This window comes from Peribacillus sp. NPDC096448 (assembly GCF_044762675.1).
GTDB classification, from domain to species: Bacteria; Bacillota; Bacilli; order Bacillales; family DSM-1321; genus Peribacillus; species Peribacillus frigoritolerans_B.
In genome coordinates this window covers 1-115,343 of sequence record NZ_JBIWEU010000003.1, presented here as the reverse complement: position 1 = coordinate 115,343, position 115,343 = coordinate 1, and the positions used below count along the sequence as shown (strand labels likewise).

At 41.7% G+C, this 115,343-nt stretch carries 119 protein-coding genes, 4 pseudogenes and 4 riboswitches; of the genes and pseudogenes, 82 read left to right on the top strand and 41 right to left on the bottom strand.

Translation table 11 applies throughout. The features are described 5' to 3' along the window. Positions 1-39 precede the first annotated feature (39 nt). Positions 40-900, top strand: coding sequence for a pentapeptide repeat-containing protein (locus ACIQ0C_RS06725; protein WP_403058372.1), 861 nt, complete (start codon positions 40-42; stop codon positions 898-900). Positions 901-1,263: 363 nt separating this feature from the next. Beyond that, a complete protein-coding gene (locus ACIQ0C_RS06720) occupies positions 1,264-2,001 on the top strand; it encodes a MerR family transcriptional regulator (RefSeq protein ID WP_403058369.1) in 738 nt (245 codons plus the stop codon). A gap of 49 nt (positions 2,002-2,050) precedes the next feature. Here ACIQ0C_RS06720 and ACIQ0C_RS06715 read toward each other — a convergent pair whose 3' ends face one another. Beyond that, positions 2,051-2,485, bottom strand: a complete 435-nt coding sequence (locus ACIQ0C_RS06715) for a hypothetical protein (protein ID WP_403058366.1) — start codon at positions 2,483-2,485, stop codon at positions 2,051-2,053. 85 nt (positions 2,486-2,570) lie between these two features. On the opposite strand from ACIQ0C_RS06715, the gene ACIQ0C_RS06710 reads away from it, so the two are divergent. Beyond that, complete coding sequence (locus ACIQ0C_RS06710) at positions 2,571-2,993, top strand: UPF0715 family protein (RefSeq protein ID WP_403058363.1); 423 nt, start codon at positions 2,571-2,573, stop codon at positions 2,991-2,993. Between the two features lie 218 nt (positions 2,994-3,211). On the opposite strand, the gene ACIQ0C_RS06705 is transcribed toward ACIQ0C_RS06710, so the two are convergent. Beyond that, positions 3,212-3,892 (bottom strand): copper homeostasis protein CutC, encoded by a 681-nt coding sequence (locus ACIQ0C_RS06705; RefSeq protein WP_402837964.1) that lies wholly within the window; start codon positions 3,890-3,892, stop codon positions 3,212-3,214. Positions 3,893-4,121: 229 nt separating this feature from the next. On the opposite strand from ACIQ0C_RS06705, the gene ACIQ0C_RS06700 reads away from it, so the two are divergent. From ACIQ0C_RS06700 to ACIQ0C_RS06690, 3 genes are all read left to right on the top strand, one after another. Beyond that, complete coding sequence (locus tag ACIQ0C_RS06700; protein WP_230176643.1) at positions 4,122-4,388, top strand: transporter suffix domain-containing protein; 267 nt, start codon at positions 4,122-4,124, stop codon at positions 4,386-4,388. Between the two features lie 538 nt (positions 4,389-4,926). Then, positions 4,927-5,388 carry a DUF2690 domain-containing protein gene (locus ACIQ0C_RS06695; protein ID WP_403058360.1) on the top strand — a complete coding sequence of 154 codons (462 nt, stop codon included), beginning with the start codon at positions 4,927-4,929 and terminating at the stop codon, positions 5,386-5,388. 82 nt (positions 5,389-5,470) lie between these two features. Beyond that, complete coding sequence (locus tag ACIQ0C_RS06690) at positions 5,471-5,914, top strand: DUF2690 domain-containing protein (RefSeq protein ID WP_403058997.1); 444 nt, start codon at positions 5,471-5,473, stop codon at positions 5,912-5,914. Positions 5,915-5,977: 63 nt separating this feature from the next. Here ACIQ0C_RS06690 and ACIQ0C_RS06685 read toward each other — a convergent pair whose 3' ends face one another. Both ACIQ0C_RS06685 and ACIQ0C_RS06680 read right to left on the bottom strand, forming a co-directional pair. Then, positions 5,978-6,502, bottom strand: a complete 525-nt coding sequence (locus ACIQ0C_RS06685; protein ID WP_403058357.1) for a methylated-DNA--[protein]-cysteine S-methyltransferase — start codon at positions 6,500-6,502, stop codon at positions 5,978-5,980. Then, entirely contained in the window at positions 6,492-7,088 is a 597-nt protein-coding gene (locus ACIQ0C_RS06680) for a bifunctional transcriptional activator/DNA repair enzyme AdaA (RefSeq protein WP_403058354.1), read from the bottom strand. The genes ACIQ0C_RS06685 and ACIQ0C_RS06680 overlap by 11 nt, the downstream gene beginning before the upstream one ends. A 190-nt stretch (positions 7,089-7,278) precedes the next feature. On the opposite strand from ACIQ0C_RS06680, the gene ACIQ0C_RS06675 reads away from it, so the two are divergent. Then, positions 7,279-8,205, top strand: coding sequence for a DNA-3-methyladenine glycosylase family protein (locus ACIQ0C_RS06675; RefSeq protein ID WP_403058351.1), 927 nt, complete (start codon positions 7,279-7,281; stop codon positions 8,203-8,205). Between the two features lie 157 nt (positions 8,206-8,362). Here the strand turns inward: ACIQ0C_RS06675 and ACIQ0C_RS06670 are convergent, their stop codons facing one another. Next, positions 8,363-8,524, bottom strand: coding sequence for a hypothetical protein (locus tag ACIQ0C_RS06670; protein ID WP_403059031.1), 162 nt, complete (start codon positions 8,522-8,524; stop codon positions 8,363-8,365). Between ACIQ0C_RS06670 and ACIQ0C_RS06665 the strand changes: the two are divergent. From ACIQ0C_RS06665 to ACIQ0C_RS06600, 14 genes and pseudogenes are all read left to right on the top strand, one after another. After that, positions 8,461-8,758 (top strand): annotated as a pseudogene (locus ACIQ0C_RS06665) (transporter). The gene ACIQ0C_RS06670 and the pseudogene ACIQ0C_RS06665 overlap by 64 nt on opposite strands. Before the next feature lie 262 nt (positions 8,759-9,020). Next, complete coding sequence (locus ACIQ0C_RS06660) at positions 9,021-10,616, top strand: ATP-binding protein (RefSeq protein WP_403058348.1); 1,596 nt, start codon at positions 9,021-9,023, stop codon at positions 10,614-10,616. Beyond that, a complete protein-coding gene (locus ACIQ0C_RS06655) occupies positions 10,610-11,299 on the top strand; it encodes a response regulator (RefSeq protein ID WP_403058345.1) in 690 nt (229 codons plus the stop codon). Before ACIQ0C_RS06660 ends, ACIQ0C_RS06655 begins: the two co-directional genes overlap by 7 nt. Positions 11,300-11,432: 133 nt before the next feature. Beyond that, entirely contained in the window at positions 11,433-12,314 is an 882-nt protein-coding gene (locus ACIQ0C_RS06650; protein WP_403058342.1) for a helix-turn-helix transcriptional regulator, read from the top strand. Positions 12,315-12,564: 250 nt separating this feature from the next. Continuing rightward, the gene (locus ACIQ0C_RS06645) at positions 12,565-13,857 is read left to right on the top strand and encodes a CitMHS family transporter (RefSeq protein WP_403058339.1); all 1,293 of its coding nucleotides are present in this window, start codon (positions 12,565-12,567) and stop codon (positions 13,855-13,857) included. A 382-nt stretch (positions 13,858-14,239) separates the two neighbouring features. Beyond that, positions 14,240-14,485 carry a hypothetical protein gene (locus ACIQ0C_RS06640; RefSeq protein WP_403058336.1) on the top strand — a complete coding sequence of 82 codons (246 nt, stop codon included), beginning with the start codon at positions 14,240-14,242 and terminating at the stop codon, positions 14,483-14,485. A 132-nt stretch (positions 14,486-14,617) separates the two neighbouring features. Continuing rightward, the gene (gene nikA, locus ACIQ0C_RS06635) at positions 14,618-16,147 is read left to right on the top strand and encodes a nickel ABC transporter substrate-binding protein (protein WP_403058333.1); all 1,530 of its coding nucleotides are present in this window, start codon (positions 14,618-14,620) and stop codon (positions 16,145-16,147) included. Next, positions 16,148-17,101: a nickel ABC transporter permease gene (gene nikB / locus ACIQ0C_RS06630; RefSeq protein WP_403058330.1), complete on the top strand. Its 954-nt coding sequence runs from the start codon at positions 16,148-16,150 to the stop codon at positions 17,099-17,101. 53 nt (positions 17,102-17,154) lie between these two features. Further along, positions 17,155-17,931, top strand: a complete 777-nt coding sequence (gene nikC, locus ACIQ0C_RS06625; RefSeq protein ID WP_402835496.1) for a nickel transporter permease — start codon at positions 17,155-17,157, stop codon at positions 17,929-17,931. Beyond that, entirely contained in the window at positions 17,928-18,725 is a 798-nt protein-coding gene (locus ACIQ0C_RS06620; RefSeq protein WP_403058327.1) for an ABC transporter ATP-binding protein, read from the top strand. The genes nikC and ACIQ0C_RS06620 overlap by 4 nt, the downstream gene beginning before the upstream one ends. Further along, the gene (locus tag ACIQ0C_RS06615) at positions 18,722-19,486 is read left to right on the top strand and encodes an ABC transporter ATP-binding protein (protein ID WP_402835469.1); all 765 of its coding nucleotides are present in this window, start codon (positions 18,722-18,724) and stop codon (positions 19,484-19,486) included. The genes ACIQ0C_RS06620 and ACIQ0C_RS06615 overlap by 4 nt, the downstream gene beginning before the upstream one ends. 303 nt (positions 19,487-19,789) lie before the next feature. Beyond that, positions 19,790-20,194: a DoxX family protein gene (locus ACIQ0C_RS06610; RefSeq protein ID WP_403058324.1), complete on the top strand. Its 405-nt coding sequence runs from the start codon at positions 19,790-19,792 to the stop codon at positions 20,192-20,194. A gap of 4 nt (positions 20,195-20,198) precedes the next feature. Continuing rightward, positions 20,199-21,044, top strand: coding sequence for a VOC family protein (locus ACIQ0C_RS06605; RefSeq protein ID WP_403058315.1), 846 nt, complete (start codon positions 20,199-20,201; stop codon positions 21,042-21,044). Positions 21,045-21,074: 30 nt separating this feature from the next. Then, the gene (locus tag ACIQ0C_RS06600; protein ID WP_403058312.1) at positions 21,075-21,761 is read left to right on the top strand and encodes an FMN-dependent NADH-azoreductase; all 687 of its coding nucleotides are present in this window, start codon (positions 21,075-21,077) and stop codon (positions 21,759-21,761) included. A 135-nt stretch (positions 21,762-21,896) separates the two neighbouring features. On the opposite strand, the gene ACIQ0C_RS06595 is transcribed toward ACIQ0C_RS06600, so the two are convergent. Beyond that, positions 21,897-23,309: a sigma-54 interaction domain-containing protein gene (locus ACIQ0C_RS06595; RefSeq protein WP_403058308.1), complete on the bottom strand. Its 1,413-nt coding sequence runs from the start codon at positions 23,307-23,309 to the stop codon at positions 21,897-21,899. Between the two features lie 383 nt (positions 23,310-23,692). On the opposite strand from ACIQ0C_RS06595, the gene pruA reads away from it, so the two are divergent. The 18 genes and pseudogenes from pruA (at position 23,693) to ACIQ0C_RS06505 (ending at position 42,713) form a co-directional block, all read left to right on the top strand. Continuing rightward, positions 23,693-25,240 (top strand): L-glutamate gamma-semialdehyde dehydrogenase, encoded by a 1,548-nt coding sequence (pruA, locus tag ACIQ0C_RS06590; protein WP_403058305.1) that lies wholly within the window; start codon positions 23,693-23,695, stop codon positions 25,238-25,240. Between the two features lie 18 nt (positions 25,241-25,258). After that, positions 25,259-26,452, top strand: coding sequence for an ornithine--oxo-acid transaminase (locus ACIQ0C_RS06585; RefSeq protein ID WP_402835463.1), 1,194 nt, complete (start codon positions 25,259-25,261; stop codon positions 26,450-26,452). A 22-nt stretch (positions 26,453-26,474) separates the two neighbouring features. Then, on the top strand, positions 26,475-27,740 hold the full coding sequence (locus tag ACIQ0C_RS06580; protein ID WP_402835462.1) for a Glu/Leu/Phe/Val family dehydrogenase: 1,266 nt from the start codon (positions 26,475-26,477) through the stop codon (positions 27,738-27,740). A gap of 37 nt (positions 27,741-27,777) precedes the next feature. After that, positions 27,778-28,032, top strand: a complete 255-nt coding sequence (locus tag ACIQ0C_RS06575; RefSeq protein WP_076364404.1) for a biotin/lipoyl attachment domain-containing protein — start codon at positions 27,778-27,780, stop codon at positions 28,030-28,032. Positions 28,033-28,137: 105 nt separating this feature from the next. Beyond that, a pseudogene (locus ACIQ0C_RS06570) lies at positions 28,138-28,382 on the top strand (M20/M25/M40 family metallo-hydrolase); the annotation flags it as partial. Positions 28,383-28,762: 380 nt separating this feature from the next. Further along, positions 28,763-29,434, top strand: a complete 672-nt coding sequence (locus ACIQ0C_RS06565) for a DUF975 family protein (RefSeq protein WP_402835461.1) — start codon at positions 28,763-28,765, stop codon at positions 29,432-29,434. A 124-nt stretch (positions 29,435-29,558) separates the two neighbouring features. Continuing rightward, on the top strand, positions 29,559-29,738 hold the full coding sequence (locus ACIQ0C_RS06560; RefSeq protein ID WP_403058302.1) for a DUF4083 domain-containing protein: 180 nt from the start codon (positions 29,559-29,561) through the stop codon (positions 29,736-29,738). A gap of 519 nt (positions 29,739-30,257) precedes the next feature. Continuing rightward, a pseudogene (locus ACIQ0C_RS06555) lies at positions 30,258-31,492 on the top strand (cytochrome P450). 292 nt (positions 31,493-31,784) lie between these two features. Beyond that, a complete protein-coding gene (locus tag ACIQ0C_RS06550) occupies positions 31,785-32,435 on the top strand; it encodes a phosphatase PAP2 family protein (protein ID WP_403058298.1) in 651 nt (216 codons plus the stop codon). An 83-nt stretch (positions 32,436-32,518) separates the two neighbouring features. After that, positions 32,519-33,130, top strand: coding sequence for a DedA family protein (locus tag ACIQ0C_RS06545; RefSeq protein ID WP_402835459.1), 612 nt, complete (start codon positions 32,519-32,521; stop codon positions 33,128-33,130). A gap of 180 nt (positions 33,131-33,310) precedes the next feature. Continuing rightward, positions 33,311-34,948 carry a spore germination protein gene (locus ACIQ0C_RS06540; protein ID WP_403058295.1) on the top strand — a complete coding sequence of 546 codons (1,638 nt, stop codon included), beginning with the start codon at positions 33,311-33,313 and terminating at the stop codon, positions 34,946-34,948. Further along, positions 34,938-36,164 carry a Ger(x)C family spore germination protein gene (locus ACIQ0C_RS06535; RefSeq protein ID WP_403058292.1) on the top strand — a complete coding sequence of 409 codons (1,227 nt, stop codon included), beginning with the start codon at positions 34,938-34,940 and terminating at the stop codon, positions 36,162-36,164. Before ACIQ0C_RS06540 ends, ACIQ0C_RS06535 begins: the two co-directional genes overlap by 11 nt. Before the next feature lie 21 nt (positions 36,165-36,185). Beyond that, positions 36,186-37,295, top strand: coding sequence for a GerAB/ArcD/ProY family transporter (locus ACIQ0C_RS06530; RefSeq protein ID WP_403058289.1), 1,110 nt, complete (start codon positions 36,186-36,188; stop codon positions 37,293-37,295). Between the two features lie 27 nt (positions 37,296-37,322). Then, a complete protein-coding gene (locus ACIQ0C_RS06525; RefSeq protein ID WP_403058286.1) occupies positions 37,323-37,553 on the top strand; it encodes a YczF family membrane protein in 231 nt (76 codons plus the stop codon). Between the two features lie 170 nt (positions 37,554-37,723). After that, the gene (locus tag ACIQ0C_RS06520; protein ID WP_403058283.1) at positions 37,724-40,933 is read left to right on the top strand and encodes an SNF2 helicase associated domain-containing protein; all 3,210 of its coding nucleotides are present in this window, start codon (positions 37,724-37,726) and stop codon (positions 40,931-40,933) included. A gap of 200 nt (positions 40,934-41,133) precedes the next feature. After that, positions 41,134-41,616: a DUF2975 domain-containing protein gene (locus ACIQ0C_RS06515; RefSeq protein WP_403058280.1), complete on the top strand. Its 483-nt coding sequence runs from the start codon at positions 41,134-41,136 to the stop codon at positions 41,614-41,616. Between the two features lie 10 nt (positions 41,617-41,626). Then, complete coding sequence (locus tag ACIQ0C_RS06510) at positions 41,627-41,848, top strand: helix-turn-helix domain-containing protein (protein WP_034309451.1); 222 nt, start codon at positions 41,627-41,629, stop codon at positions 41,846-41,848. 67 nt (positions 41,849-41,915) lie between these two features. Further along, complete coding sequence (locus tag ACIQ0C_RS06505; protein WP_403058277.1) at positions 41,916-42,713, top strand: DUF817 domain-containing protein; 798 nt, start codon at positions 41,916-41,918, stop codon at positions 42,711-42,713. A 95-nt stretch (positions 42,714-42,808) separates the two neighbouring features. Here ACIQ0C_RS06505 and ACIQ0C_RS06500 read toward each other — a convergent pair whose 3' ends face one another. Beyond that, the gene (locus ACIQ0C_RS06500; RefSeq protein ID WP_402835450.1) at positions 42,809-43,123 is read right to left on the bottom strand and encodes a DMT family transporter; all 315 of its coding nucleotides are present in this window, start codon (positions 43,121-43,123) and stop codon (positions 42,809-42,811) included. Next, positions 43,123-43,464: a DMT family transporter gene (locus tag ACIQ0C_RS06495; protein WP_403058274.1), complete on the bottom strand. Its 342-nt coding sequence runs from the start codon at positions 43,462-43,464 to the stop codon at positions 43,123-43,125. The genes ACIQ0C_RS06500 and ACIQ0C_RS06495 overlap by 1 nt, the downstream gene beginning before the upstream one ends. 72 nt (positions 43,465-43,536) lie before the next feature. Further along, positions 43,537-43,637: riboswitch (guanidine-I (ykkC/yxkD leader) on the bottom strand. Between the two features lie 596 nt (positions 43,638-44,233). Between ACIQ0C_RS06495 and ACIQ0C_RS06490 the strand changes: the two genes are divergently transcribed. Next, on the top strand, positions 44,234-45,010 hold the full coding sequence (locus tag ACIQ0C_RS06490) for a sensor histidine kinase (RefSeq protein ID WP_403058271.1): 777 nt from the start codon (positions 44,234-44,236) through the stop codon (positions 45,008-45,010). Between the two features lie 188 nt (positions 45,011-45,198). Here ACIQ0C_RS06490 and ACIQ0C_RS06485 read toward each other — a convergent pair whose 3' ends face one another. Next, positions 45,199-46,170, bottom strand: a complete 972-nt coding sequence (locus ACIQ0C_RS06485; RefSeq protein WP_403058268.1) for a DMT family transporter — start codon at positions 46,168-46,170, stop codon at positions 45,199-45,201. 502 nt (positions 46,171-46,672) lie between these two features. Between ACIQ0C_RS06485 and ACIQ0C_RS06480 the strand changes: the two genes are divergently transcribed. Continuing rightward, positions 46,673-46,957, top strand: a complete 285-nt coding sequence (locus ACIQ0C_RS06480) for a transition state genes transcriptional regulator AbrB (protein WP_402835444.1) — start codon at positions 46,673-46,675, stop codon at positions 46,955-46,957. Positions 46,958-47,017: 60 nt separating this feature from the next. Here ACIQ0C_RS06480 and ACIQ0C_RS06475 read toward each other — a convergent pair whose 3' ends face one another. The 4 genes from ACIQ0C_RS06475 to ACIQ0C_RS06460 all read right to left on the bottom strand — a co-directional run bounded on the left by ACIQ0C_RS06475 (position 47,018) and on the right by ACIQ0C_RS06460 (position 51,544). Beyond that, positions 47,018-47,455 (bottom strand): GNAT family N-acetyltransferase, encoded by a 438-nt coding sequence (locus tag ACIQ0C_RS06475; RefSeq protein ID WP_403058265.1) that lies wholly within the window; start codon positions 47,453-47,455, stop codon positions 47,018-47,020. 379 nt (positions 47,456-47,834) lie between these two features. Beyond that, entirely contained in the window at positions 47,835-48,980 is a 1,146-nt protein-coding gene (locus tag ACIQ0C_RS06470; protein ID WP_403058262.1) for a Ger(x)C family spore germination protein, read from the bottom strand. A 4-nt stretch (positions 48,981-48,984) separates the two neighbouring features. Then, entirely contained in the window at positions 48,985-50,469 is a 1,485-nt protein-coding gene (locus tag ACIQ0C_RS06465) for a spore germination protein (protein WP_403058260.1), read from the bottom strand. Next, on the bottom strand, positions 50,444-51,544 hold the full coding sequence (locus tag ACIQ0C_RS06460; RefSeq protein ID WP_403058257.1) for an endospore germination permease: 1,101 nt from the start codon (positions 51,542-51,544) through the stop codon (positions 50,444-50,446). Before ACIQ0C_RS06460 ends, ACIQ0C_RS06465 begins: the two co-directional genes overlap by 26 nt. A 236-nt stretch (positions 51,545-51,780) precedes the next feature. Between ACIQ0C_RS06460 and ACIQ0C_RS06455 the strand changes: the two genes are divergently transcribed. The 5 genes from ACIQ0C_RS06455 to ACIQ0C_RS06435 all read left to right on the top strand — a co-directional run bounded on the left by ACIQ0C_RS06455 (position 51,781) and on the right by ACIQ0C_RS06435 (position 55,557). After that, complete coding sequence (locus ACIQ0C_RS06455; RefSeq protein ID WP_403058253.1) at positions 51,781-52,299, top strand: YfiT family bacillithiol transferase; 519 nt, start codon at positions 51,781-51,783, stop codon at positions 52,297-52,299. A gap of 21 nt (positions 52,300-52,320) precedes the next feature. Beyond that, positions 52,321-52,833, top strand: a complete 513-nt coding sequence (locus ACIQ0C_RS06450; RefSeq protein ID WP_403058250.1) for a GNAT family N-acetyltransferase — start codon at positions 52,321-52,323, stop codon at positions 52,831-52,833. Positions 52,834-52,856: 23 nt separating this feature from the next. Then, positions 52,857-53,339: an SRPBCC family protein gene (locus tag ACIQ0C_RS06445; protein ID WP_403058247.1), complete on the top strand. Its 483-nt coding sequence runs from the start codon at positions 52,857-52,859 to the stop codon at positions 53,337-53,339. 632 nt (positions 53,340-53,971) lie between these two features. Next, positions 53,972-55,219 (top strand): MFS transporter, encoded by a 1,248-nt coding sequence (locus tag ACIQ0C_RS06440; RefSeq protein ID WP_403058244.1) that lies wholly within the window; start codon positions 53,972-53,974, stop codon positions 55,217-55,219. Between the two features lie 140 nt (positions 55,220-55,359). Beyond that, positions 55,360-55,557: a hypothetical protein gene (locus tag ACIQ0C_RS06435; RefSeq protein ID WP_403058241.1), complete on the top strand. Its 198-nt coding sequence runs from the start codon at positions 55,360-55,362 to the stop codon at positions 55,555-55,557. A gap of 458 nt (positions 55,558-56,015) precedes the next feature. Here ACIQ0C_RS06435 and ACIQ0C_RS06430 read toward each other — a convergent pair whose 3' ends face one another. Beyond that, complete coding sequence (locus tag ACIQ0C_RS06430) at positions 56,016-56,411, bottom strand: winged helix-turn-helix transcriptional regulator (protein ID WP_403058238.1); 396 nt, start codon at positions 56,409-56,411, stop codon at positions 56,016-56,018. 134 nt (positions 56,412-56,545) lie between these two features. On the opposite strand from ACIQ0C_RS06430, the gene ACIQ0C_RS06425 reads away from it, so the two are divergent. From ACIQ0C_RS06425 to ACIQ0C_RS06415, 3 genes are all read left to right on the top strand, one after another. After that, complete coding sequence (locus tag ACIQ0C_RS06425; RefSeq protein ID WP_403058235.1) at positions 56,546-57,064, top strand: DJ-1/PfpI family protein; 519 nt, start codon at positions 56,546-56,548, stop codon at positions 57,062-57,064. Positions 57,065-57,348: 284 nt separating this feature from the next. Further along, positions 57,349-59,436, top strand: a complete 2,088-nt coding sequence (locus ACIQ0C_RS06420; protein WP_403058995.1) for a methyl-accepting chemotaxis protein — start codon at positions 57,349-57,351, stop codon at positions 59,434-59,436. A gap of 989 nt (positions 59,437-60,425) precedes the next feature. Next, the gene (locus ACIQ0C_RS06415) at positions 60,426-61,631 is read left to right on the top strand and encodes a C40 family peptidase (RefSeq protein ID WP_403058232.1); all 1,206 of its coding nucleotides are present in this window, start codon (positions 60,426-60,428) and stop codon (positions 61,629-61,631) included. 5 nt (positions 61,632-61,636) lie between these two features. Here ACIQ0C_RS06415 and ACIQ0C_RS06410 read toward each other — a convergent pair whose 3' ends face one another. The 9 genes from ACIQ0C_RS06410 to ACIQ0C_RS06370 all read right to left on the bottom strand — a co-directional run bounded on the left by ACIQ0C_RS06410 (position 61,637) and on the right by ACIQ0C_RS06370 (position 70,571). Then, positions 61,637-62,266: a poly-gamma-glutamate hydrolase family protein gene (locus ACIQ0C_RS06410; RefSeq protein WP_403058229.1), complete on the bottom strand. Its 630-nt coding sequence runs from the start codon at positions 62,264-62,266 to the stop codon at positions 61,637-61,639. Positions 62,267-62,350: 84 nt separating this feature from the next. Further along, entirely contained in the window at positions 62,351-62,500 is a 150-nt protein-coding gene (locus tag ACIQ0C_RS06405; protein WP_176474433.1) for a CapE family protein, read from the bottom strand. Positions 62,501-62,569: 69 nt separating this feature from the next. Further along, entirely contained in the window at positions 62,570-64,153 is a 1,584-nt protein-coding gene (locus tag ACIQ0C_RS06400) for a gamma-glutamyltransferase family protein (RefSeq protein WP_403058226.1), read from the bottom strand. Between the two features lie 74 nt (positions 64,154-64,227). Continuing rightward, entirely contained in the window at positions 64,228-65,511 is a 1,284-nt protein-coding gene (locus tag ACIQ0C_RS06395) for a CapA family protein (protein WP_403058223.1), read from the bottom strand. 10 nt (positions 65,512-65,521) lie between these two features. Continuing rightward, positions 65,522-65,971: a poly-gamma-glutamate biosynthesis protein PgsC gene (gene pgsC, locus ACIQ0C_RS06390; RefSeq protein ID WP_048687555.1), complete on the bottom strand. Its 450-nt coding sequence runs from the start codon at positions 65,969-65,971 to the stop codon at positions 65,522-65,524. Between the two features lie 15 nt (positions 65,972-65,986). Further along, complete coding sequence (gene pgsB / locus ACIQ0C_RS06385; RefSeq protein WP_403058220.1) at positions 65,987-67,168, bottom strand: poly-gamma-glutamate synthase PgsB; 1,182 nt, start codon at positions 67,166-67,168, stop codon at positions 65,987-65,989. A gap of 1,058 nt (positions 67,169-68,226) precedes the next feature. Further along, entirely contained in the window at positions 68,227-68,442 is a 216-nt protein-coding gene (locus tag ACIQ0C_RS06380; RefSeq protein ID WP_403058217.1) for a hypothetical protein, read from the bottom strand. 450 nt (positions 68,443-68,892) lie between these two features. Next, positions 68,893-70,128: a methyl-accepting chemotaxis protein gene (locus ACIQ0C_RS06375; RefSeq protein ID WP_403058214.1), complete on the bottom strand. Its 1,236-nt coding sequence runs from the start codon at positions 70,126-70,128 to the stop codon at positions 68,893-68,895. Continuing rightward, positions 70,128-70,571 (bottom strand): CHASE3 domain-containing protein, encoded by a 444-nt coding sequence (locus ACIQ0C_RS06370; RefSeq protein ID WP_403058211.1) that lies wholly within the window; start codon positions 70,569-70,571, stop codon positions 70,128-70,130. The genes ACIQ0C_RS06375 and ACIQ0C_RS06370 overlap by 1 nt, the downstream gene beginning before the upstream one ends. A 185-nt stretch (positions 70,572-70,756) precedes the next feature. After that, a riboswitch (PreQ1 riboswitch) is annotated at positions 70,757-70,799 on the top strand. Between the two features lie 55 nt (positions 70,800-70,854). Between ACIQ0C_RS06370 and queC the strand changes: the two genes are divergently transcribed. Genes queC through queE form a run of 3 tightly spaced genes read left to right on the top strand, consistent with a single transcriptional unit; the run spans position 70,855 to position 72,711 of the window. After that, positions 70,855-71,520 (top strand): 7-cyano-7-deazaguanine synthase QueC, encoded by a 666-nt coding sequence (queC, locus tag ACIQ0C_RS06365; RefSeq protein ID WP_034309401.1) that lies wholly within the window; start codon positions 70,855-70,857, stop codon positions 71,518-71,520. Continuing rightward, the gene (gene queD, locus ACIQ0C_RS06360; protein WP_076366231.1) at positions 71,520-71,990 is read left to right on the top strand and encodes a 6-carboxytetrahydropterin synthase QueD; all 471 of its coding nucleotides are present in this window, start codon (positions 71,520-71,522) and stop codon (positions 71,988-71,990) included. The genes queC and queD overlap by 1 nt, the downstream gene beginning before the upstream one ends. After that, the gene (gene queE, locus ACIQ0C_RS06355) at positions 71,983-72,711 is read left to right on the top strand and encodes a 7-carboxy-7-deazaguanine synthase QueE (RefSeq protein WP_403058207.1); all 729 of its coding nucleotides are present in this window, start codon (positions 71,983-71,985) and stop codon (positions 72,709-72,711) included. Before queD ends, queE begins: the two co-directional genes overlap by 8 nt. A 45-nt stretch (positions 72,712-72,756) precedes the next feature. On the opposite strand, the gene ACIQ0C_RS06350 is transcribed toward queE, so the two are convergent. Continuing rightward, positions 72,757-73,104, bottom strand: coding sequence for a DUF4260 domain-containing protein (locus ACIQ0C_RS06350; RefSeq protein ID WP_403058204.1), 348 nt, complete (start codon positions 73,102-73,104; stop codon positions 72,757-72,759). A gap of 50 nt (positions 73,105-73,154) precedes the next feature. Further along, positions 73,155-73,724, bottom strand: a complete 570-nt coding sequence (locus ACIQ0C_RS06345) for a TetR/AcrR family transcriptional regulator (protein ID WP_402835421.1) — start codon at positions 73,722-73,724, stop codon at positions 73,155-73,157. 400 nt (positions 73,725-74,124) lie between these two features. On the opposite strand from ACIQ0C_RS06345, the gene ACIQ0C_RS06340 reads away from it, so the two are divergent. Together ACIQ0C_RS06340 and ACIQ0C_RS06335 are read left to right on the top strand one after the other, a co-directional pair. Continuing rightward, complete coding sequence (locus ACIQ0C_RS06340) at positions 74,125-74,409, top strand: hypothetical protein (protein ID WP_403058201.1); 285 nt, start codon at positions 74,125-74,127, stop codon at positions 74,407-74,409. 47 nt (positions 74,410-74,456) lie between these two features. Then, positions 74,457-75,428: an HD domain-containing protein gene (locus tag ACIQ0C_RS06335; RefSeq protein WP_403058198.1), complete on the top strand. Its 972-nt coding sequence runs from the start codon at positions 74,457-74,459 to the stop codon at positions 75,426-75,428. Positions 75,429-75,577: 149 nt separating this feature from the next. Here ACIQ0C_RS06335 and ACIQ0C_RS06330 read toward each other — a convergent pair whose 3' ends face one another. Beyond that, positions 75,578-76,006 (bottom strand): SRPBCC family protein, encoded by a 429-nt coding sequence (locus tag ACIQ0C_RS06330; protein WP_403058195.1) that lies wholly within the window; start codon positions 76,004-76,006, stop codon positions 75,578-75,580. Positions 76,007-76,047: 41 nt separating this feature from the next. Next, complete coding sequence (locus ACIQ0C_RS06325) at positions 76,048-76,524, bottom strand: SRPBCC family protein (protein ID WP_403058192.1); 477 nt, start codon at positions 76,522-76,524, stop codon at positions 76,048-76,050. Between the two features lie 239 nt (positions 76,525-76,763). Continuing rightward, positions 76,764-76,806: riboswitch (PreQ1 riboswitch) on the top strand. A gap of 50 nt (positions 76,807-76,856) precedes the next feature. On the opposite strand from ACIQ0C_RS06325, the gene ACIQ0C_RS06320 reads away from it, so the two are divergent. Together ACIQ0C_RS06320 and ACIQ0C_RS06315 are read left to right on the top strand one after the other, a co-directional pair. After that, entirely contained in the window at positions 76,857-77,399 is a 543-nt protein-coding gene (locus ACIQ0C_RS06320; RefSeq protein WP_403058189.1) for a VUT family protein, read from the top strand. Between the two features lie 21 nt (positions 77,400-77,420). Beyond that, positions 77,421-77,570 carry a hypothetical protein gene (locus ACIQ0C_RS06315; protein ID WP_155726451.1) on the top strand — a complete coding sequence of 50 codons (150 nt, stop codon included), beginning with the start codon at positions 77,421-77,423 and terminating at the stop codon, positions 77,568-77,570. Between the two features lie 306 nt (positions 77,571-77,876). Here the strand turns inward: ACIQ0C_RS06315 and ACIQ0C_RS06310 are convergent, their stop codons facing one another. After that, positions 77,877-78,197 (bottom strand): PadR family transcriptional regulator, encoded by a 321-nt coding sequence (locus ACIQ0C_RS06310; protein WP_403058186.1) that lies wholly within the window; start codon positions 78,195-78,197, stop codon positions 77,877-77,879. Between the two features lie 310 nt (positions 78,198-78,507). On the opposite strand from ACIQ0C_RS06310, the gene ACIQ0C_RS06305 reads away from it, so the two are divergent. Further along, positions 78,508-79,254, top strand: a complete 747-nt coding sequence (locus ACIQ0C_RS06305; protein WP_402835414.1) for an alpha/beta hydrolase — start codon at positions 78,508-78,510, stop codon at positions 79,252-79,254. A gap of 103 nt (positions 79,255-79,357) precedes the next feature. Here the strand turns inward: ACIQ0C_RS06305 and ACIQ0C_RS06300 are convergent, their stop codons facing one another. Beyond that, positions 79,358-80,062, bottom strand: a complete 705-nt coding sequence (locus ACIQ0C_RS06300; RefSeq protein ID WP_403058183.1) for a DUF421 domain-containing protein — start codon at positions 80,060-80,062, stop codon at positions 79,358-79,360. Between the two features lie 215 nt (positions 80,063-80,277). Further along, a riboswitch (purine riboswitch) is annotated at positions 80,278-80,378 on the top strand. A 174-nt stretch (positions 80,379-80,552) separates the two neighbouring features. Here ACIQ0C_RS06300 and ACIQ0C_RS06295 point away from each other — a divergent pair. Further along, a complete protein-coding gene (locus tag ACIQ0C_RS06295) occupies positions 80,553-81,746 on the top strand; it encodes a nucleoside transporter C-terminal domain-containing protein (RefSeq protein ID WP_095394328.1) in 1,194 nt (397 codons plus the stop codon). Between the two features lie 77 nt (positions 81,747-81,823). Here ACIQ0C_RS06295 and ACIQ0C_RS06290 read toward each other — a convergent pair whose 3' ends face one another. From ACIQ0C_RS06290 to ACIQ0C_RS06280, 3 genes are all read right to left on the bottom strand, one after another. Further along, positions 81,824-82,975, bottom strand: a complete 1,152-nt coding sequence (locus ACIQ0C_RS06290; RefSeq protein WP_403058180.1) for a CAP domain-containing protein — start codon at positions 82,973-82,975, stop codon at positions 81,824-81,826. Positions 82,976-83,005: 30 nt separating this feature from the next. Beyond that, a complete protein-coding gene (locus ACIQ0C_RS06285; RefSeq protein WP_403058177.1) occupies positions 83,006-83,311 on the bottom strand; it encodes a hypothetical protein in 306 nt (101 codons plus the stop codon). Between the two features lie 229 nt (positions 83,312-83,540). After that, on the bottom strand, positions 83,541-83,912 hold the full coding sequence (locus ACIQ0C_RS06280) for a winged helix-turn-helix transcriptional regulator (protein WP_402835410.1): 372 nt from the start codon (positions 83,910-83,912) through the stop codon (positions 83,541-83,543). Positions 83,913-84,100: 188 nt separating this feature from the next. On the opposite strand from ACIQ0C_RS06280, the gene ACIQ0C_RS06275 reads away from it, so the two are divergent. From ACIQ0C_RS06275 to ACIQ0C_RS06240, 8 genes are all read left to right on the top strand, one after another. After that, the gene (locus ACIQ0C_RS06275) at positions 84,101-85,306 is read left to right on the top strand and encodes an MFS transporter (RefSeq protein ID WP_403058174.1); all 1,206 of its coding nucleotides are present in this window, start codon (positions 84,101-84,103) and stop codon (positions 85,304-85,306) included. A 175-nt stretch (positions 85,307-85,481) separates the two neighbouring features. After that, on the top strand, positions 85,482-86,324 hold the full coding sequence (locus ACIQ0C_RS06270; protein ID WP_402835408.1) for an aldo/keto reductase: 843 nt from the start codon (positions 85,482-85,484) through the stop codon (positions 86,322-86,324). 451 nt (positions 86,325-86,775) lie between these two features. After that, the gene (locus tag ACIQ0C_RS06265) at positions 86,776-87,804 is read left to right on the top strand and encodes an NADH:flavin oxidoreductase/NADH oxidase (protein WP_403058171.1); all 1,029 of its coding nucleotides are present in this window, start codon (positions 86,776-86,778) and stop codon (positions 87,802-87,804) included. A 257-nt stretch (positions 87,805-88,061) separates the two neighbouring features. Next, the gene (locus ACIQ0C_RS06260) at positions 88,062-88,286 is read left to right on the top strand and encodes an MFS transporter (RefSeq protein ID WP_403058993.1); all 225 of its coding nucleotides are present in this window, start codon (positions 88,062-88,064) and stop codon (positions 88,284-88,286) included. A gap of 30 nt (positions 88,287-88,316) precedes the next feature. Continuing rightward, positions 88,317-88,583 (top strand): hypothetical protein, encoded by a 267-nt coding sequence (locus tag ACIQ0C_RS06255; protein WP_403058168.1) that lies wholly within the window; start codon positions 88,317-88,319, stop codon positions 88,581-88,583. Between the two features lie 114 nt (positions 88,584-88,697). Next, positions 88,698-89,009 (top strand): rhodanese-like domain-containing protein, encoded by a 312-nt coding sequence (locus tag ACIQ0C_RS06250; RefSeq protein ID WP_034309364.1) that lies wholly within the window; start codon positions 88,698-88,700, stop codon positions 89,007-89,009. A 266-nt stretch (positions 89,010-89,275) separates the two neighbouring features. Next, positions 89,276-90,358: a tartrate dehydrogenase gene (locus tag ACIQ0C_RS06245; RefSeq protein ID WP_403058165.1), complete on the top strand. Its 1,083-nt coding sequence runs from the start codon at positions 89,276-89,278 to the stop codon at positions 90,356-90,358. 64 nt (positions 90,359-90,422) lie between these two features. Next, positions 90,423-90,608: a sporulation protein Cse60 gene (locus ACIQ0C_RS06240; protein WP_048682016.1), complete on the top strand. Its 186-nt coding sequence runs from the start codon at positions 90,423-90,425 to the stop codon at positions 90,606-90,608. A 114-nt stretch (positions 90,609-90,722) separates the two neighbouring features. Here ACIQ0C_RS06240 and ACIQ0C_RS06235 read toward each other — a convergent pair whose 3' ends face one another. Further along, the gene (locus tag ACIQ0C_RS06235; protein WP_403058162.1) at positions 90,723-91,652 is read right to left on the bottom strand and encodes an SDR family oxidoreductase; all 930 of its coding nucleotides are present in this window, start codon (positions 91,650-91,652) and stop codon (positions 90,723-90,725) included. A gap of 146 nt (positions 91,653-91,798) precedes the next feature. Between ACIQ0C_RS06235 and ACIQ0C_RS06230 the strand changes: the two genes are divergently transcribed. The 3 genes from ACIQ0C_RS06230 (at position 91,799) to ACIQ0C_RS06220 (ending at position 93,103) form a co-directional block, all read left to right on the top strand. Further along, positions 91,799-91,969, top strand: coding sequence for a hypothetical protein (locus ACIQ0C_RS06230; RefSeq protein ID WP_403058159.1), 171 nt, complete (start codon positions 91,799-91,801; stop codon positions 91,967-91,969). 240 nt (positions 91,970-92,209) lie between these two features. Further along, on the top strand, positions 92,210-92,770 hold the full coding sequence (locus ACIQ0C_RS06225; protein ID WP_403058156.1) for an MEDS domain-containing protein: 561 nt from the start codon (positions 92,210-92,212) through the stop codon (positions 92,768-92,770). 18 nt (positions 92,771-92,788) lie between these two features. After that, complete coding sequence (locus ACIQ0C_RS06220) at positions 92,789-93,103, top strand: MGMT family protein (protein WP_403058153.1); 315 nt, start codon at positions 92,789-92,791, stop codon at positions 93,101-93,103. Between the two features lie 167 nt (positions 93,104-93,270). Here ACIQ0C_RS06220 and ACIQ0C_RS06215 read toward each other — a convergent pair whose 3' ends face one another. Next, on the bottom strand, positions 93,271-94,536 hold the full coding sequence (locus ACIQ0C_RS06215; RefSeq protein ID WP_403058150.1) for a BaiN/RdsA family NAD(P)/FAD-dependent oxidoreductase: 1,266 nt from the start codon (positions 94,534-94,536) through the stop codon (positions 93,271-93,273). A gap of 205 nt (positions 94,537-94,741) precedes the next feature. Here ACIQ0C_RS06215 and ACIQ0C_RS06210 point away from each other — a divergent pair, with 205 nt between their 5' ends. Both ACIQ0C_RS06210 and ACIQ0C_RS06205 read left to right on the top strand, forming a co-directional pair. Further along, entirely contained in the window at positions 94,742-96,343 is a 1,602-nt protein-coding gene (locus ACIQ0C_RS06210) for a putative polysaccharide biosynthesis protein (RefSeq protein ID WP_403058147.1), read from the top strand. Positions 96,344-96,466: 123 nt separating this feature from the next. Further along, positions 96,467-97,189: a pseudouridine synthase gene (locus tag ACIQ0C_RS06205; protein ID WP_403058144.1), complete on the top strand. Its 723-nt coding sequence runs from the start codon at positions 96,467-96,469 to the stop codon at positions 97,187-97,189. An 84-nt stretch (positions 97,190-97,273) separates the two neighbouring features. On the opposite strand, the gene ACIQ0C_RS06200 is transcribed toward ACIQ0C_RS06205, so the two are convergent. Beyond that, on the bottom strand, positions 97,274-97,495 hold the full coding sequence (locus ACIQ0C_RS06200) for a DeoR family transcriptional regulator (protein WP_034309346.1): 222 nt from the start codon (positions 97,493-97,495) through the stop codon (positions 97,274-97,276). Positions 97,496-98,020: 525 nt separating this feature from the next. Here ACIQ0C_RS06200 and ACIQ0C_RS06195 point away from each other — a divergent pair. The 4 genes and pseudogenes from ACIQ0C_RS06195 to ACIQ0C_RS06180 all read left to right on the top strand — a co-directional run bounded on the left by ACIQ0C_RS06195 (position 98,021) and on the right by ACIQ0C_RS06180 (position 100,396). Next, positions 98,021-98,371: a hypothetical protein gene (locus ACIQ0C_RS06195; RefSeq protein WP_402835398.1), complete on the top strand. Its 351-nt coding sequence runs from the start codon at positions 98,021-98,023 to the stop codon at positions 98,369-98,371. A 151-nt stretch (positions 98,372-98,522) separates the two neighbouring features. Then, positions 98,523-99,292 (top strand): annotated as a pseudogene (locus ACIQ0C_RS06190) (isocitrate lyase/PEP mutase family protein). 23 nt (positions 99,293-99,315) lie between these two features. Then, the gene (locus tag ACIQ0C_RS06185) at positions 99,316-99,888 is read left to right on the top strand and encodes a bifunctional transcriptional activator/DNA repair enzyme AdaA (RefSeq protein WP_402835396.1); all 573 of its coding nucleotides are present in this window, start codon (positions 99,316-99,318) and stop codon (positions 99,886-99,888) included. A 31-nt stretch (positions 99,889-99,919) separates the two neighbouring features. Further along, positions 99,920-100,396, top strand: coding sequence for a methylated-DNA--[protein]-cysteine S-methyltransferase (locus ACIQ0C_RS06180; RefSeq protein WP_402835395.1), 477 nt, complete (start codon positions 99,920-99,922; stop codon positions 100,394-100,396). A 729-nt stretch (positions 100,397-101,125) separates the two neighbouring features. On the opposite strand, the gene ACIQ0C_RS06175 is transcribed toward ACIQ0C_RS06180, so the two are convergent. After that, a complete protein-coding gene (locus ACIQ0C_RS06175; RefSeq protein ID WP_402835392.1) occupies positions 101,126-101,884 on the bottom strand; it encodes a DeoR/GlpR family DNA-binding transcription regulator in 759 nt (252 codons plus the stop codon). 228 nt (positions 101,885-102,112) lie between these two features. Between ACIQ0C_RS06175 and ACIQ0C_RS06170 the strand changes: the two genes are divergently transcribed. The 6 genes from ACIQ0C_RS06170 to ACIQ0C_RS06145 all read left to right on the top strand — a co-directional run bounded on the left by ACIQ0C_RS06170 (position 102,113) and on the right by ACIQ0C_RS06145 (position 108,684). Further along, positions 102,113-102,865, top strand: a complete 753-nt coding sequence (locus ACIQ0C_RS06170) for an ABC transporter ATP-binding protein (protein WP_101223028.1) — start codon at positions 102,113-102,115, stop codon at positions 102,863-102,865. Next, positions 102,858-104,474: an ABC transporter permease subunit gene (locus tag ACIQ0C_RS06165; RefSeq protein WP_403058141.1), complete on the top strand. Its 1,617-nt coding sequence runs from the start codon at positions 102,858-102,860 to the stop codon at positions 104,472-104,474. Before ACIQ0C_RS06170 ends, ACIQ0C_RS06165 begins: the two co-directional genes overlap by 8 nt. 13 nt (positions 104,475-104,487) lie before the next feature. Next, entirely contained in the window at positions 104,488-105,480 is a 993-nt protein-coding gene (locus ACIQ0C_RS06160; RefSeq protein WP_403058138.1) for an extracellular solute-binding protein, read from the top strand. Between the two features lie 25 nt (positions 105,481-105,505). Further along, a complete protein-coding gene (phnW, locus tag ACIQ0C_RS06155) occupies positions 105,506-106,600 on the top strand; it encodes a 2-aminoethylphosphonate--pyruvate transaminase (protein ID WP_403058135.1) in 1,095 nt (364 codons plus the stop codon). Continuing rightward, a complete protein-coding gene (phnX, locus tag ACIQ0C_RS06150) occupies positions 106,597-107,412 on the top strand; it encodes a phosphonoacetaldehyde hydrolase (protein WP_403058132.1) in 816 nt (271 codons plus the stop codon). The genes phnW and phnX overlap by 4 nt, the downstream gene beginning before the upstream one ends. Before the next feature lie 207 nt (positions 107,413-107,619). Next, complete coding sequence (locus ACIQ0C_RS06145) at positions 107,620-108,684, top strand: NAD(P)/FAD-dependent oxidoreductase (protein WP_403058129.1); 1,065 nt, start codon at positions 107,620-107,622, stop codon at positions 108,682-108,684. Positions 108,685-109,098: 414 nt separating this feature from the next. Here ACIQ0C_RS06145 and ACIQ0C_RS06140 read toward each other — a convergent pair whose 3' ends face one another. The 4 genes from ACIQ0C_RS06140 to ACIQ0C_RS06125 all read right to left on the bottom strand — a co-directional run bounded on the left by ACIQ0C_RS06140 (position 109,099) and on the right by ACIQ0C_RS06125 (position 113,587). Then, positions 109,099-111,045 (bottom strand): FtsX-like permease family protein, encoded by a 1,947-nt coding sequence (locus ACIQ0C_RS06140; RefSeq protein ID WP_403058126.1) that lies wholly within the window; start codon positions 111,043-111,045, stop codon positions 109,099-109,101. Continuing rightward, entirely contained in the window at positions 111,035-111,796 is a 762-nt protein-coding gene (locus ACIQ0C_RS06135) for an ABC transporter ATP-binding protein (RefSeq protein ID WP_403058123.1), read from the bottom strand. Before ACIQ0C_RS06135 ends, ACIQ0C_RS06140 begins: the two co-directional genes overlap by 11 nt. 100 nt (positions 111,797-111,896) lie before the next feature. Then, positions 111,897-112,901: a sensor histidine kinase gene (locus ACIQ0C_RS06130; RefSeq protein WP_403058120.1), complete on the bottom strand. Its 1,005-nt coding sequence runs from the start codon at positions 112,899-112,901 to the stop codon at positions 111,897-111,899. Beyond that, positions 112,898-113,587, bottom strand: a complete 690-nt coding sequence (locus ACIQ0C_RS06125; protein WP_402835383.1) for a response regulator transcription factor — start codon at positions 113,585-113,587, stop codon at positions 112,898-112,900. The genes ACIQ0C_RS06130 and ACIQ0C_RS06125 overlap by 4 nt, the downstream gene beginning before the upstream one ends. A gap of 157 nt (positions 113,588-113,744) precedes the next feature. Between ACIQ0C_RS06125 and ACIQ0C_RS06120 the strand changes: the two genes are divergently transcribed. Beyond that, entirely contained in the window at positions 113,745-114,086 is a 342-nt protein-coding gene (locus ACIQ0C_RS06120) for a zinc ribbon domain-containing protein YjdM (RefSeq protein WP_230176704.1), read from the top strand. Between the two features lie 46 nt (positions 114,087-114,132). Here the strand turns inward: ACIQ0C_RS06120 and guaC are convergent, their stop codons facing one another. Continuing rightward, positions 114,133-115,116 (bottom strand): GMP reductase, encoded by a 984-nt coding sequence (gene guaC / locus ACIQ0C_RS06115; RefSeq protein ID WP_034309334.1) that lies wholly within the window; start codon positions 115,114-115,116, stop codon positions 114,133-114,135. Between the last annotated feature and the right edge of the window lie 227 nt (positions 115,117-115,343).

Here is a 115,343-nt window from a genome sequence, read left to right as displayed (position 1 = left end):
GAAAAGCAGAGCCAGTGTTTTATAGAAGGAAGTGTAAGAATGTTTAATCAATTAACGAATAACGATGGTATCCTTAATCAATTACGTGCAGACTGTGAGAATTGTTTCGGTTTGTGCTGTGTAGCTTTGCCTTATGCAAAATCTGCTGATTTTGCATTTGATAAAGATGGAGGTACACCATGTTCAAACCTGCAATCAGATTATCGTTGCGGCATCCATGAAAATCTCAGAGCAAAAGGGTATAAAGGCTGCACGGTATATGAATGTTTCGGTGCCGGTCAAAAGGTATCCCAACTAACCTATGATGGAAAAGATTGGAGGGACAATCCAGCGTCAGCAAAGGAAATGTTCGAAGTTTTTATGCAACAACTCCATGAAATGCTTTGCTACTTAAATGAAGCACTGAATTTAGAAGATGCGCAACCCCTTCACCGAGAATTGCAGGCCGCATTTGATGACACGGAATATCTCACTAAGCAAAGTCCAAAGTCTATCATGGACCTGAATGTACCAGCCCATAGAGCGATCGTTAATGATTTACTTCTGCGCACAAGTGAACTGGTACGTGCCAAGGTTTCATTTAAGAAAAATAAAAATTCAAAAAAACAGAACAAAATAGGCAGGGGAAGTGACCTGATTGGTGCAAAATTGAGAGGTGCTGACCTTAGGGGAGCGAACTTAAGAGGAGCTTTGCTTATTGCATCCGACCTCAGGGAAGCCGACATGAGAGTGACGGACCTTATCGGTGCAGACTTTAGGGACGCTGATTTAAGCGGTGCCGACCTCACCGGAAGTTTCTTCATCACACAAGCACAGATTAACTCGGCTAAAGGCGACACGAAGACAAAATTACCGCTCTCATTAAGCATTCCCAATCATTGGAGGAAGAAAGATAGCTAAGATCGAAGCGAACTTTCAAGCAGAGCAAACGCTTTATAAGGAAATTGTTTAATTCACGAGTAAAAGGCGGAAACTTACGAGTAAAAGTGTAAAACTCACGAGTAAAAGGCGGAAACTCACGAGTAAAAGCGTAAAACTCACGAGTAATGGGAAATTTAATACATAGTGAACATCAACAGCGGTCAAGTAAATTAGATTTGGCTTTAATCCGAAGCTTTTACAAAGAGTGAACTCTACTAACATGCGATTCTTCATTAGGAAGGATCGTCTTTTAAATTTGGGCGGAAAATTTTCATTTTTCCATTTGACTCTGACGTTGCGTAATACCTTAATGTAAATGATATCGAAAGGAGGTAAGAAGCAGTGGCAATGAAAGTGAAAGAGCTAGCCGATTTGGTTGGCATTAGTGTGCGGACACTGCATTATTATGATGAAATCGGGTTATTATCGCCAGAGGAAATAACCGAGGCAGGTTATCGCCTTTATTCGAATGATAATCTTGAGATGTTGCAGCAAATCCTGTTTTTCAGGGAACTTGGCATGCCATTAAAGGAAATAAAACAAATGATAAGCAGCTCTTCGTTTGATAAACAAGATGCGTTGAAGCAACATCAAAAAAAGTTACTGGAGAAACGCAGTCAGCTCGATAAATTAATTAAGACGGTCGAAAAATCGATTAAGCATATGAAAGGGGAAATTCAGATGACGAATAAAGAAAAATTTGAAGGATTTGACTTCAGTCAGAATCCATATGAAGAAGAAGCTCGCAAGCTTTGGGGGGATAATGCTGTCGATGAGTCGAAGGCTAAAGTGGCGGGCATGTCCAAAGATGCACAGAAAGTTGTATCGGAGATCTATTTAAAACTTGCGTCAATCCGAAATGCTTCGCCCAAGTCGGAGGAGGCACAAGAGGCCATTAAAGAATGGTATGATTGTTTGAACAATAACTTCGGCACATACTCGCTGGATGCTTTCAAAGGATTAGGTCAAATGTACGTGGAGGATCAACGCTTCACCAAAAATATCGACCAATATGGTGAAGGATTGGCAAAATTCATGTGTGATGCGATGGGGCACTTTGCGGATTCTAACAAAAATTAATTCTCAAGATTAAGAAATTCCATGATGGAAGGTTGCTCCGGCAACCTTCTTATTTTGGAGTGATATCAGGCAATATCGAACCCCTATGGTCTATACCCGTATGAAAAACTGAATATGAAAATGAAAAGTAAAAAAACGGCCAATGATGGAATGAACTAACTAGCACCCATCCTTTCGCTTCCTTACTTTTCACACTTGTGAACCATTTAAAATAAATGAACAGGAGAATTATTAAAAAGGACCATAAATAATAACCAGTCATAGTGTCGACCCAGGCTGAATTTTTATCCCAGTAGGCGTCAGGCACAGGAGTGATATTTTCATACTGTTTATCGATTTTATTTTTTGTGGTAATGAAGATATAGGAAATGACGGAGTAATAAACGACAATGCCGGCTTTTAACAACCAGGGTAAGAATCTATTGGAAATGACTATTAAAAAGATGATGGCCAGAAACACGAATAATTCGATATAGAACTCCAAAATAAAAACACCTCATTTTATATAGTATAATGATTATGTAAAAAATCCCCATTATATTATTATAGACTGCGAGGTACTGGTTAAAATGGAACTTTGGAAAATGAGTCAAAAGGTTTCGGAGCTAAGCGATGTGATCCCTTCTTATTTTTTTAGTCTAGTTTCTTCCTGTCTGTCGCTTTCCACGGTGTTGGTTATATTTAGCGTGGGTACCTGGGGGGTGCTTGGCATTATCGTGTTTTCTTTTTATGTCGTTATCCCTTATTTATTATTTGCTGTTCCGGTACAGGTCCTTTTTAATAAACATCCTAAAAAATTCAGTTTAATCTATTTTAGCCTTTATATTTTTTTCTCTTTGCTGGCTGTATTCATTTATAGTTCGGTGCTTAATTTTGACTTCAGTATGGATGTTTTAACTACAATGGATTACTATGCAATAAGCCTTTTAGCGGCACTGTTATTTTGGTTTTGGGACTCGGTCTTTTTACAAAAAAAGAGCGCTGCATCATAAAAAGGGACCTTCAGACTGTAGACAAATCCGAACGGTGCTCCAGGCAATCGCTTTCCGCGGGCGGTCCGCCCCGGCGCCTTTGCGCCTGCGTGGGCTCTCCTGGACGCGTTTACCCGCAGGAGTCTCGCACCTTCCGTTTCATCAACTTTGATTTGAAATTTAGTTAGAACCCTTCTGTCTACAAACAGAAGGGACCAGTTAAATGGTCCCTTCCGGCATTATTTCTTTAACAGGTTTACGATTTCTTTAGCTTTTTCTAATGTTACTCCTTCAATGATACTGTTATTTTTCCGAACAGCCGTACCGAAATGATAGTGACCGGTATGCAGTTCGGAATGGATAGAAAGGATATTATCCTTATTTAAGCCGCTTCCAACCAATATTGCTATGTCGCCGCAGACTCTTTTCATTTGTTGAATCGTTTTCATGCGGCTGGGGAAATCCCCATGCCCGCCTGACGTCAATATCGTTGTGATTTCTGGATATTGTGCTAGCATTTCAGCTGAAATGACTGGGTCGTGCGTATCATCGATGGCTCGGTGGAATGTAATCTCCAAACCTTCACATACTGACAATAGTTCTTCGAGGTATGGTCGACTGATTTCATTTTTTTCATTTAATGCACCCAATACAACCCCGTTCGCTCCCAGTGATCGAATGATTTGTATATCTTTTTTCATGATTTCCAAATCCTTTTGCGTATAACAAAACGACTGGCTATGGGGCCTTACCATCACGTTGACTGGTATCTTCACTGAATTGACGGCAGCTTCTATCAGGGCGTGGCTTGGAGTTAATCCCCCCTCGGCTAAAGAACTGACAAGCTCGATTCGGTCTGCGCCCGATTCTTCGATTAAAAGTGCATCTTCTATCGTTGTGGCAATGAATTCAATGTACATTGGATTTTCCTTTCCTGCATGCAAGTGTTATATGAATATTAAATCCATTAAAAATCGTAAAGTCAATTCATTAATCGTTTTCCTCAAATGGAATATCTTTATTTCTCAAATTTATGAAACGAAATGGACATTCAAACGTATAAAAAAAGAATAGATTCAATGGTATATTTGAAAGTGGAATGTTCGGCGGGGGAATTATATGAAAATCATCATGACGGAGGTTATTTAATTGGATAAAGAAAGTAAGGAAATAAAGAAATCGAGGTTTTACAAAGTAGGGATGGGGTTCCTTATCATTTCCCTTCTCACTTGGATCATTCCTGTCGTAGCTCCTTTTACGCCATTTTCTACTGCGGTTAAAGCGGGGGTCATAACAGGTGCGATCGTCTTTGCGGAAGTCATGTTTTGGGCAGGAGCACTTTTGGTCGGGAAAGAAGTGGCCGCTAAATATAAGGGTTATTTAAACCCGAAAAATTGGAGAAAAGAAAAAGGATGAAGGAGCTTTGGCCCGAAGCGATGGACAAAGTGAATAGTAGGGATTTGAAATGAATCACGAAGGCCGGAGGATGATGATCGATCGATTTGCTGGACGGGATGAGTTCGTTCCGGTCGTTCCTTTTATGATAGCATCATTAGAGTGATCAGAGAAAACCTCGCTAAATGAAAATAAAGCCCTGACAAAACGATTCGAGTTTTGTCGGGGCTTTTCTTTTTTCTTGAAAAAAACATTAAGTACATCGTCCTGTATCTTTCCCGATCAACGGCAGCCTATTGGCTCGTTTTATTTCAGCTTGATACGCATAAGTCCTTAGTTGTTACCTTATTTGTCCTGGATGGCTCATAGGGATAATGACTTGTCTCGGTGATGTTCAGTCGATAAAGCGAGAAATACCGGACTGTAATGGTAATGGCAGGCTGCGACGTAAAGGCGAGGATGTAGTTTTTCGTGAACTAGGGAATTTATCACTTGTAAGAATATTACAAAATTGTAAGATGAACAGTGTATAAATTTTGTTAAGGGGATGAGTGAAATAATGAAAAAAATGGTTTTATGCATTTCATTTTTTGTTGCTTCTTTAGTCGTTTTTGGCTCCCTTGATTCTTTTGCGAGCAAAGCATCAGCCGAAACACACACCTATGATGGAAAAAGTCCTTACTATAATAATTGTGCGAATAGCGCAGTAACGAAGAAGGCCGTGAAAATTTATGCCAACGGTGCTTCTGCCAATTTGGAGTTGAAATTCAGCACAACGTGTAAAACGGCTTGGGCAAAGCTCACTCTTAGCAGACCGGCTAAAACAGATGGGGAGGCAACGGCTTTGGTTGTCCGAAATACTGATAATAAACAATTTAGCTGTGCATCTCCAGGAGGAAATGGTGAAATAAATAAAGGTCAAACGTCATGCTATACACCAATGGTATATGATTTAGATCCGCGAAAAGCAAAAGCGGTAGCTTTTTGGCCATATACGGCAGGCGAAACCGACTGGTATTAATGAAAAAGGAAAAAACTTCATCTATATTTTTTAAGAAAGGATGAATGAATTGAATAAAAAGCTAAAAATGATAGGTTTATCCATGGTGATGACACTGTCGATGTTTTTAGTCGACTTTGGATTTGGAAAAAATCAAGCTCTGGCCGAAACGCACACCTATGACGGAAAAAGTCCATACTATAATAGTTGTGCAAGTTCGGCGGTAACGAAGGATAAAAAATGGATCGATTCCAATTCGTACGTAGAATTGAAATTCAGCACTGTGTATAAAACCGCCTGGGCAAAAGTGACCGTAACACGCCCCGCCGTATACAACCGTGAAGCGGATGCCAGAATCGTCCGAAGTACGGATGGTAAGGCCTATACATGCTCCAGTTCCGGGGGCAATGGTGTGGTGAATATCGGTCAAACGTCATGCTATACACCAATGGTATATGACTATGACCCGCGCAAAGCGCAGGCCCAAGGGATACATGCGATCCCTAATAGTGATGCATATAATAAAGCGGTGACCATTTGGTACTAAAAAACAAAAATGAAAAGAAAGCATCCTTATGGCCGGATGCTTTTTTTTGCGGTCAGATTGTCCTTACGCTTTCATTTGTGCTTCCAATCGAAGTAGATATTGTTTCATTTCCGTACCTCCCCGGTAGCCGGTAATGGCCCCGTTTTTTCCGATAACCCGGTGACATGGCACGGTGATCAGAATAGGATTGGCACCAATGGCCGTACCAACCGCCCGAACAGCTGCAGGTCTTTGGATGATTTGGGCAATATCGGAATAGGAACAGGTTTTTCCATAGGGAATTTGATTCAGCGCTGCCCAAATTTCTTGTTGAAAGGGCGTGCCTTTTACATCTGTGGGAAGAGTGAAAGTCTGCCTGGTTCCTTCGAAATATTCTTGTAGTTCTTTTAGATAGGGATTTAATGCTTTTTCATTTTCAACAAGGTTCGCCATTGGAAAGCGTTTTTGTATCAAGGACTTCAATTCTTCATACGTTTGACCGGGAGAGCCTACATAGCAAAGCCCTTTTTCCGTCTTGGCCACATATAATTGCCACTTATCATAATGCAATATGGCCCAGTCAATGGTTTGTGCTTTATCATTCTTCATTTTCTTCACGCTCCAAAGCTTGGGTTTTGAGATATGCATTCCTATATCCTGAAGGGGTATTCCCCATTTTCCTTTTGAATAGCGTCATGAAATAGGGTGTACTAGAGAACCCGGCAGCGAAGCCTATTTCAGTTATCGGCAGCTCGGAGTTTTCCAGCAGCCTCGCCGCTTTTTCAAGGCGAAGCCGCTGAATGTATTCAGTGGGCGATATCCCTTTCATTCGCTTGAATGATCGTTGTAAATGATACGGGCTGCCGTGGGAAATATCCGCCAATTTGTTCAAAGTGAGGGGTTCACTGTAATGGGTGTCGATCCATTCGGCTATTTGTTCAACCCATTCTTCTGTCGGCAAATTCAGTCCTTCCGGTTTACATCGTTTGCAGGGCCGGAAATCTTCTTCCAAAGCCATCATGGCATTTTTGAAAATCTTCACGTTTTCCTTATTAGGCACCCTGGATTTACAGGAGGGCCTGCAAAAGATGCCCGTCGTAATCACTCCGTATAAAAAATGATCATCATATGCTGCATCACAATCTATAATGGCTTTCCAATATTCATTAGGGAAATCTGCTTTTTTCGGATTCACTACATTCACCTCTCCATTAAGTATACAAGAAAGGGCTGATATACAAACATTTTGAGAATATAAAAGCAAGATAACGTAATTGTTCGAGTTAGGGGAGATGACTATTTGTCTGTTAAAATAAGGGGGGTGAAGGAAAAAGCAAGATAGCGTATCGATTAGTCATTAGAATAAAGCTAAAGGAGGGAGCAGGATGATAGAGACATTATCAAATGATGAAGGCATGATTGAATTGAGGATTCATGCACCAAAGGAGTTTAGTTTTTCGGAAAATCTTAAATACTTATCAAGATCCTCCAATGAATGTCTGTTCGATATTGTTGATCAAAAAATTTATCGAGCACTTGATGTCGAAAACGAGACATTTTTAATAGAAATCAGTGCGATGAATGAAACGGAGCTGGCCGTTCGGTTTCCAGGACGAACAGCACCTATGGATAATCAGGTAAAGGCTGCTGTATCCCAATACGTTCGTCACTGGTTCGATCTTGATACAAATCTGCTTCCTTTTTATGAATTGGCCCAAAGTGACCCTTTATTGCAAAAGCCGGTAAGCCAATTCTTCGGTTTGAGAAATATGGGCATCCCTGATTTATTTGAAGCGATTGCCTGGGGAATACTAGGTCAGCAGATTAACTTGACTTATGCCTATACCTTGAAACGGAGGCTTGTGGAGGGATTTGGTGAATATGTTGAATTCGAAGGAAAGCAATACTGGCTGTTTCCGACGCCTGATGCAATCGCGAAATTGACCGTCGAAGATTTTGCCGATTTGAGGATGACGGTGAAGAAGTGTGAATATTTAATAGGTGTTGCTCAACTGATTGCAGAAGGGGAACTCACTAAAGAAAAGCTACTGATTGCAAAGGATGTAAAAGAGGCTGAAAAAATGCTGACCAAAATACGGGGAATCGGTCCGTGGACAGCGAACTATGTCTTGATGCGCTGTTTGCGTTTTCCAGCAGCCTTTCCCATCGATGACGTCGGGCTGCATAATTCCATGAAACTGGTCATGCAAACGGAAGCAAAACCAACGAAAGCGGAAATCCTGAAACGATCGGAAGCATGGGCCGATTGGGAATCCTATGCGACCTTCTATTTATGGAGATTACTATATTGAATCCTACTTCCGAGAAAAACAGCAAGATTCCTCGATATATTTCCATTTCCGGGGAAAAACCTGCGAGTAACGTCGATATATACCTATTTTCTAAGATAAGTTGCATTTCCAACCCAAAAACGTTGGGTCCATATATCATAACTTATTACATTCCATCTTATAGAGGTGAATGACCATGTATATGTACCCAACGTACATTATGAAGATCAAGCTTTTCTTGAACGGCAGTTTCCCGGTCTATCCGGCTTTCCGGGCATTCTCCCTCGTTTACCTCAATTTCCAGGTCGACCGGGACCACCGCCGAGTTCGCAAGCACCATCAGCTCCCCCGCCAGCGTTTATCCCCCAAAGACAATCGGCTTCAACATTTGCCGTAGATCCAGGTGCGATTTCATTTTGCCTGTTCAGGAATACTTTTATATGGCTAAACAATGTTGCGCGTTTCTGGTATTATTCCATTTTCGTCGGCTGTTGCCGGCTTCAGGTGGAATGGCAGGTTCTGGACGATTTTTGGCATCGATACAAGACAAATCAATTCATTTAGCTGTTTTTGAAAAAAATGCTCAAAGGAAATGTTTCCTTTGAGCATTTTATGTTTCAGATTGTTTTGCTTTCCAGTAAGAAAAGATATGGTAGCAAGACAGAAGCACCCCAAAGCGGTCGAAAGGAGATACAAGGTGGAAAATTCGCACCATGATCGGCTTGGACACTGAGAAATAAACGCCAACAATGTTCAATATTTAATAGAAATGGTAAAATCATTATGCTCCTATAAAATTTAGTGAATGAAAATGAAAATAGAGGATGCTGTTGAATATGAGGAAAGTATCGCTGGAAACTAAGATTCTCGGGTTAGTTCTATCGTTGAGCCTGTTTTTGATTCTGTTATTGACGACTTCTTTTTCCTATATGGAAGGAAGGCAAATAGCGAAGGATAAAGGTCAATTGGCGTTGGAACTTTCAAAGACGATAAGCTTCATGCCTACCGTTACAGAGGCCTTTGAAACGGATGATCCCGCTGGCATAATCCAGCCGATTGCCGAAAAGATCCGCAGGGAAACAGGTGCTGAGTTCATCGTTGTAGGGAATGCAGAGGGAATTCGCTATTCCCATCCGCTGGCTTCCGAAATTGGGAAGCGGATGGAAGGCGGGGACAATAGCAGGGCCATTCGGGAAGGCGAATATTATGTCTCCGAAGCGGCAGGATCACTCGGTCTTTCCATTCGGGGGAAGTCACCGGTATTCAATGAGGATGGAAAAATAATTGGGATCGTCTCCGTCGGTTTTTTGGTGGACGATGTCCGGGCCCAAATTTTCAAGGATTTGTCCAAGGAGATGGTTGTATCTTTAGTGGCCATCATGATATCGATCATCGGCAGTTATATGCTGGCAAGGAGCATACGTAAAGATACACTGGGGCTGGAACCATTTGAAATCGCCAATTTATATAAAGAAAAAAATGCAGTGCTTCAATCGGTGAAAGAGGGGATTCTGGCCATTGACCAAAATGGGTTGATTACCTCGATGAATCAGCCGGCGAAAAAATTACTGGATATTAAAGAGTCCGTTCGCCATTTGAACGTCGATGGCCTATTTCCTTCGAAATATTTGTTCGAGGTGCTGAAGTCCGGAGAACCGCAAGCGGATAAGGAGATTTCATGGGAAGACAAATCCGTTATCGTCAATTGTACGCCAATTTTCGATAGTGAAGGGGTAAGCGGTGTTGTCGCTTCGTTCCGTGATCGAACGGAAATTGAGGAAATGGTCAATACATTATCGGAAGTGAAGATGCATTCAGAGGATTTAAGGGCACAAACCCACGAATTTACCAATAAACTATATGTCCTTTCAGGTTTGATACAATTAGGGGAGTACGATGAAGCAATCGATATGATTCAAAGCGAAACTTCCGAATTGCATACCCTGAACCGTGTCGTGTTCGAACAGATAAAGGATACAAAAGTGCAAGCCCTGTTACTTGGCAAGATAGGGAAAGCATCGGAGAAGAAGATCATCTTTGAAATAGACGCACAAAGTTACCTAGAGAAACTGCCGGATCATATTAAATTGTCACAACTAACCTTGATTCTAGGCAACATTATCGATAATGCACTTGAAGCGGTTTCAAGCATGGAGGAGCCGCTCGTGAAATTTTTCGCCACTGATATAGGAAATGATATGGTATTTGAAGTGAGTGATAACGGAAAAGGAATACCTGAGGATGCCATCGCCCATATTTTCGATCGGGGTTTCACTTCGAAAAACAGCGGAAGTCCGAGTGGTTATGGACTTTCGAATGCTGATCATGTCGTAAAAGAGCTGGGCGGCATCATCGAAGTTCACAGCGGGGATGGAAACACCATATTCACCGTGTATCTTCCTAAAGAACAGAGAGGAGGGAAAGAATGCTGAAGATAAGAGCAGTCATCGCAGAAGATGATTTTCGTGTAGCGGATATCCATGAAAAATTCTTGAAAAACTTTGATGAAATAGAAGTGGTCGGAAAAGCTGTCAATGCCAAAAGAACGCTTCGGATTTTGGAACAAAAAAGCCCGGATTTGCTTTTGCTTGATGTTTATATGCCAGATCAGCTTGGTACAGACCTCCTTCCGGACATAAGGAAAAAATTCCCAAATGTGGATATCATCATGATTACCGCGGCAACGGATAAGGAACAACTTGAAAAGGCGCTTCACTATGGTGTAGAGAATTATTTAATTAAACCAGTGGAGATGCAGCGCTTCAACCAAGTTATCGAAGAGTATCTGAAGAAAGTCCATCTGATGAAATCGAAACAAGAAATAGATCAGGATTTTGTTGATCTCATTTTGAAAAAGGGTTCTTCCGTTTCGGAATCGAACGATGGGCCATCCTTGCCGAAAGGGGTCGACGAAATCACTTTGGCGAAAGTGATCGAGGTACTCGAAGCAAGCGATATCGGTTTGTCGGCTGAGCAAGTGAGCGGTCAGATCGGAGCTTCCAGGACAACCGCGAGACGCTATCTGGAATACTTGATATCCGTAAAGAAATGTAAAGCGGAAGTCGTATACGGGGTAGTGGGGAGACCTGAGCGAAGATATTATAAAATTCAATAGAATTAAGTGTGAAACACCTTCAAGATTGGAGGTGTTTTTTATGCATGCATGGTTTGAAAGATTATAAAAAAAGCAATATATGTCAAAAAAACGATGTTTTAATCTGTTATCTTATTCTTAAGGAGGTTCGGAAATGAGATACAGTCCCATCATCCAAAAAACGATTGAATATATAGAGAATAGCTTACAAGATGAATTGTGCTTGGAGAACATCGCTCGTTTCGCAGGTTTTTCGAAGTTTCATTATCATCGTATTTTTCACAAGGAGGTTGGCGTGACCGTATCAGAATATATTCGATATCGAAGGATCGCCAATGCAGCGAACATGCTGCTTTATACGGATGAAAAAATAATCGACATTGCTTTATATTACCGCTTTGAAACACAGGAATCCTTTACTCGTTCATTCAAGAAATATTATGACCTGCCGCCAGGGCAATATCGGAAACTCGTAAGTAAATTAACCTTGCAAAAGGAGGAAATGACGATGAAAAACGAACAATTATTAAAAGGCTGGAATTTAAGCGGGAGTCATCCATTCAATTATAAAATGGGAATTGACCGGGAGACTTTCCATAAAGGCCAGGCATCAGGATTCCTGAAATCCGTCACTGCGGAATCCAAGGAGGAATTTGCAACGATGATGCAGCAATTCAAGGCGGAAAATTACCTCGGTAAAAGAATGAAACTGTCGGGTTTTTTAAAATCAAAAGATGTTGATGGATTTTGTGGTTTATGGATGAGGGTGGATAATGCCCTTCATGATGTTTTGCAATTCGACAATATGGGGAATCGGCCCATCGTCAACGATACGGAATGGAACCATTATTATATTGTCCTGGATGTTCCCGAAAACAGTGCCATCATTTCATTCGGGGTCCTTCTTTCAGGGCGTGGCCAAGTATGGATCGATGAACTGGAATTCGAGGAAGTCAGTAACGATACACCAACGACCAATATAGATTACGGCTGTGACCTTTTGGATGGACCGGCAAATCTATCTTTTGAAGAATAAATGCGCAGCAGCATGACTTTGCCAGCATTGAAAATATAGTCAAAGTTTTCTTAATAATCATAACCATTTCCTTGAGGAACCCGCCATTCAACCCGGGGAGTGGCGTTCGGTTCTGCCTCGAAGAATCGCTTCAGTGAACACAATGAACACAATTAACAAAATAGTTTTAAAACACAATAAATTGAGAACGCTTACAAATGAAGCGGTTTCATATACACTTTATCTTATTAGAAGATAAGGAGTGATAGATATGCTCGCTTTATTAGGATACTTGATGATACTAGTGTTTATGATTTTAATTATGACAGGGCGACTTTCAGCCATGATAGCTTTGATTGCAGTACCAAGTGCTTTTGCACTTATTGGCGGGTTTGGAGGTAAAATGGGTGAGATGGCGCTGGAAGGGATCAAAGACGTTGCGCCAACGGGAATCATGATTTTATTTGCAATCCTTTTCTTTGGAATTTTGATTGATGCTGGGGTTTTTGACCCGATCATCAATACGATACTTAAGGTTGTAAAAGGAGATCCAGTGAAAATTGCCATCGGCACGGCAGTCCTGGCTTTGCTGATTTCCTTGGATGGAGATGGTACAACCACATATATGATTACGATTTCAGCCATGCTTCCGCTATATAAACGGATTGGAATGAGACCGCTTGTATTGGCCGGTATTGCCGTTTCGTCATCTGGAGTCATGAACCTTCTTCCTTGGGGAGGTCCTACAGCACGGGTGATGACCGCTTTAAAACTTGAAATGTCCGATGTTTTCACACCCGTCATTCCAGCGATGATCGGCGGAGTCCTATTCGTCCTTTTCATGGCATATTGCCTGGGCAAAAAAGAAAGAAAAAGAATCGGGATCATAGAAGTCGATTATCGTGTTATGGCACAGCAGGCGGCTGCAACGGAAGATGCTTATCTTAAGCGCCCTAAATTGATCATATTCAATTATGCATTGACTCTTACACTGCTCGTTGCGCTGATTATGGAACTTATGCCTTCAGCAGTTCTGTTCATGGTAGGTTTCGCGATTGCGATTACGGTTAATTATCCGAAACTCAGTGATCAAAAAGAGCGTGTGGCAAACTATGCGGACAATGCTTTATCAGTAATTTCGATGATTTTTGCAGCGGGTGTCTTCACTGGCATCCTTGCCGGTACGGAAATGGTCGATGCCATGGCAAACTCTTTGATTCAGCATATTCCAGATCAAATGGGCGCACATTTTGCTGTCATCACAGCCATCATCTCAGCACCTTTTACGTTCTTCATGTCTAATGATGCATTTTATTATGGTGTGCTCCCATTACTTGCTAAAGCGGGAGCTGCTTATGGAATCGATCCTGCCATGATCGGCAGAGCTTCACTATTAGGGCTTCCTGTCCATCTATTAAGCCCTCTTGTTCCATCTACCTATCTATTGGTTGGAATGGTAGGGGAAGATTTCGGTGCATTGCAGCGCACTTTCCTGAAATGGGCATGCGGATCGACGCTTGTCATGATAGTGGTATGTGTCCTATTGGGAATCATCCCACTATAAAGCTCTTAAGAGTCCCGTTCGTCATGATGCGAACGGGACTCTTTTCTGTCTGCATCAAGCGCTGAATAAATCTGGAAAAGTGAGATACATTATGTTTGTCTTCTCTTTCGCGACAAAGTTAGCTTTTTCTTTTATTGAATGGGGAATGTACGTACCTTAAGATTAATAGAAGGAACTGGTATCAGATAATCTTTAAAACTCAAAAAAAACCTTGTAAACAGTAATCATGACGTTTTATAATGAAAGACAGTCAAGACTAGAGAGTTTTTTAAAGTATAAATCGTAACCATTTTGATTTGTTTGGCAAAAAGGGCTGAAAATATTAGGAATTGCTTGAAGATAGGGGGATTTGTGCAATAAATCGAGAGTTGGGTTCATTTACTTGAAATTTTGGGCTATTGCACGAGATTTAGAGCTGTTACTCACGAGTTTGGAGCAAAAACTCGTGAGCCTGGAGCGAAAACTCGTGAGTTTGGAGCAAATATTCGTGAGTCTGGAGCGAAAACTCGTGAATTCGGAACAAATACTCGTGAGTTTAGCACATTTACTCGTGAATTTGGGACAAATACTCGTGAGTTTGGCACATTTACTCGTGAATACGTGTTTACTCTCGAGAATCCGTACATAGTTTGATTTCGGATAAGCATTCGGCAATGTGTTACGTGGTTTGTCATGATGGTAAAGCTGTCATCTAAATCGTAATCAATACGATTTTACGGCAGCCAATTAAAAATAGTTGGGGTAATGGAGGAAATATATCGTGTTCAGAAAATGTAAATCGATTTTTATCGTATGTTTATCATTCTTTCTTTTGGCTGCTTGTTCCACCGAGTCTGCGAAAGATCAAGTGGGAGGGAAGAAGGAAGTGAACTTGCTTTTTAATTTTGCGACAAGCTCGCTTGATCCGAATGTTGATACTAGTTATGTGTCACTAAGGGCTGGGATCACTGAGACATTGGTGCATCTCAATGATGAGGATTTGACGATTGAACCTTGGCTGGCGAAAAGCTGGGATAGTAAGGATGGTCAATTATGGAACTTCGAGTTAAGGGAGGGTGTGACGTTTCAGAATGGAAGGCCGATGGATGGCAAAGCGGTCAAGGCTTCCTTGGAGAGGGCGATGAAAGATAGTCCCGCGATCAAGAATGCTTTGCGTATTGAGTCGATTGAGGCGGACGGGAATGCGCTGACCATTAAGACGGAGGTTCCTTTTCCTGAGTTTCCTTCTGAATTGGTCCATCCAAATACTTCAATTATTGACGTGAAGGAAAGTGACTATATAAACAAGCCAATAGGAACCGGGCCATTTGCCGTTTCGAAATTCATACCAGGTACTGCTGTTGATTTAATACGGTATGAGTCTTACTGGGATGGAGCTGCAAAGCTTGAGGGAGCCAGGTTTTCGTTTAATGAAGATGCCAATGCACGGTCTCTTGCCCTTGAATCGGGAGACGCCGATATTGTTTTCCGTCCAGAAGTAGAAAGCCTGGAGAATTTAAAGGCGATAGATGGTGTGAAGGTTGAATCGACATCGACTTTCCGCGTACATCAAATGACGATGAATTTGGAACGCAAAGCATTGCAGGACATACACGTCCGAAAGGCGATAGATGCCTTGATCGACCGTTCATCCATTGCCGATACGATTTTACATGGTCATGCAGAAGTGGCAACAGGGCCATTCCCATCAACTTTCTCTTTTGCTCCGGATTATCCGAAAAAAGCGAATGGAATGGAAGCGGCTAAGGGGTTTCTTGATCAGGCGGGATATAAGAAAGTGAATGGTGTCATGCAAAAGGACGGCAAACCGTTAACGTTTACACTGCTTACATACAGTTCACGTGCAGACCTGCCGTTAATCGCCCAAGTTTTTCAATCGGATGCAGGCCAGTTGGGGATTGATGTGAAAATCAAGCAAATTGAAATTCCTGAAGAGTATATGGCAGCCAATCGGGATTGGGATTTAACGACCTACAGCAATTTAACGGCTCCGAGAGGGGATGCCGGTTATTATTTAAATGCTACTTATCATCCAAAGGGAGCCTTGAACTTCAGTGGGGCCGATGATGATCGCCTGACTTCCTTGATTGATAAGCTGAACGTAACGGTCGGACAGGAGGAGCGCTCGGATTTAGCTGAGGAGATTGCGATGTATGTGGATGAAAAGGTGTATAATTCATTCATTTTACATCCGAATACACTTGTTGCTTATGATGCCGATAAAGTTAAAAACTGGATCACTTCGAGAAGCGAATACTACATGCTGACGAATGAATTGGATGTGAAGTGAATGTTTCGCATCTTAGTCCGCCGATTCATTGAGGTCATGATTTTTGTCCTTGTGATTACATTCATCTCTTTCCTTTTTGTTCGGCTTGCTCCAGGCGATCCGGTCCTCTCGATACTTCAAGTGGATGATGTGTCGATCACAAACGAGCAAGTCAATGAGCTCCGTGAAGAATTGGGGTTCAATGATCCGCTGTTAGTGCAGTATGGCGATTGGTTTGCGGACTTTATCCGATTGGATTTCGGGCATTCCTATCTGACGAATCAGCCTGTGATGGAAATGATCATGAGCGGGCTGCCTGCCACACTTGAGCTGGCGGTTGGCGCATTGCTTGTGATGCTAGTTATAGCCATTCCATTAGGTTCGCTTGCTGCCTTGTACAGGGGAAGCTGGATTGATCAATTCAGCCGTGCCGTTTCTTTATTGGGGGCAGCCATTCCTAGCTTTTGGCTTGGGCTGCTCTTGATAGATTTATTTGCGGTGCGATGGGGAGCCCTTCCAACGATGGGCAGGGACGGATTTCGTTCTTTGATTCTGCCGTCGGTCACGCTGGGGCTGGCCATCACAAGTGTGTACGTCCGTTTGCTGCGTTCGAGTTTGATAGATTCCCTAAGTCATGATTTCATCAGGGCTGCCCGATCAAGGGGGATTTCAGAGATGCGGATATTCTTTGCACATGCATTTCGTTATAGCTTGCCCCCGGTCATTACCGTATTCGGTGTCAGCCTTGGAAGCTTGATCGGCGGTGTAGTCGTGATCGAAGTGATTTTTGCCTATCCAGGCATAGGTAAGATGGTCGTGGACTCGATCCGGTCCCGGGATTATCCAGTTATCCAAGGGTACCTTTTGGTCATGGCCATCATTGTATTCATGGTTAATAGTGCCGTGGATTTATCTTATCGCTATTTAAATCCGGAGCTAAGACTGAAGGAAAGGAAGCATGGAAAATGGAGTTAGCTATCAAAGAAAAATCCAAAAGGCGCTGGAGAATGACCGTCCTATTTACGGTGATGGCTACAGTGCTTGCCGTTGCGGCTTACACCTTTCTTATTCTGAAACATGATCCATCCCTGGTCAATCTGGGAGAAAGGCTATGGCCGGCGAGCATGGAACATCCGTTAGGGACGGATCATCTTGGGCGTGATGTATTGACTCGTCTTCTGCTTGGCGCACAGCAGACGGTTGGCTACGGCCTCTTATCCCTGTTGGCCGCTGTTATCATCGGCGTCCCATTCGGTGTGATTGCCGGTTTTAAAGGAGGTCTGATCGATCGGATCTTCATGCGCATTGCAGACGCTTTTCTCGCATTCCCCGATACGATCGTTGCCATTGTGCTTAGTGGCCTATTAGGTCCAGGAATCGAGAATCTCCTGTTGGCGATCGTTCTGGTGAAATGGGTGAATTATGCCCGTCTTGTGCGAAGTACGGTGATCACGGAACGTCAGAAGGATTATGTCACAGCTGCTAAAATCAATGGATTAAGTTCATTTGGGATCATGTGGAAGCATCTATTTCCGCACCTGATCGGGAACGTGCTTGTCCTTTCTAGCCTTGATTTAGGAAAAATCATTTTGCTCATATCTTCCTTATCATATATCGGGCTCGGGGCGCAGCCGCCGGCACCGGAGTGGGGAGCCATGCTGAATGATGCCCGTCCATACTTTCAATCCAATATGTTGCTGATGATTTACCCTGGGCTCGCCATCGTATTTGTCGTCCTTCTATCCAACATACTCGGTGATTATTTACGCGATGCATTCGATGTGAAAAAGGAGGTGGGATCATGAGCATTTTATCCGTTAGGCAGCTGCATATCATGGGAAAGCAAAATCATATCGTCAAGGATCTTTCATTAGATGTGCAGGAAGGTGAGTGGTTCGCACTTGTCGGACAAAGCGGGAGCGGCAAAAGCATGACGGCCATGGCAATATGCCAACTGCTTGCACCCAATCTCCAAGCGAAGGGGGAAATATGGTACGGGGAAAAGAATCTTTTAACGCTATCTTCCGCTGAAATCAGGAAGATTCGCGGAAAGCGCCTTGCTTATATTTTTCAAGATTACCAGGGTTCATTCACACCGTTCCTTACCATCGGTCAGCATTTCGACGAATATCAACGGACACATTTGAACCTGTCCAAAAAGGCAAGGCGGCAGCAAGCGGTCAATGCGCTCATATCGGTGGGCCTGAATGAAGATATCTATGGCAGGTACCCTTTTCAATTAAGCGGTGGGCAGCTTCAACGCGTATCCATTTCAATAGCCCTTTTACTTGAACCTGATATCTTGATAGCGGATGAACCGACTACAGCCTTGGACAGTGTATCTTCCTTTAAGGTATTACAACTGTTATCAAAGCTCCAAAAAGAAACCGGATGTGCCGTCTTGTTCATTACTCATGATTTACGTCATGTCAGGAAGTATGCGGATCGCATTGCGGTCATGAAAGACGGGGCCATCATTGAGACCGGTGATAAAAATCAGGTTTTGAACCATCCGCAGCATGCTTATACGAAAAAACTGATTCAATCATCGCCATCATTGAGGAGAATGCCAATTAAGCTTGAAGGAGTGTCAGGGTGAGTTTATTAGAAGTACGAAATGTCCATAAAACCTATGATAACGGAGTGGAAATACTAAAGGGCGTGAATTTCAGCATTGAAAGGAAGGAATGCCTCGGGTTAGTGGGGGAGAGCGGCTGCGGAAAAAGCACACTGGCAAGACTCATCCTTCAGATTGAATCCTTTGACAAGGGCAGCATCTTATTTGAAGGAACCGCGCTGCAAAACAAAAGCGAACGCAGTTTAAAACCTTATCGCAAGAACATCCAGGCCGTTTTGCAAAATCCTGCATCTGCCTTGAATCCAAAACTAAGGATTAAAGATTCACTAATGGATCCATATCTTCAATTTGGCAGCCAAGTCAATATGAAATATTTTACGTATACAAGTGAAGCGAACTTTATCGGTCAGCTCCTGGAAAGCGTGGAGCTTCCAAAGAGTTTTGCTGAACGTTACCCGCATGAGCTAAGCGGAGGACAAAAACAGCGGGTGACCATTGCACGCGCGATCAGCATTGAACCGGCCCTTATAATATTGGATGAACCGGCTTCAAGCCTGGACGTTCTTTCTCAAGCGGCGGTGCTGAAATTGTTAGGCGGGCTGCGGGAGACTTTGGACATTTCCTACCTTTTCATTTCTCATGATCTATCGGCAGTACAGGAGATGAGCCAACGGATCATGGTGATGAAGGGAGGTGTTATTGTGGATTCTTTCGAAAACGAACAGCTTTTTTGCAGCGATCGCCATTCATACACAAAAGAACTGATTTCGATGTTTGATTGAATTACCCGCCACTTATCACTTTACGCTCCTAAGAGCAGTAATCCTGTAGTTCCTACGGTTAGAAGCCTTATGGTTTCATTCATTAGATAGAGTTCTAGGAAGTCGGGAGAACGATTGCCGGATTCCTTCATCATCAATTCAACCATTTATTACACATTCAAATAGGACACCATGGAACGAGTTGCTTCGGCAATTCGTTTTTATTTTGGGAAAAAATGAAATTCCAATAAACTTACTTGACATTATATACTTATGAAAATATAATTACTTACATAAAGTAACCTATAAAAGGAGAGTTCATACATGAATAAAAATGATGCAGCCCAAGTTTTTTTAAGGGTAATTTTAGGTCTTACTTTTTTCATTCACGGCGTTTCAAAGTTTCAAGGAGGCATAGGAAATACGGCAGGATTTTTCGTTAGCCTTGGCATTCCTGGCTTCATGGCGTACATCGTTGCAGGAATCGAATTGATCGGAGGACTTGCGGTTATACTGGGTTTGGGAACACGAATCGTTTCCGTCCTATTTGCGGTCATTATGGCGGGGGCGATTTTCACGGCTAAATTACCTGCTGGTTTTCTAGGAAACGGGCAAGCGGCGGGTTACGAATTGGACTTGGCACTGCTTGCCATGTCTGTCTATCTAGCGTGTGCAAACCGCACGGTTCTTTCGTTGGATAACGTGATTTTCAATAAAAAAGGGATGTGACAATATGGAAAATTTTCATCAAAAACCAATTACTTTTGTTGGCGAAGTCAGTATAAATGTTTTGGATTTGAATAAGGCCATTCTGTTTTATCAAGAAATCATCGGTCTTCAAGTATTGAAGAAAACGGACCGGCAAGCTGTTTTGACGACAGACGGAAAAACCCCGTTGCTGACACTTGAGCAGCCTAGGGATGTGATTCCGAAAGAAGGGCGGACGACAGGCTTATATCACTTTGCCCTGTTGCTGCCAAGCCGTGCCGACTTATCGATTTTTTTACGCCATTTACTTCAAACGAAATATCCATTTGGAGCGGCGGATCATGAAGTGAGTGAAGCGCTGTACATTACCGATCCGGATGGAAATGGCATCGAAGTATACTCTGACCGGCCATCAACTGATTGGAGATGGGCCGGTGAGGAGGTCGAAATGGGCACGGATCCGTTGGATGGGAATGACCTGCTGAAAGAAAGCGATGGTGAGTGGAGCAAACTGCCTGCAGGTACTTTAATGGGGCATATACATCTGCATGTAGCGGATTTACGTAAAACGGAGGAGTTTTACATGCAAGGTCTTGGGTTTACCGTCGTGAATCGATATGGAGGAGCGCTCTTTACTTCAACCGGCGGATATCACCATCACATCGGATTGAACACTTGGAATGGCGTTGGCGCCCCTGCCCCGAAGGAAAATAGTGTAGGGCTAAACTGGTATACACTCGTTTTTGCAGATGAAGAAGCGAGAAACAAAGTAACGGAACAACTGAAAGGAATCGGGGCTGCAGTCACGGAAAAAGAACGGTTTTTCGCCGTAACAGATCCATCAGGCAATGAGATTCATTTAGTCGTCTAAATTATAAGAGAAAGCAATGGTGAGAGGATAATGGGATTCTTAAGCAGATTATTTGGAAATAAAGAAACCGCGGCAGAGGAGAATGGGAAAATGACAAAAGTATTATTCGTAAAAGTGAACGATCGTCCTGCAGAACAGGCAATCAGCTCGAAAATGTATGACACATTCTTGCAAACATATAAAGAGACACACCGTGCGGGTGAAGTGACCGAGCTGGATTTATTTAAAGAAGAACTTCCTTACTATGGAAATACGGCGATTACCGGGCTTTATAAACGCAACCAAGGACTTGAACTGACAGCTGAAGAGGAAAATGCGGCCAAACTGGTTGACCAATATTTAAATCAATTCCTGGCCATGGATAAAGTGGTATTCGCTTTCCCTTTATGGAACTCAACGGTTCCTGCACCATTAATCACATATCTTTCATATTTGGCACAAGCAGGTAAAATGTTCAATTATACGGCGGAAGGTCCTGTCGGGTATGCTGGAGATAAAAAAGTCATGCTATTGAATGCCCGCGGTTCTGATTATGCATTAGAAGGAATGGCTTCTGCTGAAATGGCCGTGAATTTAGTGAAAAATATCATTGGCCTATGGGGAATCAACAATCCGGAGTCCGTGGTCATTGAAGGTCATAATCAGTATCCGGACCGGACACAAGAAATCATCGCGGATGGTTTGGAAAACGTTGCGAAAGCCGCTGAAGCATTCTGATGGCGAAGTGAAATGAATAGAAGTAAAAAAGGCTCTCATTATCATGGGGGCCTTCCGTTCCAGTAGATTGAAGAAAACCGCTCCCTTTCCGCCGCTAAACTGAAGGCCCTCCATGTAATGGGGGCCTTCTTTGTGCTATTTGACCTGATACTTTTTCAAACGGTATTGAAGACTTTGGCGGCTAATATTCAGGGCCTTGGCTGCTTGGGAGATATTCATGCCATGTTCCTTCAATATCTTCTCCAAGTATTGCTTTTCAGTATTGGCGATATAGTCATCAAGAGATAAGGTCGACTCCTGTAAATCTTCATTTGCATGAGTCTCTTTTCTTTCGGGATGAATGTCTTCCACATGGGCTTTCTTCCTAAATAGAGCCGGAAGGTGGACGATGGCAATCTTTGTATCGCCAGGTTCCATTAAATTCATGGCACCCTCAATGATATGTTCAAGTTCCCTTACGTTCCCGGGCCAGTCGTAATCATAAAAAAGCGAGTAGACCTCTTCGCTGATCCCTTCTATATTCAATTCGAACAGCGCATTGAATTTCTCGATGAAGGATTGCGCCAGCAAAGGAATATCCTCTTTCCGTTCACGAAGCGGCGGGATGAATAACGAAACGACACTTAATCGGTAGTATAAATCCTTTCGTAAATGATCATTTGAAATGGCATCTATCGGATCTTCATTTATCGTTGCAATGACCCTAACGTCAATTTTTTTATCCTTTGTATCCCCAACACGGCGAATCGTCCTTTCTTGAAGGGCCCGTAATAATTTCGCTTGCATGTTCGGATTTAATGAGTTGATTTCATCAAGAAGGATGGTACCGCCCTGTGCCTGTTCGAATAATCCAGGCCTTTCAATCGATCCGGTGAAGGCGCCTTTCTTTGTGCCGAAGAGTATTCCTTCAATTAGACTATCTGGCAGGGCAGCACAGTTTTGGCTGATGAAAGGATGTGTCGAACGGCTGCTGCCATTATGGATGCTTTGGGCGAAGAGCTCTTTTCCGGTGCCCGTTTCCCCAACGATGAGGATGGAGGATGCCGTTCTGGTCGAGCGCTTGCTCTTTTCTATGACTTCCAGGAAATTTTCACTCGTTCCGATGATGCTGTCAAACGTATATTTGGTATCGCCCTTATTTAAGATGTTATCTTTAATGATTCTTTCCAGATTCGTTATATCCTTTGCCACTTCAATTGCTCCGATGATATTTTGCTTTTGATCCAAAATCGGAAACGTATTATTGATTGTTGTAATTTCCTGACCAAGATTATTGAAGTAGGTCTGCTTCGAGTTCTCGGTTGTCTTACCCGAATGAAGTGCCCTTATTAATGTACTTTCCGTTTCTTCCTTGAATTTAAAGATTTCGTGAATCTTCTTTCCTAACACTTCTGCTGAATCCATTCCTTCAATTTCTGCCATTTTCTTGTTATATACAATGGTCCGCCCTTTTATATCGATTATATGTATCCCTGTATCGATTACATCCACAAGCGAATAGAGGATGGATTGGAAACCATCTATTTTAATGATTTGATCTAAATTCATGAATGCCTCCCGTTTTTCTTCTTTTCTTAGGGCTATTGTAGAGGAATTGAAGCAAAGGCGCAAATAAAATTTGCACAGCAAGATTATTTTGCATGGAAGTGCAAAAATATTTTGCGAAAAAAGTGTGAAAACGCTGTTTTTAATGTTTTTTCTTGTTGGCATGAAATTTGCATTAATAAAAAGTGTAAGGTTTAAGCGACAAAAATAGGGATTAGAGCAAAAAATAATGGCATACTATGTCAATTTCCCCCTTAAAGTGCTGAATTTCATTGCATTTTTAAAGAAAAAACATTATTTTTTCGAAAAAAATGAAAAGTTGGCACGGAACTTGCTTGATTAATAAGGGAGAAGTAAAAACATAAACTTTAGGGAGATGAGACATAATGGTCCAACCATATAAACACGAACCATTTACTAATTTTAAAATCGAAGAAAACAAAAAAGCTTTTCAAGCGGCATTGAATGATGTAGCTAATGATCTAGGGAAGAAATATCCGCTGATCATTAATGGCGAAAAAGTGTTTACTGATGAAGTCATTACCTCTGTAAACCCAGCAAATAAAGAAGAAGTTATTGGAACCGTATCCAAAGCGAATAAAGATCTTGCTGAGCAAGCGATGCAAGCGGCAGATAAGACATTCCAAACTTGGAGAAAAACGAAAGCGGAAGTGCGTGCAAACATTTTATTCAGGGCTGCAGCGATCGTTCGCAGAAGAAAACACTATTTCTCGGCTCTATTGGTTAAAGAAGCAGGAAAGCCTTGGAATGAAGCGGATGCAGATACAGCGGAAGCGATCGACTTCATGGAATACTATGCACGTCAAATGCTGAAGCTTAAAGACGGCATGCCAGTGGAAAGCCGTCCGATTGAACACAATGCTTTCAATTATATTCCACTTGGTGTCGGTGTCATCATCTCACCTTGGAACTTCCCATTTGCGATCATGGCAGGCATGACGACGGCTGCTCTCGTTTCAGGTAATACAGTTTTATTGAAACCGGCCAGTACAACACCTGTCATTGCAGCTAAATTCATCGAAGTGTTGGAAGAAGCGGGCTTGCCTGCAGGAGTTGTGAACTTCATTCCAGGAAGCGGTGCCGAAGTAGGAGATTACTTGGTAGATCATCCTCGTACACGTTTCATCAGCTTCACGGGATCTCGTGATGTCGGTATCCGTATTTATGAGCGTGCGTCAAAAGTTCAGGAAGGCCAAATCTGGTTAAAACGTGTCATTGCTGAAATGGGCGGTAAAGATACGATCGTTGTTGATAAAGAGGCTGATCTGGAATTGGCGGCACAATCAATCGTCGCTTCTGCATTCGGATTCTCCGGTCAAAAATGTTCTGCTTGTTCACGTGCCGTCATAGTGGAAGATGTATATGAACAAGTCTTGAATCGTGCCATTGAATTAACGAAAGAAAAAACAATCGGGGAACCAACGGATGTAAACAACTTCATGGGTCCTGTCATCGATCAAGCAGCTTACGACAAAGTCATGAGCTACGTTGAAATCGGTAAAGAAGAAGGGAAAATTGTTGCAGGTGGAGAAGGAGACAATTCAAAAGGTTTCTTCATCCAGCCAACTATCATTGCCGATGTGGATGAGAACGCACGTGTCATGAAAGAAGAGATTTTCGGACCGGTGGTTGCATTCTGTAAGGCAAAAGATTTCAATCATGCAATCGAGATTGCCAATAACACGGATTATGGATTAACGGGTGCGGTCATCTCGAACAACATTGAACATATCGAACAAGCGCGTGAGGATTTCCACGTAGGTAACTTGTACTTCAATCGCGGCTGTACGGGTGCCATTGTAGGTTACCAGCCATTTGGCGGATTCAATATGTCAGGTACAGATTCAAAAGCGGGCGGTCCTGATTATTTAGTTCTTCACCTTCAAGGAAAAACAACATCTGAAACGCTATAAATTTTAGGGGGAATCAACATGACAACTTTAACGGAAAAATTAATCGAGCAAACAGAACAATATGGTGCAAACAATTATAATCCACTTCCAATCGTCATTGCGAAGGCAGAAGGAGTTTGGGTGGAAGATCCTGAAGGCAACAAATATATGGATATGCTTAGTGCCTATTCAGCAGTGAACCAAGGCCACAGGCATCCGAAAATCATCGACGAATTAAAAAAACAAGCTGACCGCGTAACATTAACGTCCCGTGCATTCCATAGTGATAAATTAGGACCATGGTATGAAATGGTTTCACGCATTACGCAAAAAGACATGGCACTGCCAATGAATACAGGTGCTGAAGCCGTTGAAACAGCAATCAAAGCTGTTAGACGCTGGGGCTATGATGTTAAGGGAATCGCAGAAAACCAAGCTGAAATCATTGCATGTATCGGAAACTTCCATGGCCGTACGATGGCAGCGGTGTCCTTGTCATCCGATGAGGAATATAGAAGGGGCTTTGGACCGATGCTGCCAGGGATCAAGCTTATCCCTTACGGCGATCTAGATGCATTGAAAGAAGCGATTACACCGCAAACGGCTGGATTTTTAATCGAACCGATTCAAGGTGAAGCGGGAATCATCATACCGCCACAAGGATTCTTAAAAGAAGCTTACGACTTATGTAAAGAAAATAATGTCCTATTCGTTTCTGATGAAATTCAGTCAGGACTTGGACGTTCAGGAAAAATGTTCGCCTCTGACTGGGATGGAGTAGTTCCGGATATGTACATTTTAGGTAAGGCGCTGGGCGGCGGGGTTTTCCCAATCTCTTGCGTAGCTGCAAACCGTGAAATCCTTGGCGTATTCAATCCTGGTTCCCATGGTTCCACATTCGGCGGCAATCCGTTGGCATGTGCGGTTTCCATCGCTTCATTGGAAGTCCTTGAAGAAGAGAAGCTTGCGGAACGTTCATTGGAGCTTGGACAATACTTTATGGATAGTTTAAAAGAAATCAAGAACCCAATGATTAAAGATATCCGCGGCCGAGGCTTATTCATCGGAGTCGAATTAACAGAAGCGGCAAGACCTTATTGTGAGCAGCTTAAAGAAGAAAAACTGCTTTGTAAAGAAACACATGATACAGTTATCCGCTTTGCTCCGCCATTAGTCATTACAAAAGAAGACTTGGATTGGGCAATCGAACGCATAAAAAGAGTTTTATCCTAATATACCTATGAGGTGAATTCCATTGAGTACAACGATCAAAGAAGAAAAAGAAACTGCCAGCTTACTTGATTCAACACAGGTCGTAATCAAGGAGGCGCTGGATAAGCTTGGCTATTCTGAAGAAGTGTTCGAGCTTTTGAAGGAACCTCTTCGGATGCTGACCGTCCGGATTCCAATTAAGATGGATGACAATTCGACGAAGATTTTCACTGGATACCGTGCCCAGCACAACGATGCTGTCGGTCCGACGAAAGGCGGAATCCGTTTTCATCCTGAAGTCGATGAAGAAGAAGTCAAGGCACTTTCAATGTGGATGAGTTTGAAATGCGGAATCGTGAATCTGCCATATGGCGGAGGAAAAGGCGGCATCATCTGTGATCCGCGCCAAATGTCCATCGGTGAATTGGAAAGGCTTAGCCGTGGATACGTTCGGGCAATCAGTCAAATAGTGGGGCCGACGAAAGACATTCCGGCCCCGGATGTTTATACGAATTCACAAATCATGGCATGGATGATGGACGAGTACAGTAGAATAAGAGAACACGATTCTCCTGGCTTCATTACAGGTAAGCCACTTGTACTGGGCGGTTCACACGGCAGGGAAAAGGCGACAGCACAAGGTGTCACCATCTGTATCGAAGAAGCGGCAAAGCGTAAGGGCATAGAATTGAAAGGTGCACGCATCATCGTCCAAGGGTTTGGGAACGCAGGAAGCTTTTTGGCCAAATTCATGCATGATGCAGGTGCGAAAGTGATTGGTATATCGGACGCATATGGTGCCATCTATAAACCGGATGGTCTGGATATCGATTACTTACTTGATAAAAGGGATAGCTTTGGAACGGTAACGACACTATTCGATCATACAATCACCAATCAGGAACTTCTGGAACAAGATTGTGATATTTTAGTGCCTGCTGCCATTTCCAATCAAATCACCAAAGAAAATGCACATCTTATCAAAGCCCAAATTGTCGTTGAGGCAGCGAATGGACCTACCACTTTGGAGGCAACCAAGATCTTGACGGAACGCAATGTGCTTCTCGTACCCGATGTATTGGCAAGTTCAGGCGGTGTAACAGTTTCTTACTTCGAATGGGTTCAAAATAATCAAGGTTATTATTGGGAAGATGCAGAAGTCCAAACCAAATTAAAAGAGTTATTGGTCAATTCATTCAATCAAGTATATGAAATGTCCGAGACAAGAAAAGTGGATATGAGGCTGGCAGCGTATATGGTGGGTGTCAGAAAAATGGCAGAAGCCTCCATATTCCGTGGCTGGGTATAAGCTTTAGTCAAATAATGGAGAGTGGAGGAGTGATTCCGTGTTAAAACCGATTCATACCATCGAGTGTGCTCAGGATGGGACCGTCGAACAAGTTTACGTTCAAAAGAATTCCTATGTTTATGAATGGGAGAGGCTCTTTTTAGTGAAAACGGAGGATGGGAAATTGATTGATGTTTCAATAGGTGCCAGTGGTCACATTACTGAAATTAATGTTTCGGCAGGGGATCCTATAAATAGAAAGCTTCCTTTAGCTTTGCTCCAAGACGATTTTGTTATAACTGGCTCTGATTGATTATAGGAAAGAGGGTATTCCAAAGGCGGAAGCGATTTCTGCTTTGGGATGCTCTTTTTTTGTTATGATCATATGGTGATGACAAAGCCAGGAAAAAGTTTGAAAAGAAAAAACGCTGGCGGTGAGGACTTTTCGGCTTTCCGGCAGAAGGCACCCAGCAATTATTTCTTGATAGGAGCTGGGAATAAGGAAAAGGGAATAACCCATCCCCACCATCATCCGCGTTTTAGTTTTGACGAAGATGCCTGGAATACGGTGTTAACACTTTTATCCAATCTGTTCGAAAGTTTTGGGATAGATTAAATGAGTGGCCCGGTCTATCAGGGAAAAGGAAAAAAGAACTAGATTAACGTTAGGACTTTTAACCAAGATAAATACATGCGCCTTCGCTGGCCGTACGTCTTGACAGGGTATGGTTTCGCGAAGGATTTTTGATTTGGAAGGGCATATTGTCTTATTCCCTTTCATAAACTGTTATGGAACAAGCAAGCCAGTGTACCAAGGGCAAGAGAGGAGTTGATCATGGCTGCTCGAAACCGGTTCAACCGCTTGACTCTATCCGTGTGTGCTTTCTAGGAATTTAAGCCCACGACTAGAAGCTATTATGTTAAAATACAAATTGAGATTTAGACATCAAATAAATAGTGGTTTTTCTGAATCTATCCATATTTACAATGAAAAGGAAACATTCAGAATTCCGCCGTTTAAAAGAGAGGAGTTAAATCAGAGTATGAGAATCTCAGAATTAAAGAAGAAAGCCCTTCAGTCGTTGGGAGGTAAATGGGGAGTAACTGTTTCGCTTATGTTGCTGTTGTTCTTGATCAATCTCATTTTTCCTTTAATTGTCGAAGTGATCGGAAGCGGTGGGTTTTCACAATGGTTCATGCAGGAGGAAACACCGTTATGGTCTGATATCTTCAGCATGGTCTTTTCCATTGCCTTGATCCCGCTTACCATTTCAACCACTTGGTTCTACCTGAATTTAGTTAGGGATGGAAACCCTGGCATACCAGAAGTGTTCGCCATCTATAAAGATGGAAAAACCTCTTTCAAGCTTATTGGGGCATCCATCTTACAAGCTATTTTCATTTTTTTATGGTCATTATTATTAATCATTCCGGGTATCATCAAAGCCATCGCCTATTCGCAGTTATTTTTCTTATTGAAGGATCATCCTGAATACACGGTGCTTGAAGCCATTACAGAGAGCAAAAAAAGAATGAAGGGCTTGAAATGGAAGTATTTCCTTATGCACCTAAGCTTCATCGGGTGGGGCATCCTTTGCATGTTCACGCTGGGAATTGGTTTACTATGGTTGATTCCTTATGCAGGAACAACAATGGCAGCATTCTATGACGAATTGATTGTGCCTCAAGATGACGATCAACAAATAGAGGCTTAAATGATCAACCGATAGCAAATGGCTATCGGTTTTTTTATTCCCGATTCCCCTTAAAAGGGTTAAATTGTTCATTTTGCGTGGTGTATAATAGAATATTGAGAATGCCATTTAGGGGGATTACATAGTGAGTGGGTATAATATTGCGGATCTGGTATACCAATTGTTTTGCCTTTTATTTCTAATCCTGATCATCGTTGGGACCGTATCCCTTTTCCGTTCCATCAAGCACCGTAAAACCAGACTGGATATCATGGAAAAGAAAATGGATGATTTGCATGAACTGATTAAAAGGGACAAAAATTGACCGCAGCATCGTGCAGCCGTTCAAGCTGCAGGTAAACTCGAAGAAAAGCGAGTTTGCCTGCAGTTTTTTTATTTGAAAAACGTTCCAGTAAGGGTTTAACAAACTGGACGGCTGGATGTGAAGCCGTTTTCTATGCAGTGGAGGCATTCCGGTTCAAACTCCGGTAATTATAAAAATAATCTATATTGAAATAACTTAGTGAAAAGTGCTGTCTCCGAATTTGAAAAAGAGAATTGGATTTTAGCATCAATTGAGAGACATAAAAAAATAGAAAAAGAAAGGGAATTGTAAAAAATAAGCAGTTTTACATAAGGGTGTTGGGATTGTGGGGCAAATTTCATGTAAGGCCGCTGGTATGGAAGATGTATGGTTTGATGCAGCATTTTACCCTATAATGGAATAGATGTGTATTTAAGGATTTTGTGAAAATGTCTCGACCCTATAACAAACCGACGGATGGAAGATGCTGAACATTCGGTCCTTTTGTTAGGTAACTTTTGAGAAGTGGGAGGAGTCGGTATCATGAAAGAAGTTATTGCAGTAAAAGAAATTACTAGGTTTAAAACCCGGACGGAGGAATTTAGTCCGTACGCTTGGTGTAAAAGGATGTTAGAAAATGACCCCGTGAGTTATCACGAAGGAACGGATACGTGGAATGTTTTTAAATATGAAGATGTGAAGCGGGTTCTCAGTAATTATAAACATTTTTCGAGTGTTCGTAATCGGACTACGATATCGGTTGGAACGGATAGTGATGAAGGTTCTGTGCCTGAAAAGATCCAAATCACTGAATCGGATCCACCTGAGCATAGAAAACGCCGTTCATTGCTGGCTGCTGCATTTACACCTAGAAGTCTTCAAAACTGGGAACATCGCATTCAGGAAATTGCAGATGAATTGATTGGGGAAATGGATGAGGAAACGGAAATCGATATTGTGGAATCATTGGCGAGTCCGCTTCCGATCATTGTCATGGCGGATTTGATGGGCGTTCCCTCGAAAGATCGTTTATTGTTTAAGAAGTGGGTGGATACCTTATTCCTTCCTTTTGATAGAGAAAGCAAGAAGAAGTAGATAAATTGAAGCAAGTGGCAGCAAAAGAATACTATCAGTATTTGTATCCGATTGTTGTGCAAAAACGATTGAACCCGGCGGATGATATCATCTCAGATCTATTGAAGTCTGAAGTGGATGGGGAAATGTTTACGGATGATGAGGTTGTCCGGACGACCATGCTGATTTTAGGGGCAGGAGTCGAGACAACAAGTCATTTATTGGCCAATAGCTTTTATTCCCTGCTATATGATGACAAAGAAGTTTATCAAGAGTTACATGAAAACCTGGATTTAGTTCCGCAGGCGGTCGAAGAAATGCTCCGTTTCCGATTCAATCTTATTAAATTGGATCGCACCGTAAAGGAAGATAACGATCTATTGGGAGTGGAATTGAAAGAAGGGGATAACGTGGTTGTTTGGATGAGTGCAGCCAATTTGGACGAAGAGATGTTTGAAGACGCCTTCACCCTTAATATCCACCGCCCTAATAATAAGAAACATCTAACCTTTGGAAATGGCCCCCATTTCTGCCTGGGAGCGCCGCTAGCCAGGCTGGAAGCAAAGATTGCGCTTACTGCATTCCTGAAGAAATTCAAGCATATTGAAGCGGTGCCATCGTTCCAGTTAGAAGAGAATCTTACCGATTCAGCGACCGGGCAAACTTTGACATCACTGCCGCTTAAGGCAAGCCGTATTTAAAAAGAAAAAAACCTTGTACACTAACCTGCATAAGGTTTTTTTCTTTTTAGTAGGGACGAATATGTTCCTGCACTCCTTGAAACGTTCGAAAGGAAATCTTATAGTAACCTGAAGTTGAGGTGACAATGACGAATAGAGTAGTATGGTAAAGTAGAAAATTTTTGTGCCCAGGCATGTTCCCCGGATTAGGTTGGCGGGCGATGAAGCAATTACACCCACCATGCAATGAAGAAGATATGATAAAATAGAAATTTCCAGATGAAACAGTTTTAATCAGTGAAAGGATGTTATTATGAAATTAAAGCAGCAATTAACCATTGCCTTTATAATAAGTGTACTTTCTTTAATCGGGTTCAGTTTCATGGCATTTACCATAAGTGCAAATGAATACCTGAAATTTGATGAAGATGTGATTTCCTTGGTGCAGGGATGGGAGTCCCCTCTGCTGACGGACATCATGAAGTTCTTTACTTACATAGGTTCAACCGCTTCCCTGATCGTCCTTTCCTTGGTCATTTTGTTTTTCCTATATAGGGTTTTGAAGCATCGTTTGGAACTAGTCTTATTCACTGCAGTCATGGTGGGTTCACCTCTTCTCAATTTGATGGTTAAGCTATTCTTTCAACGCGCCCGACCCGATTTACATCGACTCATCGATATAGGGGGATACAGTTTCCCTAGTGGACATGCCATGAATGCATTTTCTTTATACGGTATTCTTACATTTCTGCTATGGCGTCACATTACGGCCAGGTGGGCAAGGATCCTATTGATTCTTTTCAGCATGATGATGATCCTCTCCATAGGTATTAGCCGAATATACTTGGGGGTCCATTATCCTAGTGATATCATTGCCGGATATTTGGCGGGCGGTTGTTGGATTGCGATTTCCATCTGGTTTTTCCAAAGGTATCAAGACCGACGGAAGAACAAAGATCATTAATAAAGGGAGCAAGGTTATTGCAAGATAAGCAGCCGGCAGGTAACAAGCCAGCTGTTGATTCAAGAAAGTTAGGAGCGTATTAAATGGAAAACTGGATTACGGAATTCATGAATGATTTTGGGTATATGGGAATCTTTCTATTAATAGCATTGGAAAATATTTTCCCGCCGATCCCGTCTGAGGTCATTCTTACTTTTGGCGGTTACATGACGACAAAAGCGGATATGACGGTTATCGGCGTCGTGATTGCTGCGACTATAGGGTCAGTGGCAGGAGCAGTCGTCCTTTATGGAATTGGTTTACTTCTTGATGTGAAGGTCATTGAAAAGTTCGTGGAAAGATGGGGCCATATTCTTCGGTTAACGGTATCGGACGTTCATAAGGCAAACTCATGGTTTGACAAATATGGGTCATGGACCGTGTTTTTCTGTAGGCTGGTTCCGCTGATCAGAAGCTTGATCTCGATTCCAGCAGGGATGTCCCATATGAGCTTTTGGCTCTTCCTGCTTTACACAACATCCGGAACATTAATTTGGAACATCATCTTGGTGAATATCGGGGCAGCTGTTGGCTCTTCGTGGGAAGATATTGTAGGGTACATGGACATTTATTCAAACATCGTATATGCGATACTGGCCTTGCTATTGATCGCTTTCGTTGTTTTGATTTTTAGAAGGAATAAAGGCAAAGTATAATCTCAGTTTAGTTGATTGGGCCGTTATCACCGGCACTTCAATCCCAAACCGAATATGACCAAAAAAGGGCTGTCATTGTGACAGCCTTTTTCTTATGGAAGGAAGTAGGCTGAACCCGGAATAAAGGGAGAATGCTTTGGACAAAATGAGTGAAACGAAAAAGGAATGAGGTTCGGTGCTATGGCTTCTTTTTTCAAACAAAAGAGACAAGTGAAGCAACGTGAAAAGAAAAAGGAAGATGAAAGTCAATCCAAAAGCAAAACGCCTGATTATATTGAAAGTTCCCTTTCTGCCAATCTGGAAATCGTGAAGAAAAAGACGGGAAAAAGTCCCGACATCATTATCCGAACGTTGAAAATCGGGCAAAACCCGGAGATAAAAACAACTATTTTGTATGTGCAGGGTCTGATTGATAATCCTAGCGTTACGGACTTTATAATTGAATCAATCATGAAAAATCCTCACCTGTCAAAAAACATACTTCCACTGGAAGCATTGGAAATTATCTCTGAGGACGTAGTTTCCCTCGGTGGCGTAGAAAGGGTCACGGACTGGGAAAAGCTATTTTTGACATTATTATCAGGGGACAGCATCATTTTTGTTGATGGAGTAAACGTCGCCCTGGTTGCCAGTACAAGAGGAGGAGAGAAGCGCTCGATTCAGGAGCCAAGCACGCATTTGACTGTCCGTGGATCTAGGGAAGGGTTTACGGAATCGAATGGAACGAACATCGCCATGTTACGCCGGATCATCAATACCCCGGATTTATGGATAGAGTCGATGAAAATAGGCACGGTGACAAAAACGGACGTATCCATCATGTATATAAATGGGATCGTTAAGGAAGGGATCGTCGAGGAGGTCAAGAAGCGCTTAAATCGAATTAACATCGATAGCATTCTTGAATCAGGATATATTGAACAATTGATAGAAGACCAGGTCATGACCCCATTCCCAACCCTTAACCATACAGAAAGACCGGATATGGTTGCAGGAAATCTTCTGGAAGGAAGAGTGGCGATATTCGTTAATGGAACGCCTTTCGTCTTGGTGGCCCCGGCAATATTCGTACAGTTTTTCCAATCTGTCGAAGACTACTATAATCGCTTCGACATTGCTTCTGCCACACGTTTTTTACGGATCATCGTTTTCATTATTTCGATAGTCGGACCGGCTGTCTATGTTGCGGCCACGACTTTTCATCAGGAAATGATTCCAACGAAGCTGCTGGTCATTGTAGCAGCCCAAAGGGAAACGGTTCCTTTGCCTGCCGTCGTTGAAGCGCTTCTTATGGAAATGACCTTTGAAATATTACGGGAAGCAAGTCTTCGGATGCCAAAGGCCGTTGGTTCGACGATGTCCATTGTCGGGGCATTGGTCATTGGGCAGGCGGCCGTCCAGGCTGGTATCGTATCGCCGGCAATGGTCATCATCGTCTCGATCACGGCGATTGCCAGTTTTGCAACCCCTTCTTATTCCATAGCGATTTCTGCCCGCATTGTGCGGTTCGGATTCATCATTTGTGCTGGCACTTTAGGTTTTTATGGGATGATTTTAGCCTTTATCGTCCTTATTGTCCATTTATGCAGCCTGCGTTCACTTGGAGTTCCTTATATGACACCGCTCGCCCCTCTGAATCCGGAAGGGTTGGGCGACACATTCTTCAGGAGACCTATGTGGGCATTCAAGCAAAGGCCAAAATTTTTAACCAATGAAAATAATATTATAAGGGAAGGCGATAATCAAAGACCTCTGCCTCCTGAATCGCGTGGAATGAAAATTTCAGACGAGAAAAAAGGTGAAGGCAATGAATCGTAAAAGATTAATTCTGCTCTTGATGATGTTGACTGCCGCCACATTCACCACAGGCTGCTGGGATAAAACAGAGTTAAACGAAATGGCCATCGTCTCGGCGGTCGGACTCGATAGAAATAAAGAAGGAAAGTTAGTGGGAACTTTCCAAATCGTTAATCCAGGAAATGTAGCCGGAGCTCTTCAGGGCGGCGGCGGAACGAATCCACCGATATCCATTTACAGGGCCACCGGAAATAATGTGCTTGAACTGGATAGCATCGCTTCAACCAAGATTTCACGAGATATGTATTTTGCCCATGCAAACCTGGTTGTCATAGGTGAGGAATTAGCAAGAGAAGAAGGCCTCAACGATATTTTCGATGCGTTTGAGCGCTCACCGGAATTCAGGGCAACTACGAGGCTCGTGATTGCCCGGGGTGTAAAAGCTAAGGATATTGTCGAAACGTTAACGGCAATCGATAAGGTATCAGCCGAGAAAGTCATTAGGACGATTGAAACCACTGAAAAAACCCAGGGGAAAAGTATTAGCATCAATCTTCAAGAGGTGATCAAGAATCTGCTTAGTACCGGAAAAGAACCGGTAATAAGCGGTTTTACCGTGAGAGGAAACACAGGTAAAGAGGATAAAATGGAGAATACCATGTCCTCGGATATTGAGGCAAACCCTAATGCAGCAGGGATAGGTGTTTTCAAAGATGGCAAATTGATTGACTGGCTTGATGGTGATGAGGTAATAGGATCAATGTGGGTATTGGATAGAATCGAAAATACCAATTTAAACCTTGATTGGGAGGGTAAAAAAGACGCAGTCACCTATTCAGTTATTCGCCAAAAAACCAACATCGGGGCAAAAATGGTAAACGGCAAACCTAAAATATCGGTAAAGGTCCGTGCGGAAGGGGATATCCGGGAAGCGAATGTTCCTTTGAATCTAACCGATGCGCATGTTCTGATAGATATTGAAAAGAAGTTAGCAAAAGACCTGAAGAAGGAGATGGAAGATGCGATCGTTCGGGCACAAAAAAATAAATCCGATATTTTTGGATTTGGTGAAATCTTGCATGAATCCCACCCTAGAGAATGGAAGAAGTTGGAACAAAATTGGGACAATGATTCTTTTCCTAAGCTCGAAGTAGATGTACAGGTAGAGACTTTCATTCGCCGTACCGGATTACGTAATAAGCCGTTTCTTTCAAATTTAAAAAAGAAAGATCAATAATGGAAAGGAAGTGGCATCCTCATGGAAAAGGCAAATATCAGCGGCTACCAGCTGTTCGTCCTTATTTTCCTGTTTGAATTGGGCAGTGCACTTTTGGTTCCGCTTGCAGGTGAAGCCAAGCAGGCTGCCTGGCTGGTCATCCTTATTGCAATGATCGGCGGATTTTTATTATTTTTGATTTATTATGGCCTTTTTCATTACTACCCTGATCAGCTGTTAACGGAATTTGTACAAACTATATTGGGGAATTTTCTAGGAAGGATCATAGCTTTTCTATACATCCTTTATTTCACCTATCTTGCTGCAAGGGTGCTGAGGGATTTCGGAGAAACACTGCTTACTTTTGCCTATCCTCATGTTCCGTTATTTGTTGCGAACGCTGCATTCATTTTAGCCGTGGTGTATACGGTCCGTAAAGGGATAGAAGTATTGACGAGGACGGGGGAACTATTCTTTATCCTGGAGAATTTACTTTTAATGTCCTTCTTTCTTTTGATAGTCGCTTCAGGCATGATTCATTTAAACAACTTAAAACCCATTTTTGAAATCAGCGGAGCAGCGATGGTCAAAATGGGTTTGACTAAAACGATATTCTTTCCATTTGGCGAAATCATTGTCTTTTTAATGATTTTTCCTTATTTGAACGAACCTAAGCGATTAAAAAAAATTGGGATAAGTAGCATGGCGGCAGCTGGTATTTGTCTCGCGATAATTATGGCTGTGAATATTGCTGTACTTGGGGTGGACCTAACGACACGTTCGCAATACCCTCTTCTTACCCTCATTCAGTCCATAGAGGTCGCAGGCTTTCTCGAACGTCTCGATGTGTACTTCTTGTTTTTGTTGATGATTGGCGGGTTCATCAAGATAAGTGTATTTACTTATGTGGTGGTAACGGGTACGGCGAATGTTTTCAATGTTAAACAGCCCTCCAGACTTGCATACCCTGTTGGCTTTGTCATTTTACTGATTTCCATCATAATAGCAAGCAGCTATACGGAACATATCCATGAAGGGCTAGGAGCCGTACCGATATACATCCACCTCCCATTTCAGGTGATCATTCCATTGCTTCTCTTGATCATTGCCTTTTTTAAGAATCGAAAAAAAGAAAGGCCAGCACCAAAATAAGTTCCTGAAAGGTGGAGTTCATCAAAAATGAAATTCTTCGGTATTACGCTTTTGATTCTGATCCCTTTAGTGGTCCTATCTTTAGGTATGGATATTCTATTGGGATTTGATTTGGATAATTCAATCAAACATGCTTTTAACCCTTTTTTGGTGAAGGACCCCGCTGAACTTATCCTTTTCATCATTCTTCTTGTACTGCTTGTGTTCAGCTTCTTTTATCGTAAAAAAAAGAAAGGCAACACGAAAGGACAACAATGATGTTGCGAATTCCCGTTGCTGAAAAAGAGATGAACTCCGAATGGGGGAGTTTGTCTTTTTGCTTTTTTACAACCCTGTAAACCGATTTCATAGTATGATGATAAAATGAGATATTTTCAGCGGAATGTAAAACCATTCACCAAAAACCCCCCCGGGAGGAGGACGGCAATTTGGATATCAAATTGAATCGAAAAATCATAAAAGACATGTGCGGGGCCGTCTCCTTTAAAAGAGGGGAAGCTTTTCATCGTGCAAATAAAGTGACATTTGAAAGCTATCGTCATGATGGTTGTGAAGCATCGGTTAGAGGCAAGGAAGACTTCCATGTCACGATTGAAGTGGATGCAGTCGGCGGATTTCAGACGAAATGCAGCTGTCCTGCGCTAGCTTCCTTCCATAGGGATTGCCAGCATATTGCAGCCGTCCTGCTGTCGGTTTACGACCATAAGCGAGATGGAACGATTCCTGAAGGGATACATGCAACCGGTCTTGATGCTACAGCCCATAAGGAGTTGTCAGAGGGCTTGCTTACCCTTTTCAACAATCAGCCTGTACGCAAAAGTGGTCATCAGCGCCATTTTGAAAATAGAACGATGCTTGAAGCGGAGTTTACGTGTAAACCAGTATGGATGGGAACGGAACAATATATGTTAGGACTGGAAATGAAAATCGGTTCTTTCAATGTGTCGAATGTCAGGGATTTCCTGAAGCGAGTTAAAGAAGGAAAGCCTGCCCAAGTGTCCCCTTCATTTATATATGACCCGGTGATGCATTGTTTTCAGAATGAAATTGATTTCGTGCTTCAGGAGCTCATTACAGTTATATCGGATGAAAAAGTCTATGTTGACGCCATGACGGATAAATCTGAATATACATTGGACGATCACTTATTACTTTTGCCTCCATCTTCTTTTCGAAGGCTTGTCCCCCTCCTTGAAGCAGCGCCAGTGGTGAAGCTTGCTTATGGCGGCCTCACATTCAATGGCTTCTGTGTATCAAACGGACCGCTTCCTTTACAGTTTGACTTTACCGAAAGCGAGGTCAAAGGTTATCGACTGAATATTAAAAGACTGCACGAGATGATCGTCATGAATGCATACACATTGGTCCTATTTGAGGGGAAATTGGTTCAGCTCGAAAATGGGGATTTCCAACGCCTTTCAGAGTTAAAGCAAATGATGGAGGATTCGGGGATGAATCAAATTCCAATCCATCATGACCAGCTGGAATTATTCCTGGACAAGGTGGTACCAGGCTTGAAAAGACTCGGTGAAGTCCATATAGCAAGATCCATCACCGAATTGTTTTTGAAGACCCCGCTGGTTGCAAAGCTATACTTGGATCGAGTGAAAAACAGGCTGCTTGCTGGGCTGGAATTCCATTATGAAAATATCGTGATCAACCCTTTGGAAAAACAGGAATTCAAGGTTATAAGGGATGTTGAGAAGGAGGCGGAGATACTAAAGCTGATGGAGAATAGCCAGTTTGCCAAGACGGACGGCGGCTATTTCTTGCATAATGAAGAGCTGGAGTATGAGTTTTTGTACCACATTGTCCCGAAACTCCAAAAGTTTGTACAAATCTATGCCACGACCGCTGTAAGAAACCGAATTTTCCGTGGGAATGCTGCACCGCGCATTAAGGTGAAAATAAAAAAAGAGCGTACTAATTGGCTCGAATTCAAATTTGAAATGGATGATATCCCAGATAAACAAATACGTGAGATTTTAGCAGCGCTTGAAGAAAAAAGGAAATACTACCGTTTAAGGAATGGATCGCTGCTTTCCCTTGAAACAAGGGAATACGAGGAAATCAATCGTTTTCTGAATGCACTGCCAGTACAGGAAGTAGACCTGGAAAGCACGCTGAACATGCCAATCGTAAAAGGGCTCCAGCTTCTTGATTCCGTTACTGACAGCCAGACATTCACAATGGAAGAATCATTCCGAAATTTTTTGGATAACATCAGGAATCCGGGGGCCTTGGAGTTCGTGGTGCCAAATAGTCTGGACCCGATCTTGCGCGATTATCAAAAAAACGGCTACAAATGGATGAAAATGCTTGCCCAATACGGTTTTGGCGGGATTCTTGCTGATGATATGGGTCTGGGGAAAACACTGCAAAGCATCACGTTCATTTTATCCGAGCTTCCTGACATCCGTAAGAAAAGGGTTCCGGCGCTTATTGTCTGCCCATCATCATTGACCTACAATTGGCTGAGTGAATTCACTAAATTCGCCCCTGATATACAAGCCGTCGTCGTGGATGGAGACAAGACGGAAAGGTCGAAGCTGCTTAAAGAAGTGAAGGACGTGGATGTAGTGATCACCTCTTATCCATTGCTTCGGAAAGACATCAAGTCGTTTGAAAAAGAGGACTTCCATTCGGTGTTTTTCGATGAGGCACAGGCCTTTAAGAACCCGGTGACACAAACGGCACGAGCGGCTAAGAAGATAAAAGCGGCACATCGCTTCGCGTTGACTGGTACGCCCATCGAGAATTCACTAGAAGAGCTGTGGTCCCTTTTCCACGTCGTATTCCCCGAACTATTCATGGGGTTAAAGGAGTATAGCAACCTCTCAAGGAAGCAGATATCCCGCAGGATCCGTCCATTTTTGCTGCGGAGAATGAAAGAAGACGTACTAGCGGAATTACCGGAAAAAATCGAGTCGCTGGAATCGAAGGAACTGCTTCCCGATCAGAAGAAACTATACGGCGCCTATCTGGCCAAGCTGCGGCATGATACGCTGAAACACCTGGACAAGGACACCCTCCGCAAAAACCGGATCAGGATCCTTGCAGGCTTGACCCGGCTTCGGCAAATATGCTGTCACCCCGCCTTGTTTGTGGACGGATATAAAGGCAGTTCAGCAAAATTTGAACAACTGATGCAAATTGTCGAGGATTCGAAGCATTCTGGAAGACGGGTGCTGATTTTCTCGCAATTTACAAAAATGCTTACAATTATCGGCAGGGATTTGGCCATGAAAGGACAACCCTTTTTCTACCTGGATGGACAAACCCCATCAAAGGAACGTGTGGAAATCTGCAATCGGTTTAATGCAGGAGAACGGGATATATTCCTCATTTCGTTAAAAGCGGGCGGTACGGGTCTCAATCTGACGGGTGCCGATACAGTCATTCTATATGACCTTTGGTGGAATCCGGCAGTTGAAGAACAAGCTGCGGACCGTGCCCATCGAATGGGGCAGAAAAATGAGGTTCAAGTCATCAAACTTATTGCCCGTGGGACAATCGAAGAAAAAATGAATGAACTCCAAGAGAAAAAGAGACATCTTATTGAAGAAATCATCGACCCTGGAGACAAGTCGCCATCTGCACTTACAGAAGAGGATATCAGGGAAATCCTGATGATATAAGGGTTCAGTTCGAAGGTAATAAATTAATGGTTCATGGAGCATTCCTTTGAAGTGAGGGATGCTTTTTTTTATTTTAAAAAAGAATAGGATATTTCGGTAACAATAATAATATAATTAAAAACAACAATGTTTTATTGTAAAACGATAAAACCTGTGTTAAATTAAAATTAAATGGACAATAAATAAGTGAGGTGCTTTTTATGAAACTAGGAACAACACTCTTTTTAAAGATAGCTGTTATTTTTATTGGAATTCCAGTTCTTGCTTTGTGCATCTTCTTGGTGCCTGAGATAGCGAATTTTGTAGCAGAATTATATCCGGATATGGCGTATTTGAAATATCTCGTTTTAATCGATATGTATGCATCGGCGATACCTTTTTACTTTGCTCTATATCAAGCCTTTAAACTTTTAAGCTATATTGACAAGAACAAAGCTTTCTCGGAATTATCTGTAAGAGCTTTAAAGACTATAAAAAATTGTGCAATCACAATAAGTAGCTTGTATGTTGCAGGCATGCCGCTCTTTTATCTCATGGCGGAAATGGACGACGCCCCGGGTATCATATTAATCGGAATGGTCGTTATTTTTGCTTCAATGGTGATAGCAGTCTTTGCTGCTGTTCTTCAAAGGCTTTTACAAGAAGCCATCGATATAAAATCAGAAAATGACTTAATAGTCTGAGGTGAATAACTTGGCAATTATAATCAATATTGATGTGATGCTGGCTAAAAGGAAAATGAGTGTTACAGAACTTTCCGAGAGGGTTGGAATAACGATGGCTAATCTTTCCATATTGAAAAACGGCAAGGCAAAAGCGATTCGATTAACAACTTTGGATGCGATTTGTAAGGCTTTAGAATGTCAACCCGGAGATATTTTAGAATACAGAAATGATGAAGGCACCCAAGATTGAAAAAGAAAGGTTTCATCAAATGGGAGTTACTCATGAATTTAACCAAAAAAAAATGGAGGCAACAATCATGAGAGCACTAAAACAACTCATTCGTTTTGGTTGGGAGCAGGCCCTATCATGCTTGTTTCCTGCCGTTATTTTTGCCTCTTTGGCTTTGACAAAATTCATGCCGCTTCCCTTTTTGCCGCGGTATGACTGGCTGTTCATCATCTGCCTTCTCATGCAGTGGTGGATGCTGCGTTCCGGGCTTGAAACACGGGATGAACTAAAGGTCATCACATTGTTCCACCTTATTGGACTTGCTCTTGAACTTTTCAAGGTACACATGGGCTCCTGGACTTACCCAGAGGAAGGGTATTTCAAGATTTTTGGGGTGCCTCTGTATAGCGGATTCATGTACGCAAGTGTAGCGAGTTACCTTTGCCAGGCGTGGAGGAGGTTAAAGGTTGAACTGGTCAAGTGGCCGCCGTTTTTAGTCGTTGTCCCTCTTGCAGCTGCGATTTACTTGAATTTTTTCACCCACCATTATTGGATTGATGTTCGTTGGTGGTTATCTGGACTTGTCATCATCGTCTTTTGGCGGGCATGGGTCACATACGAAGTTGGTGGAACTCGTTATCGTATGCCAATTGCACTTTCTTTTGTACTCATCGGATTTTTTATATGGATAGCCGAAAATATCGCAACGTTCTTTGGAGCTTGGGAATATCCAAACCAAACCGATGCATGGAGTCTCGTTCATCTAGGAAAGGTAAGCTCATGGCTCTTATTAGTGATTGTCAGCTTTCTTATAGTAGCGACGCTAAAACAGGTTAAGGGGAAAGATTCCGCTGTGATGGATGCTGGTTCAATTTTCATAAAATGATTTCACGCAAGAAAATAAATAAGTGAAGACGACACATTGATGGGATATATCTAAATTGTGCCGTCTTTGTTTTTCTCTATGCTTTTATATCATTCCTATGAAACAAGTTTTAATCCCACTGCTGCGCCAAGGACCATGGCTATAAAAACGACCCTGCGCCAATCTTTGGATTCCCCGTATAAGAGCATCCCGATTATCGCTCCGCCTGATGCGCCGATCCCTGTCCAGATCGCGTAAGCCGTCCCCATCGGCAATGTCTTCATGGCATAAGCAAGAAAAAGGAAACTTGCTCCAAATCCGATGAATAACAGCAGCAAGGATTGCCAATTCCGGTCTTTGTGCAATTTATTTATCATCGCAACCCCAAACATCTCAAATAGCCCCGCAAAGATTAAAGAGACCCAAGCCATCATGATTCATCCCCTTTCTCCGCCTTATCATCCGTCACTAGCTTCAAGCCGATCACCCCTGATAATAAGAGGAGGATCAATAGCGTTTTGCTCAGCTTGAAGGATTCGCCAAACAAAATGATTTCGGAAAAAACGGTCCCGGCTGTACCCATCCCGACAAAAACGGCATATACCGTTCCGACAGGAAGCTTCCTGCCAGCCATTATCATCAAGTAAAAACTGATGATGATCGAAATGACCGTTCCAGACCAAGTCCAATAGTCATCTGCATGTTTTAAGCCAATCACCCAAAATACTTCAAAAAAAGCTGCAATGAATACTTTAATCCAGTTTGTGCTCATGAAATAACGCACCTCCGATTTTATTCTTTACCAAAAAAACAAAAAAAGCCCAAGAGATAACCGTTAAACAGTTTCTCCCAGGCTTTTATCCTTCCGTGACACAGCATGCTGTGAGTTTTCTCTCGGACCAGACCAGTAATAAGACGCACTGCGGAACCCTAGAAAACCTTTGACATATGCAATTACTTTTCATTATACATACTTTTTGAACTTACTCAAGGTAAAAGTTTTGCCAAGTGCCATGCCGATTTTAGCCTCATATCCGGATATGTGCCGGAACGTTTGCAGCTTGGGGGAGTAAACATAACATCAAAAAAATGCACTTCATCTGAATACAGCAGAGCGCAGTGAGTTGCACTGCGTCAATTTTATCGAGGGACATGAACTTAAAACAAGACTTGGTAATCCTTCATGAATTTCATATATGGAATGAAATCATTAGAACGTTTTTTGAGGGTTTGTTAATCTGATCGTTGATTTCCCAGGCACTCACTTTTCGCGGGCGTTCCGCCCTCGGGTCTCGCCTGCGGGGTCTCCCTTGGACACGCTTTTCCCGCAGGAGTCACTATAGGCAAACTGGCTTTTCCTCGAATTTGAATATAGTCCGGAGGGGTTCGGAATGGCCTCTTCCCGAACCATGATTATAAAATAGACTAGGTTATTATTTACGATGCTTATTGTTCCAATTTTAACTTTTGCCGTATGTGCAATAGGATGCTGCTTTGTATTTTCCCGCAACGAAATCAAGTAAGAAAAAAGGGGGAGGCAAATGATCCATTTAACAGCACTATGTATGTTCATAGCGATTGTTTTTCTCTTCCGGCTTTTTTCCATGAAACGAGAAATGAAAAGAATGACGAAACAGCTTCAAGCTTATCGTTATCGATATACAGAAAAGAAATTGGATATTGAATATTTTGATCGGGATATCGAGAAACTGGCGGTGGAAATCAATGGCAATTTTGATTCCATGATGGAGATGAAGGTGGAACAAAAGCGAACGGAAGAGACATTGAAGCAGGCGATTGCCAATATGTCGCATGATTTGCGAACGCCACTAACTTCCATTTTAGGCTATATTCAGCTGTTGGAAGATGAGCACTTAACTTTAGAAGAAAGAGCAGAGTATATTGGAATTGTCAAAAGGCGAACGAAAAGATTACAAGATTTGCTCAATGAATTTTTCGAATTATCTATAGTGGAATCCATGGACTATGAGCTGCAATTTCAAACATTCCATCTTAATCAGAGTATTTGGGAAGTGATCATGAACTACTATGATGCGTTTCATGAGCGACAGTTACAAGTGGATATCGACATGCCTGATGAAGAGATAATGTTATATGCAGATCCATCAGCAGTAATAAGAGTTGTTGAAAATTTAGTGAGTAATGTTCTTAAACATGCAAGTGGTGCGGTAGAGATATCATTAAAGGAAGAATCATCTTCCATTGTCTTTACTATTCGTAACAAAACAGATGTGATGACTGAACAAGATGTTGAGAGAATCTTTGATAGGTTTTATACAGGGGATACAGCAAGCTAAAAAAGGAATGGGACTAGGGTTATCCATTGCAAAAAGTTTAATGAAAAAAATGAATGGTGAGCTTTTTGCCACTCTAAAAAATCATCAATTTATCATGACCTGTCAATGGAAAAAAAGAACGTAATCAAGGTTCTGTTTTCAGATCAAAAAAGCCCCGAAACCTTATCCGGGGCTTTTTGACTTGCTATTTAGGCACTCACTGTCCGTTTCCGGGATGGACCTTCTTTTTTATGTGATACATAGCTATGCAGGATCATTCCCATGATGACGATAAAGATGCCAAACCACGATAACGGAGAAGGAATCGGTAAAGATAGGAATAGTAATTCACCAGCAAGGGCAAAAAGGACTTCCATCGATTGTGTAGCTTCAACTGAAGCTAATTTCTGCATATTTCCGCGTACCAAATCGGTCGCCTTGAAAAAAAGGACCGTGGCGATGACTCCAGAAAATAGTGCCACCAAAAGGGATTGAAAACTCTGCATCTTCGTCGGCGCACCTACTGTAAAGAAACCGTACAAGGAAAGCAAAAACCAGAATGGCAGACTCGCCAAAGTCATTCCCAAAACCCGCTGATAAGCATCCAAACGTCCTTCGGATACTTCCATCATTTTGCGATTTCCCAAAGGGTATGCAAACGAAGCGATGACGATTGGAATAACTCCCAGCCAAAGATTGGCCATTGAAATGTGTTTGGTATGTTCCAGTTGCATCAGGATGATCCCAAGCAGAATGATCATGGACATGAGGAGGCCTTTCACGGAAACCTTTCCTCTTTGCCTTTCGATCCCATCTTTCGTTTGGACATTTTCAAAAAACAGCGGCGCAAGTAAAGCACCTGAAATGATCGTGATTTGCCAAGTGCCCGCGATCAGCCAGCCAGGTGAGTAGGCGGACGTAAAGCATAAAGGAGCATAAAATAACCCAAATCCGACAAAACTCCAAAGCAGCCAAGGACCCGGCTTTTCTCTCATCACTTGTAAAAGGGGACGCAGGTTTTTTCTGCTCAATACGATACACAACAGAAATGGCACCATAAAGATATAACGCAGCGAAGCACTCCAAATCCAACTTCCGCCAGACAACTCCATGGCCTGATTTAATACAAACGTAAATGCAAAAAAGAAAGCAGAACAAATACCTATTATAATCGGACGCAATTGACTCACCTCAATCTGTTTTATGAGTCAGTAAGACTCTGGAAGGATGGCAATCGTTTCGGCTTTCTGAAAAAAATTTCAGATATATCCACTGTTTCAAAAGCGGAATGAATTTTCGGAATATTATAAGCGATCAATTTAAATTGTCCTTCAAAAGCAAAAGAAAATCAACAGGATTCTTTTAGGCTAGTGAAATTCATTCTCCATGATTCGACATGAAATGAAAAGAATGCTTGTTTGAATTGAATGTAGGCGTTTCCATTTTAATATTTAAATTAACAATATGTACCAACTAAATGAGCAAGAAACGTTGTCATGACGCGTGTTATGAAGGAATTACTAATGTTTTATATAAAAATCATATAGAGGCAGATAATATATGAAGATACGAGAATTGACGAATATGGTAGGTAGTGGTATCTTAATAGAAGTGCAAATAATGTCGAATGGTGACGAAATAATTAAATGCAACATTCGCAAGAAAGTTAGTGGGGTAAATTAAATGAAATCTACAGGTATTGTACGTAAAGTTGACGAATTAGGGCGGGTAGTCATTCCAATTGAACTACGCCGAACATTAGGAATTAATGAGAAAGACGCTCTAGAGATTTATGTAGAACAAGAGCGCATCATCCTTCAAAAATATAAACCAAACATGACTTGTCAGGTTACAGGTGAAGTTTCCGATGACAATATGAAACTTGCTGAAGGTAAATTAATACTTAGCCCTGAAGGTGCCGAACTTCTAATTAAAGAAATTCAAGCCAGCATGGCATCTGCTAAATAATTGATATACTAGATAAATAGCATCCAAGTGTAGGGAAGGTTTTCCCTACACTTTTTTTTATTAAATGGTGAAATAATAAAAATGGTTCGTTTCACGGGCGAAACCAATCTTTTCATAAAGTTTCTGTGCTTTTACATTATCCTTGCCTGTCTCCAGTGAAACCCCTTTAGCACCTGTTTCGCGTGCAAAAGCGATGGCCGCATTTAATAACTCCTCACCAAAACCCTTTTTGCGGGCGGACTCCTTCACGAATAAATCATTCAATACCCATGACCGCATCATACTCACAGACGAAAAAGAAGGATATAATTGTACAAAACCAATTGGATTTCCTTCATCAAAGGCCATAAAAACCACAGACTCCCCATTTGTCAGCCTTTCCCTTAAAAACTCCCTTGCACGACCGAGATCAGAGGTTTGCTCATAAAACACTCTGTATAAATCAAAAAGTTCCGTCAGTGATTCCAGCTCATGTAATGTAGCCTTCTGTATGCTCATAAATGGACCCCCAAATGTTAGAATACTCTAAATTTACCATTTAATCATGCAATCCGACAATTCCGGACCACATTTTCCAGCCCCAAAAATCAGGATGGAGCTCAAAAAGGCACCATCCTGGTTTTTTCAACATGTAGAGGGCTATTAAACCTGAGATTAACAGCAACCCCATAAGATAGAAGCGTTTATCCATAGATGCAGCAGCAAACTCACATATATGGCGTTTACTCGTGAGTTTGAAGCAAATACTCGTGAATTTGGGTGATTTACTCGTGAAAATGGAACAAATACTCGTGAATTAAGCCGATTTACTCGTGAATCTAACATTATCAAATAATATTGGGTACTATAAATTCCAAACCAAATCCTCTTTTCTTCATTACTGCAGTGGTTTGGCTTCTAAAGCACCTGTGTTAAGGATATGTACCTTTACATTTATATCATGTATTGAATTCTTATCTAAATAATCCTTAGGCTCTTTTATCTGATTCTTTTGCCAGTATTTTGTTTCTTTGATATAAAGGGTTTTGCCTAGGTTTAAAGGGTCTGCGTTCTTTTGGAGCCCTGTTTTAAACGTTGATAGGATTTCCTTTTTTATTTGGCTTTCGAATTTACGTTTTATTTTCCCGATATCGATTTGGGTATCAAGCCCCAGTATTTTGCCGGATACGTCAATTTCAATATCGAATTTGTACTTGCCATCCTTGAGAACAGGTTTTACTTTATGAGCCGGATGGGAAAAAGAGGCATAGATGTCTTGCTTATTCATGGTGATGTTCACTGGAGTTTTGTTGGTCCTTTTAGTGAACCAGCGTACACCGCTCAGTTCTTTTTCAGAGAACCAGGGCTGGGACACTTTATTGTAAATGGTAAATGCACCATCCATATAGAGGCTTTTTCGTTTTTTATCTTTTTCCTTCCAAACTTTATCGTTCCAGGAAATGGAGGGTAATATGGTTGTGGATGCTTTTTCCTGCTGGGCAGAATAATACCTTTGGACCGTAATGGGTTGGATGAATGATCTAATCCGGTATACATCATCCGGAAAATATAATGTCGTGTATAAAGGTGACAAATTAAAAAAGCCGTTAATGGAGAAAAGCTGTTCCATGGAATTTTTTGTGGCAAAGATATTGGCTGAGTATCTGAGTAATTGGTTTCTGTATATATAATCCACTATTTCTGCGCTTTGCCGGTTCAAAACATTTTCACTGATTACAAATGTGGATACATGCCCTATATAGAGAGACTGTTGAGTATTGCGCATTAGTTTATTAATGGCGATCGAAATGGACCGTCCTTTTTGTTTCCCTACATATACGGGAGGGGCTTGCGTCGGCTTTGCCTCCGTTTTAGCTACCGCAGCGAAGTCTACAAGTTGGGTATAAACTATGTATTCCCCATCTTTGAAATCTATCCCGATGGCCGTTATATAATGAAAGTCCTGGATCGTTTTTTCATCCCAACAGCCTGAAAGAAATAGGATTAAATGTAGGGTCAACCAAATTTTACAGATGCGGAACATGGCCTTACTGCCCCTTTCTGGTCTTATCATTAGCTGCCATGGATCGTTTGCTCATGGAATTCCATGGTACCTTTATGAATGAATACAGGATTTTTGTGATCCTTGGCGGGTTCATTCCGCCAATATATGAAACCCCGAATGAATCAAGTCTGGATAGTAAAGTGACAATGGAAAGGAAACCGATTATCAAGCCGTAGATTCCATAAATGCAGCTTAGTAACAGCACAAACATTCGCAGAACGGTAACGGCACCTGTTAAAGACTGGTTTACAAGTGTATAAGATGCAACTGAGGTTACGGCAGTGACCACAAGCATGGTTTGTGAAGTCAGTCCAGCCCTTATCGCCGCATCACCGACAATTAGGCCTCCTACAACGGCAACTGTCTGCCCAACCGCTTTAGGTAACCTGACCCCGGATTCACGGAATAATTCAAATAAAACGAGCATGAGAATGAATTCCATCGTGGCAGATAAGGGAAGTCCCAGCCTTGAAAGGGTTATGGTGGCTAGTAACGGGAACGGCACCTGTTCAATATTGAAAGCGGAAATGGATATCCAAAACCCCGGCAATAAAACGGTAATGCCAAGCCCCATAAAGCGAAGAAGTCGCTCAAGGCTTACAAATAGATAAGGAAGATTCGAATCTTCTGCGGTTTTTATTTGCAATAGTAAGGTAGAAGGGGCCACGATTATCGTTGGCATGCCGTCCACGATTAGAATGAATCTTCCTTGATTGAGTGCTTCGACTACAAAATCAGGGCGACTCGTATAATGAGTGAGTGGAAATATACTATATTTACTGTTAGTGATCAATTCCTCCAATTGTTGGCTGCTCACCAATATATCTATATCAAGGGAGTTGATTTTCGATCTTACATTTTTAATGAGTTCTTTATTGATGATGTCATCCATGTACATCAGTCCGACTTTCGTTTGACTGCGCCTGCCAACGATAAAGTCTTCATAGGCGAGCGATTTTGTTTTTAGACGCTTTCTGATTAAAGCAGTATTGATGGATATGTCTTCGACAAACCCATCTCTTGGACCTCTTACCGAAACCTCAAAAGAAGACTCCTCGGGCTGCCGGTTCGGCACGTTGGACAATTCTATTGAAAATAACTGTTGGACTGAGGGTATGAATAATAAGGCATACCCAGAGAAAATCAGTTGTTGGACGCTATTGAATTCACTATCTATGGTTACTTTCCTGAGGTCTATCAAGGGTTTTAGCTTGTTGATTGATTCTTCAGCATCGATTCTCTCATCCAACTCCATCATTTTGTTTAACTTTTCCAAAATACCCTCGTTTAGTAAACTGATGTCGGCCATACCCGAGCAATAAAAAATAAGGACAGGAATGGGTCTTTCGGTTTCTCCGATATAAATCGTGTCAAACATGATATCTGAGCTTGAACTGAATAACTCCCGAAATGTCTCCTCCGTTAATTCTGAGAGGGGTGGCTCATTTTTGGATCGTTTCATTCGCATGTTGCTTACCCTCCTTAGATCTGATGAAAGTGCCGATAAACAAAAAGGCGGACAGAAGTAACAGGAAATAAAAAGCGCCAGGATAGTAGAATGTCTGGCTTACATGCAAGAACTTGAAATTACTGAATGGTACGATGGAGATGACGACCATAAGAAAGCCTACAGCGAAAAGAATTCCAAGCTTCATATTATTAGTTTTTCCTTTAAAGACTTCCATTATTAAGAATAACGCCAGTGAAACGCGGATATAGGCACCAGCAAGCCATTGGTAAATGGAAAAGAAGTCTGTATGTTCAATATATTTACCAATTGTCAGCAGACGCCATTGTTCATAGGCGGGGTACCTCATGGCTTCGGCTAAGCTCGGCCCGAATTCGGCGAGTGCTGCTGTTAATGGGCCAAGAAGTAAAAACATTAGTCCGAGGCATAAGAATACTAATACCTTTAGATTGAGCTGATCCGAAAGTTTTTCTTGAAAAAAAACGATTAAAATCAGTTCGGCAAGGCCATAACCAGAATATTGAAGGGTTTTAATGCCATGAAAATAGCCATTCTCGAAAAGGGGAAGGAGGTGGCTGTAGTCTTTTGTCGGTATATTTCCTGTCGCAACGAAAATGCCAAGAATGACGACAATCGGCAATAATACAGAAGAGCAAATGGCTATGGAGCGCATACCCGAATGGGCAAGAAAAATGCATAGCAGCGTAAACGGAATGATAATCGCTAAACTTGGGGTTTCAAAAAGAAAGCTTGTAGTTATCCAATCAATCGTTTCCTTTGTAGTGGCCAAAACAAGGCTGATCAGATAAATCACGATAAAGAATAAAGCGATATTTTTAATGTGTTTTCCAAATCTATTTTCAAGCCAATCCGTCAGGGATTGATTATCCATATTCTTGATTATTCTCGATAATATGTAGACCCAAATCGGTATCAATCCAATATTTAGGATTGAAAAAAACCAAGCATCCCTTCCGCCAGTGGATAGGAGGAAAGGGATCAAAATTACGTGATTAAGAAGGCCGATTGATAAAAAGAAGATGCTAAGGGTTTGTATCGAACTGATTTTCTTCAAGGTGATCCTATCCCCATTTCCATTGTTTAAAGATTGGATTGATGCACATGCCATTCATTTGTTTATGGTTACTAAATGTGGAAATAGTATACGTGCAAATGATGTGGATTAAATTTCCTGCTGGGTAATGATAAGCCAGGAGAGCAAAGCAAAGTATACGGGCAAAAAGGATTTGTCTTAATCGATAAAGAATATATATAGATGCTATTTTTATTGATCATCAGGGGGGAATGAAGATGGATTTAAGATACCCGGTTGGAAAGTTTCAGTTTGACGGGGAAATTACTAGTGGTGTAGCCGAGGGGTGGCTCAACGAGATTGAAGCTTTGCCTCGGATGCTGCGTGAAGCGGTAGGTAACATGGATGATGAAAAGCTTGATACGGCTTATCGGCCTGGAGGATGGACGGTCCGCCAGGTGGTGCATCATGTTGCTGATAGTCATATGAATGCGTATATTCGCTTCAAATTGGCCCTTACGGAAGAAAGTCCTGTCATTAAACCGTACGAGGAGGGGCAATGGGCTGAGCTACCTGATTATGGTTTGCCGATTGAAGTTTCTCTATCACTGCTCGAAAGTATACATATCCGAATGTATAAACTTTTATCGGGCCTTCATGCGGATGACCTAAGCCGAACATTCATCCATCCTGATTCAGGAAAGGTGACTGTTGGTGAAAATATAGGCATTTATGCTTGGCACGGGCGACATCATCTGGCTCATATTACTTCTTTATCAAATCGCCAGGGATGGTGAATATGAAAGGTTGTGATTACTGTGAATGCCGATGTGAAAATCGTACAATTAACATCAATCGAATCCCATCTTAATGAACTTTGCGACCTTTTGGTACAAGTGGTGGATGATGGCGCGTCCATAGGTTTTTTACCTCCCATGAAACAGTCTGAGGCCATTGATTACTGGGGTAGTGCCATAAATCCTGATGTGATTCTGTTTGTCGCTAAATTACAGGGTGAGATAGTCGGGAGCGTGCAGCTGCATTTAAGTTCAAAGCAAAACGGCGGCCATCGTGCGGAAATCGCAAAATTAATGACACATACTGGTTATAGAAGAAACGGCATAGGACGTTCACTCATGCTAGAGGCTGAGAAGAGGGCCAAGCAAGAGGGACGGACATTATTGGTCCTGGATACAAGGGAAGGGGATCCTTCTAACTCCCTGTATACTTCATTGGGATATATTCAGGCAGGCAGGATTCCTGATTATGCGAAATCTGCCAATGGTGAATTCCATCCGACCATTTTTTATTATAAAAATCAGATCGGGTAACGAATTGAATGGGGGGAATCCTAGTGCAAGCTGTAATCGAAAAAGAAGGTAATGGGATAATCGCAAGATTCGATCGCCTGCTCAATCATTCGGTGGAAAAGGTATGGAGTGCATTAACGGAGAATGATAAGCTGGAAAAGTGGATGTCCAACCTGGAAATGAAGGACCTTAGAAAAGACGGGACCATAAAATTCAATTTCAATGATGGGTCAGGGAAATCTTTTGATATGAAGATCAGGGACTTCCAAGAATCTGCCGTTTTAGATTTTGAATGGGGGGACGGCTGGGTTCGTTTCGAAGTATCCCCTGAAAAGGATGGATGCTCATTAGTATTGAAAGAATCCATCACGCCAGTTAATGATCATACAGCAAAAGATTTGGCAGGCTGGCATATTTGCCTTGATATGTTTAGTGATTTACTTGATGGTCATCGTCAGGATTTCCCAATGGATGAATGGGAGAAATGGCATAAGGAATATACGGCCGCCGTCAAACGAATGGATTAAATGGAATATGTGACATTCATCTGGATACATAAGGAAGCGGAAGAACAAAGCCAAAGTGATGCTTTGCCATGAAGGAAGTTTTTTATTGATATTCCAGTTGATACCATGTTAAGATGACTTTAACTTTTAAGAAATGGAGGTTTTCCTTGTGACATTTATCAGACTGCGTTTCCAATCTTTGAACCGTTAATTGAATACGTTCAAGAGCTCTGCATGTCCGCAGGGTAAATGGGAATGGTCTGTCTATTTTTAAGGGAACCTTCATTTTAAGATTTTGTGGGAAAAGGGACGATTTCAACCTCTTTTTTTACTGTCCAGCTGAAGCCGGGGCAACCTTTGTGATCAAAGGTTTTCACGATTCCAGTTGACTTTAAAATAGAAGAATGATTAAGGGGAGAATTACTTTACCTATCCAAGGGGTCATTTTGGATATATGTAAAGTGGTTGATTCTCCATTGTATTGACCAAACCGAAGGCCAGTGGGAGATTAATTTTTTATCGTGAAAATAGTCATCCACTCAGGTTTCTTTAGATAGGTTCTGATCCATTTACTCTAAACACAGGCAGATAGCCTGTGTTTTTTTTTAGGGCATTAAGAAAAAATATTGAAAATAGAATGAGGTGTTTAAGAGATGAAATCATTAAATGAACAAGTAAAGGACAATTGGAAAAAGAATATCACTCTTTTTCTAGGCAGTCAGACGATATCCCTCTTTGGTTCGTCCTTGGTTCAGTATGCCATCATGTGGTATATCACGTTGAATACACAGTCGGGTGTCATGATGACGATATCCATCGTTTGTGGTTTCGTGCCCACCTTTATACTCTCCCCCATCGCGGGGGTATGGGCAGACCGCTATAATCGGAAATTGCTGATCATTCTTTCGGATTCATTGATTGCCATTTCAACGCTGATATTGGCCATCTTGTTTCTAATCGGCTACGATGAGCTTTGGCTGCTTTTCGTCATGTCCGCTGTCCGGGCGATCGGAACTGGAATCCAGACTCCAGCAGTCGGGGCCATTCTTCCGCAACTCGTGCCAGAGGATAAGCTTACGAAGGTGAACGGGACAAATGGAAGCATTCAAGCGCTAGTGATGCTCGTTTCCCCCATGGTGAGCGGCGCGCTGCTCACCATGGCTTCAATCGAAACCATTTTCTTCATTGATGTGATTACAGCTGCAATTTCCATCTTCACATTGCTGGCATTTTTGAAAATTCCAGCACATGCTAAGGCATTACAAAAGCAAACAACCAGCTATTTCACCGATTTGCAAGAAGGATTCAATTATATCAGGAATCACGACTTTCTTAAGAAGTTCTTTATGTTTTTCGCATTTTTCTTCGTGCTTGCCGCACCTGTTGCATTTCTTACACCGCTTCAGGTCACACGTTCTTTCGGGAACGATGTTTGGCGGTTGACTGCGATAGAAATCACCTTTGCCATCGGTATGATGCTAGGCGGGATTTTCATGGCTTCCTGGGGAGGCTTTAAAAACAAGATCCATACGATGACACTTGCAAGCCTTATAATTGGTGCCTGTACTTTCGCACTTGGAATCATCCCCGTTTTTTGGATTTACTTGATCATCATGGGGGTAGTAGGATTGGCGATGCCCATCTTTAATACGCCGTCCACGGTCTTGTTACAGGAGAAGGTCGAGGGTGATCTTCTTGGGAGGGTATTTGGTGTTTTAGGAATGATCTCGACTTCAATGATGCCCCTGGGAATGCTTGTATTCGGCCCGATATCCGACATCATTAAAATAGAATGGCTGCTTATAGGAACTGGTTTATTGCTGTTCATTCAAGGTTTTTTCCTACTGGGCAGTAAAGTGTTGGTCGAAGCCGGAAAACCGATTTCCAAAGATGCTTCCTAGTAATGGTACACGGAACGACATGTCAAGATGAAGGTCATGGAGCCTGAAGGGAATTGGATATTTTTCAGCATGCCCGTTATTTATTCTTGTAGATAGATGATACCATGAAAGTCATCATTTGATTGACTAAGGAGGAAAAGATGGATTTATTGGGGAAACTATTTAATTGGATGGTAGTTATCGGAATGATTCTACTTATAGGACGATTGATTACGATGGCGTTCTTATTTCTGGAAATTCCATTTACGACCTTTTTTAAGGACTACAGTCTCATTTCGATCATCATTTTAATAATAGGTGCAATTGGTCAGCAATTCACCAAGCCTCGTAAAAAGTAAAATGAGTTATCACCTTTCCTTTTCATGAAAAGGATCAGCTTCGAATTAACTAGACCGAGATATTCTAATGTCGGTCTAGTTTTTTATTTAAAAAATGTTCCAGCCGATTTCAGAAATCCGCTCCCTTTCCGCCGGCTGTCTGCCAAGCCGCATCAAAGCAAGCGCCTGCGGTGTCTCGTCCAGCCAGTTTTTCGGCAGGAGTGTCGCAAATTTCTTCCATCTAGTAGGGGTTTCAACAGTAAGAAAACATTAGCATAACCAAATCTTAATCATGGTTCGGGATGGGAGCATCAAACCAATATTTTAAACAAAGTTGATTTGGAGCGGATGTTTGAGACTCCTGCTTAGAAAAGCGTGTCCAAGGGAGACCTCACAGGCGCCAAGACCGCCTGCGGAAAGCGAGTACCTGGAGGCAACGTTCACATTTTACAATTGGCTTCGTTTTTTCGGGTCAGGCATTATTTATTCGCATCATTTTCACTGACATGCATTTCTTGTTTAATTTGATTCATCCTGTTTTTTCCCCACTCATACATCATTTCAACGATCGGCAGCAAGGTCATTCCAAGGTCAGTCATCGAATATTCGACTTTTGGAGGGATCTCGGGATATACCTCCCGATGGACGATGCCGTCTTCCATTAGTTCACGTAACTGATTCGTTAAGATTTTATGGGATATTTTCGGGAAAAGCCTTTGAAGTTCACTGAATCTGTGTGGGCCTTCTACACCTAGATGCCATAGAATGACGATTTTCCATTTGCCGCTGAATATGGATAAAGTAAGTTCTTTTTCGCAATTATAATAGCCGTTTAGGATCTTTTCTTTGATTTCATCTCTTAATGTTTCTGACATGGACATTAGCTCCTTTTTTATTTTACCAGTAACCTTAAGGTAACCTCCGCACATAAAAGTGCATTCTTCACAGCGCCGATTACCAGCGTTACAATTTGAGTAGATCAGACAATTCAATTCAGGAGGCAATATATATGAGTAAAAAAGCATTACTAATTATACCACCAGAACGTTTTAATGAAGATGAATTATTTCAGCCGAAAGAAGTATTGGAAAATGCAGGAGTGGCAGTAACGATAGCCAGTACGAAAACAGGTGAAATAACAGGTGACTTTCAAGGCAAGGCTTTGGCAGAGGTGATCTTTTCTGAAGTTTCAGCCAGTGATTATGATGCAGTTGCAGTGATTGGGGGATCAGGTACGAACGATCATCTATGGGGTAACCAAGAATTGCAAAGTTTTTTGAAACAGGCGCATGAGCAAAAAGTTCTTGTAACGGGAATTTGTGCAGGTTCTGTTACTGTAGCGAAAACGGGTTTACTTTCTGGACGTAAAGCTGCTTGTTACCCAGTTGATGTTCAAATTGACGAATTGAAAGCCAATTCCGCTGAATATGCAAAACAGCATGTCGTTGCGCATGATGATATCATAACAGGTGATGGTCCGGATGGCGCAAAAGAATTCGGAGAAAGCTTAGCCGCAGCGTTACGCTAAATCTTATTTTACTGCTGACCCTAATATTACCCATGTGAAACCCTTGGATTCTATACAATCCAAGGGTTTTTTTTATTTGAAAAAAGAATACGAACTTTAGACCTATAAATTTTTCCTTAATTGGTGATTGACAAGGGATGTATAGGTCTATAGTATGTTTATGTGGAAAAATAAAGTAAGTAATCGTAATTTAGGAAGGATCCATTTTGAGTATAGATTGAATCTTTGTTTTCACACATGTTAGCGAGAGTATTTGCAGGTCAAATAAAAGGGGGAAATTATTGATGGGAAGTTCATCGATTGACAAGAAAGAAAAAGTAAAGAGAAGGATATCGCTTCGGATAAAATGGTTACTATTTATATGTACATCCATTTTTCTCGCGATAGTCGTATCCGTTTCGATAATGGGGGTAAAGGTGACCTCCATTTTTAAAGAAGATAGTACGTCCATCAACAAAAGCTCGGCCCAAAATGCAGCGGCACAAATCAATTTGAGCATGGCAACGTATGAAAATTCGCTAGAGCAATTATCACAGCTGGTTTCCAATCAGATCAAGAAGGGTGATTCAATCAAGGATATCCAAAAAACGTTAGAGGCTTTTCAAAAGAACAATGAGGATTTAATTTCCGTTTATTATATGGATGGATCGGATGGTTCCTTGTATGCTTCGCCCCAAATGGATTTCAATCAGGATGCTAGGGAGACTAAGACTTATACGCAGCTGACCGAAAGACCAGAAACGAAATGGATGGATGTGTATAAGGATGGAGTTTCGGGAATGATCATGACTTCCGTTGTCACGCCCGTGTTATCGGACGGGAAAATGGCAGGGGCCCTTGGTTATGATATCGACCTTGCGACAATCGGGAAAATGAGGTCAACCATCGAAAAGGGTTCTACCAGCAATCTGGTGATATTGGATTCACAAGGTTTTATCGTGAGTTCATTCATGAAGGATATGGACGGGAAGAATATGAATCCTGACAAAAGCGGCCTGGAAGAAGGTGTGGAGGATTTCATGACGGACACTGACCGATTCAATTCAGAGTTCAAGTGGGTGACCGACATGTATAATGGGGGCGACAAGGCGAATCAATCCTTGACGTTGGATGGTGAAGATTATACAGGTGAATTGAGTACGGTCCCTGAAGTGAACTGGAAGGTGTTGGCGCTCACTCCGGACAAAATATTGCAATCCAAGCTGGATGGCATTAATAGAATCGTAGTGATATCAGGTATTTTAGGTCTCTTACTCGGGATGGTATGTGCTCTTTATCTAGCAGGAAAGTTAACGAAAATCATGGCCGACTTCCAAAAAATCATAGAAAAGACGGCGAATGGGGATTTAGTGACCGGATTTGCCATTAAATCCAATGATGAGATTGGGGACTTAAGCAAAAGCTATAACTCGATGCTTGGGAAACTAAGAAGATTGGTTGAGAAGGTAAACGGCAATGCGGAATCGGTGACAAATGCCAATGCCGGTTTATGCCAAATAGCTGCTGAAAATAGTGCGGCCATTACAGATGTTTCACGCGCGATAGAAGAGATTGCAGCGGGTGCATCGAATCAATCTGAACAAGTGGAGCATGGTGCGGGCACGATCCAGGTCCTTAGTGGAGAAATCGATGGGTTATCAAAAAAATCGAGGGAAATCCAATCCGTATTGGAACTTGCATCTGAAAAAATAGAGTCAGGGAAACAAGAGGTAAGTGGTTTGGAAGCGTCATACTCTAAATTAGAAATGGCGTTTTCTGCAGTCACCAGCATGAGCTTAAGACTAGTGGAAAAATCAAAAACCATTTCCGATGTCACGAATGCCATTTCGGAAATATCGGAACAAACCAATTTGTTATCTTTGAATGCATCTATAGAAGCTGCAAGGGCAGGCGAGTCCGGCAAAGGTTTTGCTGTCGTGGCGAATGAAGTAAGGAGTTTGGCTGATGATTCAAAGGAAGCTACAAAAAACATCCAAGCAATCATCCAAAGCATTCTGTCAGATACAGAGGAATTGCTGAAAACGACCAATGAAACGAATCAAATCAGCAAGGACCAGAAAAATGCCGTGAACACGGTAAGTGAAGCCATGAAAGAGCTGGAGGAGTCCGTCGGGAAAATATCCAATTCGATTCAGGAAGAAACACGATCCATTGAAAGCATCAATCAACAAAAGGAAACGGTTATTAAAGTGATAGAAGAAATCACCGCCGTATCGCAGCAAACGACAGCTTCATCAGAAGAAATTGCATCATCGATGGAGGAACAAGCTGCTTCATCCAATGAACTTGCTCAATATACACAGCAGCTTACACAGTTAATAAATGATTTGGAGCATACGTTGGGGGAATTCCAGATAGAGAATAGGGAATAACAAGCGTTGCAAAAAGGGAGGCCATTACAGTGGTTTCCCTTTTTTGTTAGATTGCCATTTTTGAAGGGTGAATAGTTGAACGGGGTATCTCTCTTTAGTGGACAAAATCAATAGAAGTACAAAAGTACAATTTAGAGGAACGGGTCAATTGTCCATGCTTTTTTTACGAAGGGGAATATTATATAGGAATGGGACAAGTAGCACGGAAATTTTAATGTTGTTCAATGGACAGCAGTTTTTGTTATTTCCAATGCTGCATGTCCAAAGATTCAATCTGAAACTAGAATAATGATCCCATGGAGCCTGCCTAGATGGAAAACGTGGACGATTGGATTGATTAACGACTGCCAATGGATAATGTATTTAGAAGCTTGCACATTATTTTATGCGATAGATTCATAGAAACGAGGGGAATGCCATTTAGCTTTCCCCTTATTTACTTCTGCTAGATGATGGGTGATACCAATGGATTCAGGTTCCTGATCAAAAATCGATCGCCTTCGTAATCAATTTCCGTTTGTTCTGTGGGAGTCCGATGGGTCGATCAAAATTTTTATATCATGTAAAACGAGAATATCCTCGTGCTCATTTTTGAGCTTGCCAAACTTAATGTGTTCTGTTTATGCCAAACCTCAAATACGTTTCCCCTCCCAAACTATGCTGCATATTTTTAATTGCCTGCAGGGCTTTATCTGTCATTTATATCCGGGATTCCTCTAATCTACCTTTACCCATTCTGCACAAAACAATAAAATTCTCTAGCGGCATAGGAATAATGATTTACGGTTAAGGTGTTTTATTGAATCGGACTGATGGTTTTTTTACAAAAACAGGCTAAAGGTTTCATTGTTTTTACCGATAATATTGCTGTGGTGAGCACTAAGACTCATTCGTTTGAGTGGATGATAGGATAGAAGATTCATATGATGGAATTTACTTGAACATCGTAAATAAATAAAAATATTTCAGCGTATAAAGGAAGGGTTAAAATGTTTAATGGAAAAATAATAAGCTGTATGATACTTACATTGGTATTCATGGTTAGTTTCACTTTTTTAGCTGGCTTAAAGGCCGAGGCAGCAGATCCTGTGCATACTGTACTTACTGGCGAGACGGTAGAATCGATTGCCAAGACATATGATATATCGGCTGAGCAATTGATGAAAACGAATGGTTTACCGGATGAAAAGTTATTTGCGGGCCAAAAGTTGACAATCATTCAAACGGCGTATACTCCTTCCATCTATCAATGGTCGGAGAGAGGGAAAAAAATTGCAAACTATGCGAAAACTTTTATAGGGTTTAAAAAGACAGCTGGAGAGGAGACGCCTGAAAAAGGATTTGATTCGAGCGGATTGATTCATTGGGTGCTTTCCCGGCAAAATGTGCCGGTCGACCGTTTGACAGTAGATGGTTTTTATAAGCAAGGGATGGATACAGACACTCCGAAAACAGGGGATATTATATTCTTTCTGGAAAAAGACAGCTTAAAAGTCGTGACTGCGGGTATTTATGTCGGCGAAAACCTATTTGTCAATTCTGGATATGGTGCAGAAACGGTTCAGGTGAGATCCACTACAGAAGATTACTTTGCAAAATACCAAGTGGCGTACAAAACATACACGCCTAAAGGAGAGCATATCGTCCAATCGGGAGAAACGCTTAATAGTATATCGGAGAATTACAGCATTTCCATGAGTACGATCAAAAGCCGTAACGCTTTAAGGACGGATGAGTTGATGCAAGGGCAGTATCTTCAACTATACAGCAACCCGTTATTTCCGTTTTATGTAAACCAGGAGGCTGCATATGATAAAGCATATGATGTCATCAAGTATGCATATACTTTACGCGGATTCACCTATGTTTTCGGGGGAGAAGATCCAATGACCGGAATGGATTGCAGCGGCTTCATTTATTGGGTCATGAAGGAGCAGGGCCTATCTGTAAAACGAGATTCCGCAGCGGATTACTTCTCATTGGTGCCCAAAATCGAAAATCCAAAAGCAGGGGATTTAGTATTTTTTAGGGACACAGGAACAAGGCTAGGTGTGACCCATGTAGGAATTTATCTGGGTGATGGCCGTTTTCTCAATACAACGGAAAACACCGGCGTTCATATTTCCAACCTTTCGTCAGGTTATTTTGCCGAGAAATTCGAAAGCTTCGGTCAAGCTGAAAGCCTCATCGAATAAGAAGGTCATTCAGCCTGTTTATATGCAAGCGTCGCTTTTTCAATGGCAGTAACGAACCGTTTAAACAGATCACAGTGATTGACCCTGTTCTTACTGGTAAAGTCATCACCTTTGAAAAAGCTTTTTCTAAGCTTTGTGGAAAGTTCCAATTGCACGCCTGCACCCGTTTTGGATGTGTTGGTGATGTTGTTTCCGCTCATGCCTGAAAGGTGCTGCGGTGCATGTTCAGTTTGGAATCCAGCTTTGTTGAGGCATTGCTGAATAAGGTTCTTATATCGTTCGTTCCTTCCGCCAATGTAAACCAGCGCATTATGTACGTCGTAGTGGCCATGGATCGAAAGGGCGGTCTGAGCGTTCGCTGCCATTGAAACGCCGTTCGGTTCATTGAACAAGCGGGATGTTATATGGAGGACCTGGTTGCCACTTGGTTTTAGGCCTTCGAATAGGTAGGTGCTTGCACAAAGTCTCTCTCCAAGTGCGGCTGCAACTTCGCTCGTACCTGGTTCGATATTCCCGCCATGAATGGCTAGAACTGCAATATAAGGATTCCTGTGATGAACGATGATTCGGTAATCAAGGTATTCTTGTTCATTTTCCTGTAGTTCAAAAAAATCAGTATAGCTATTTTTAATCATGGTTATCCTCCGTATCCGTAGTGTATTTAATCTTCCATACCCGTTGACGGCAAAATAAAAAAAGCGGGGATGCCCCAGCTTTTTTTATTCTTCGACAGTCGTATATTGTTCTATTTTCTTTTGCTCGTCGGGTGTTAACGTTTCTGTCCGTTTAAACGTATTCATTGTCACAAGCAGGGCCGCTACAAGAAGAACAGGTATAACCCAGCTTGTTATTTTTTTTACGATATTCATATTCAAAATCCCCTTATACATCGCTAAAATTCATATGATATTTAGAAAAGGAGGAACTGGACGGCCTGTTTATTGCTGAGCTTTCCAGCTTCCATTTCTTCTTTTATCCCCAGCTCCGGATATTTGTCCATTTTTCTCGTTTTTAACGAGTGCTTGAACCCCGCCATAATACATGGGGGAAATCTTCTGAATGACTTCATATCCTGAATCTTCCAAGTCGGATATTATTTCATCCGAAAGCCTGGATTCTGTATAAATCTTCTTTCCATCAAAGACGAACCGATTACGGTCGACGATATCCTGTAATGAGCCTTCATTTTCTGTATAAGAATAAAGAACCTGCATCAATACTTGTGGAATCCTATCACCGCCTGGTGAGCCGATCCCAATCGATTCCCGCCCTGGTTTCTTGAGAATGGTCGGAGCGGTGAAAGTTCTTGACCGTTTATATGCCTCTTGAGAGTTCAAGCCGGACCGGAAATTTTTCAATTGATCGTTAAGGAAAAATCCATTCGTATAATCCCCAGATCCGAAAAAGTTACTGAGCGTATTTGTTGCGGAAACGACAGTGCCATTCTTGTCCATTATCACAAAGTGTGTCGTACTTTCATGTTCTTCGGAACCATTCGATTCTTTATCTTCCCATTTTTCACTTTTGATCTTATTTTTAAGATTATCCAAATGAATGGGGGAGAGCAATTTTTCCGCCTTGGAGTGACTTATTCCATCTCCAACATGGGCGGTCCGATCTTCATAAGCAGTATCCGTGATGCCCCCCAACACTTTCATAGAAGCTGATTTGCTTGAAGAATCACCTAGGTTCATTTCCTCGGCTAGCTTTAGCATTTCAAGAACTGTAATTCCTGAAAAGGGCGGAGGGGCGGTAAAAACATCATAACCGGCAAATGTTCCTTGGACCGGCTTACGTTCTTTCACCTTATAGCGCTTTAAATCCATCAAATCGATATCTGATTCTCTTTTAATATCCCGCGCAATTTCCCCTTTATAAAAACCTTCAGGACCTTCCTTTTGAATCTGCTTCAATGTTTCAGCGAGTCTTTCTTGGACGAGGGTTTTGCCTGGTTCAATGGCATCACCATCAGGATAAAAAAGTGAAGTCGCATCGGAAGATATCCTTGGCTGAGCCGCTTTTAAGCGTGATGATAACGATTCGTCGACTTCAAATCCGCCTTCAGCCAAATCTATCGCCGGCTGAAGAAGATCTGCCATTGGTACGCTCCCATACTTATCACTAATAACCTGCATGCCGGCCACCAAGCCAGGAATCCCTGTATCGTGTCTTGAACTCGGGTCTTCTGGAGAGGATTCACGATAATCGATAAACTCGGGATCGCCGGATTCAGGGGCAATCAGCATACCGCCGCCACCACCCACGCCAGATCCATAAGGTTCAACTACACCCAATACATAAGATACGGCAATGGCGGCATCCGCCGCCGTTCCGCCGTTTTTCAATATATCCATACCGACATCTATTGCGATTGGGTTTGAAGAACTGACCCCATATGATTGTTCCGTATTACTCTTTATCGGATCATTCGTGTCAGAAATAGGGGGTGTCTTCGAACATCCAGCAATATATATGAGTATGCTAAGGGATATGAGCACTTTTCTCGTCATACGGTTAATCATCGGTTGTTCCCCCTTTTCGTTGAGCTTCTAAGTTGTGTGTCTTCATTCTTCTAAAAGTAGTGACAAAGCGTTCCTTACTGAATGGGGTGTATTTCCTGTTGGTTAGCTTGGACTGCCTTTTTCTCTTGTGCAGCTTTTTTCTCCAGTGCAGCTTTCTTTTCCATTGCTGCCTTTTCCTCTAGTTCACGTTGTGCCTTATGGTCGATTACCTTCTTGTGATCCAAGGTAATCTCGATGCGATCCTCTTTTTTCGACCACTGGACTTTTTCACTCGTTTCCTTCGTCAATTGCCGGTAAACACGTGATTTGTCAATTGAAGAGGTAGCTGGCCTTGGTGTTGCTTCTTCAATTTGCAATGGTACAACATCGATTGTAGCTTTTCCGTCTTCCGCTAAATGGTATTGAACCATGGCTGAATCCTTTGTGCGTGTCCAGCCTTGATCGAATATGAAATTTCCTAAGCTATAGAAAATGATTCCATCTTTATAAACATCAAACGATTGAAGAACGTGGGGGTGATGGCCGATGATGATGTCAGCCCCCGCATCGATGATAGCTTTAGCCAAGTCTGTTTGACGGGCGGTTGTAGATGTCGAATACTCTTGTCCCCAGTGCATATTCACCACAACCAAGTCTGCGTTGCCTTGCTTGGCATCTTTTGCTTTGCCGATCATTTCAAATAATAAATCAGGATTGGAGTTTAATAGTCCGGCTTTATCATTTTTAGACACGGCATTCTTACCGTAAACATCTGTGAAGCCAAGTGTTGCGACACGTACGCCATTAACATCCGCATAGTCGATGCTGTTTTTTGCTTCCGCAGAGTTCGAGCCAACACCAACATAGTGCATATCCGCACTTTTGAATTCATCAATCGTGTCAAGAAGTCCTTGTTCTTCATAGTCCATCATATGGTTATTGGCCAAAGACACCACAGAGAAGCCAGCATCTTTAACGGCTTCCACACCACTGGTATTCGAGTTTAACCGGATGGGCGTATCTGCTTCCTTGTAGTTAGATACATCTTCTTTTAAAGCGGTATGTTCATAGTTCCCACTGACATAATCCGAATTGGAAAAATAGGGTTTCATATACCGGAAGAGGTATTCGTACCCGTGCTTTTCCGTCACTTCTTCAACATAACGTCCCATCATCACATCACCGACCATTGTCATCGTAAATGGTTGATCGGAATTCAATTCGACTGTTTTCACTTCCTCAGCCCGTCCCATCCATGTGGTAATGACTAAAGCGATTAGTAATATAGGTAGTATGATTCCAGTGTATTTAAGATTCTTTTTCTTCGTGCGTTTAATAAAGATAAGTGTTTTTTCTTTTGCATTTAAAGTCCGTTTCATTTTTTGCACCTCAGAATAGGTAGTACACGTTCATTAAGCCGAAAGTTAAGCCGGATAATAAAAGCGTGCTGCCAAGTGTCAATGGCATTCCTTGTCTTTGTATGGTATTCGCTATCAATCCAGGTACGATTATACCGATTCCCCGAAACTCGAATATTTCAAAGGGCATGACGGGGTAGACTAAGTCCAATAGGAGTTTCAAGCAAATCCCGGTCACCATCATGGCGGCGAATTTTCTTCTTCCATATAAAATCACCCATCTTGAAAGGCCGTGAGTGACGATTAAATAAGTTACGACACTAATGATCAAAATGGTCAGCATGATTTCCCATTGATCAAATACTAATGCCAAATAACCTGGCACGATAAGTCCTGCGGGTACGACACCCGTCTTTTCTGAAAATATAAGGCTAAGCGTTACTCCCAATACTAGGGCTACATATAAATCCGATCCAAACATTAAGGTTCCTCCTACTTAACTTGCTTTTTGCTTTGTTTTAGATTTCATGAATGCTTCAATTAATGGTTCCGCAGCACCGTGAATATTCCCGACACCGTAGACGATGCGATTTTTCATCAATGGGCGGAGACGGGCCACGATTTCTTCAGTTGACCAGTTTTCTAAATCCCAATATTCTTTAGTATCCAATTTCCCTTGCTCGAATACCCTTGTAATCGGTGATGTGGTTTCACCAATGGCAATGACGATTTCAGATTTTATGTAAGGCAATACATCTCTAGCAAACTGCTCGGTACGGTCCACACGGTCAGCCCGGCAGTTCATGATGACGATAGGAGGTTCTGAGCTGTATCCGAACGTTTTGACACGATCCCAGATGTTCAGCGTCGATGCCGCGTCGTTTGCTGCAAAGCCATTGACAAAGAAAGTTGGCTGGATTGGATCTCCAAACCGGGTAATCCGCATGGCCCCTGGATCGGGATGCGCATTCAACATGCCGCGAAAAGCCGTTTTTTCATCAATGCCCAAAGCTTCAGCAACGGCCAGGGCCAGTGATGCATTATCCGGAAATACCATATAGTCGAATTCACGCAGGAAGTCTTCCGATATTCTGGAATTGTCCGCAACGATCACTTTTGTGTTGCGTTCTTTGGCAATTTGCTTGAAAAAGTCCAAATATTCACTTTCGATGGTTATTAAGTGACCATTATAGGGTATGGTAGCAGTGAAAGCTTCAGCAACCTCATCCATAGTCGGTCCCATGACATCCATATGGTCTTCCAATACATTCACGATGACCCCAATGTTTGCTTGGATCATTTTGTTTTGGAAGATTAGTTGATAGTCAGGCTGAACGGCCATGCACTCACAAACCAGTGCTTCCGTGCCTAAGTCGGCAACTTCTTTAACTACACGCCGTTGTTCTCCTATGTTGGGTCCTTCAGGGCGGCGTACAATCGGTTTTTCCTTGTCGGTAAACCAATAGATCATCCTTGCCGATGTTCCGGTTGTTTTACCTACTGTTTTGTATTTTGCTTCCTGGATCACACCTGTAATTAGACGCGTTACAGTCGATTTCCCTCGAATCCCATTCACATTCACACGTACTGGAATGGAGTCGAGACGCTTCTGATGGCGTTTTTGTTCAAAAATGCCATAACCAAGCAAAAAGATCGCACAAATAAATATTGGTGCCATTTTTTAACCTCTCTTTTTTTCAAATATTTGAATTACTGAATACACACTACATGATTTTAAACTTAATAGGCAAGAGCGAATTATTCTATTGTAATATAGTTATACTTATCTTTTTCAAATAAATGTATATTGGGGTGTAATAGTATCTAATGGGATAAAATATTTTATGAGTACAAAGATATGGGGGGGAATCGAAGGAATCCAAATTTTTTTTACACTAAATTATGGAAAGTTTAATAAAAACCCATTTTGGTCTGAATCAAAGTAGTTTTGTGAGCAATTGAACCTAATTCATAGCGACTATATTTGAATAATAATTATTTATAAAAAGTGATGTTTATTACAGTTTATTAATTGTTTATACCCATTGTTTGACATAAACTTAATAATTTTTATGCATTTGTCATTCAATGTGAAATATTGCATCTAACGACTCAATTAGTTGAACTCTTTTGAATTGGATAAAGATGAGTAAAAGAACACATCTCTTTTTTTTGATATTATCCAGTTTTTCTCTTAGTAAATACCCATGGGCCTATAATTGAACTTTTACCTAAAACATGAAATAAACTAAAGTTAACCCATTTCTTTTAAAAAATACCTAGTTTCTTCTATAGATATAGTGTTTATATAAGAAAAAATAAAAAAGCTCAGAAGCATATCTGAGCTTTCGGACTGTATTTTTTTCTTTAAAAAACGTTCCAGTTGATTTCAGAAATACGCTCCCTTTCCGCCGACTGTCTGCCAAGCCTCATTAAAGCAAGCCACTGCAGTTTCTCGGCTAGCCAGTTATTCGGTAGGAGTGTCGTAAATTTCTTCATTCCAATATGGATTACAGTAAAAACATGAAAGATAATCTAGTCTTGTTTAAAAACATGGCTGGGATAAGACCGTACCGCCCCCGTTTGTCGACAAACCGAAAGCTCAGAAGCATCTGAGCTTTCGGCTTATATATTGTAAATGAATGGAATGGTGACGATTCTCCGTATATCTAGGAGCTTTAACGTTTGTGGTTCTTGAGCTACAGCAGGGGTAGCTGATTATGGAAGGAATCAGGTTTAACTGGATTTCTTTCTGTCAGAAATCTCAAGGGTGGAGTCCTTTTTACCGCCATCAATCACATAAAATCTAGGAGCTAATCTCCTTCTTTTTCCTTGATTGTCAGGATTCATCTTCATATAATTTTCGTATTCTTTGCGAAAGAATTCTTTGGTTTCCCGTTCGAGTGCTTTTCTTTCGTTAAAATCTGCGATGAATTTGAAAAAACGTTTCATATGAATTCCTCCTTGTGGGGTTAAAAGGTCTTAGTTTAATAGTAACATATCGTTGGTGAAGTTTAACCTTTTTTTGCAAATTTGGAGTGGCAATTATGTTTTTGTGTGAATAAAGTTGTGAACAGTTTGATTCGAGAGAAAGCATGCGATGGATCCTTACTGAGTATAAGTGACCGTGCATGGTGTTGAAAGGGAATGTCGGGATTAGCAGAAAGCGGGTATTGGAAGCAATGATTAACTAAGTTAAAATATTCCTTATATTCATTATACACTAAATATTCTGAAAACAAAGGAAAATTATCAATTCCAGCCGCTTTTAATAGATTTTCTTTTTAATGCTTCATTATTGTGTATAGTTATTTATTACCCGAATATACGAAAATGAAACAACCCTTATAATAGGAGAAAAAAAGCAATTTCCCGCATTCACGTATCGGGAAATTGCTAATGTCATAATTGGAACTTCTTAACCTGTTCAGTCAGCAATTCTGCCGAAGATGCAAGTTCACTGGCATGATTCGTGATTTCATCCATCGAAGAGCTGGATTGCTGGGCGGAGGCGGAGACTTGTTCGATTCCTGCCGCAGACTCTTCAGAAACGGCTGCGATATCTTCGATAGCCTGATTGATTTTTTTACTATTTGTGAAGATATAGTTCAATTCTTCTGTAATTTGCTGTATTTTCATTTCCACATTCCCGACAGAGTGATTGATTGTTTCAAAGGTTCGGCCTGTGAGCGTGATCTGTTTCCTGCCTTCATCAACTTGTGTATAACCATCTTCCAGGGAGTGGACGACTGTTTTTGAACGCGTTTGAATGGCGGAGACAATATTGGTGATATCCCCGACGGAGTGTGTGACCTCTTCAGCGAGTTTCCGCACTTCATCGGCAACGACGGCAAAGCCCTTGCCATGTTCACCAGCACGAGCGGCTTCTATGGCTGCATTCAGCGCCAATAGATTGGTTTGATTGGATATATCCTTGATGACCTGCACAAGCTGCGAAATTTGCTGTGATTGAGAATCGAGCCCTTTCACTTGCTCTACGGCACTTTTGACAATCACATCAATACTTTGCATCTGTTGGACCGAACTGCGCATTAAAGCGGTGCCCTCCTTGGTCAAGGAAAGGATTTCGGTTGAACTTTTAGCTACATCCACTCCTTCTAGGTGGGCCAAATCGATCCTGCCGGTGAAATCATCCATCATACGAACCATTTCAGCTGCCCGGTTGGCTTGTGACTCCGAACCTTCCGAAAGTTCATACATTGTAGTCGCTATTTGCTTGCTGCCCTGCCGCACTTCATTTGCTGATTGAGTCAGATCCTCGCTTTGGTTGGAAACGGATTGCGAAACAACGAGCATTTTTTCAATCGTATCACGAAGGTTTTGCTGCATTTGGTTGGCGGAGACCGTTAATTCGCCCAGTTCATCATATGACTTTTGCTCCAGGGGCTCATGATTCAGTTCTCCGTCAGCCACCATTTTCATCCTGTCCCTGATTTTAAGGAGAGGGGTGGTAATGAGGTTGGCAGTAACAAGCGCCAGCACAAGGCCGATAAGGACTGCCGCAATGGACATGATGATACTTGTCGTCTTGACCGATTTCCCGCTTTCGATTACGGTTTCACCTGAAGCGACAATCAATTCCTCGCGTTTTGAAGCAAGCTCCTTGAAACCCTCCATTACTTCATTGCTGATTGGCGCCACTTCATTTTTGAGTATTTCTTTAGCGCGTTCTTCATTTCATTTTCATATTGCGTAAATACCCGCTCTACAATCATCGTCCTCCAATCCACGCTTTTCTCGATCAATCCCTTTGCTTTATCAGAATCGCTTAAGGCTAGGAGTTCCTCCTGGATGACCTGGCTTTCTTCAGTATATTGTAAGAACCTTTCTTTATAACTCTCGTCGCCATATAAAATATAGGCTCGGGCGAATGCGGTTCTTTGTGCTAGATTATATAGCAGCTTTTCGTCTTGGATAAGAAGCGGAAGTTCCCTTTCGATGATACCCCGGGAATAAACCAGTGACTTGTTGCTGCTATAAATGTTGAATGCTCCTAAGATGACACATAAGGATATGATGAGTGAAAATGCCACCAATACCTTTGCTTTAATGCTTTTCAAATTAATGGACCCCTTTATCGAAATTTTATTCACTCTTTTTTATCGGATATTCAATGGCATTTTTAAGCAATGAAAAGTTAACCAATTTTTCCATCAGGTCTAATGTTCACTTTATATAAACATCTTGATTTCTAATCATTTTCAAGTTACTATTGACTTGGAAAAATATAATATTCCGCGTTAAGGCGGAAGAGGTTCTAGCTACCCTCTCAAAAAAACTAAGGAGAAACAGTGCTCTATTCTTAGGGTGCTGTTTTTTTCCGTAAAAAGGAGTTTTATAGAAATGAAGAAGAAAGAAAAGGCAGTGGTTGTGTTTAGCGGAGGTCAGGACAGTACGACGTGCCTGTTCTGGGCATTGGAGAGATTTGAGGAAGTGGAAGCGGTAACGTTCGATTATAATCAGCGGCATAGCTTGGAAATCGAATGCGCTCAAAACATTGCCAAGGAATTGGGCGTGAACCATCATATCCTTGACATGTCGCTGCTGAACCAACTGGCACCGAATGCATTGACGAGAAGTGATATCGCAGTGGCGGACGGAGAAGAAGGGGAGCTGCCGTCGACGTTCGTACCAGGGAGGAATTTGCTGTTCCTTTCGTTTGCCGGAGTGCTGGCGAGTCAGATTGGCGCTAAACATATTGTCACCGGTGTCTGTGAAACGGATTTCAGCGGATATCCAGACTGCCGCGATGTATTCATTAAATCGTTGAATGTGACCTTGAACTTGTCCATGGACCAGTCATTCGTGATTGATACGCCGCTAATGTGGCTTAATAAAGAGGAAACATGGGAGCTTGCTGACCAGCTTGGCGCGTTCGACTTTGTCCGCGAAAAGACCCTGACTTGCTATAACGGAATCATCTCCGATGGCTGTGGAGATTGTCCGGCATGTAATCTGCGGAAAAAAGGACTGGATGACTATGTAAGCAGACGGAAGGTGCTTTCATGATGTACGGTTTTACGATAGTGGATAAACTCCAAAAAATAGATGAAGATATTCAGCGCAGCCAATTGAAGTATACAAACAAGAGGGTCCTCGTGAGTAAGGAATTCACCTTTGACGCGGCGCACCATCTGCATGACTATGAAGGGAAATGCAAGAACCTCCATGGCCACACGTATAAGGTCATTTTCGGATTGAGCGGGTATACAGATTCACGCGGGTTGATGATAGATTTTGGGGACATCAAGGATATATGGAAAAATGAAATCGAAATTCACCTGGATCACCGTTATTTGAATGAAACCCTGCCGCTCATGAATACAACAGCTGAAAATATGGTTGTCTGGATTTATGAAAAAATGGCCGAAGCCCTTTCATTAAAAGAATATGAGGGTGCTAGGGTCGAATTCGTTCGACTGTACGAAACGCCGACAAGCTATGCCGAAGCCAGACGGGAGTGGATGGAAAGTGAGTAAACTCCCGGTTATGGAAATCTTCGGTCCGACCATCCAAGGAGAGGGAATGGTCATTGGTCAAAAAACGATGTTCGTTCGGACGGCCGGCTGCGATTATTCGTGTTCCTGGTGTGATTCCGCATTTACTTGGGATGGCACCGGTAAGGAAGATACCGTCCAGATGACTGCCGAAGAAATATGGGATGAGCTGAAGCGAATTGGGGGTTCCGGTTTTTCCTTCGTGACGATATCGGGCGGAAACCCGGCTCTGCTGAAAAACCTAAACGGCTTGATAGCGATCTTACATGAAAATAAATTGAAAATAGGTGTCGAAACACAAGGGAGCCGATGGCAGGATTGGCTTCTTGATATTGATGAACTGACTATTTCACCTAAGCCGCCGAGCTCTGGAATGAACACGGACTTTACGGTGCTTGACCAAATCATCTCGAACCTTGCCGATCGAAATCCTGAATACCATGTCTCATTGAAGATCGTCGTCTTTAACGAGGAAGACTATCAATATGCCAAACATGTACATGGGCGTTACCCGGATATTCCTTTTTATCTGCAGGTCGGCAATGACGACAGCAGGACGGCGGATGATCGTCAACTGATCAGCGGCCTATTGAAGAAGTACGAAGAGTTAATTGATAAAGTGATAGCAGATGATGAATTGAATGATGTGAAAGTCCTGCCCCAGCTGCATACCTATGTATGGGGTAACAAGCGGGGCGTGTAAAGTAAAGGCAGTGTGATGTTTAAATCACACTGCCTTTTAAGTTTATTACAACCTTTGCATGTGTGTAGCTTTGAAGGATGATGTGTATTTAAGGCCATATCCAAATAAGCGGTCCATTCCTATATGCGCGGTCCATATTAAACCAATCATCATCATTGCATCCAACTTTAGAAAAATGGCTAACAAAATCATGAAGATGGACAGGATATAAGTATGGAATAAGTTATAAACCTTTGCTCCAATCCGATCATTGATCAGATAGGCCAGCATGGAAACATCAGGAGATAAAATCAACAAAAGGAAAATCCACCAGCTGAATTCATATAACGAATAGATGTAAAGCACCGCTAAAAGTGCCATAAGTCCTTCAATATGAAGGAATTTCTTCACCATTTTAAAACCTCCAAAGTTTAATTGACCATTGGTCAATAATATTTAAAAAATTATATGATATTCTTGGTGATATTTTTTACATGAAAATAAGCTAAACCTTTTACATCTTGATAAGATAGTTCAGAATTAATATAAAAAGTTATGAATCCGTGAAGAGAAAGAAAAATCGACCAAATGGATGCAGGATTCAGTTTGTTGTCAGTTAGGTCCGTCAGGGACTGGATTAGCTTTTCGTATGTTTTATTAGAATCGAATTGAAGTAACTGCTGAATTTCTTTTTCCTTCGATAAGAACATGATGGAATAATGATTCTGTTGGGTTAAACCGAACTCCAGGAAGCACAATAAAATCTTTTCCATTTTTACAGGAGGGTCATTTTCCGACATGATGATATCATCGATTAAATTATTTAAAACGGAAAAATCCGTTTTCACCAAACTATAAAATATTTCCGCCTTATTTTTAAAATGATAATAAATGGCTCCATGGCTGCAATCCAACGATTTAGCCAATTGCCTCATTGAGACATTCGAATACCCTAACGTTGCAAAAAGGTTTCTAGCTTCATTCAAAACCATGTCCCTGGACAATTCTTTACCTGCCGATTTCCTTGGCGACATCCTGTCACCTCCTTATTTATTGACCACTGGTTAATTAGGATGATAACTCACTGATTTTAAAATGTCAATTATTAGACAAAATTATAAAGTGCTGTTTTTTAAGTTGAATTTTTCCATTTGATCAAAAGAGAGCAAAGATGGGGATGCAGAACATTGCCGATGGATTATTTCCCCGCAACCAGTTAGCTTAAATACTAGTGGGCATGACTTTTCCCATATCCATAGCAACTCAAGAAACAGGAATTTACAGCTATTTTAAAGGGTGAAATCATAGGAAATATGAATGTCCTGTAATAGAAAAAGGGAACCAACCATATATACGCTTGATTTATTTTTATACCACGAATGTCCTGATATGGTATTATAAGGGTATTGGTGAAGCGTTGGAGGGAATCGATAAATGAAAAAGAAATTCGGAATTTTGGCATCAATTTTCATAATCTTGACCGGCTATTTTTTATTAACTAAACCGTATAAAGATAAAACAAAACCTGTAGAAGACTTTATAAAAGTGAATCCACGAGATCAGGTAATAATAAATGAAATGATAATCATAGAGGGCATTGATGAGGTCAATCCAGGTGATATCGATTTGAATGATGAAGAGGAAATAAAAAAATTGGCAAAAAAGCAATATGAGGAAAATGAAAAGGGGGAAATAATTTTTACAAAAGAAAATCAGTGAAATTACCTACCTGTAATGAGTAAACTAATGGGGGGAGCCGGCAGTTATTGATAGTTTTGGATAGTATCTATGGGAAACACATTGTAGAGGGAGTTCTTGAAGAGCTGATAGTAAGCAAACCTGTCCAAAGGTTGAAGGGGATACATCAAGGCGGGGCAAGTTATTTAGTTAATGAGAAGTGGGATGTCACACGATTTGACCATTCAATTGGTGTGATGCTTTTAATAAAAGCGCTTGGGGGTTCATTAGAGGAACAAATCGCTGGCTTGCTGCATGACATATCCCACACTGCATTTTCACATGTTATTGATTTCGTTCTGGATTGTAAGGATGAAGATTATCATGAAAAGATATATGATCAAGTCATTATGGAATCCGAAATCCCATTTATACTGAAGGAGTATGGATATGATTGTAAAGTCATTTTTCAATCAAAATGGGAATTGCTTGAACAGCCAGCACCTGAGTTATGTGCTGATCGGGTAGATTATACTCTCAGGGATATGTATCAATATGGACATATCACACTGGAATCCGTTAATGAATTTCTAGACCATGTAATTATAATAAATGGAAGGATGTATCTGGATAATATTGAATCGGCGGAATGGTTTGTGAAAACGTATTACAGCGAAGTTATTGATTTTTTCATGAATCCACTAAATATATATGGCTATGATGTCTTGGCAAAGACCTTAAAATTGGCTTTAACTAAAAAACTGATCAGCCTTGATGACCTACTCGGTACAGATGAAGAAGTCATGTCCTTGTTAAGCTCCACTGAAGACCATGAAGTGCAAAACCTGGTAAAACGGATCCATGGTAACGTTAAGGTGAAAGAAGATCTATTGGAATACGATATACATTTTAAAAATAAAATGCGCCTGATGGATCCTTCCGTTATTCAAGGAACCCAATCAGTAAGAGCATCCAGTTTATCTGAAAAAGTCAAGAAAATGGGAATTGAAGCCTATAAAAAAGCTTCGAAGGGCATATATCTAAAAGTGATTTCCGATTGAATTTCATGTCAAAGATTCATCGAAAGATCTAAGTCTCCTCCAGTATAAAAATTTAGTTGATTTTTATGGACAATCGGTATCTAGAAGGCGATTGATTAACGGGTGCCTTATCAAAAGGACACAAAATCCGAACCAGCACCCTTTAATAATTAAAAAACTAAAGTAGTAACACCATTTTCTAAATAACCCTTTAAACAGGTTAATGTATATACCCAACCTTCTTTTTGTCCGATCATTTTGTTTATTATTTCAGGGTCGTCTTCACTCAATCCAGATTCGTTTACTTCAATGATTGTACTCGTTTTATCCAACTCTTTTAGTGTAATTGTAACGACCGTTTCTTGATCATTTCCGCCCCACGTAAACACGATTTTCCTATTTTCCTCTACTTCCAATACATGAATGACCACTTCAGCATCGTATTCGTTATATCTCAATGTTGGCGTCCGGCCTTGTTCCCATCTTTCCGAACTCGATGAGAACCAGAAATTCCCGATTTTTTCAGGATTCACAATGGCTTCAAACACTTCATTCGTTGGCTTGAAGATCTTGAATTTCGTGATTATTTGGGTATCCATACTAACTCAACTCTCTTTCAATGTGTTTTTATAGTTTCCGTTTAATTATCCCAGTCTACTGATATTGGCGGCAGGGTCCGTCCAGTTTCAAGCAAGCTCTTCAAGTTACTTAGAATGGCTGGCCATCCATTATTCAAGCCTTCAAAGGTATTGTCATCGTTTACGAAATCTGTCTCCAAAAGCTCCTCATGCCTAAGCGTTAACTTCACAGTCGAATCGTCCATTTTCTGTAATTCAAAAGTGACCCGTGTAGGCTGCTCGCGAGGTGTTTCGTCTCCTGCCATGATCCATGTAAACGAGAGGAGGTGCAGCGGCTCGCATTTAAGTACATTCCCATAATCAGTAATCCGCCCATCTTCCAGCAAATATTTAACGGCTGACCCTTCCTGCCAGTCAGACTGTACTTGCAATCCGAAGTGGTATTTCTTCGTGACTTCACCACTCGTCAAGGCTTCCCAAAGCTTCTCTGGTGTGGTTGCGATATAAATAGGATAGACAAATGTAGTTTTTTTCATCATTCTTTTTCTCCTCGCCAAATAAGGTACATGACTCTATCTTTGATTTTCGGCTTTCATATACAGCCGGTCAAGCAGTTTTATGCGACAGAAATCGGCAAAAGGGGGAAACAGGGCCATTGAAGTAAATGGCTAAATCAATAGGTATCCGCGAATACATACTAAAATCGACGGTATGGAAACTTCTTGATTTCCAATCGCTTTCAAGCTACGATGAATAAGGAAAATGATAATCCGCCCGGGCGGAAGAGGTTCTAGCTACCCTCTCAAAAAAACTAAGGAGAACAGGGCTCTTTCTTAGGGTGCTGTTTTTTCTGTATAAGGAGAATTAAGAAATGTTAAGAATTTTATTGTATTTAGTATCCATCATCACGGCGAATGTGGTTACAGCAGCTTTTGCGCCATTACATTTTGGCATGTTCATCATCCCGATGGGTACACTGCTCATCGGGGGAACCTTCATCTTCCGGGATCTGGTCCAGAATAAATTCGGCCGCGCGAAGACCTATATATGCATCGTCACTGCACTTATTTTATCTGCATGTGTATCATTTTTATTAGGGGATACGTTACTGATTGTGTTTGCTTCCGCATTATCCTTCGTGGTCGCAGAAACAGCGGATACGGAAATTTATACCCGTTTAAAGCTCCCGATGAGTTGGAGGGTGTTTTACAGCGGGATCGTTGGAGGATTTTTCGATTCGGTGATATTTGTCGTGGTTGGCCTAAGTCCTCTGGGTGCCAATATATTGCCATGGGAAGCAGTACCCGCTGCGGTCATCGGCCAAATCATCGTAAAAACTATCATTCAGTCCATTGGTGCCGTATTGTTGGGAAGAATCAACGTAGAACTGGAGAAACGTGTAGTCTCCAGTTAAATGCCAGGAGGGATGCACTCGATGGATGGAACCAAAAAAGAAGAAGATAAATGCTATTGCCTCGAGGCCTTTCGTGAAAAATATGGCCCGCATGTTCAAGGGGAATGCATGAAGCTCTCCTGCGCCAATTATCGCAAGCATAAAGGAATAGACAAAAAAGGACCAAATTAGGTCCTTTTTTTGCGTGATTGAAGTAATTCACGAGTTAACGTGCGAATTCACGAGTAAAAGTGCAAAACTCACGAGTAAACGGCGCAAATTCACGAGTAAAAGTGCAAAACTCACGAGTAAACAGCCCAAATTCACGAGTAAAAGTGCAAAACTCACGAGTAAACAGTGTCGAAATCATGATTGCAGTACGAATTTTACGTTTAAACAGTGCGAAATTAAGTGTGCAGCACGCTTTTACGAGTAAAACAGCAAAAAAAGCTTCCTGCGCCGTTCCATTAATGGGTGCAGGAAGCTTTTTTATTTGGTTTAGAATTGCTCTGCGCTTTTCCGAACTAACTTTTCCAGGAAGAAAAAGCATTCGCGTTTCCGCTCAAGTTCGGTTTGGCCATTTTCGGTGACATGATAATATTTCCTGCGACCTGATTCGGACTCTTTCCAATGGCCTTTTATGAATTCTTTTTTTTCTAATCGTTTAAGGGCGGGGTAGAGGGTGCCTTCGCCTATTTCATATTTGCCCATGCTCATTTGCTTCAAGATCTTCGTGATTTCATAGCCGTATAGGTTTTTTTGTGAAAGAAGTGAGAGCAAAAGGAGGTCAATGCTTCCCTTCATTAATTCTTTATCCAAATAAAATCTCCTCCTTTTCATTTTTAAAGTGTAATACGTTGTACATCGTATCACAAGGTGCATTTTACTTTTCTTAAAAAAAATGGTTAAATGACGATTGCTAAATTAATTTAATCATAGTAAAATGTGCTTCGGAACGGATGAGTTGTGAAGAGTGTGGTAAGTATACTATATACATGATTTAATTGTTTTAATGAAAATACGGAATAGGATAGAAGAATCCCTACTCAAGGGGTATTAATTGATTTTTTTTCGAAAATCATTTAGATTCTATTTATCAACAAGAGCAAAGAAAGAAGGTCCTAGATAGATGAAAGTGAAAGCACCTGAGTCATTCACATTTATAGGTGGAAAGAGAGCAGTTCTTCTGCTTCACGGGTTTACCGGAAGTACAGGAGATATGAAGAAATTAGGGAAATACTTGAATGATCTCGACTATACTTGCCACGGACCTCTTTATAGAGGGCACGGAGTATCAGCAGAGGAACTTGCTAAAACAGGTCCAAAGGAATGGTGGGAAGATGTAGTTAATGGCTATAATTTCCTTAAAGAAGAAGGTTATAAGGAAATTGCAGTTGTAGGAATTTCTTTAGGAGGAGTTTTCTCATTAAAAGTGGGAATTGAATTGCCTGTAAAAGGTGTAGTTTCAATGTGTGCTCCGACGCAAGGAAAAAGTATCGATCGGCAAAAGAACCGCTTGCTCAATTATGCACAGGCTTATAAGAAGTTTGAGGGCAAAGATGCAGATCAAATTGCTGCAGAAGTGAAGCTGCTTGAAGAAGAGCCTATGCCTCAACTAAAAGATGTGTTGAACATTATAAATGAGACAGGTGAAAATTTAGATTTAATCACATCACCAACTCTTGTTCTGCAAGGGCGTTTGGATGATCCCGACTATACGGAGAGTGCTACAGCGATTTTCAATGAAGTAGATACGCAGCATAAACACTTGATATGGTATGAAAAATCGGGCCATATTATCACATTGGGCAAGGAACGTGAACAGGTGTATGAAGATGTGTATAAGTTCTTAAATACACTGAATTGGTCGGAGTAATAAGTGATATATTTGATCCCCTTTAAGTTGAACGTGCAAAAAGCCTACATTCATATGTAGGCTTTAACACTATACTTGAGGGGGTTTTATTTTGGCTGAAAATCTATTTGTAGAAAAAGACCTTTAAGGTATCGTTATGATCAAGAGTTGCCAATAGAATATCGTTCACTTCGGCATTATATGTTATTTTGATTCTGTTTTTCAGCCATACTTCGTCTTTACCACCCCGATGCAATTCTTTAGAATCAATCTTTCCCTCTTTAATAATCGTTTTAGGAAAAGTGAAGGCATTTGTTGCAAGGTGCATATCTGCAGGGGTTACTGCTTCATATTGAGGATCTAAAAACAATGAAATGGTACCGCCCGGTTCCCATAGTGCGAGGGATACTTTTTGAATATCTTCGACTTTTTCTTTTCTTAATTCCGATAATAAAACATCGATGGAGATTCGGGCCCTTGCTAAGCTTTTGTAAATGATTTGTCCATTTTCGATAAGCGGAAAGGGGGCAGAGTCAAAAAAACTTCGGAGTTTGCTCCACTTAAGGACCGCAAACACACTAATTATATATAAAATGACCAATACACTGGTTGTTATCATTGAGCCCTTCAAACCTAACTTTTCGTCAGATAAAGGGTGGGCAAGAATGTTCCCAATAATCAATGCCATTATGAAATCGAGTAATCTTAACTGCGATATGGACCGTTGTCCCATCAATTTAACCGAAAAAAGTAAGAAGAAGAAAGAAACAATGGCTCTTAAAACCCATTGGATTGCAGTAAGAGTTTCCTGGCTATTAAAAAAATCCACGAAATTTCACGTCCTTATTTCTATTGGGAAGCTTATTTAAAGACCTCTTTAGATGGGGCCGTTTATAGTTTTAGCCAGTTCCTTCATAAGTATTACCCAACATTGGCCCTTCGGAGACTTCCTTCATTGTTTTCGAAAAATTTATATTAATATAACAACTTTAAAACGTATTGTAATTAAAAATAAACTGATTTAAAATGATATCTTTCCTGAGAAATTTATTTAAAAAATATCCTTGTATAATATCAGTGACAATGGTCTGATAGTTTCTACCTGGCAGCCGTAATGCCGGACTACAAGGAAGTATGAAAATAGAAGAGATGAACAGATTTATGTTGGTTCGCTTGAAAAAAGCTTGATCCATTTAATATGTTTCATGAAGGCTCTCACTTTTTCACACTTTCTTGCTGCGGCTGAAGGTGTAAAAAGGTGAGGGCTTTTTATATAAAAAAAACGAATGGGAAATGATATAGACAAAGGGGATGAAAGCATGTATTTCTTATTGAATATACTAGGTGTTTTAGTTGTAATGGGCATCGTTTACCTTTGTTCACCTAATAAAAGGAACGTTAAGTGGAAAGCCATTCTTACCTTGCTGGTTCTTGAATTGCTTATCACATGGTTCATGCTATCAACAAAAATAGGGGCGTGGGTCATCAATCTGATCGCTTCATTCTTCACCTGGTTGATTGAATGTGCGAATGAAGGGATTTCTTTTGTCTTTCCTTCGCTCATGGCAAATGAACAAGTGGATTTCTTTTTCAGCGCATTGATGCCAATTATCTTCATTATCACGTTTTTTGATGTTTTATCGTATTTCGGTATACTTACCTGGATCATTGATAAAGTGGGATGGCTCATCTCAAAAGTTTCCGGTTTGCCGAAACTTGAGAGTTTCTTTTCGATTCAGATGATGTTCCTGGGAAATACCGAGGCACTTGCCGTACTCCGCCTTCAGCTCAGTGCGATTAAGGATCAGCGTCTATTGACATTTGGAATCATGAGTATGAGCAGCATCAGCGGTTCAATCATTGGAGCCTACCTGTCCATGGTACCGGCAACCTATGTTTTTGTAGCGATACCTTTGAACTGCTTAAATGCATTGCTGATAGCTAACATGCTGAATCCCGTCGATGTCAGTAAAGAAGAAGACGTCGTTTATGTACCTTCTAAAGAGGAACGTAAAGATTTCTTTTCCACCATTTCCAACAGTATGTTGGTTGGGGCCAAAATGGTCTTCGTCATCATGGCAATGGTTATCGGCTATGTGGCGTTAACGGCCAGCGTAAACGGCATTTTCGGCTTCTTCGTGGATGGATTGACCATTCAAAAGATTTTCTCCGTCATTTTTAGTCCATTTGCATTCCTGCTTGGATTAACTGGACATGATGCCATGTATGTCGCACAATTGATGGGAATCAAGCTTGCAACGAATGAGTTCGTTGCCTTGCTCGATTTAAAGGATAAAGTCAGTACACTGCCTCCGCATACAGTCGCTGTGGCTGTCACTTATTTGACGTCATTTGCCAACTTCAGTACAGTGGGCATGATCTATGGAACATTCAATTCCATCCTTAATGATGAGAAATCGAACATCATCGGAAGGAATGTTTGGAAGCTGTTGGTTAGCGGGATGGCTGTTTCCTTGCTAAGTGCCATGGTCGTTGGATTATTCGTTTGGTGATTTAAAACATGGGCGTCCATTTGGATGTCCTATCTGAAAAAAGCTGTGCAGGATTTTCCCATGCACAGCTTTTTCGTTTATTTCGTCAAATAGTTCTCCGTATAATACGGTTTATCCTCCTCATCGAAGGCAACCCCGACACCGAGGGATTCAAAATCTTTCTGTAATTTGTTTTCCCTGTGTCCAATGGAATTCATTAAACCTTCATGGGCAAAGATACTGCTATTTTGACCGGAAGCCAGGTTTTCCCCCGCCATTCGAAAATTGATTTTGTCATCTTCCATCCGGTCGAAAGGGGATTCTCCTTCAAGGTTTGTATGGTTGAAGTATTGATTCACGGCCATATCTGCACTATGATCCTGTGCAGTGACCTTCACTCGTTTATCCCATGATAGCACGGATAGATGATGATTGACCCGTGATGCATTGGTCAAATCGAATAATTGATATTCAAAGCCCTTCTTTAATCCGGGGCCGGCTTCTGCAAAATAGCCGCTCTTTTGCTTTTCGAGTTTTGCGTCGATGATTTGGATTGCCGTGACTGTATTTTTCTCATGTTTGTCATAAAAAATGGTCACATAGCTATTATCCATTTCAAACATATCGTATTCGCCGCTGTCACTGCGAATCTGGTAATAGACGTTTCCTTTAAGCAGTTTCGTTACAGGCTCCCCCATTTTCCCGGTCACGGTTTCTTTGGGAGTGCCGCGTTTAATGCCTTCCTTTGAGGAAATCAAATCTTGGTTCGTATATAACCCAACAACTTTATTGTCGTTATCGTAGGCAACCATGAAGAAGTTTTGATAATTTTCGTGATAGGCAAACCAGTCCACGCCATATTCATTCAGCGTATTCCGCTTAGCATCACCAGCCAACTTTTCCACATCATCCTTCGTGTCGCCAATTTCGATATTTCGGACTGAGAAGGATGCATCAGCAGGTGCTTCCAGTGCTGGTTTTTTCACTTTTTCCGTTTCCTGCGATTCTTTTTCAGAAGCGTTATCCAATGTTTCCGTCAGCGAGCCAATCAGGCTGCTGACCCCAGTGCTTAGTTTTTCCAAGGCTGTCGTAACCTCGGGCCCGTTAATAAATGAACGAACATCTGATGCAAAGGCACTAACCCCCGCTTTGAATCCAGACTCCTGAATATCTTTACCATATCCATACCATAATCCAGAGAGTAGGAGTATGAGGACCACAATATTAAACAATTTCCGCAAATCGTTCACTCCTGCTCTATCCAGGATATAGAATCCCGATTAATGAAAGATCATCTGCAGCACACTTAAAACAGGTGGGGCACATAACAAAAATAGTGAACACATAATGATTACTAGTGAGGCCATTTTTGGAAGCTTTTCCTTCCCTTTTCCCGAATACCAGCCACTGAACTGAAGTTTATTTCTATACCAGACGAATAATAAAAGCAGTATCGCAATATAGCATAGCCAGCCATACTGATTCACTCCTATGTTTATATATATGCCGTTTACAATGTTCGAAAGGATTGTTCCGGCTATCCCGAATATTAATATGATGCGTATCAATTCTAATAAGACCCTCATATGTCACTCCTTGGTTAGACCATTATACTTCTTCGATTACAAAATAAAAAATTTAAATGATTTGGCATTACATATTATACCAAAAATAAAGAGGGGAATAAAACAGGTGCCTCCTACGAAGGTTAAATTAAAGGGGATTTGGGACTAGCTTTGATTATTAGTTAAATCAGGAGAATTCTTTATAAACAAAAAAAAGATTAGCCATTACGCTAATCTTTTTCATTTGGAATTACTTTAATTGATCATTCAATACACTTTCCTCGAGAACGGAAAACTTATCACCATACACTCTGGTTATATGGTTTTCCCCCCATGTACATAGTGCGGAAAGGATACTTTCCAGGCTTTTTCCATACTCGCTAAGTTCATATTCCACTTTCGGGGGGACTTGGTTGTAAACGATCCGATTGATGACTCCGTCCTTTTCCAACTCCCTCAACTGTTGGGTCAACATTTTTTGGGTGATGTTCGGCATAAGGCGCTTCAATTCACTAGTCCGCTTTTTCCCGTGGGTCAGATGGCAGAGGATAACGCATTTCCATTTTCCGCCCATTACTTCAAGTGTAGCTTCAACGGATATATTGTATTTCTTTTTTTGCATGATTTGCATACTCTCCTTATTTTATAGGTACTAAAAGGTGCCTATATCACTTTAAAGTACGTACTGTTTTTTATTTGTATTATATCTCATAATAACATTTGCACACCGAATTCCACTGTACCATTTATAAAAAAAGTTGCTCAGGCAATTTCAATGATAGTACAAAATGACAAGAAGGAGAAGAGGATATGATTTCAAATAAAAATAGAAGTACATGGGCATTGCTGGCTTTAGCGATCAGTGCCTTTGCGATTGGAACAACTGAGTTCATCAGCGTGGGGTTATTACCACTCATTTCTAAAGATTTACACATTACAGTGACAACGGCGGGATTGACGGTGTCCTTATACGCCTTGGGGGTCATGTTCGGGGCACCTATCCTGACATCACTGACATCGAATATGTCGCGAAAGACTTTATTGCTTTGGATAATGGTCGTGTTCATTGCCGGAAATGCATTAGCGGCTTCTGCAACCACGGTCGGTGTATTATTGATCGCACGTGTCATTTCAGCGCTTGCACATGGTATCTTCATGTCAATCGGCGCTACGATTGCCGCTGATTTGGTCCCTGAAAACCGCAGGGCGAGTGCCATCGCCATCATGTTTACAGGTCTGACGGTGGCAACGGTGACCGGGGTTCCTTTTGGAACCTTCATCGGTCAGCAATTCGGCTGGAGATTCGCTTTCATCATCATTGTGGCAATCGGCTTGATCGCTTTCATCGGAAATGGCATCCTAGTCCCATCAGATTTAAGAAAAGCAGCACGGACCACTTTCCGAGACCAACTCAAATTGGTGACGAATGGGCGTTTGCTGTTAGTATTCATCATTACAGCGTTAGGGTATGGAGGTACATTCGTTGTCTTCACGTACCTGTCGCCGTTACTTCAGGAAGTGACAGGGTTTAAAGAAGGAACTGTGGCCTTGATTTTGTTAATATATGGAGTAGCCATAGCGATAGGAAATACCCTTGGCGGGAAATTCGCCAATCGCAATCCTATTAATGCCCTATTCTATATGTTTCTTATTCAGGCCATTGTACTTGTGGTGTTGACTTTCACGGCACCGTTCAAGGTAGCTGGTTTAATTACGATCATTTTAATGGGATTGTTTGCATTCATGAATGTTCCGGGGCTTCAAGTGTATGTCGTCATGTTAGCGGAGCGTTTCGTGCCGAGTGCAGTGGACGTGGCGTCAGCCATCAATATTGCCGCCTTCAATGCGGGTATCGCCATTGGTGCCTACTTAGGAGGGGTGATAACGGATTCGATCGGGTTGATCCATACAGCGTGGATAGGTGGAGTCATGGTGTTTGCAGCAGTGATTTTAACAGGCTGGAGCCGGGCCATGGAAAGTAAAGACCGTATCAAGGGAACGGACAAAATAGCATAGGATTAAAAAAGTGATGCATCTTAGAAAAAGCATGCTATGCGTATAGAGTATCAATAATATAAGTATCATTGCATCCCTTCAGCGAATGATGGAAGGTTCCTTGAAGGGATGTAATGATACTGATACTTAATCGCATTACAATCTGCAAAAACAATCATTTGGAGGTAGAGTGATAATGGTGAAAAACTTACAAGATACAACTACATTGCATAACGGCGTCGAAATGCCTTGGTTTGGATTGGGCGTATTTAAGGTGGAAGAAGGACCGGAGCTGGTAAATGCAGTTAAAGTGGCCATTAAACATGGTTATCGCAGCATCGATACGGCTGCCATTTATGAAAATGAAGAAGGGGTTGGACAAGGGATCCGTGAGGGCTTAAAAGAAGCTGGAATCTCAAGGGAAGACTTATTCGTAACATCAAAAGTCTGGAATGCCGATTTAGGCTATGAATCGACAATTGCAGCTTACGAAAAAAGCTTAAAGAAACTTGGCTTGGAGTACCTGGATTTATATCTTATCCATTGGCCAGTGGAAGGAAAATATAAAGAAGCCTGGAGAGCGCTGGAAACTCTATATAAAGAAGGAAAAGTGAAAGCGATCGGTGTGAGCAATTTCCAGATTCACCATCTAAAAGATTTAATGGAAGATGCAGAAGTGAAGCCGATGGTCAATCAAGTGGAATGCCATCCGCGTTTAACTCAAAAAGAAGTTCAGGCATTCTGTAAGGAACAAGGAATACAACTTGAAGCATGGTCTCCTTTGATGCAAGGTGAACTTCTTGATAATGACGTTTTACAAGCTATTGCAACCAAGCATGGCAAATCAGTTGCACAAGTCATTTTACGTTGGGATTTACAAAATGGGATTGTAACGATTCCAAAATCCACTAAAGAACATCGTATTGTCGAAAACTCAACTGTATTCGATTTCGAATTGACGGAAGAGGAAATGAACCAAATTGATGGATTGAATCAGAATCACCGTGTTGGTCCAGATCCTGATAATTTCGACTTTTAATTAGGTAGGAAGGAGAGGGACGGGATACCTGTCTGAGTTTGTAGTCAAAAGGGGTTCCATCTGAATTCTTAAGCAAAGTTGATTGGAACGGAGGGGGCGAGACTCCTGCGGGAAAAGCGCGTCCAAGGGAGACCCCACAGGCGTAGAGCGCCGAGGGCGGACCGCCCGCGGAAAGCGAGTGCCTGGAGTGGAAATCAACGTTCATATTTTACACTCTCTCAAAAAAAATGTAGGCAATCTTAATTATTCCAGTTTGTCTATAGTCAGGGGGACGGGATACCCGTCTTTCTCTTTTTTTATTGGATCTTCGCATTGGTGGGGATGGAAATGCCGTATTAACAGACGATGGCGTTTACAATGACAGCTTCGGGAATCTGATTAGTTGACACAGTTTTATTGGGATGATATAAATGCATGTGCATGCATTATATAAAAAAGGAGATAAAAAATTATGAATGATTTATTTTCACCTTATCGCATAAAAGAACTTGAACTTAAAAATAGGATCGTCATGCCGCCGATGTGCCAATACTCCGTCGAAGCGGAAGATGGTATACCAACGAACTGGCACCAACAGCATTATGTAAGCAGGGCAGTTGGCGGCACAGGGTTAATTATAGTGGAAATGACAGATGTGGAGCCTGATGGTCGCATTTCGAATCGCGATCTTGGATTATGGTCAGACGATCAAATTGGGGCATTCTCCAACATCGTTAAGGAAGTTCATCAATATGGTGCAAAAATCGGGATACAAATTGCCCATGCAGGCCGTAAAGCGGAGGATGCGGAAACGCCGGTGGCACCATCAGCCATTGCGTTTGATGAAACGTATAAAACACCAAGGGCTTTAGAAACGGAAGAAGTGAAGGAAATGGTCGATAAATTCCGGGCATCGGCCAGAAGGGCAGTTCAAGCAGGGTTTGACGTAATCGAATTACATGGTGCACACGGGTATTTAATCCACCAATTCACATCACCGCTTACGAATAAACGTGATGACGAATATGGAAGGGACCTGACTAAATTCGGAGTGGAAGTCATTAAAGCAGTGAAAAGCGAAATGCCTGCCGACATGCCTTTAATCATGCGCATTTCTGCAAAGGAATACGTTGAAGGCGGATATGGTATTGAAGAAAGCATTGCATTTTCACAAGTCTTTAAAGAAGCAGGCGTCGATATGTTCCATGTAAGCTCTGGAGGAGAAGGCCCAATTGGAGGAGACGGAAGACCTGGTACGCATGCCAGCTATCAAACACCGTTGGCCAGGGAAATCAAAAAAGCTTTGGATATTCCGGTAATTGCTGTAGGTCGATTAGATGATCCGATTCTTGCAAATTCAATCATTGGTAATGAAGAAGCGGATTTGGTCGCCGTCGGCAGAGGAATGCTGCGAAACCCTTATTGGGCACTTGAAGCATCTAAAGCTTTAAATAAAAAAACGGAAATCCCTAAACAATATCAACTGGGCTTCAAGCATTGATACCAATCTATGCCTTAAAACGCCGGCGAATATTATATTCGCCGGCGTTTTTACATTCAGGCACCATCGTGACTATAGTAGGGATTATTCGTTGTGATTGGATTTGATGTATTTACTTAATAAATGTAAATTCATATAAAAATTGAATAGTATGTTGCATTTTTGCCGATCGATCCTCCGGAGAAATGGAAATAAAGCCCTTTTAAAGGCCTATATTCGTGAATGCCAATGTATCTGTATTGATCAATAATTTCACGATGTACGCGATTTTGTTGGTCATGCCGCTGATCATGACCACAAAAATGGATATATCGGCTTCCATGAGCGGTGTCATGTTATCACTGTTCTCCATTTCCATGGCTTTAAGCAATATGGTAGGCGGACAGCTTAATAGGAAATACCCATCGGAAAAGGTCATATTCTTTTCATTCGCCATCACGGTATTGACGAATCTATTATTCTTATTCGCCATCCAGATCTAGTCGCTTCTGTATTTAGCCGTCACACTTATCGTGAATGGGATGGCTATCGGTTTAGGGCTTACAAGCATGCAGGTCGCTTCCCTGGAAGCAGTTGAGGAATCAGCATCGGGCTCGGCATCGGGAATCTTTTCGACCTTTCGATATTTCGGGAGCATCATCTCTTCTACATTGATAGGGATCATCGCCAATTATTCGATTCATTTCGGTATCCTGATAGCAGCGGCCTTGTTAGGAGCCTTTTTAACCAGGATGGTGTTTAGAAGCAATAATGATTTGAGTGTGGAGGATAATTTCTAAAAAATAAATGCATGGCATGGGAGAATTTGATACGCGAATCCATTACGTGATGTTTACCTGGAAATTTTGCTATAATGAAAAAGATAAATCAAACGATAATTCGAGGTGCTAATTATGGAAGAAATCAAAATCATTACAACTGAAGAAGTGGAAGCTAAGCTTGAGGCAGGCGAAGCGATGGAACTTGTCGATGTTCGTGAAGACGAAGAAGTGCAAGAGGGGATGATCGAAGGCGCGAAACATATTCGCATGAATGATATCCCGGCGAACCTTGACTATTTTGATAAAGAAAAAGAATATATTTTTATCTGCCGTTCAGGACGCCGCAGTGAAAATGTATGCCATTACCTTCAAGAACAAGGATATAAAGTGGCAAACATGGTAGGCGGAATGCTTGAATGGGACGGCGAAGTCATCGTTAAGTGAAGTTCTTCAAAAAGACCTGTTACATTTGTAAGCGTAAATCCAAGAATGTGACGGCTTATTTGAATGAAGAAAGAAAAAAGATCATGGTTTGTTCACAATGCCGTGAATATGCGGAAAGACGCGCATATTTGAAGGCATGAAAAAAGGGTCCTTTCATCTGAAAGGGCCCTTTTTTCTGTATGGACCTCTCCTTACGGGAATGCAAAAGTTATATGTTAAAATTAGGGTGCTGAAGTCAGAAAATAAAGGAAAAGGAGAGTTGAATAATGAATGTTCATAAAATAGCGGTCATTGCGGGTGACGGGATTGGTCCTGAGGTGATTAATGAGGGTGTAAAGGTCCTTAAAGAAGTGGCGGCAATTGCCGGGGATTTTTCTTTCCAATTCACCTATTTTCCATGGGGCTGTGAATATTACCTTGAGCACGGCAAAATGCTCCCCGACGACGGACTAGAACAACTGATGAAATTTGACGCCGTGTATCTTGGGGCTGTCGGTTATCCTGGTGTCCCGGACCATATTTCCTTACGTGAACTTCTGCTGAAGATCAGAAAGGGATTTGACCAATATGTGAATGTTCGGCCCATTAAATTGCTTCAAGGTGCACCCTGTCCATTAAAAGACGTGACTCGTGACCAAATCGATATGGTTGTCATCCGTGAAAACAGTGAAGGGGAATATTCCGGTGCCGGTGATTGGCTTTTTAAAGGCAAGCCGGAAGAAGTCGTCCTCCAGACGGGGGTCTTTTCACGAAAAGGAACTGAGAGGATCATCCGTTATGCTTATGAACTGGCGCGTAAGACGGGAAGGACGCTAACGAGCATAAGCAAGGCGAACGCATTGAATTATTCAATGGTTTTTTGGGATCAGGTTTTTGAAGAAATTGGACAGGAGTATCCGGAAGTGGAAACGAATTCCTATCTGGTTGATGCGGCAAGCATGTATTTTGTCAAACAGCCCGAACGGTTTCAAATCGTTGTCACCTCCAATTTGTTTGGTGATATCATAACTGATTTGGGTGCTGCCATTGCAGGCGGGATGGGACTGGCGGCCGGTGCCAACTTAAACCCGGAACGGATTTATCCTTCGATGTTCGAACCGATTCATGGTTCAGCCCCGGATATAGCACATCAAGGCATCGCCAATCCACTTGCGGCCATATGGTCCGCCAGTCAGATTCTCGATTTCTTCGGACATGAAGTTTGGGGTGCAAAAGTGTTGGACGTGATCGAACAGGCGATGGTCGATAAAAAGGCGCTGACTCCTGATATGGGCGGGGCAGCTTCCACAGAAGAAGTCGGGGATGAAGTGGTTAAAATATTATCCGCTTTACAAACAAATCAAGTATAAAAGTCAAGAAAAAAGGGCATCCTGCACAATAACTATCATTATAGTAAAAGGGCGGGGAGAGCCGATGATACAAGTCAAATTATTTGATTATGAGCATGAAAAGGATCTAGAGGATGAAATGAACTTTTTCCTGGAAGACATTCGTGATAATCAAATCGTCGATATCAAATATAATGTCGCCACTACAGGTGAAGAGGAAGAGGAACAGATCTACTGTTTCAGTGCAATGATCATCTATAAAAAAAAATAAAGGCCGGCTGGCCCTTTAATCAATAATGGACTACCTCCTTGCGTGCAGGCGGGCAATCAAAGGTAGTCTTTTTACCGTCTTGACTTCCTGGGAAGGGGGCAAATTTTATGGAAATCAGGACGATGTCGCCTCCCCGCCGTTGACATGAAGTGTTTGTCCTGTCACAAAACGGGAATCATCAGAGGCGAGATAGACAAAGGTGGGAGCCAGTTCAAATGGCTGGCCTTGACGCTCCATCGGATTATCGACTTGCGTCACTTCGTCTGCCGAGAAACTTGCCGGGATGAGGGGTGTCCAAAACCTTCCGGGCGCAACGGCGTTTACCCGGATGCCTTGATCGACAAGGCTGTTTGCCAAGGCACGGGTAAAACCAATGTTGGCCCCTTTAGTCGCCGTATAATCAATTAGTTGCTTATTCCCATTAAACGTCACGACAGAAGATGTATTAATGATGGAGGACCCAGCTTTTAAATGGGGAAGGGCAGCACGTGTCGTATAGAAGTGGGAATAGATATTCACTTTAAAGGTATCATCGAATTGCTCATCCGTGATATCAAGCAAGCTTAATTGCTGAAATTGAATACCCACGTGGTTACAAAGAATATCGAGCTTTCCAAATGTTTCGATGGTGTCTTCCACGATATTGATGCATTGCTGCTTATCCCTTAAGTCCCCAGGCAGCAGTAAGCAACGTTGCCCAAGCTCTTCAATTCTCGTTTTAGTCCGATTGGCATCCTCATGTTCATCCAAATAAGCGATGGAAACATCTGCGCCTTCCTTAGCAAAAGCGATGGCGGCCGCAGCGCCAATCCCACTGTCTCCGCCAGTTATCAATGCGACTCTACCTGTTAATTTCCCGCTGCCCCTATAATTTGGATTTTCGATGATGGGCCTTGGCACCATTAATTTTTCTACACCGGGTTGGCGAAATTGGCGTTGCTCCGGAACTGTGGTGGGAACGTCTTGATAACGAGTGATCTTCCCATAATTCGGCTGCATGGGATAGCTTTTACCGGATGATTTCTTTTTCTTATCTTCTGCCATGAGGGGTCCTCCCAAAAAAGAATTTAGTCGGATTACTTTATGGTGATCAGGCATCTGCCGTGCATGAAGAACATGTATGGGGACGGGCTCGTTGCCGTACGGCTCGAATATGCTGAAGGGTAGAAAAAGTTTTTGGAGGCCTCTATATGCCATATTATTATAGCGAAGAAGTGAAGATGTTATTGGTCGATCAATCGGATGAAAAGGTGGAATTGTTATATGACTCCAACCCCAGTACCTTTGAATTGCCGCTTATTGGACCGAGACCGCCATATTATTATAACCCGCGCTATGTGCCGTATTATCCCGTGATTTAAGGGGTGAACATCAAAAGGGAAAATGCATGAAGAACGGAGTCTATTGAATTGGGCTGCCTTGGTCTTTCTATGAGGGGACTAAAAAGCAGCCTCAATTCGACTCAACGAAATTCCAGATCATAACATGACATTAGGAAAAACTGATTATATTTTTCTATGAATTTTACAAACACGGAGATAATGGGTAAAGTTATACTTAATACATAGTGCGGACTGGTGTATTTAAAGGAGAGATCCATTTTGGATAATAAAATGAAACAACTAATAGAAAATATACAGCAATCGGATGGCGGACATATTTTATACTGTTTTAATGAATTGGAAAGATACATTGAAAATGAGGCAACTTTCATCATTGCAGGTGTCGAACAGGGAGACCATATCCTGGTTGTCGAAAATGATCGTATTTTTCCTTTCGTGTACAAGAAATTGCAGCTTCATTTAAATGAGGAGCAATTGGAGCAAGTGCATCTTATGAATAATTTTGATTTTTATTGTTTTCATGGAGACTTCCATCCTTCGACGATGGTTAATTATTTCTTGGAAAATATCGATACATACACTGAACGCAATCAGCACGTGCGGACTTGGGGCCATGTTGAATGGGGCCATGACGATCAAGTCAGCTTAGCGATAGGGGAATATGAAAAAGGGATCGACAAACTGATCAAGGAACGAGGGTTGATTTCTGTTTGTGCATACGATGACTGCAGAGTGCCTGCCGAGCTTAAAAGAAATTTGATCAAGCATCATGGGTTCCTGATAACCGATGAAAAAATCACGTTTTTAGCAAACGGATAGAATAAAGGGGAGAGTTATTTGGAAAGTTTTACTGAACGGGTAATTAATATCATACAACGAATCCCTTCCGGTAAAGTGATGACATATGGTCAAATTGGACAGCTCGCCGGAAGTCCGCGCGGTGCAAGGCAGGTCGTAAGGATCCTTCATTCAAGCAGCAAAAAACATGACCTTCCTTGGCACCGGGTGATCAATGCCAAAGGTGAAATCGGCATAAAAGCGGAGGGCGCCGCAGAACACCAGAAGGCGATGCTCGAGAGTGAAGGCATCACATTCACGAAACGGAATACCATTGATCTCGAAGCATTTCTCCATCATCCAGAAATATTTTAACATATACGCCGGATAATAGAGGCGCGCGGGTACGGACGAAAAAGTACGGTGAAGGCCAAAAAAACAGCACCTACGCCAGAATCAAAGCCTAACAAACACCGAGTGGATAAATAGACTTGCGAAATCGCATGAAAAGAGGCTGATCCAAGCGGATCAGCCTCTTATGATTAAGAACGGGCATACATGGCAGCATTCATTCCGGCGAGCCTTCCGGTTACTAATGCCGATGTGATATTGTAACCGCCTGTATATCCGTGTATATCCAGAATTTCACCGCAGAAATAAAGTCCGTCCATTAGCTTGGATGCCATTTCTTTTGGATGTATTTCTTTGACGGATACGCCGCCGCCCGTTACGAAGGCTTTTTCTAGCGGCTGGGTGCCGTGCACCCCGAATTGGAAGTCCTTGCATAATTCTGCAAAGCGGCGGATTTTTTCATTTGATATCGTCGCTCCTTGTTCTTGAAGGTCGATGCCGCTTCGTTCAAGCAGGAAGTGAAGGTATCGTTCAGGAACTAAACCTTTTAAGGTGTTTTTAATGGCTTTTTTCGGTTCGGCTTTGATTTCCTTCATGATGTCTTGAAAAACCTCTTCCTTGTTTCGGTCCGGCAGGGCATCGAGTTTCATGGTCACTTCCGACAGGCTCCATTTTTTCATCGCTTTCACGACGAATTGGCTGCATCTTAGAACAGCTGGACCGGAGACGCCAAAATGGGTGAAGAGCATATCCATTCTGTGTGTGATCAGGGCCTTGCCTTTTGGGTTAAGGACACTTAATGAAACATCTCGAAGTGCGAGACCTTGAAGTGACCGATTTTTAATGAATGTTTCATGGCTAAGTACGGGAACTTCAGTTGGGAACAGCTCGGTAATCGTATGCCCCGCCTTTTTAGCCCATGCGTAGCCGTCTCCGGTTGAACCGGTGTGGGGAACAGATTTTCCGCCGACTGCTATCACGACTGAATCCGTGTCAATGACCTGTCCATCTTTTAACCGGACACCGCTTGTTTTTCCATGTTCATAGAGAACTTCCGCAACTGGAGAGTTCTTATAGATCGTTACTTTTAAATTCGACAGGCGCGTCAGAAGGGCATCCACGACACTTTGCGCTTTATCGTTGACAGGGAACATCCGGCCATGGTCCTCTTCTTTAAGAGCCACGCCCAATTTTTCAAAGAATTGAATAATGTCTTCATTATTGAACTCTGAGAAAGCACTGTATAGAAATCGCCCGTTTCCAGGGATATGCTGAATGATTTCATCGATTGAGAGCCTGTTCGTCACGTTGCAGCGTCCGCCGCCCGAAATGGCAAGTTTTCTTCCAAGCTTCTCGCCTTTATCCACTAACAATACATGGGCACCTTTTTCCCCGGCAGCTATTGCTGCCATCAATCCGGAAGGACCGCCGCCAATTACCACTACATCATATTTCAAATTGATCACCACTTTATCATTTTCAGTCCCTTCATTATATAGCAATAGCCCGTCAGATTGCGAATGTAGAAAAAAAGGAATTATTTGTTTGTGTATTATCTTCGAAAACGATAAACTTGAATGTAGTTTTCTATAGAAAAAATACTTTAATATGATAAGATAAAGAGCGTGTGAAACGTAACTGACAGAGGCAGGAAGGGATTAGATGTCATCTAAGTTTTTAAAAGGGGCTTTTATATTAACGCTGGGAGCGATCATTTCCAAGGTTCTTGGTTTATTTTACGTCATCCCATTTGAACATATGGTTGGGAATAAAGGTGCTACCCTCTATCAATATGGGTACGTTCCATATACCATTTTCATTAGCTTTGCAACGGCAGGCATGCCGCTTGCAGTTTCTAAATTCATCTCGAAGTATAATGCGCTCGAGGAGTACGCCGTCGGTGAGAAGTTATTTAAATCAAGCCTGAAATTAATGGTTATCACCGGTTTTCTCGCTTTTTTGATTCTCTATACGATGGCACCGATGTTTACTGGAGTCTTTGGAGTCAAGAAGGAAGATGTCGCGGATGTCACGGAGATCATACGGGCAGTCAGCTTCGCCTTGATTTTTGTACCGTTCATGAGCATCATCCGCGGCTTCTTCCAAGGTCATGAAGCGATGGAACCGACGGCCATCTCTCAGGTTGTCGAACAAATTGTCCGCATCGTGTTCCTTCTGGCCGGTGTGTATGTTGTTTTGAATGTCATTGATGGAGAGTTAGTGAGAGCCATCCAAATAGCTACCTTCGCGGCGACGGTCGGGGCTGTCGGCGGTTTAGTGGTGTTGTTTTGGTATTGGAAAAAACAAAAACCCTATTTGGACAGCTTGATGAAAAAAGACCGGGGGACGATGGAAATTTCCCTGAAGGAGATCTATAAAGAAATCTTTCTTTCTTCGATTCCATTCATCTTTGTCGGAATCGCGATGCCAATGTTTCAATTGGCTGACTTGCTGTCTTTCAATAAGGCGATGTCATCCATCGGGCTGCAGCATGTTGCTGAGGATGCACTTGGGGTGTTGAATGTATATGCCCAGAAGCTTGTCTTGATTCCGATGACGCTCGCAACCGGGTTTTCGATGGCGCTTCTTCCTTCGGTGACGAAGGCATATGTAAGCGAGGATTCAAAAGAGTTCAACCGTCAGCTGAACCAAGCCTTCCAAATTTTGTTGTTCATTACGATTCCAGCGGTCGTTGGCATGTCGGTGCTAGCCGATCCAATCTATAGTGCCTTTTACAGCCATGATCCACTTGGAATCAGTGTCCTGAAGGCATATGCGCCCGTTTCGATCTTGTTTGCGCTTTTTTCCGTTTCGGCGGCTGTATTACAAGGGATCAATCAGCAAAAATATACGGTGCTCAGCCTGCTTGTTGGTTTTTTAATCAAATTGAGCTTGAATATCCCGTTGATCAAGTTGTTTGAAACGGAAGGATCCGTTTATGCCACGGCATTCGGCTACTTGGCTGCTGTGCTGCTGAATTTGTATGTCATTACCTACTTTACTGGATATCGTTATAGCCTTACCATCAGAAGATCTGTTTTGATCACAGTTTTTTCAATAATAATGGGACTGGCTGCCTGGGGAATGAACGGTTTATTATCGCTATGGCTTACAACGGAAGGGCGCTTCCAGGCGATTTTGATCGTGGCCGTTTGTGCAATTTTTGGAGCGCTCATTTATGCGGCACTTTCCTTGAAAAGTAAACTTGCCCATCGTTTGTTCGGTGCCCGGATCGATCGGTTAAAAGCTAAATTAGGATTATAAGCTGGAAGTTTGATGTGTAAAAAAAAGGGTATTGAATGGTGAATCCCCGATTAAAATATATTGGCCTTGCCTGTCATTAAAGTGGGCAAGGCTTTTTACTGAAAAAGGCTTTAGGAGGAAACGATGAGAATAGATAAGATTTTATCCAATATTGGTTATGGCAGCAGGAAAGAAGTGAAAAAGCTCCTGAAATCCGGCGCCGTCAAGGTCAATGAAAGGCTGATTAAGGATCCGAAGGAACAGGTGGACCCTGATGCGGAAATCGTGACGGTTCATGGTGAACGGGTTGAATACAGGGAATTCATCTATTTAATGATGAATAAACCTCCGGGCGTATTGTCGGCAACGGAAGATAACTACCAAGAAACGGTCATCGATATCCTGGAGCCGGAAGATTCGGTATTCGAGCCATTTCCTGTAGGCCGTCTTGATAAGGACACAGAAGGTTTATTGCTGATCACGAATGACGGAAAGCTTGCCCACCAACTGCTTTCCCCAAAGAAACATGTCCCTAAAACATATTTTGCGGTCATTGATGGCGAAGTGACGGAACGGGATATCGAGGCATTCCGCAACGGCGTGACCTTGGATGATGGATACGAAACAAAACCAGGAGAATTGAACATTTTAAAATCAGGTCTTACATCGGATATCGAGCTAACGATCATGGAAGGGAAGTTCCATCAGGTGAAGCGGATGTTTGAGGCCGTTGGCAAACGTGTCGTCTACCTAAAGCGTCTTTCCATGGGAAGTTTACAGCTTGATGAGGAGCTTGAGCTTGGTGAATACCGTGAGTTGACAGCGGAAGAGCTTGAACAGTTAAAGGCAGGCCAGCCGACTGAATGATATATGGATACAAAAAATGAGGCGGACAATATTGTCCGCCTCAAAGTATTTTACATATCGATCTTGTTCGGGTGGTCGTTCTTTTTACGATGACATCTTCACCTTTTTACTTGTTGTCGTCCAAAGGCCTCGGCTTGGGCTTTGAACAAGGTCATTGTATGCTAAGACATTTAAATCGCGCTGCACAGTTCGAGGAGTGATGCCAAATTCTTCTACAAGCTCTTGAGTAGAAACCGTACCGTTATTACTAATGAACATATAAACGGATTTAATACGGGTTAACATGCGATTTGTTGAAGGTTTCAAAAAATCACTCCTTATTCTTTTCATTGTTATTTTGAACAAATGAAAACAACCGATATGTCGGACAGCATTTCAGCTGTCACTATGTACTTGCTATACCCACCCTATAACTCCTCGGAAACATTAGAAAAAATAAGATGTCATTAGCTTCATTCTACCCCTTTGCAAAAGCAAATTCTAGGAAAAGATACTAATTGACTAAATATTACATTTATTATATCAAATTTTAACAAAATTATTCTCTTTACCTATACAAAATTAATAAAGAGCTGTTCCATTTGTTCATGTTCATATTTTGCCAATAAAGGATGCTTACTATGCACACAACATGAATGTTGACTTTTAAGGCATATACATGTTATTTTACTTAAAGTGATCAATAAATCGTAACGATTACGTTTTATGGATTGGTACAGGAATTGCTTGATGGCTTGCGGTTACGATGTCATAATGAGTTATTGGGCAGTATAGACTTTTCATACATATATCTAAAAGGATTTAAATATAAACCATTCGAGGTAGAGCCATATGAACGAAAGATTAATGGAGTTTTTATTACGCGACGAAGTGACCAGACTTTCTGGCGTCAAAAAACAAGTGTATGAATTCATCGTGAACGAAGAAGATTATCTTGCATCGAAGGCGGACACGGTCGATCAATTCATGAGATTGCTGGTAAAGCATTCTCCGCCCAGGCTCGCAGCCCGTCATTTCAATATGCCTTATGGGGAAATCATTCGTTTCATGAATGAAATAGAAGATGAACTGAATGAGAGATTAGAGGAAAGATGCAAGAAAGTGAAGTGGATGGACTACACGGAAAAGGACCAGCAGGCATTTGAGGAATATCATAAGAAGTTATATCTTTTCGTAAATTAATAAATTGGATCCTGAAAATGCCCTCGGTAGGAAAGGGCATTTTTTTATTTGTCCGGATCCGTCTGACAGGACCATAAGAGCAAGAATGAGGACGAATTGGAGCTAGGTTGATTGTTAAAATGAGTACAAATAAATTTTAGGAGCAACTATAATGACTAACATTAAGGAATTCAATGACTTACACTTTTCGAAGGACCTGTTAATATTGGGGAATGACTGGGATCTATTATCGGCCTTGATCCTCGAGAAATCAGGATTCAAGGCTTTGGAACGACAAGCTGGGGGATTGCCAGCTCCCTGGGTTATTCTGATGGTGAATTGATTGATTTTGAAAGACATTTAGGTATCATTAAACTAATTGCGGATAATGTGAAAATTCCCGTCACCGCGGACATTGAAGCAGGCTATGGTGAAACCGCAGAAAAGATTGTCGATAATGTGTTAAGGACGGCAGATGTCGGTGTAGCGGGGATCAATATTGAGGATTCGTTCAAAAAACAAAAAGGGCTAAGAGATATATCCCAACACTGCAGCCTACTATTAAAAATAAGGGAAGCGTTGGATTATAGTGGGTATGAAGGTTTTTACATCAATGCCAGAACAGATACTTATTTTCAAAAAGAAAATCCTTTCCTTGAAACAGTTGAACGGGCAAAAGCGTATGTGGAGAGTGGTGCCAGCGGAATATTCGTCCCTGGGTTAATGAACTATGATGAAATAAAGGAAATCACTTTGAACATAGGCGCTCCCCTAAATGTATTATCTTTGCCCGGATTAACGAATGGTAAGGAGCTAGAAGAGTTAGGCGTGAAACGTCTAAGTTTCGGCAATGCCCTATCCGATAAAGTCATTGCATTGTTAGAGCGAGATACAGCACGAATAGTAGAGCTGAATGACACCTCACATTTATATGGGAACTAAAACCTGAAAGGATGCGGAGTATAATGGCTGTTGTTATAAATCTTTCTTTTGAAGAAATGTGGGAGAAGATCATTGCTTGCGACCCTAAATATGACGGATTATTCTTTACGGCAGTAAAGACAACTAAAATATACTGCCGCCCTTCCTGCAGGTCAAGGAAGCCGAAAAAAATAAATGTGAAATTCTATCATGACATCGATGAAGTCGAGAAGGCTGGTTTCCGTGCTTGCAAAAGATGCCAACCGGAAGTTGATGATTCCCCTCAGTTGGGACTTGTAAGAGATATCATCGCTTTCTTGGTAAATCAGTATAATCAAAAAGTTGAATTAAAGGATATTGCCAATCATGTCGGTGTAAGTTCCTATTATCTGGAGCGGCTATTCAAAAAGGAAACATTAGAAACCCCCCGTTCCTACTTGGAAAAAATCAGAGTGGATAAAGCTTCATACCTTCTAACAAGCACAAGTCTAACGAATCTTGAGATTTGCCTTGAAGTGGGCTTCCAAAGCCCTTCAAACTTTTATAAGGTATTTCGCCGTTTGAAAAATTGTTCTCCCAGCGAATATCGCAACATGAATCTTAAGAAACGAGTGTAATCCACCTATACAGAAATGGAGAGATCCTTATATGAGTGAATTATATAAATTAGATTATGAATCGCCGATTGGAGTTATCGAGATATCAGGAACGAATGAGGCCATCTGTTCCATAATGTTCGCTGAAAGGGATACAAAGATAAATATTATGCAAGATCAAACACCCAAGGTTTTGGTGGAGTGCTTGAGTCAGTTTGATGAGTATTTCAAAGGTGAACGCAGGGAATTTACATTTCCTTATATACTTGAAGGGACCATCTTCCAAAAAAACGTGTGGAACGCTTTAACAGGAATCCTGTACGCTAACACGGGTTCCTATAAAGACATCGCCGTTTCAATCGGTAATGAAAAAGCCATTAGGGCAGTAGGGAGCGCTAATGGCAGAAATAAGTTAAGCATCGTGATTCCTTGTCATCGAATAATAGGTTCAAATGGGAAATTAACTGGTTATGCGGGTGGCTTATGGAGAAAGGAATGGCTCCTACAGCATGAAAGGAATTTTAATTGAGGTACTAGGCTCAACTTTATGAGAATCACCGAGCCACTCTCCATTGATGGAGGACACAGTTTTTTTATTTCAAGTTCCAGTTGATTTCAGAAATCCGCTCCCCTTTCCGCCGACTGTCTGCCAAGCCCGTTATTCGGCAGGAGTGTCGCAAATTTCTTCCATCCATTAAGGAGTACAGGAAAAAAACATGAAGGATAAACTAGTCTTAAAGAGGGTTCGGAATAAGACGAGCCAGCAGTTTTTTCTTTTAAAACACAAAGTTGATTGGAACGGAAGGTATGAGACTTCTGCGGGAAAAGCGAGTCCAAGGGAGACCCCGCAGGCGTGCCGAGGAGGCTCTCGCCCGCCCGCGGAAAGCGAGTGCCTGGAATGGAAATCAACGTTCCCATATTACAAACCCACAAAAAAGCTGTCGGCAAATAATTATTATCTAGTTTGTGAACAAAAGGGTTCTAAATAAAACAAAGTTGATTGGAACGGAAGGTATGAGACTCCTGCGGGAAAAGCATGGCATGGGAGACCCCGCAGGCGTGCCGAGGAGGCTCTCGCCCGCCCGCGGAAAGCGAGTGCCTGAAGTGGAAATCAACGTTGTGATGAAGGTGATCGCCAAAATTAGACTTGTTAAAACGTTCTTCATTCCAAATGCATTTGGCATTCACCGCCCCCCTTTTGTCTACAAACTGAAAAACGGGAACATACTACTGTATAGTTCCCGTTTTTTTCTTGCTTTTAAGAAAGAATCAAATGTGTGCCGGTCTCTTTAAACGAAGAGATGAAATCTTTATGCAAATGATCGTCAGTTATGATGTAATCGATTTTATCCAGTGACGATATCCCGATTGTCACGTCTTTCCCGAACTTGGTGCTGTCAGCGGCAACATAGACTTCTTGGGATAAATCAATGATTTTTTTTCGTGTGTTCGCTTCTTCTAAATTATAGTCGGATATGCCTTTTTCAACGGTTATGCCACTCGCACAAATGAATGCTTTTGAAATATTCAATTCACTAAAGTTGAATAAGTAGTCAAATGCAACGATGGATTGTTCATTTCTCCTGACTTTCCCCCCTATGATCAATATCTCGATATCGCTATGAATGAGCTCATTTACAACAGGGATCGAACTGGTTATCACAGTCAGTTTCTTTTTCTGTTTTATATATTTAGCGATTTGATAGGTTGTCGAACCACTATCGATATAAATGCAATCACCATCGTCGATATACTCACTGCATTTTTGGGCGATGGTTTCCTTTTCTTCTAATTGACTGAACATCCTTTCATCTATCGTCGATTCTCCAAACTTCGATTGAACCAGCTTAACGCCGCCATAGATCTTTTCTATTTTTCCTTGTCTTGTAAGAAGGTTTATATCCCTTCTGATGGTTTCGATGGAAACTTGCATTTCTTCAGTAAGCTCGGCAATCTTCATTACTTTTCTAATCGTTAATAACTCGATGATCTTCTTTTGCCTTTCAAGAGGAAGCATAAGTTACACCCGCCTATTCTTCATATCTATCTTCCTGATATTCATTTTAAGTGTACTGTTTACCGTGAACATATTCAACATATAGATGATAAAAATATCATTAGTTGGTCAAAAGTTAGTATGAACTTAGTAATAAAGTGTTCAACATTTACAGAGTATTTACAAAAATCTCAAATTCGGTTTACAAAGTGCTTTTATACTAAGGGTGTATTAAAGGAGGTGAACGGTTTGCTAAAACTACAAAATATTAGCAAGCAATTCGATGGAAAATCAGTTTTGGATAATATAAATCTTGAAATTAAAACGGGGGAGATCGTTTCACTATTAGGACCAAGTGGAAGCGGCAAAACTACTTTATTACATATAATTTTGGGCTTGACGGGTATCAATCATGGGAAAATCATTTTCAATGATACCGATTTGAGTAACGTGCCCATGAAAGACAGGGGATTTAATATCGTTTTCCAGGATTACGCTCTTTTCCCGCATTTGAATGCCTATGAAAATATCGTTTATGGATTGAGGAACAGGAAGGGATCCGTTTCCAAGGAAGAGCTTCAGGAATACATCGATTTCCTGGAATTAACACCGCATTTGAAAAAAAGGATCAGCGAATTATCCGGGGGCCAGAAACAAAGGGTTTCGATAGCAAGGACTCTTGTAATGAAACCGAAGATCCTCTTACTTGATGAGCCGCTGAGTGCTCTGGATGGTGTGATCAAGGAATCGATAAAGGAACGCATCAAATCCATTGCCCGCGAATTTAAGCTGACGACGATCATAGTGACACATGACCCGGAAGAGGCTTTGACGATGTCGGATAAGATTTTGATCATTAATCAAGGGAATATTTCTCAATTTGGATCGCCTCAAGAAATCATCAATCAGCCGGCCAATGATTTCGTAAAGGAATTCATTCTTAAACAACTGGAGATCAAGAGAGAAAATATTTATAACTTATTCGGTGAAAAGTATGCCTGAAGTAAAACCGGCAATGAGAGTCATTTATATACCTATCTTACTGCTATTTGCCGCTTTTCTTTTCTTGCCGCTTGGCATATTGTTCGTCCGTTCTTTTGAAACGGCTGATGGAATCAATCTCTCGAATTATTTAACGGTCCTTTCAAATGCAGAGTTGATGAAGTCATTCGGAAACAGCGTGAAAATATCGGGGCTCACAGCCGTCATTACGACCGTTTTAGCTTTTTTCCTGGCCTATTCCATCCATTGCACCCGATTATATAGGCCATTAAAAAGTGTAATAAAAACCGGGATCCTTGTTCCGATGCTGCTTCCGACAATCACATTCGGGTTTGCGATCATCTACTCTTTCGGCAATCAAGGAATCATAACGAAGATTTTTGGAAGGAATCTATTCGATATATACGGATTTAATGGATTATTGATAGGTTATGTGATCTATACATTGCCATCAGCTTTCCTTCTCATTAATAATTCCTTCAAGTACATGGATAAAAAATTCATCATCGTTTCAAAATTAATGGGTGACGGAACGATAAGAAGTTTCATGAATACGATCATACGGCCATTGTCGGGAACTTTGGGCGGAGCTTTTGTACTTTCCTTCATCTTGAGTTTCACCGACTTCGGGATACCGGCTTCGGTCGGCGGGACCTACTCCGTCGTTGCGACGCAACTGTATCAAGTCATGCTAGGTTCAATCCCTGATTTCAATAGTGGTGCAGTGATTGCCATTTTCATGCTCATTCCGGTAGTATTCAGTGTTTTCCTATTAAACTATCTCGAAAAACTTAATTTTCATTATGACAAGTTCAGCGATATAGAATTGACACAGCACAAAGGGAGGGATATATGTTTTGGAGGTATCTCGCTGCTGGTCTTAATAGGGATGTTTTCTGTATTTGCGGTCATGTTCATTGCACCATTTTTAACTAGTTTCCCTTACGATCTTTCGTTCACCTTAAAGCATTTTATCGAAACATTCCAATCGAGCGATTTAACGGCAGTTTATAAAAACTCCTTATTCGTCGCCTTGATGACGGCTGTAATGGGAACGTTCATCGCCTTTAGCTCTGCGGTTTTGAATGTCCGGACGCCCCTTAAGGGGAAATCGGCAATCGATGTCATTTCAATGTTGACGAATACAGTACCGGGAATGGTTTTGGGCTTATCGTATTTGCTGCTGTTCAACGGCAGCAGCTGGAAGGGGACCTTTGCCATCATCATTCTATGTAACATTGTCCACTTCTTTACAACACCCTATTTAATGGCGAAGAACTCTTTATCCAAAATGAACCCTGGTTGGGAAACCACCGGAAATCTATTGGGGGATAGCTGGATCAGGACAATCTATCGTGTCATTCTGCCTAACTCGGCATCTACGGTAATCGAGATGTTCAGCTACTATTTCATCAATAGTATGGTGACGATCAGCGGAATCATCTTTTTGGTCACGGCCCAAACCACATTAGTGGCCAGCAAAATTAAAGAGCTTCAGCATTTTGCCAAATTCAATGAAATATTCATCCTTTCTTTGCTTATCTTTTTTACAAATCTAGCCGTGAAGCTGCTTTGTGATCATTATCAAAAAAGACAATTCAAACATTAATGAGGGGGATATTATGTCTAAAACGATCAAGATAGCCTTACTTTCTTTAGTTGCGCTAAGTTTGGCATTTGTATTGGTGGGCCGTAACAGCGGCAAAGCGGATGAGGAAAAGGTGGTCATTTATACGAATGGCGATGAAGAAGCCACTGCAGCAATGGAGACTTCCCTGAAAGATGCCGGATACGAAGGGAAATATGTCCTTCAATCATTAGGCACATCTGAATTAGGAGGGAAACTTCTGGCAGAAGGCGATGAAATCGAGGCTGATGTCGTGACGATGAGTTCCTATTTCATTGAAAGCGCACAGGATCAGCACTCCATGTTCAAGGACCTGTCATTCAGCACCAAAGCATTGGAAAAAAATCCAGCCTATTATACGCCGATTTTGGCAAATACCGGTTCCATTTTTGTGAATACGGAAGTGCTTAAACAAAAAGGCCTGCCGATGCCTACCTCGATTAAGGATTTAACAAAGCCGGAATATAAAGGGTTCGTTTCAATTCCTAATATCCTGGACTCTTCAACAGGGTGGCTGTTAGTTCAAGCAATAATCAGTCAATACGGTGACGCAGAGGGGAAAAAGGTTCTCCATGACTTAATAGCAAATAGCGGTCCGCATCTTGAGAGCTCAGGTTCAGGCCCAATCAATAAAGTTCAAGCAGGGGAAGTGGCTGCAGGTTTTGGTTTGCGCTACCAAGCCGTGATGGCTAAAGAGTCAGGCTTACCGATCAAGTTTGTCGATCCGGTTGAGGGGAATTTCTCCTACACGGAATCCGTTGCCGTCGTGAATAAAGATGATGAAGCTAAAACAAGTTTAGCGATGAAAATGGCAGAAACGATCAGTAAAGATGCTAGAGAAGAATTGCTGAAACATTACCCGGTCGCACTTTATGAAGGTGAAAAGGTAACGGAAAAGAACAAACCGGCCCACCCTAAGAAATACAAGCAGCCCCTAACGGTTGAATTATTAAAACAGCATCAGGAATTCTTTAAATCAGCACAATGATGAATACAGTGAGGAGTGAAGGAAAATGAATACTTATAAACTATTAACGCCTGGACCGCTGACGACTACGAGTACGGTGAAACAGGAAATGCTTGTTGACCGCTGTACGTGGGAAAATGATTATAAAGAAATCACACAAAAAATCAGATCCCAGCTTCTTGAATTGGCATATGCTGCAAACGGAGAATATACGGCTGTACTTATGCAGGGAAGCGGCTCGTTTGTTGTAGAATCAGTGCTGACGACTGCACTTTCAAAATCCGATAAAGTGCTGATCATAACGAATGGCGCATATGGAAAACGAATTGTGAAAATGGCGGAGTGCATCGGATTGAATCATGTGGAATATGGCGTTGAGTACAATGAATTTCCAAAGGAAGCTGAAATCCGGAACATTTTACTGGATGATAGTGACATCACACATATAGCAATGGTTCATTGTGAAACGACGACAGGGATTTTAAATCCGATAGAGATGGTTTCGAAGATCTCAAAGGAACAAGGGAAAACCTTGATCATTGATGCGATGAGCAGCTTTGGCGGAGTTGAGCTGAATGTGCCTGAACTCGGAATCGATTATTTGATCAGCAGTGCGAATAAATGCATTCAAGGAATCCCCGGTTTTGGTTTCGTCATTGCAAAGCTTGAGAAATTGTTGGCTTGTGAAGGCAATGCCCGCAGTTTGTCCCTGGATTTATATGATCAGTGGAAAGAGATGGATAAGGATGGGAAATGGCGTTTCACATCTCCGACGCATGTAGTGGCTGCGTTTGCTAAAGCATTGGAAGAATTATCGGAAGAAGGCGGCATTCCAGCCAGATTCGCCCGCTATAAAAATAATAATGACAGGCTGAGAGAGCTGATGGGTAAATGGGGCATTCATGCATATATCTCACCTGATAAACAATCGCCAATCATTACAACTTTCCTTTTTCCAACTGAAACCTTTGATTTTGGGGACTTCTACAATTTCATCAAAGAGAGGGGCTATGTAATTTACCCCGGAAAGCTGACTGACATAGATACATTCCGAATCGGCAATATTGGCGAAATCTATGAAGAAGATATCGAGGCACTTGGCAGGATCGTAGAAAAATATATGAAAGTGGTGACAGTGTGAATAAGGTAGAGGGAATCATTTTGGATTGGGCAGGAACAGCTGTGGATTTTGGATGTTTTGCACCAGTGAATGTTTTTGTGGATATTTTTAAGAATGCTGGACTGGACGTGACGATGGAGGAAGCCAGAGCTCCGATGGGCATGCTGAAAATCGACCATATTCGTGCGATGCTGACCATGTCAAGGATATCTTCGTTATGGGAAGAACAGTACGGAAGGCCATTCAATGAGGAAGACGTTGAAAAATTATATGCTGAATTCGAACCGGCACTGATGATGTCATTGGCGGATTATACAGATCCCATTCCAGGGGTTATCGAGACGGTGGAAGCATTAAGGAATCGCGGCCTGAAGATTGGGTCGACAACGGGATATACGGATACAATGATGGAGGTCGTCGTAGCAAATGCTTTGAAAAAAGGCTATCGCCCGGATTTTCATGTAACCCCGGATGCAACCCATTCGATTGGAAGGCCTTTTCCTTACATGATCTATCGGAATATGGAAAAATTGAAGTTAGCGGCATCATGGAAGGTAGTGAAGGTAGGCGACACCACTTCCGATATGCAAGAGGGAGTGAATGCTGGGGTATGGTCGGTCGGTGTCATTGTCGGAAGCTCCGAGATGGGATTGAGCTTGGATGAGTATACAAGATTGCCAGAAAGAGATAAACAAGATCTCATCACAAAAACGGCAGATATCTTTATGCAAAACGGCGCAGACTTCACCATCAAAACGATGGAGGAACTACCTGAACTCATAGATCGCATCAACCTTCTTATAGCAGACGGGAAAAGACCTCGTTCAAGCTAACATTCAGTGCCAAGAAAGTGCAGCATCTTTCATCCTTGAGTGGGGATGAAGGATTGCTGCACTTTTTTTTCCAATCTCATATATACGTGCAGAATGAATCGTTTTTTGAATTTTAACCCGACTGCTTATTGTAAAAAATGAAAAAAGAGTGTACCATTAAATGAGAATGATAATCAATCACACTTGATTACCGGGGAGTGGACGTAGATGGAACAGCAAGATTTATTTGATGTAACGGTTATTGGGGGAGGGCCAGCAGGCCTTTACTCCACTTTTTATAGCGGACTTAGAGAAATGAAAGTTAAACTGATAGAATACCAGCCACGGCTAGGCGGGAAAATTCATGTCTATCCAGAGAAAATGATTTGGGATGTAGGAGGGCTGACACCCACTACTGGGGAAAAATTAATTGAGCAGCTAGTGGAGCAAGGTTTAACATTCAATCCAACAGTCGTCTTGAATGAAAAAGTGGAATCAATCACACGTAATGAAGAAGGTATCTTCGTTTTACATACGGCTTCAGGTCAAATGCACTTTTCCAAGACGATCATTGTCGCGGTTGGCGGCGGAATTCTGAACCCGCAAAAGTTGGAAATAGACGGGGCAGAAAGGTTTGAAGTCTCCAATCTAAACTATACCGTTAAGTCCTTCAATCGATTCAAGGATAAGACGGTGATCATTTCAGGCGGCGGGAATTCTGCAATAGACTGGGCAAATGAATTAGAGCCCATCGCCAAAAAGGTGTACCTGACATACAGGAAAGATAGTTTGGCAGGACATGAATCACAAGCAAGGCAATTGATGGAAAGCTCTGCTGTTTGTTTCTTGAATACGACGATTACAAAATTGATCGCCTGCGATGATCATGAATCAATTGAACATGTTGAATTGACGAATCACGCAACGGGAGAGGTTTCTTACTTACCGATCGATGAAGTCATCATCAATCATGGTTATGAGCGTGATACATCGCTGCTTCGAAATAGTAAAGTGGACATTGCCATTGCCGACAACTATTATATTGAAGGCACTCCTGCAAGTGAATCCTCGATGGATGGAATATACGCAGCCGGGGATATCCTTAAGCATGAAGGTAAATTGAACCTGATAGCAGGCACTTTTCAAGATGCTGCAAATGCCGTAAACAAGGCAAAACAATATATCCAGCCTGACGCTCACGGAGTGGGAATGGTTTCTTCCCATAATGAAATCTTTAAAAAGCGCAATAGGGAATTGATCAAGGAAATGATGAAACCGGCTGGGGTACTTTAAAGGGAAACGGAAAGCTCGTTCGAATGTCTCACCCCGAACCATGATGATTTCCTTCATGGTTTACTTTTTTATGGAATCCCATTGGAGTGAAAGGGTGGCGACATTCCTGCCGAATAACTGGCTAGCCAAAGATTCGCTGGATGCTTGGCAGGATGGAAAGGGAGCCGATTTCTGAAAGCAGCTGGAACTTCTTTGGGGTTTATATAATCTGATCGTTGCAGTTTGCCTGAATTTTGCTTGAAACGGAAGGCACGAGACTCCTGCTAAGAAAAGCGTGTCCAAGGGAGACCCCGCAGGTGCAAAGATCGCCCGCGGAAAGCGAGTGCCTGGAGTGGAAATCACTTTTCTTCGAATTTTTCTACAGTTAAAAGCTCCAGGGCCTCATTGGCCCTGGAGCTTTTAGTATCTTCGAAATTATAGAGATTCTTTAATGACCTTCTTGTAATGAAATACGGATAGGATTCCGAAGAGCGAATACAATACCGTGTATAATGCCATGACGATGATCATCGGTGTCCAAACTTCGGTCCCGAAAAAGAACCATCCTGATTGGACTGCGAAATAACTGTGAAGCAGCCCGACGACTAAAGGAATGCCGAAATTGAAAACTTGTTTTGCTTGGATTCCTCTTAGTAAGTCACCACGCGTGAATCCGAGTTTTCTTAAAATCGTATAATTGGATTTTTCCCCTTCACTTTCATCCATTTGCTTGAAATAAAGGATGCAACCGGATGTGATGAGGAAGGTTAACCCTAAGAAGCCGACGATGAACATGATAAGGCCCATATTCTTCTTCTGGGTGTTGAACATTTCCAATTGGGATTCATTCACATGTTCTTCTTTAAAATTCAATTTACTGAATAGATCATTCGCTTTTTCAAGTTCAGCTTCATCCTTCACATCAATGCCGATATTAACGGATGATACTTTTTGGATTTTCGGGTCGGCATCCTTTTTCAAACGGTCGAATATCGTTTGGTCTACAATGGCAACGGGCAATCCGCCACTCGTGATGTAATAGGGCAGGAAGGTATCATCATTCAAACCCATATATGTTTGCGGAATCACTTCATTTTTGCCCTTCAGTTCAATCTTTCCGGAATCCTTCAAGGATATGACCTTCTCCATCATACTACTGTATCCGCTGAAAAGGGTCTCATCTTCAGCAAGGTTGATTCCTTTAACGGATTCATCACTGATGACGGGAACGGTCATGATGTCCGAATCGAAGTTCACTTCATCCAGGCTCGTTTCCATTATTTCCTTTACATTGACATCCACTTGAATGACGTCAATCACCTTTGCGTCATAATCAATTTTACTGTCTGATAATGCTTCTTTGAATGCATCTGCATCCCCCTTATCCGTCATCGAAAAATCGGTTGGGATACTGCTTTGTGCCATTTTCTCCGCTGAGTAGTAGGAGATATAGCTTAATGATAATAAACCGATCGCCAAAGCGGAAACGGTCGTGATGATCGTCAATAATATCGCATTCGATTTCATCCGGAACATGATGGATGAAAGGGACAATACTTCATTGATATTCAAATAGCCATTTTTCTTTTTACGGATGATATTAAAGATGAAGCTTACGGATCCTTTATAGAATAGGTAGGTACCGATGATGACGGTTGCCAAAATGAAGACCATGGCCATAAAAAGCTCGGTCATATCTGAAAAAGCTCCATCGAATAATTTGGATGAAATGACATAGCCAGCAATGATCAGGATGATCCCGAATAACCCGATGATCATTTCGAAAATCGAAACCTTTTTCACTTTTCCTTCCGTCATGGAAGTCACTCTAAATAATGATAGAATGGTTTGCCTTTTAATGAAGGCATAATTCATCAACATGATTAAAAGATAGATGGCGCTAAAAACGAGCACGGTCTGAACAAGCGGCTGAAAAGAAAAGTTAAAAGTCGCAATTGCCTCGACACCCATTATTTTAAATAGGATCATGATGATCAATTTTGAAGCGGCAAACCCTACAAAGATTCCCAGGAATACGGAACAGAAATACAGGATCAGGTTTTCCACACTCAGGATACGGAATATCCTGTTCTTCGTCATGCCTATCAATTGGAATAAGCCGATTTCTTTACTGCGTCTTTTAATGAAAATGCTATTGGCATATAAAAGGAATATGGAAACAATCGCAACAAGCAGGATCGATGCAGCCTTGATGGAGGCGGCGCCTTTCACCGTACCCTCCGCTTCATCCAGCGATGGGTCATATTGCAAGGTGACAAAAGCAAAGTAAAGGGAGGCACTGAAGACCAGGGCGAACACATACAGGTAATAGTTCTTCAGATTCTTCTTGAGATTTCGCAAGATGAGTTGATTAATGCTCATTTTGAACCCCTCCCAATACACCTTGTGTTTTCATGATGTCCTTGAAGAAGGTCTGTCTGGATTCTTGACCTTTATTCAATTGAGTATAGATTTGTCCATCTTTAATGAAAATGACTCGGCTGCAATAACTGGCGGCCACGGGATCATGGGTAACCATGATGATGGTCGCTTTGCGTTTTTTATTCATTTCGCTTAGTTTGTTCAGTAAATCGGAAGCAGATTTGGAGTCAAGCGCCCCAGTCGGTTCATCCGCAAAAATGATGCTTGGATCATGGATGAAAGCCCGTGCTGCAGACGTACGCTGTTTTTGACCACCGGAAATTTCATTTGGGTATTTATCCTTCACTTCATATATGCCCAGTTCCTTCGCCACGCTATCAAACTTTTGTGCCGCTTCATTATTGGGCGTTTTGGTGATGGATAAGGGCAAAAGGATATTTTCTTTGACAGTCAGTGTGTCCAATAGGTTATATTCCTGGAAAATGAAGCCCAAGTGGTTCTTACGGAATTCGGCCAAATTCTTTTCTTTCATCCCCGAAATCTCTTTACCATCGATCGTAATGGTGCCGTTGCTGACTTTATCGATCGAGGAAAGGACATTCAGCAAAGTCGTTTTTCCTGAACCTGAAGCACCCATGATACTTACGAATTCACCTTCTTGTATGCTTATATCGAGACCCTTTAATACCTCTTGTTTATTGAATTTATTACCATAGCTTTTATGGATTTTTTTCGCTTCTAATATATTCATTTGGATACACTCCTTTTTTTCTATATCCTCATTATAAAAGGCCATGTATTTCTTTTCCTTCGTTTGGACGAACAAAGAATAAAAGCATGTGACACTTTTGTCACATGCTTGTGATATTCACGAAATCATTTCTTTTTGGGAAGGTCAAGGTGACGGTCGTTCCGGTTCCAAGCTCTGATTTAACATCAATGGTGATGAATAGGGACTCGGCTGCATTCTTGGTTAAATATAGACCCATGCCGGTTGCCGCATTGTCACGATGGTTTGTCGTGGATGTAAATCCTTTATCAAATATGCGGGATAAATCCTTTGGGTCGATGCCCCGTCCGGAATCCTGCACTTCAAGAACCGTTTGTCCGGCTTGTTCATGGCTATATATCATGATATCTGAGTTTTCACTATACTTAATCGAGTTGGTCAAGAGCTGCCTCATGATGAAGGCCAGCCATTTGGCATCACTAAGCACTTCGCTTACGCCCAATTGTATGTCGAAGCCAATCCCTTTTTGAATGCACCATGATCGCAGCGTTTTAATCTCATCAAAGATTATTGTTTCCAAATCGGTTTTCTCTATATACAAATCATTTTCGATGAAAGGCATGCGCCTTTGATGGAGCTGCTGATCAAGAAGAAGGTGAATGCGCAGCCACTCATAAGTCAAGTGTGATTTCAGCAATTCATCATCCAAGCGGTCAATCATTAAATGCATCGCCGTCAATGGCGTCTTCACTTCATGAATCCAAGCTAATAATTCATCCTTCTCCTGCTCTAAAGTCATTTGACCGATTGCTGCGGATCGCTTCAATAATTCGGTTTGATTAATGATGCTGTTTTCTATGATTTTTTCGAAAGGGCTCTCTGGTTCGGCTATATTCGTAACATCCAGGTTGTCTTCCCGCGATTCCAAACTTTTATAAAAGTAGGTTTCTTTTTTATAGCGGAATATCAAAAACATACTGAACATGAGCAATGATAAAAAGGCAATATACAGTATGGGTTTCAACGGAATGGCCGAATCAAGATAGGCGACAAAGATAATGAATAGATGAAGAAGTATGTAAAATGTGATCCAGCTGAACCTTTCCACGAGATATTTTCTGATCATGCATTTGCCTCTTCTACGGCGATATAGCCCTGTCCGACCTTCGTTTCGATAAAATGCCCTAAACCCAGTTCATCCAACCTCTTGCGTAAACGGTTCACATTCACTGTAAGGGTGTTATCGCTTATGAAACGTTTGTCATCCCATAAGCTGTTGATCAATTCTTCGCGGCTTACGATCTTGTTTTTCTGTTCAATGAGCTTTTTCAGGATGAAAATTTCATTTTTCGTCAATTCGATTGTGCCAGACTCGGCTGATACCGTATTCTTCTCGTAATCCACGGTGGCGCCGCACCAGGTTTTCAGTTCGATCTTTTCCGTATTGTAATTATAGACACGGCGAAGGGTGGCCTGTATCTTCGCAATGAGTACATCGAAATGAAAAGGCTTCTGGATAAAATCATCAGCTCCAAGCTGCATGGACATCACCATGTCGGTAGGATGATCACGTGATGATAAAAAGATGATGGGAACATTGGAATGGGCCCGGATCATTCTGCACCAATGAAATCCGTCAAACTTCGGCAACTGTATATCAATGATGACCAAATCAGGTTTTATGTCCGTGAATTCCTGAACCACTTTACTAAAATCGCCGATTCCGTAAATATCATAAGACCATTGCGCCAATCTATCTTTAATTTCATTGAATAACGTCGTATCATCTTCTATCAATAATAGTTTAAACAATGGGTTCACCGCACTTTCCAGCTTTTTCTTAAAAGTATATAGTAAAACCTTTATAGGTTCTAGAGGAAGGGAGGAACAGGGGGAGGTAATAGACTACTGGTTGTGTGTAAACCATTATTATATTAAAATTGGCATAATGAATGGAGGAAGTGAATTTATGCCTGATTTTCCTAATTGCCCTGCATGTGATTCAGAATATACATACGAAGACGGCAGTCTTTTTGTTTGCCCGGAATGCGCCCATGAGTGGACGGTGGAAGCGGAAACGGAAAATGGTGATCAAAAGAAGGTTATCAAAGATGCTAATGGAAATGCCTTGAACGATGGTGATACCGTTACGGTAATCAAGGACCTTAAAGTGAAAGGGAGCTCATCCGTCTTAAAAATGGGCACTAAAGTCAAAAGCATCCGTCTAGTTGATGGAGATCATGATATTGATTGTAAGATTGATGGTTTTGGTGCAATGAAATTAAAATCCCAATTTGTTAAAAAAGTATAATTTAAAAGGCCTAATCCATTGATTAGGCCTTTTTTTACGTTACTTCTTAATAAACTTTGTCACCGTTAAAGATTGAGTTCTTAACGACCACATAATCCACATTCCTGATGGCTTCCAACTTGGTACCACCTGCATATGAAATGGAGGACTGAAGATCTTGTTCCATTTCCTTCAACGTATCTTCTAAAGATCCTTTGTGCTCGACAAACATCTTTTTGCCTTCAACGTTTTTCTTTTCACCTTTTTGGAATTCAGATGCTGAACCAAAGTATTCTTTAAAGGCCTTTCCATCTTTCTCGATCGTTTGGCCTGGAGATTCTTCATGTCCGGCAAAAAGTGAACCGATCATGACCATCGAAGCTCCAAATCGAACTGATTTGGCAATATCACCGTTCGTGCGAATGCCGCCGTCAGCTATGATAGGCTTGCTTGCCGCTTTTGCACACCAGCGAAGTGCTGCTAGTTGCCAGCCGCCCGTTCCAAATCCAGTCTTGATTTTAGTGATGCATACTTTCCCTGGTCCAATGCCCACCTTTGTAGCATCGGCACCGGCATGTTCCAATTCACGTACCGCTTCAGGAGTTCCAACATTTCCTGCAATGACAAAACTTTCAGGTAAATGTTTTTTAATATGCTGTATCATCTTTATCACGGCATTGGAATGTCCGTGTGCAATATCTATCGTAATGTATTCAGGCACAATGTTGTCATTCGATAACTGTTCGATGAATCCGTATTCTTCTTCTTTAACGCCGACACTGATGGAAGCGATCAATTCTCTTGAATGCATGTCTTTAATGAAAGTCAGTCGTTTTTCCGGCTCGAAACGATGCATTACATAAAAGTAACCGTTTTCAGCCAAGTAAATGGCAATCTTTTCATCAATGATCGTTTGCATATTGGCAGGTACTACAGGTAACTTGAATGTATGTTTGCCCAAAGTAACGGATGTATCACACTCAGAACGGCTATTTACTACACATTTTGCAGGAATTAATTGAATATCTTCATAATCAAACACGTTTTCCATGTTATGCACCTCTATATACGAATATTTTTGTCTTTTTCAATAGAAATTGTTCGCCCATTAGGTAATGTACATCATTTTTGGCAGTAAGTCAAAATTTTTATTGGTTTTATTTGTGGGTTTGTAATATGGGAACGTTGATTTCCACTTCAGGCACTCGCTTTCCGCGGGCGGGCGGGAGCCTCCTCGGCGCGCGCCTGCGGGGTCTCCCATGCCACGCTTTTCCCGCA

What these genes read in the sequence shown, in the direction of transcription:
- ACIQ0C_RS06725 (WP_403058372.1), top strand. Translation starts at nt 40, where the DNA reads ATGTTTAATCAATTAACGAATAACGATGGTATCCTTAATCAATTACGT.
- ACIQ0C_RS06710 (WP_403058363.1), top strand. Translation starts at nt 2,571, where the DNA reads ATGGAACTTTGGAAAATGAGTCAAAAGGTTTCGGAGCTAAGCGATGTG.
- ACIQ0C_RS06705 (WP_402837964.1), bottom strand. Translation starts at nt 3,892, where the DNA reads ATGTACATTGAATTCATTGCCACAACGATAGAAGATGCACTTTTAATC.
- ACIQ0C_RS06695 (WP_403058360.1), top strand. Translation starts at nt 4,927, where the DNA reads ATGAAAAAAATGGTTTTATGCATTTCATTTTTTGTTGCTTCTTTAGTC.
- ACIQ0C_RS06690 (WP_403058997.1), top strand. Translation starts at nt 5,471, where the DNA reads ATGGTGATGACACTGTCGATGTTTTTAGTCGACTTTGGATTTGGAAAA.
- ACIQ0C_RS06685 (WP_403058357.1), bottom strand. Translation starts at nt 6,502, where the DNA reads ATGAAGAATGATAAAGCACAAACCATTGACTGGGCCATATTGCATTAT.
- ACIQ0C_RS06675 (WP_403058351.1), top strand. Translation starts at nt 7,279, where the DNA reads ATGATAGAGACATTATCAAATGATGAAGGCATGATTGAATTGAGGATT.
- ACIQ0C_RS06670 (WP_403059031.1), bottom strand. Translation starts at nt 8,524, where the DNA reads ATGGTGCTTGCGAACTCGGCGGTGGTCCCGGTCGACCTGGAAATTGAG.
- ACIQ0C_RS06660 (WP_403058348.1), top strand. Translation starts at nt 9,021, where the DNA reads ATGAGGAAAGTATCGCTGGAAACTAAGATTCTCGGGTTAGTTCTATCG.
- ACIQ0C_RS06655 (WP_403058345.1), top strand. Translation starts at nt 10,610, where the DNA reads ATGCTGAAGATAAGAGCAGTCATCGCAGAAGATGATTTTCGTGTAGCG.
- ACIQ0C_RS06650 (WP_403058342.1), top strand. Translation starts at nt 11,433, where the DNA reads ATGAGATACAGTCCCATCATCCAAAAAACGATTGAATATATAGAGAAT.
- ACIQ0C_RS06645 (WP_403058339.1), top strand. Translation starts at nt 12,565, where the DNA reads ATGCTCGCTTTATTAGGATACTTGATGATACTAGTGTTTATGATTTTA.
- nikB (WP_403058330.1), top strand. Translation starts at nt 16,148, where the DNA reads ATGTTTCGCATCTTAGTCCGCCGATTCATTGAGGTCATGATTTTTGTC.
- nikC (WP_402835496.1), top strand. Translation starts at nt 17,155, where the DNA reads ATGGCTACAGTGCTTGCCGTTGCGGCTTACACCTTTCTTATTCTGAAA.
- ACIQ0C_RS06620 (WP_403058327.1), top strand. Translation starts at nt 17,928, where the DNA reads ATGAGCATTTTATCCGTTAGGCAGCTGCATATCATGGGAAAGCAAAAT.
- ACIQ0C_RS06610 (WP_403058324.1), top strand. Translation starts at nt 19,790, where the DNA reads ATGAATAAAAATGATGCAGCCCAAGTTTTTTTAAGGGTAATTTTAGGT.
- ACIQ0C_RS06605 (WP_403058315.1), top strand. Translation starts at nt 20,199, where the DNA reads ATGGAAAATTTTCATCAAAAACCAATTACTTTTGTTGGCGAAGTCAGT.
- ACIQ0C_RS06600 (WP_403058312.1), top strand. Translation starts at nt 21,075, where the DNA reads ATGGGATTCTTAAGCAGATTATTTGGAAATAAAGAAACCGCGGCAGAG.
- ACIQ0C_RS06595 (WP_403058308.1), bottom strand. Translation starts at nt 23,309, where the DNA reads ATGAATTTAGATCAAATCATTAAAATAGATGGTTTCCAATCCATCCTC.
- pruA (WP_403058305.1), top strand. Translation starts at nt 23,693, where the DNA reads ATGGTCCAACCATATAAACACGAACCATTTACTAATTTTAAAATCGAA.
- ACIQ0C_RS06585 (WP_402835463.1), top strand. Translation starts at nt 25,259, where the DNA reads ATGACAACTTTAACGGAAAAATTAATCGAGCAAACAGAACAATATGGT.
- ACIQ0C_RS06565 (WP_402835461.1), top strand. Translation starts at nt 28,763, where the DNA reads ATGAGAATCTCAGAATTAAAGAAGAAAGCCCTTCAGTCGTTGGGAGGT.
- ACIQ0C_RS06550 (WP_403058298.1), top strand. Translation starts at nt 31,785, where the DNA reads ATGAAATTAAAGCAGCAATTAACCATTGCCTTTATAATAAGTGTACTT.
- ACIQ0C_RS06545 (WP_402835459.1), top strand. Translation starts at nt 32,519, where the DNA reads ATGGAAAACTGGATTACGGAATTCATGAATGATTTTGGGTATATGGGA.
- ACIQ0C_RS06540 (WP_403058295.1), top strand. Translation starts at nt 33,311, where the DNA reads ATGGCTTCTTTTTTCAAACAAAAGAGACAAGTGAAGCAACGTGAAAAG.
- ACIQ0C_RS06535 (WP_403058292.1), top strand. Translation starts at nt 34,938, where the DNA reads ATGAATCGTAAAAGATTAATTCTGCTCTTGATGATGTTGACTGCCGCC.
- ACIQ0C_RS06530 (WP_403058289.1), top strand. Translation starts at nt 36,186, where the DNA reads ATGGAAAAGGCAAATATCAGCGGCTACCAGCTGTTCGTCCTTATTTTC.
- ACIQ0C_RS06525 (WP_403058286.1), top strand. Translation starts at nt 37,323, where the DNA reads ATGAAATTCTTCGGTATTACGCTTTTGATTCTGATCCCTTTAGTGGTC.
- ACIQ0C_RS06515 (WP_403058280.1), top strand. Translation starts at nt 41,134, where the DNA reads ATGAAACTAGGAACAACACTCTTTTTAAAGATAGCTGTTATTTTTATT.
- ACIQ0C_RS06505 (WP_403058277.1), top strand. Translation starts at nt 41,916, where the DNA reads ATGAGAGCACTAAAACAACTCATTCGTTTTGGTTGGGAGCAGGCCCTA.
- ACIQ0C_RS06500 (WP_402835450.1), bottom strand. Translation starts at nt 43,123, where the DNA reads ATGGCTTGGGTCTCTTTAATCTTTGCGGGGCTATTTGAGATGTTTGGG.
- ACIQ0C_RS06495 (WP_403058274.1), bottom strand. Translation starts at nt 43,464, where the DNA reads ATGAGCACAAACTGGATTAAAGTATTCATTGCAGCTTTTTTTGAAGTA.
- ACIQ0C_RS06490 (WP_403058271.1), top strand. Translation starts at nt 44,234, where the DNA reads ATGATCCATTTAACAGCACTATGTATGTTCATAGCGATTGTTTTTCTC.
- ACIQ0C_RS06480 (WP_402835444.1), top strand. Translation starts at nt 46,673, where the DNA reads ATGAAATCTACAGGTATTGTACGTAAAGTTGACGAATTAGGGCGGGTA.
- ACIQ0C_RS06475 (WP_403058265.1), bottom strand. Translation starts at nt 47,455, where the DNA reads ATGAGCATACAGAAGGCTACATTACATGAGCTGGAATCACTGACGGAA.
- ACIQ0C_RS06470 (WP_403058262.1), bottom strand. Translation starts at nt 48,980, where the DNA reads ATGTTCCGCATCTGTAAAATTTGGTTGACCCTACATTTAATCCTATTT.
- ACIQ0C_RS06465 (WP_403058260.1), bottom strand. Translation starts at nt 50,469, where the DNA reads ATGCGAATGAAACGATCCAAAAATGAGCCACCCCTCTCAGAATTAACG.
- ACIQ0C_RS06455 (WP_403058253.1), top strand. Translation starts at nt 51,781, where the DNA reads ATGGATTTAAGATACCCGGTTGGAAAGTTTCAGTTTGACGGGGAAATT.
- ACIQ0C_RS06440 (WP_403058244.1), top strand. Translation starts at nt 53,972, where the DNA reads ATGAAATCATTAAATGAACAAGTAAAGGACAATTGGAAAAAGAATATC.
- ACIQ0C_RS06435 (WP_403058241.1), top strand. Translation starts at nt 55,360, where the DNA reads ATGGATTTATTGGGGAAACTATTTAATTGGATGGTAGTTATCGGAATG.
- ACIQ0C_RS06430 (WP_403058238.1), bottom strand. Translation starts at nt 56,411, where the DNA reads ATGTCAGAAACATTAAGAGATGAAATCAAAGAAAAGATCCTAAACGGC.
- ACIQ0C_RS06425 (WP_403058235.1), top strand. Translation starts at nt 56,546, where the DNA reads ATGAGTAAAAAAGCATTACTAATTATACCACCAGAACGTTTTAATGAA.
- ACIQ0C_RS06420 (WP_403058995.1), top strand. Translation starts at nt 57,349, where the DNA reads ATGGGAAGTTCATCGATTGACAAGAAAGAAAAAGTAAAGAGAAGGATA.
- ACIQ0C_RS06415 (WP_403058232.1), top strand. Translation starts at nt 60,426, where the DNA reads ATGTTTAATGGAAAAATAATAAGCTGTATGATACTTACATTGGTATTC.
- ACIQ0C_RS06410 (WP_403058229.1), bottom strand. Translation starts at nt 62,266, where the DNA reads ATGATTAAAAATAGCTATACTGATTTTTTTGAACTACAGGAAAATGAA.
- ACIQ0C_RS06405 (WP_176474433.1), bottom strand. Translation starts at nt 62,500, where the DNA reads ATGAATATCGTAAAAAAAATAACAAGCTGGGTTATACCTGTTCTTCTT.
- ACIQ0C_RS06400 (WP_403058226.1), bottom strand. Translation starts at nt 64,153, where the DNA reads ATGATTAACCGTATGACGAGAAAAGTGCTCATATCCCTTAGCATACTC.
- ACIQ0C_RS06395 (WP_403058223.1), bottom strand. Translation starts at nt 65,511, where the DNA reads ATGAAACGGACTTTAAATGCAAAAGAAAAAACACTTATCTTTATTAAA.
- pgsC (WP_048687555.1), bottom strand. Translation starts at nt 65,971, where the DNA reads ATGTTTGGATCGGATTTATATGTAGCCCTAGTATTGGGAGTAACGCTT.
- pgsB (WP_403058220.1), bottom strand. Translation starts at nt 67,168, where the DNA reads ATGGCACCAATATTTATTTGTGCGATCTTTTTGCTTGGTTATGGCATT.
- ACIQ0C_RS06380 (WP_403058217.1), bottom strand. Translation starts at nt 68,442, where the DNA reads ATGAAACGTTTTTTCAAATTCATCGCAGATTTTAACGAAAGAAAAGCA.
- ACIQ0C_RS06375 (WP_403058214.1), bottom strand. Translation starts at nt 70,128, where the DNA reads ATGGAGGGTTTCAAGGAGCTTGCTTCAAAACGCGAGGAATTGATTGTC.
- queC (WP_034309401.1), top strand. Translation starts at nt 70,855, where the DNA reads ATGAAGAAGAAAGAAAAGGCAGTGGTTGTGTTTAGCGGAGGTCAGGAC.
- queD (WP_076366231.1), top strand. Translation starts at nt 71,520, where the DNA reads ATGTACGGTTTTACGATAGTGGATAAACTCCAAAAAATAGATGAAGAT.
- ACIQ0C_RS06350 (WP_403058204.1), bottom strand. Translation starts at nt 73,104, where the DNA reads ATGGTGAAGAAATTCCTTCATATTGAAGGACTTATGGCACTTTTAGCG.
- ACIQ0C_RS06345 (WP_402835421.1), bottom strand. Translation starts at nt 73,724, where the DNA reads ATGTCGCCAAGGAAATCGGCAGGTAAAGAATTGTCCAGGGACATGGTT.
- ACIQ0C_RS06340 (WP_403058201.1), top strand. Translation starts at nt 74,125, where the DNA reads ATGAAAAAGAAATTCGGAATTTTGGCATCAATTTTCATAATCTTGACC.
- ACIQ0C_RS06330 (WP_403058195.1), bottom strand. Translation starts at nt 76,006, where the DNA reads ATGGATACCCAAATAATCACGAAATTCAAGATCTTCAAGCCAACGAAT.
- ACIQ0C_RS06325 (WP_403058192.1), bottom strand. Translation starts at nt 76,524, where the DNA reads ATGATGAAAAAAACTACATTTGTCTATCCTATTTATATCGCAACCACA.
- ACIQ0C_RS06320 (WP_403058189.1), top strand. Translation starts at nt 76,857, where the DNA reads ATGTTAAGAATTTTATTGTATTTAGTATCCATCATCACGGCGAATGTG.
- ACIQ0C_RS06315 (WP_155726451.1), top strand. Translation starts at nt 77,421, where the DNA reads ATGGATGGAACCAAAAAAGAAGAAGATAAATGCTATTGCCTCGAGGCC.
- ACIQ0C_RS06305 (WP_402835414.1), top strand. Translation starts at nt 78,508, where the DNA reads ATGAAAGTGAAAGCACCTGAGTCATTCACATTTATAGGTGGAAAGAGA.
- ACIQ0C_RS06295 (WP_095394328.1), top strand. Translation starts at nt 80,553, where the DNA reads ATGTATTTCTTATTGAATATACTAGGTGTTTTAGTTGTAATGGGCATC.
- ACIQ0C_RS06285 (WP_403058177.1), bottom strand. Translation starts at nt 83,311, where the DNA reads ATGAGGGTCTTATTAGAATTGATACGCATCATATTAATATTCGGGATA.
- ACIQ0C_RS06280 (WP_402835410.1), bottom strand. Translation starts at nt 83,912, where the DNA reads ATGCAAAAAAAGAAATACAATATATCCGTTGAAGCTACACTTGAAGTA.
- ACIQ0C_RS06275 (WP_403058174.1), top strand. Translation starts at nt 84,101, where the DNA reads ATGATTTCAAATAAAAATAGAAGTACATGGGCATTGCTGGCTTTAGCG.
- ACIQ0C_RS06270 (WP_402835408.1), top strand. Translation starts at nt 85,482, where the DNA reads ATGGTGAAAAACTTACAAGATACAACTACATTGCATAACGGCGTCGAA.
- ACIQ0C_RS06265 (WP_403058171.1), top strand. Translation starts at nt 86,776, where the DNA reads ATGAATGATTTATTTTCACCTTATCGCATAAAAGAACTTGAACTTAAA.
- ACIQ0C_RS06260 (WP_403058993.1), top strand. Translation starts at nt 88,062, where the DNA reads ATGTACGCGATTTTGTTGGTCATGCCGCTGATCATGACCACAAAAATG.
- ACIQ0C_RS06250 (WP_034309364.1), top strand. Translation starts at nt 88,698, where the DNA reads ATGGAAGAAATCAAAATCATTACAACTGAAGAAGTGGAAGCTAAGCTT.
- ACIQ0C_RS06245 (WP_403058165.1), top strand. Translation starts at nt 89,276, where the DNA reads ATGAATGTTCATAAAATAGCGGTCATTGCGGGTGACGGGATTGGTCCT.
- ACIQ0C_RS06240 (WP_048682016.1), top strand. Translation starts at nt 90,423, where the DNA reads ATGATACAAGTCAAATTATTTGATTATGAGCATGAAAAGGATCTAGAG.
- ACIQ0C_RS06235 (WP_403058162.1), bottom strand. Translation starts at nt 91,652, where the DNA reads ATGGCAGAAGATAAGAAAAAGAAATCATCCGGTAAAAGCTATCCCATG.
- ACIQ0C_RS06230 (WP_403058159.1), top strand. Translation starts at nt 91,799, where the DNA reads ATGCCATATTATTATAGCGAAGAAGTGAAGATGTTATTGGTCGATCAA.
- ACIQ0C_RS06210 (WP_403058147.1), top strand. Translation starts at nt 94,742, where the DNA reads ATGTCATCTAAGTTTTTAAAAGGGGCTTTTATATTAACGCTGGGAGCG.
- ACIQ0C_RS06205 (WP_403058144.1), top strand. Translation starts at nt 96,467, where the DNA reads ATGAGAATAGATAAGATTTTATCCAATATTGGTTATGGCAGCAGGAAA.
- ACIQ0C_RS06195 (WP_402835398.1), top strand. Translation starts at nt 98,021, where the DNA reads ATGAACGAAAGATTAATGGAGTTTTTATTACGCGACGAAGTGACCAGA.
- ACIQ0C_RS06185 (WP_402835396.1), top strand. Translation starts at nt 99,316, where the DNA reads ATGGCTGTTGTTATAAATCTTTCTTTTGAAGAAATGTGGGAGAAGATC.
- ACIQ0C_RS06180 (WP_402835395.1), top strand. Translation starts at nt 99,920, where the DNA reads ATGAGTGAATTATATAAATTAGATTATGAATCGCCGATTGGAGTTATC.
- ACIQ0C_RS06175 (WP_402835392.1), bottom strand. Translation starts at nt 101,884, where the DNA reads ATGCTTCCTCTTGAAAGGCAAAAGAAGATCATCGAGTTATTAACGATT.
- ACIQ0C_RS06165 (WP_403058141.1), top strand. Translation starts at nt 102,858, where the DNA reads ATGCCTGAAGTAAAACCGGCAATGAGAGTCATTTATATACCTATCTTA.
- ACIQ0C_RS06160 (WP_403058138.1), top strand. Translation starts at nt 104,488, where the DNA reads ATGTCTAAAACGATCAAGATAGCCTTACTTTCTTTAGTTGCGCTAAGT.
- phnW (WP_403058135.1), top strand. Translation starts at nt 105,506, where the DNA reads ATGAATACTTATAAACTATTAACGCCTGGACCGCTGACGACTACGAGT.
- ACIQ0C_RS06145 (WP_403058129.1), top strand. Translation starts at nt 107,620, where the DNA reads ATGGAACAGCAAGATTTATTTGATGTAACGGTTATTGGGGGAGGGCCA.
- ACIQ0C_RS06140 (WP_403058126.1), bottom strand. Translation starts at nt 111,045, where the DNA reads ATGAGCATTAATCAACTCATCTTGCGAAATCTCAAGAAGAATCTGAAG.
- ACIQ0C_RS06135 (WP_403058123.1), bottom strand. Translation starts at nt 111,796, where the DNA reads ATGAATATATTAGAAGCGAAAAAAATCCATAAAAGCTATGGTAATAAA.
- ACIQ0C_RS06130 (WP_403058120.1), bottom strand. Translation starts at nt 112,901, where the DNA reads ATGATCAGAAAATATCTCGTGGAAAGGTTCAGCTGGATCACATTTTAC.
- ACIQ0C_RS06120 (WP_230176704.1), top strand. Translation starts at nt 113,745, where the DNA reads ATGCCTGATTTTCCTAATTGCCCTGCATGTGATTCAGAATATACATAC.
- guaC (WP_034309334.1), bottom strand. Translation starts at nt 115,116, where the DNA reads ATGGAAAACGTGTTTGATTATGAAGATATTCAATTAATTCCTGCAAAA.